The 101830-nt window shown below is 72.3% G+C and carries 96 protein-coding genes and 3 pseudogenes; 54 read left to right on the top strand and 45 right to left on the bottom strand.

What is annotated here, in order from left to right; translation table 11 throughout:
- The coding region (locus FHS87_RS16265) for an IS630 family transposase (RefSeq protein ID WP_184520436.1) at positions 1 to 744 on the top strand (744 nt) is incomplete at its 5' end.
- Between the two features lie 99 nt (positions 745 to 843).
- On the opposite strand, the gene FHS87_RS16260 is transcribed toward FHS87_RS16265, so the two are convergent.
- The 7 genes from FHS87_RS16260 to FHS87_RS16230 all read right to left on the bottom strand — a co-directional run bounded on the left by FHS87_RS16260 (position 844) and on the right by FHS87_RS16230 (position 8969).
- A complete protein-coding gene (locus FHS87_RS16260) occupies positions 844 to 2205 on the bottom strand; it encodes a hypothetical protein (RefSeq protein ID WP_184520435.1) in 1362 nt (453 codons plus the stop codon).
- Positions 2206 to 2365: 160 nt separating this feature from the next.
- Positions 2366 to 2791 carry a cupin domain-containing protein gene (locus FHS87_RS16255; RefSeq protein WP_184520434.1) on the bottom strand — a complete coding sequence of 142 codons (426 nt, stop codon included), beginning with the start codon at positions 2789 to 2791 and terminating at the stop codon, positions 2366 to 2368.
- A gap of 189 nt (positions 2792 to 2980) precedes the next feature.
- On the bottom strand, positions 2981 to 3427 hold the full coding sequence (locus tag FHS87_RS16250; RefSeq protein ID WP_184520433.1) for a MaoC family dehydratase: 447 nt from the start codon (positions 3425 to 3427) through the stop codon (positions 2981 to 2983).
- Positions 3424 to 4977 (bottom strand): acyl CoA:acetate/3-ketoacid CoA transferase, encoded by a 1554-nt coding sequence (locus tag FHS87_RS16245; protein WP_184520432.1) that lies wholly within the window; start codon positions 4975 to 4977, stop codon positions 3424 to 3426. Before FHS87_RS16245 ends, FHS87_RS16250 begins: the two co-directional genes overlap by 4 nt.
- Positions 4978 to 5023: 46 nt before the next feature.
- Complete coding sequence (locus FHS87_RS24285; RefSeq protein WP_184520431.1) at positions 5024 to 7078, bottom strand: ABC transporter ATP-binding protein; 2055 nt, start codon at positions 7076 to 7078, stop codon at positions 5024 to 5026.
- A complete protein-coding gene (locus FHS87_RS16235) occupies positions 7078 to 7962 on the bottom strand; it encodes an ABC transporter permease (RefSeq protein ID WP_312862023.1) in 885 nt (294 codons plus the stop codon). Before FHS87_RS16235 ends, FHS87_RS24285 begins: the two co-directional genes overlap by 1 nt.
- Positions 7959 to 8969: an ABC transporter permease gene (locus tag FHS87_RS16230; protein ID WP_184520430.1), complete on the bottom strand. Its 1011-nt coding sequence runs from the start codon at positions 8967 to 8969 to the stop codon at positions 7959 to 7961. Before FHS87_RS16230 ends, FHS87_RS16235 begins: the two co-directional genes overlap by 4 nt.
- A 71-nt stretch (positions 8970 to 9040) precedes the next feature.
- On the opposite strand from FHS87_RS16230, the gene FHS87_RS16225 reads away from it, so the two are divergent.
- Positions 9041 to 9808, top strand: a complete 768-nt coding sequence (locus tag FHS87_RS16225; RefSeq protein ID WP_184520429.1) for an enoyl-CoA hydratase/isomerase family protein — start codon at positions 9041 to 9043, stop codon at positions 9806 to 9808.
- Positions 9805 to 10791 (top strand): NAD(P)-dependent oxidoreductase, encoded by a 987-nt coding sequence (locus tag FHS87_RS16220; RefSeq protein ID WP_184520428.1) that lies wholly within the window; start codon positions 9805 to 9807, stop codon positions 10789 to 10791. The genes FHS87_RS16225 and FHS87_RS16220 overlap by 4 nt, the downstream gene beginning before the upstream one ends.
- Before the next feature lie 36 nt (positions 10792 to 10827).
- Here FHS87_RS16220 and FHS87_RS16215 read toward each other — a convergent pair whose 3' ends face one another.
- On the bottom strand, positions 10828 to 12441 hold the full coding sequence (locus FHS87_RS16215; protein ID WP_184520427.1) for an ABC transporter substrate-binding protein: 1614 nt from the start codon (positions 12439 to 12441) through the stop codon (positions 10828 to 10830).
- Positions 12442 to 12575: 134 nt separating this feature from the next.
- Between FHS87_RS16215 and FHS87_RS16210 the strand changes: the two genes are divergently transcribed.
- Positions 12576 to 13589 carry a Gfo/Idh/MocA family protein gene (locus tag FHS87_RS16210; RefSeq protein ID WP_184520426.1) on the top strand — a complete coding sequence of 338 codons (1014 nt, stop codon included), beginning with the start codon at positions 12576 to 12578 and terminating at the stop codon, positions 13587 to 13589.
- On the top strand, positions 13586 to 14389 hold the full coding sequence (locus FHS87_RS16205) for a shikimate dehydrogenase family protein (protein WP_184520425.1): 804 nt from the start codon (positions 13586 to 13588) through the stop codon (positions 14387 to 14389). The genes FHS87_RS16210 and FHS87_RS16205 overlap by 4 nt, the downstream gene beginning before the upstream one ends.
- A gap of 7 nt (positions 14390 to 14396) precedes the next feature.
- Here FHS87_RS16205 and FHS87_RS16200 read toward each other — a convergent pair whose 3' ends face one another.
- From FHS87_RS16200 to FHS87_RS16185, 4 genes are all read right to left on the bottom strand, one after another.
- Positions 14397 to 14846 carry a MaoC family dehydratase gene (locus FHS87_RS16200; protein ID WP_184520424.1) on the bottom strand — a complete coding sequence of 150 codons (450 nt, stop codon included), beginning with the start codon at positions 14844 to 14846 and terminating at the stop codon, positions 14397 to 14399.
- Complete coding sequence (locus tag FHS87_RS16195) at positions 14846 to 15616, bottom strand: 3-ketoacyl-ACP reductase (protein WP_184520423.1); 771 nt, start codon at positions 15614 to 15616, stop codon at positions 14846 to 14848. The genes FHS87_RS16200 and FHS87_RS16195 overlap by 1 nt, the downstream gene beginning before the upstream one ends.
- Entirely contained in the window at positions 15613 to 16752 is a 1140-nt protein-coding gene (locus tag FHS87_RS16190) for an acyl-CoA dehydrogenase family protein (protein WP_184520422.1), read from the bottom strand. Before FHS87_RS16190 ends, FHS87_RS16195 begins: the two co-directional genes overlap by 4 nt.
- Positions 16753 to 17122: 370 nt before the next feature.
- Positions 17123 to 18094, bottom strand: coding sequence for a Bug family tripartite tricarboxylate transporter substrate binding protein (locus FHS87_RS16185; RefSeq protein WP_184520421.1), 972 nt, complete (start codon positions 18092 to 18094; stop codon positions 17123 to 17125).
- A gap of 179 nt (positions 18095 to 18273) precedes the next feature.
- On the opposite strand from FHS87_RS16185, the gene guaD reads away from it, so the two are divergent.
- Complete coding sequence (guaD, locus tag FHS87_RS16180) at positions 18274 to 19602, top strand: guanine deaminase (protein ID WP_246418459.1); 1329 nt, start codon at positions 18274 to 18276, stop codon at positions 19600 to 19602.
- A 106-nt stretch (positions 19603 to 19708) separates the two neighbouring features.
- Here the strand turns inward: guaD and FHS87_RS16175 are convergent, their stop codons facing one another.
- Both FHS87_RS16175 and FHS87_RS16170 read right to left on the bottom strand, forming a co-directional pair.
- Complete coding sequence (locus FHS87_RS16175) at positions 19709 to 20017, bottom strand: hypothetical protein (protein ID WP_184520420.1); 309 nt, start codon at positions 20015 to 20017, stop codon at positions 19709 to 19711.
- Between the two features lie 304 nt (positions 20018 to 20321).
- The gene (locus tag FHS87_RS16170; protein WP_184520419.1) at positions 20322 to 20510 is read right to left on the bottom strand and encodes a soj family protein; all 189 of its coding nucleotides are present in this window, start codon (positions 20508 to 20510) and stop codon (positions 20322 to 20324) included.
- Between the two features lie 252 nt (positions 20511 to 20762).
- On the opposite strand from FHS87_RS16170, the gene phbB reads away from it, so the two are divergent.
- The 3 genes from phbB (at position 20763) to FHS87_RS16155 (ending at position 22515) form a co-directional block, all read left to right on the top strand.
- Positions 20763 to 21485 (top strand): acetoacetyl-CoA reductase, encoded by a 723-nt coding sequence (gene phbB / locus FHS87_RS16165; RefSeq protein ID WP_184520418.1) that lies wholly within the window; start codon positions 20763 to 20765, stop codon positions 21483 to 21485.
- Between the two features lie 79 nt (positions 21486 to 21564).
- Entirely contained in the window at positions 21565 to 21819 is a 255-nt protein-coding gene (locus FHS87_RS16160; protein ID WP_221299993.1) for a hypothetical protein, read from the top strand.
- 57 nt (positions 21820 to 21876) lie between these two features.
- The gene (locus FHS87_RS16155; protein WP_246418458.1) at positions 21877 to 22515 is read left to right on the top strand and encodes a YciI family protein; all 639 of its coding nucleotides are present in this window, start codon (positions 21877 to 21879) and stop codon (positions 22513 to 22515) included.
- A gap of 15 nt (positions 22516 to 22530) precedes the next feature.
- Here the strand turns inward: FHS87_RS16155 and FHS87_RS16150 are convergent, their stop codons facing one another.
- A complete protein-coding gene (locus tag FHS87_RS16150) occupies positions 22531 to 22881 on the bottom strand; it encodes a phage holin family protein (protein ID WP_184520417.1) in 351 nt (116 codons plus the stop codon).
- 93 nt (positions 22882 to 22974) lie between these two features.
- Between FHS87_RS16150 and yddG the strand changes: the two genes are divergently transcribed.
- Entirely contained in the window at positions 22975 to 23817 is an 843-nt protein-coding gene (yddG, locus tag FHS87_RS16145; RefSeq protein ID WP_184520416.1) for an aromatic amino acid exporter YddG, read from the top strand.
- A gap of 12 nt (positions 23818 to 23829) precedes the next feature.
- On the opposite strand, the gene FHS87_RS16140 is transcribed toward yddG, so the two are convergent.
- Together FHS87_RS16140 and FHS87_RS16135 are read right to left on the bottom strand one after the other, a co-directional pair.
- Positions 23830 to 24435: an SAM-dependent methyltransferase gene (locus FHS87_RS16140; protein WP_184520415.1), complete on the bottom strand. Its 606-nt coding sequence runs from the start codon at positions 24433 to 24435 to the stop codon at positions 23830 to 23832.
- A gap of 9 nt (positions 24436 to 24444) precedes the next feature.
- Positions 24445 to 25185, bottom strand: coding sequence for a YggS family pyridoxal phosphate-dependent enzyme (locus tag FHS87_RS16135; protein ID WP_184520414.1), 741 nt, complete (start codon positions 25183 to 25185; stop codon positions 24445 to 24447).
- On the opposite strand from FHS87_RS16135, the gene FHS87_RS16130 reads away from it, so the two are divergent.
- From FHS87_RS16130 to FHS87_RS16120, 3 genes are all read left to right on the top strand, one after another.
- Positions 25184 to 25786 carry a thiamine phosphate synthase gene (locus FHS87_RS16130; protein WP_184520413.1) on the top strand — a complete coding sequence of 201 codons (603 nt, stop codon included), beginning with the start codon at positions 25184 to 25186 and terminating at the stop codon, positions 25784 to 25786. The genes FHS87_RS16135 and FHS87_RS16130 overlap by 2 nt on opposite strands.
- 210 nt (positions 25787 to 25996) lie before the next feature.
- Positions 25997 to 27322 carry a porin gene (locus FHS87_RS16125; protein WP_184520412.1) on the top strand — a complete coding sequence of 442 codons (1326 nt, stop codon included), beginning with the start codon at positions 25997 to 25999 and terminating at the stop codon, positions 27320 to 27322.
- 134 nt (positions 27323 to 27456) lie between these two features.
- Positions 27457 to 27984 (top strand): DUF3576 domain-containing protein, encoded by a 528-nt coding sequence (locus tag FHS87_RS16120; protein WP_184520411.1) that lies wholly within the window; start codon positions 27457 to 27459, stop codon positions 27982 to 27984.
- 46 nt (positions 27985 to 28030) lie between these two features.
- Here FHS87_RS16120 and FHS87_RS16115 read toward each other — a convergent pair whose 3' ends face one another.
- Positions 28031 to 28408, bottom strand: coding sequence for a PRC-barrel domain-containing protein (locus FHS87_RS16115; protein ID WP_184520410.1), 378 nt, complete (start codon positions 28406 to 28408; stop codon positions 28031 to 28033).
- A gap of 139 nt (positions 28409 to 28547) precedes the next feature.
- On the opposite strand from FHS87_RS16115, the gene leuS reads away from it, so the two are divergent.
- The 11 genes from leuS to FHS87_RS16060 all read left to right on the top strand — a co-directional run bounded on the left by leuS (position 28548) and on the right by FHS87_RS16060 (position 41746).
- Positions 28548 to 31127, top strand: coding sequence for a leucine--tRNA ligase (gene leuS, locus FHS87_RS16110; protein ID WP_184520409.1), 2580 nt, complete (start codon positions 28548 to 28550; stop codon positions 31125 to 31127).
- 7 nt (positions 31128 to 31134) lie between these two features.
- Complete coding sequence (gene lptE / locus FHS87_RS16105; protein WP_184520408.1) at positions 31135 to 31653, top strand: LPS assembly lipoprotein LptE; 519 nt, start codon at positions 31135 to 31137, stop codon at positions 31651 to 31653.
- Between the two features lie 13 nt (positions 31654 to 31666).
- Complete coding sequence (gene holA / locus FHS87_RS16100) at positions 31667 to 32674, top strand: DNA polymerase III subunit delta (RefSeq protein WP_184520407.1); 1008 nt, start codon at positions 31667 to 31669, stop codon at positions 32672 to 32674.
- Positions 32675 to 32766: 92 nt separating this feature from the next.
- A complete protein-coding gene (locus FHS87_RS16095; protein WP_184520406.1) occupies positions 32767 to 35139 on the top strand; it encodes a mechanosensitive ion channel domain-containing protein in 2373 nt (790 codons plus the stop codon).
- Between the two features lie 261 nt (positions 35140 to 35400).
- A complete protein-coding gene (locus FHS87_RS16090) occupies positions 35401 to 35718 on the top strand; it encodes a hypothetical protein (RefSeq protein ID WP_246418456.1) in 318 nt (105 codons plus the stop codon).
- Positions 35719 to 35843: 125 nt separating this feature from the next.
- Positions 35844 to 36239, top strand: a complete 396-nt coding sequence (locus FHS87_RS16085; RefSeq protein WP_246418455.1) for a DUF983 domain-containing protein — start codon at positions 35844 to 35846, stop codon at positions 36237 to 36239.
- Between the two features lie 49 nt (positions 36240 to 36288).
- Positions 36289 to 37689, top strand: a complete 1401-nt coding sequence (locus tag FHS87_RS16080) for an aminotransferase-like domain-containing protein (protein ID WP_184520405.1) — start codon at positions 36289 to 36291, stop codon at positions 37687 to 37689.
- Between the two features lie 132 nt (positions 37690 to 37821).
- Complete coding sequence (locus FHS87_RS23840; RefSeq protein WP_184520404.1) at positions 37822 to 39444, top strand: cytochrome ubiquinol oxidase subunit I; 1623 nt, start codon at positions 37822 to 37824, stop codon at positions 39442 to 39444.
- 5 nt (positions 39445 to 39449) lie between these two features.
- A complete protein-coding gene (gene cydB, locus FHS87_RS16070) occupies positions 39450 to 40505 on the top strand; it encodes a cytochrome d ubiquinol oxidase subunit II (protein ID WP_246418454.1) in 1056 nt (351 codons plus the stop codon).
- Positions 40505 to 40609 carry a DUF2474 family protein gene (locus tag FHS87_RS16065; protein ID WP_184520403.1) on the top strand — a complete coding sequence of 35 codons (105 nt, stop codon included), beginning with the start codon at positions 40505 to 40507 and terminating at the stop codon, positions 40607 to 40609. The genes cydB and FHS87_RS16065 overlap by 1 nt, the downstream gene beginning before the upstream one ends.
- Before the next feature lie 138 nt (positions 40610 to 40747).
- Complete coding sequence (locus FHS87_RS16060) at positions 40748 to 41746, top strand: alpha/beta fold hydrolase (RefSeq protein WP_184520402.1); 999 nt, start codon at positions 40748 to 40750, stop codon at positions 41744 to 41746.
- Between the two features lie 4 nt (positions 41747 to 41750).
- Here the strand turns inward: FHS87_RS16060 and FHS87_RS16055 are convergent, their stop codons facing one another.
- Positions 41751 to 42350 carry a YajG family lipoprotein gene (locus FHS87_RS16055; RefSeq protein WP_184520401.1) on the bottom strand — a complete coding sequence of 200 codons (600 nt, stop codon included), beginning with the start codon at positions 42348 to 42350 and terminating at the stop codon, positions 41751 to 41753.
- Between the two features lie 51 nt (positions 42351 to 42401).
- Positions 42402 to 43211, bottom strand: a complete 810-nt coding sequence (locus FHS87_RS16050) for a creatininase family protein (RefSeq protein WP_246418453.1) — start codon at positions 43209 to 43211, stop codon at positions 42402 to 42404.
- Positions 43212 to 43302: 91 nt separating this feature from the next.
- Between FHS87_RS16050 and FHS87_RS16045 the strand changes: the two genes are divergently transcribed.
- Positions 43303 to 43545, top strand: coding sequence for a DUF3072 domain-containing protein (locus FHS87_RS16045; protein ID WP_184520400.1), 243 nt, complete (start codon positions 43303 to 43305; stop codon positions 43543 to 43545).
- Between the two features lie 153 nt (positions 43546 to 43698).
- Here FHS87_RS16045 and FHS87_RS16040 read toward each other — a convergent pair whose 3' ends face one another.
- Genes FHS87_RS16040 through FHS87_RS16030 form a run of 3 tightly spaced genes read right to left on the bottom strand, consistent with a single transcriptional unit; the run spans position 43699 to position 47134 of the window.
- Entirely contained in the window at positions 43699 to 45117 is a 1419-nt protein-coding gene (locus FHS87_RS16040) for a M48 family metalloprotease (RefSeq protein ID WP_184520399.1), read from the bottom strand.
- Complete coding sequence (locus FHS87_RS16035; RefSeq protein WP_184520398.1) at positions 45114 to 45476, bottom strand: hypothetical protein; 363 nt, start codon at positions 45474 to 45476, stop codon at positions 45114 to 45116. The genes FHS87_RS16040 and FHS87_RS16035 overlap by 4 nt, the downstream gene beginning before the upstream one ends.
- A complete protein-coding gene (locus tag FHS87_RS16030) occupies positions 45473 to 47134 on the bottom strand; it encodes a CHASE2 domain-containing protein (protein WP_184520397.1) in 1662 nt (553 codons plus the stop codon). Before FHS87_RS16030 ends, FHS87_RS16035 begins: the two co-directional genes overlap by 4 nt.
- 264 nt (positions 47135 to 47398) lie before the next feature.
- Here FHS87_RS16030 and FHS87_RS16025 point away from each other — a divergent pair, with 264 nt between their 5' ends.
- On the top strand, positions 47399 to 48658 hold the full coding sequence (locus tag FHS87_RS16025) for an AmpG family muropeptide MFS transporter (RefSeq protein ID WP_184520396.1): 1260 nt from the start codon (positions 47399 to 47401) through the stop codon (positions 48656 to 48658).
- A complete protein-coding gene (locus tag FHS87_RS16020) occupies positions 48655 to 49431 on the top strand; it encodes a phosphatase PAP2 family protein (protein WP_312862022.1) in 777 nt (258 codons plus the stop codon). Before FHS87_RS16025 ends, FHS87_RS16020 begins: the two co-directional genes overlap by 4 nt.
- Before the next feature lie 43 nt (positions 49432 to 49474).
- Here the strand turns inward: FHS87_RS16020 and FHS87_RS16015 are convergent, their stop codons facing one another.
- The 5 genes from FHS87_RS16015 to FHS87_RS15995 form a co-directional block, all read right to left on the bottom strand.
- Positions 49475 to 49771: a hypothetical protein gene (locus FHS87_RS16015; protein ID WP_184520395.1), complete on the bottom strand. Its 297-nt coding sequence runs from the start codon at positions 49769 to 49771 to the stop codon at positions 49475 to 49477.
- A gap of 343 nt (positions 49772 to 50114) precedes the next feature.
- Complete coding sequence (locus FHS87_RS16010; RefSeq protein ID WP_184520394.1) at positions 50115 to 50969, bottom strand: SHOCT domain-containing protein; 855 nt, start codon at positions 50967 to 50969, stop codon at positions 50115 to 50117.
- Between the two features lie 130 nt (positions 50970 to 51099).
- On the bottom strand, positions 51100 to 51657 hold the full coding sequence (locus FHS87_RS16005) for a hypothetical protein (protein WP_184520393.1): 558 nt from the start codon (positions 51655 to 51657) through the stop codon (positions 51100 to 51102).
- Between the two features lie 125 nt (positions 51658 to 51782).
- Complete coding sequence (locus FHS87_RS16000; protein ID WP_184520392.1) at positions 51783 to 52385, bottom strand: 2-hydroxychromene-2-carboxylate isomerase; 603 nt, start codon at positions 52383 to 52385, stop codon at positions 51783 to 51785.
- A 99-nt stretch (positions 52386 to 52484) separates the two neighbouring features.
- Entirely contained in the window at positions 52485 to 53465 is a 981-nt protein-coding gene (locus tag FHS87_RS15995) for a hypothetical protein (RefSeq protein WP_184520391.1), read from the bottom strand.
- Positions 53466 to 53818: 353 nt separating this feature from the next.
- Here FHS87_RS15995 and FHS87_RS15990 point away from each other — a divergent pair, with 353 nt between their 5' ends.
- Both FHS87_RS15990 and FHS87_RS24280 read left to right on the top strand, forming a co-directional pair.
- Positions 53819 to 55480: a serine/threonine protein kinase gene (locus FHS87_RS15990; protein WP_184520390.1), complete on the top strand. Its 1662-nt coding sequence runs from the start codon at positions 53819 to 53821 to the stop codon at positions 55478 to 55480.
- An 11-nt stretch (positions 55481 to 55491) separates the two neighbouring features.
- Positions 55492 to 56775, top strand: a complete 1284-nt coding sequence (locus FHS87_RS24280) for an MORN repeat-containing protein (RefSeq protein WP_184520389.1) — start codon at positions 55492 to 55494, stop codon at positions 56773 to 56775.
- A gap of 16 nt (positions 56776 to 56791) precedes the next feature.
- Here FHS87_RS24280 and FHS87_RS15980 read toward each other — a convergent pair whose 3' ends face one another.
- The gene (locus tag FHS87_RS15980) at positions 56792 to 57613 is read right to left on the bottom strand and encodes an alpha/beta fold hydrolase (RefSeq protein WP_184520388.1); all 822 of its coding nucleotides are present in this window, start codon (positions 57611 to 57613) and stop codon (positions 56792 to 56794) included.
- A gap of 233 nt (positions 57614 to 57846) precedes the next feature.
- On the opposite strand from FHS87_RS15980, the gene FHS87_RS15975 reads away from it, so the two are divergent.
- Positions 57847 to 58941 carry an alkene reductase gene (locus FHS87_RS15975; protein WP_281394486.1) on the top strand — a complete coding sequence of 365 codons (1095 nt, stop codon included), beginning with the start codon at positions 57847 to 57849 and terminating at the stop codon, positions 58939 to 58941.
- Positions 58942 to 59098: 157 nt separating this feature from the next.
- On the opposite strand, the gene FHS87_RS15970 is transcribed toward FHS87_RS15975, so the two are convergent.
- From FHS87_RS15970 to FHS87_RS15955, 4 genes are all read right to left on the bottom strand, one after another.
- The gene (locus FHS87_RS15970) at positions 59099 to 60175 is read right to left on the bottom strand and encodes a hypothetical protein (protein WP_184520387.1); all 1077 of its coding nucleotides are present in this window, start codon (positions 60173 to 60175) and stop codon (positions 59099 to 59101) included.
- 166 nt (positions 60176 to 60341) lie between these two features.
- Positions 60342 to 60929: a class I SAM-dependent methyltransferase gene (locus tag FHS87_RS15965; RefSeq protein WP_246418452.1), complete on the bottom strand. Its 588-nt coding sequence runs from the start codon at positions 60927 to 60929 to the stop codon at positions 60342 to 60344.
- A complete protein-coding gene (locus FHS87_RS15960) occupies positions 60917 to 61960 on the bottom strand; it encodes a glycosyltransferase family 4 protein (RefSeq protein ID WP_184520386.1) in 1044 nt (347 codons plus the stop codon). Before FHS87_RS15960 ends, FHS87_RS15965 begins: the two co-directional genes overlap by 13 nt.
- Complete coding sequence (locus FHS87_RS15955; RefSeq protein ID WP_246418451.1) at positions 61961 to 62899, bottom strand: UDP-2,3-diacylglucosamine diphosphatase; 939 nt, start codon at positions 62897 to 62899, stop codon at positions 61961 to 61963. It abuts the gene before it with no gap.
- A 186-nt stretch (positions 62900 to 63085) separates the two neighbouring features.
- Between FHS87_RS15955 and FHS87_RS15950 the strand changes: the two genes are divergently transcribed.
- From FHS87_RS15950 to trmB, 10 genes are all read left to right on the top strand, one after another.
- On the top strand, positions 63086 to 63490 hold the full coding sequence (locus tag FHS87_RS15950; RefSeq protein WP_184520385.1) for a PRC-barrel domain-containing protein: 405 nt from the start codon (positions 63086 to 63088) through the stop codon (positions 63488 to 63490).
- Between the two features lie 122 nt (positions 63491 to 63612).
- Complete coding sequence (locus FHS87_RS15945) at positions 63613 to 65157, top strand: PAS domain S-box protein (RefSeq protein ID WP_184520384.1); 1545 nt, start codon at positions 63613 to 63615, stop codon at positions 65155 to 65157.
- 89 nt (positions 65158 to 65246) lie between these two features.
- Positions 65247 to 65999 (top strand): 4-hydroxy-tetrahydrodipicolinate reductase, encoded by a 753-nt coding sequence (gene dapB / locus FHS87_RS15940; protein ID WP_184520383.1) that lies wholly within the window; start codon positions 65247 to 65249, stop codon positions 65997 to 65999.
- Between the two features lie 17 nt (positions 66000 to 66016).
- Positions 66017 to 66589 carry a DUF7002 family protein gene (locus FHS87_RS15935; protein ID WP_184520382.1) on the top strand — a complete coding sequence of 191 codons (573 nt, stop codon included), beginning with the start codon at positions 66017 to 66019 and terminating at the stop codon, positions 66587 to 66589.
- Positions 66590 to 66736: 147 nt separating this feature from the next.
- A complete protein-coding gene (locus FHS87_RS15930) occupies positions 66737 to 67312 on the top strand; it encodes a lipid-binding SYLF domain-containing protein (protein ID WP_184520381.1) in 576 nt (191 codons plus the stop codon).
- A gap of 62 nt (positions 67313 to 67374) precedes the next feature.
- Complete coding sequence (locus FHS87_RS15925) at positions 67375 to 68421, top strand: Ldh family oxidoreductase (protein ID WP_184520380.1); 1047 nt, start codon at positions 67375 to 67377, stop codon at positions 68419 to 68421.
- Between the two features lie 92 nt (positions 68422 to 68513).
- Entirely contained in the window at positions 68514 to 69944 is a 1431-nt protein-coding gene (locus tag FHS87_RS15920) for a caspase family protein (RefSeq protein ID WP_184520379.1), read from the top strand.
- 125 nt (positions 69945 to 70069) lie between these two features.
- The gene (locus FHS87_RS15915) at positions 70070 to 70642 is read left to right on the top strand and encodes a transposase (RefSeq protein WP_184520378.1); all 573 of its coding nucleotides are present in this window, start codon (positions 70070 to 70072) and stop codon (positions 70640 to 70642) included.
- Positions 70643 to 70743: 101 nt separating this feature from the next.
- Positions 70744 to 71931 (top strand): methionine adenosyltransferase, encoded by a 1188-nt coding sequence (gene metK, locus FHS87_RS15910; RefSeq protein WP_184520377.1) that lies wholly within the window; start codon positions 70744 to 70746, stop codon positions 71929 to 71931.
- 188 nt (positions 71932 to 72119) lie between these two features.
- Entirely contained in the window at positions 72120 to 72833 is a 714-nt protein-coding gene (gene trmB / locus FHS87_RS15905) for a tRNA (guanine(46)-N(7))-methyltransferase TrmB (protein ID WP_184520376.1), read from the top strand.
- A 37-nt stretch (positions 72834 to 72870) separates the two neighbouring features.
- Here the strand turns inward: trmB and FHS87_RS15900 are convergent, their stop codons facing one another.
- Positions 72871 to 73578, bottom strand: a complete 708-nt coding sequence (locus FHS87_RS15900; protein ID WP_184520375.1) for a calcium-binding protein — start codon at positions 73576 to 73578, stop codon at positions 72871 to 72873.
- A 212-nt stretch (positions 73579 to 73790) separates the two neighbouring features.
- Here FHS87_RS15900 and rimP point away from each other — a divergent pair, with 212 nt between their 5' ends.
- The 8 genes and pseudogenes from rimP to FHS87_RS15865 all read left to right on the top strand — a co-directional run bounded on the left by rimP (position 73791) and on the right by FHS87_RS15865 (position 82916).
- Positions 73791 to 74390, top strand: coding sequence for a ribosome maturation factor RimP (rimP, locus tag FHS87_RS15895; protein WP_221299989.1), 600 nt, complete (start codon positions 73791 to 73793; stop codon positions 74388 to 74390).
- Positions 74391 to 74395: 5 nt separating this feature from the next.
- Complete coding sequence (nusA, locus tag FHS87_RS15890; protein ID WP_184520373.1) at positions 74396 to 76126, top strand: transcription termination factor NusA; 1731 nt, start codon at positions 74396 to 74398, stop codon at positions 76124 to 76126.
- Positions 76127 to 76223: 97 nt separating this feature from the next.
- Positions 76224 to 76853, top strand: a pseudogene (locus FHS87_RS15885) (RNA-binding protein); the annotation flags it as partial.
- 470 nt (positions 76854 to 77323) lie between these two features.
- A pseudogene (locus FHS87_RS24775) lies at positions 77324 to 77470 on the top strand (translation initiation factor IF-2 associated domain-containing protein); the annotation flags it as partial.
- 961 nt (positions 77471 to 78431) lie between these two features.
- Positions 78432 to 80635 (top strand): annotated as a pseudogene (gene infB / locus FHS87_RS23830) (translation initiation factor IF-2); the annotation flags it as partial.
- Between the two features lie 82 nt (positions 80636 to 80717).
- Complete coding sequence (rbfA, locus tag FHS87_RS15875; protein WP_184520371.1) at positions 80718 to 81155, top strand: 30S ribosome-binding factor RbfA; 438 nt, start codon at positions 80718 to 80720, stop codon at positions 81153 to 81155.
- A 71-nt stretch (positions 81156 to 81226) separates the two neighbouring features.
- Positions 81227 to 81568, top strand: coding sequence for an acyl-CoA thioesterase (locus FHS87_RS15870; protein ID WP_184520440.1), 342 nt, complete (start codon positions 81227 to 81229; stop codon positions 81566 to 81568).
- A gap of 322 nt (positions 81569 to 81890) precedes the next feature.
- Entirely contained in the window at positions 81891 to 82916 is a 1026-nt protein-coding gene (locus FHS87_RS15865) for an apurinic/apyrimidinic endonuclease family protein (RefSeq protein WP_221299987.1), read from the top strand.
- Between the two features lie 10 nt (positions 82917 to 82926).
- On the opposite strand, the gene FHS87_RS15860 is transcribed toward FHS87_RS15865, so the two are convergent.
- Both FHS87_RS15860 and purD read right to left on the bottom strand, forming a co-directional pair.
- Positions 82927 to 83859 carry a DUF1835 domain-containing protein gene (locus FHS87_RS15860; RefSeq protein WP_184520369.1) on the bottom strand — a complete coding sequence of 311 codons (933 nt, stop codon included), beginning with the start codon at positions 83857 to 83859 and terminating at the stop codon, positions 82927 to 82929.
- 13 nt (positions 83860 to 83872) lie between these two features.
- Positions 83873 to 85141: a phosphoribosylamine--glycine ligase gene (gene purD / locus FHS87_RS15855; protein ID WP_184520368.1), complete on the bottom strand. Its 1269-nt coding sequence runs from the start codon at positions 85139 to 85141 to the stop codon at positions 83873 to 83875.
- Positions 85142 to 85243: 102 nt separating this feature from the next.
- On the opposite strand from purD, the gene xseA reads away from it, so the two are divergent.
- Together xseA and FHS87_RS15845 are read left to right on the top strand one after the other, a co-directional pair.
- Entirely contained in the window at positions 85244 to 86830 is a 1587-nt protein-coding gene (gene xseA, locus FHS87_RS15850) for an exodeoxyribonuclease VII large subunit (protein WP_184520439.1), read from the top strand.
- 33 nt (positions 86831 to 86863) lie between these two features.
- The gene (locus FHS87_RS15845; protein ID WP_184520367.1) at positions 86864 to 87733 is read left to right on the top strand and encodes a M23 family metallopeptidase; all 870 of its coding nucleotides are present in this window, start codon (positions 86864 to 86866) and stop codon (positions 87731 to 87733) included.
- 6 nt (positions 87734 to 87739) lie between these two features.
- Here FHS87_RS15845 and FHS87_RS15840 read toward each other — a convergent pair whose 3' ends face one another.
- The 7 genes from FHS87_RS15840 to FHS87_RS23825 all read right to left on the bottom strand — a co-directional run bounded on the left by FHS87_RS15840 (position 87740) and on the right by FHS87_RS23825 (position 92558).
- Entirely contained in the window at positions 87740 to 87931 is a 192-nt protein-coding gene (locus FHS87_RS15840; protein WP_184520366.1) for a hypothetical protein, read from the bottom strand.
- Positions 87932 to 88148: 217 nt separating this feature from the next.
- On the bottom strand, positions 88149 to 88886 hold the full coding sequence (locus tag FHS87_RS15835) for an ATP-binding cassette domain-containing protein (protein WP_184520365.1): 738 nt from the start codon (positions 88884 to 88886) through the stop codon (positions 88149 to 88151).
- The gene (gene devC, locus FHS87_RS15830) at positions 88886 to 90109 is read right to left on the bottom strand and encodes an ABC transporter permease DevC (protein ID WP_312862019.1); all 1224 of its coding nucleotides are present in this window, start codon (positions 90107 to 90109) and stop codon (positions 88886 to 88888) included. Before devC ends, FHS87_RS15835 begins: the two co-directional genes overlap by 1 nt.
- Positions 90106 to 91137 carry an efflux RND transporter periplasmic adaptor subunit gene (locus FHS87_RS15825; protein WP_184520364.1) on the bottom strand — a complete coding sequence of 344 codons (1032 nt, stop codon included), beginning with the start codon at positions 91135 to 91137 and terminating at the stop codon, positions 90106 to 90108. The genes devC and FHS87_RS15825 overlap by 4 nt, the downstream gene beginning before the upstream one ends.
- Positions 91134 to 91727 carry a TetR/AcrR family transcriptional regulator gene (locus FHS87_RS15820; protein ID WP_184520363.1) on the bottom strand — a complete coding sequence of 198 codons (594 nt, stop codon included), beginning with the start codon at positions 91725 to 91727 and terminating at the stop codon, positions 91134 to 91136. Before FHS87_RS15820 ends, FHS87_RS15825 begins: the two co-directional genes overlap by 4 nt.
- Before the next feature lie 46 nt (positions 91728 to 91773).
- On the bottom strand, positions 91774 to 92253 hold the full coding sequence (locus tag FHS87_RS15815; RefSeq protein WP_184520362.1) for a CinA family protein: 480 nt from the start codon (positions 92251 to 92253) through the stop codon (positions 91774 to 91776).
- Positions 92250 to 92558 (bottom strand): putative quinol monooxygenase, encoded by a 309-nt coding sequence (locus tag FHS87_RS23825; RefSeq protein WP_184520361.1) that lies wholly within the window; start codon positions 92556 to 92558, stop codon positions 92250 to 92252. The genes FHS87_RS15815 and FHS87_RS23825 overlap by 4 nt, the downstream gene beginning before the upstream one ends.
- Positions 92559 to 92704: 146 nt before the next feature.
- Between FHS87_RS23825 and thrC the strand changes: the two genes are divergently transcribed.
- A complete protein-coding gene (gene thrC / locus FHS87_RS15805) occupies positions 92705 to 94105 on the top strand; it encodes a threonine synthase (RefSeq protein ID WP_184520360.1) in 1401 nt (466 codons plus the stop codon).
- 72 nt (positions 94106 to 94177) lie between these two features.
- Here the strand turns inward: thrC and FHS87_RS15800 are convergent, their stop codons facing one another.
- Positions 94178 to 96634, bottom strand: a complete 2457-nt coding sequence (locus tag FHS87_RS15800) for a VCBS domain-containing protein (RefSeq protein WP_184520359.1) — start codon at positions 96632 to 96634, stop codon at positions 94178 to 94180.
- A 372-nt stretch (positions 96635 to 97006) separates the two neighbouring features.
- On the opposite strand from FHS87_RS15800, the gene FHS87_RS15795 reads away from it, so the two are divergent.
- From FHS87_RS15795 to FHS87_RS15785, 3 genes are all read left to right on the top strand, one after another.
- Positions 97007 to 97729: a restriction endonuclease gene (locus FHS87_RS15795; RefSeq protein ID WP_184520358.1), complete on the top strand. Its 723-nt coding sequence runs from the start codon at positions 97007 to 97009 to the stop codon at positions 97727 to 97729.
- A gap of 107 nt (positions 97730 to 97836) precedes the next feature.
- Positions 97837 to 99144, top strand: a complete 1308-nt coding sequence (locus FHS87_RS15790) for a M16 family metallopeptidase (RefSeq protein WP_184520357.1) — start codon at positions 97837 to 97839, stop codon at positions 99142 to 99144.
- Positions 99141 to 100496, top strand: a complete 1356-nt coding sequence (locus FHS87_RS15785; protein WP_312862018.1) for a TldD/PmbA family protein — start codon at positions 99141 to 99143, stop codon at positions 100494 to 100496. The genes FHS87_RS15790 and FHS87_RS15785 overlap by 4 nt, the downstream gene beginning before the upstream one ends.
- A 259-nt stretch (positions 100497 to 100755) precedes the next feature.
- Here the strand turns inward: FHS87_RS15785 and FHS87_RS15780 are convergent, their stop codons facing one another.
- Entirely contained in the window at positions 100756 to 101718 is a 963-nt protein-coding gene (locus FHS87_RS15780; protein WP_184520356.1) for a hypothetical protein, read from the bottom strand.
- Positions 101719 to 101830 lie beyond the last annotated feature (112 nt).

Below are 101830 nucleotides of genomic sequence, written 5' to 3'. Positions count from 1 at the left end.
GTCGGATACGCGCCCTCCACGATCCATCGGATCTGGCGAGCCTTTGGACTACAGCCGCACCGGAGCGAGACCTTCAAGCTTTCGACCGACCCGCTCTTCGTCGAGAAGGTGCGCGACATCGTCGGGCTGTACATGGCTCCGCCCGAACGCGCCCTGGTGCTGTGCGTAGACGAGAAGTCCCAGATCCAGGCGCTTGACCGCACCCAGCCTCTGCTGCCCATGCGCCCCGGCCAGGCTGAGCGCCGGACGCACGATTACACCCGCCATGGCACGACCTCGTTGTTTGCCGCGCTCGACATCGCAACAGGCGCGGTGATCGGCCGCTGCTACCCAAAGCACCGCTCCAGCGAGTTCCGGAGGTTCCTCGATCAGGTCGAAGCCGCCGTGCCCGCTGACCTCGACATCCACCTCGTGATGGACAATTACGCCACCCACAAGACCAAGCCGGTGCGTGACTGGCTTGCCAAGCGTCCGCGCTGGCACGTCCACTTTACGCCCACCGGTGCGTCCTGGATCAACCAGGTCGAGCGCTTCTTCGCCCTGCTCACCGAGCGCCAACTCCGGCGTGGTATCTACCGCTCCACAGCCCAGCTCGAGGCCAACATCCGGGCCTTCATCGACGCCCACAACGCCGACCCCAAACCCTTCCGCTGGACCAAGTCCGCCGACAATATCCTCGCCGCCATCCAGCGCTTCTGCCTCCAAACTCAGCAGATCGGAGGAACTACGGAATCAGGACAATAGAGCGTTTTCCGTTCGCCCTGGCTCACGGCAACCGCTCCAGCCTATTGCTTTGTCGCATTTTCCGAGCCGCCGGGTGATTCCACCCGGCTTGAAAATGCTCTAGCGTCCCGGCACGTCCCTGACCAGCCGCACGAAGCTCCCGATGAGCCTCGGCATCTCCACGGCCCTGGCCGGCATCCGGTCCGCCGGAAGGGCAAGGCTGTCGAGGAACCGGCCCCTCTCAGTGTAGAGTGACAGTTCCAGCCCCTCGCCGATGATCTCGACGCGGCAGACGACCTCCTCGTCCCCGGCCGCGCGCCTGGCCGCGGCAACGCGCTCGACGATCTCCTCGATGCCACGGCTCTGTGCCCCGGCCTCGTCCAGGAAGTCCGCGATCTCCGCTTCCACCTCGGAGGGCGAGACCAGCGCCAGCGGCACGCAGCCCCCGCTCACCTCGAAGGCCGCCCCGCGCCAGCTGTCGAACAGGGCAGCGGCGCGGGCCTCCTCCGGCGTGCCGCCGGGCTCGTCCTCGAGGAGCGGAAGGCCGCCCTGCGCGGCGATCCTCTCCCAGACCGGTATGTCCCAATCGATCTGCAGGCCGATCAGCACGCCGAAGCCGCCCCGCAGCAGCTCCTCCGCATCGCCGGGCGGCAGGTCACGTGGCTCCTCGCCGGCGAGCATGTCCAGGAGCACGCGGCGGAGGGCGCCGGGAGGGAGATTCGCGAGCGCCTGCGGGGAGCGCCAGCCCCGCAGGAAGCGGATCTCGGCCGTATTCTCCAGCGCACCGGAGGCCAACAGCCCGTCCCCGATGGCGGCCGCGTCCGGCAGCTGTGCCGAAGGGAGGGCCGTGGGAAGGGCGACCAGCTCCGCCCATCCCGAGGGCCCGGCCGCATCGGCCGCCGCCACGGAACGAAGAGCCTCGGCGAGCTCGTCCGCATTCTGGTCCCCGTGGCGCTCGGCCGCCTTGCGGATGGCAAGGTCGAGGACGTCGTCCCGTCCCGCCGAGAGAAGATCCTCGGCGAGGGCCTCGATCTCGCCTTCCTCCCCGTCCACGAAGGCGGCCAGCAGCCGGTCGGCGATGGGGCCGGGCTGCTTGTCGAAGCGGGGCTTCGACGCGGGCGAACGGGCGGGCTCGAGGCCCAGCAGCGCGAGGGCTGCATCGCCCCTGAGCAGGCGGCCACGGTCGATCCAGGACAGGCGGTTCTCCGGTGTGTCCTCCCGCTCCTGCATCCATCGCCGGAAGGCCGCCCTGTCCGCGCGCTGCACGAAAATCTCGACGCCAGCATCGATCATCTCGGCCGCGACGGCCCTGTTCACCGCGCGGGTCGTCCCGACATCGGTCTCGCCGGGCCGCAGCGTGTCGAGCGCCTCGAGGTCGGGATAGTGCGTGAGGAGCACGGCATCGAGGTCCCCGGCGACATCACGGGCCAGTTCCGCCGCTGCCCGGACGACCTCATCTCTGGCATCTGTCTCGCGCGGCATGGGGGTATCCTGATCCGGGCGGAACATGCCCCGGCCTGCCTACCCCCAATCGCGAGGGATGTCAGGGCACCCACGGCCGGTCATGCCTCGCGTCGCCCAGCTCTCACTCCCGCCACCGGCACCCGATCCGGAAGCCGGGCTTCCGGATCAGGGATGTCTCCTAGCCCTGCGGCACCGGGACGAGGCCGTATCGGAGCATGATCTCCCGCGCCCTGGCCGGGTCCGGGTTGCCGGAGCGCAGGAGGGCCGCGAGCTCCCGGAAATACTCGGGCCCGAGGACACCCGGCGTCAGGATGCAGAGGCAGCTCGCGACCGCACCGCTCCGGTTGCTGAAACCGTGGACCTTGCCGCGGGGGATGAACAGGCTCTCCCCCGGCCCGACATCGTGGGCCTCTCCCTTAACCGTGTAGCTCACCGTGCCGGCCAGGCCGTAGACCGTCTCCTCCCAGGCCTCGTGGTAGTGCGGCACGGGCATGCGCCCCTCGGGCTGGAGGACCAGCTCGAACATGTCCAGGCTTCCGGCGGTGCCGTGCCTGTCGCGCAGGAAGCGGAGCTGGAACGAGCCGAACTCGATGATCTCGGTCATGGGGGCGCCCCGTCAGGAGAGGGGAGCGTAGCGGCAAGGGCGCGACATGGACACTCATCCGCCCCGTGGCCCGTGGAGGCGGAGCATGGGCCTCCCGCACCGTCCGCCGAGCGGGGAGGATCGGGCCCGCCAGTCCCGCCAGATCGAGGGCTAAGCACGCCTGCCGGCCGGCCTTCCCCGTGCTGCCGCCTAGCCCGGCGCCCTCACCCAGGCCAGGATGTGCGTGCCGACGAGGCAGGTCTCTCCCTCGCCATTCACCACCTCCACCGCGGCGCGGGTCCGGCCGCGCGCATCGTCCACCTCCTGCACCACGTAGCGGGCCGAGAGCGTCTCGCCGGCGAAGACCGGGCGGGTGAAGCGGATGCGGTCATAGCCGGCGGAGACCGGCGTGCCAGGGCTGCCGCGCTCGACCGAGCGACGGGACATCATCGACGCGGCCGTGGAGAGCAGGCCCATTACCAGCGCGCCATGCGCGATGACGCGCCCGAAGGCGGTGCGCGCGGCGAACTCCGCATCGACATGCACGGGGTCGTGGTCGCCGCTCAGCTCGGCGAAGGCCGCGATGTCGGCGGCCGAGATCGTCCTGCTGAACTCCGCCGCCTCCCCTACCGAGAGGCATGTCGCGCAGCCCGTCACTCCGCGGCCTGCGCCATCGCGAAGCGGTCCAGCGCCGGGCGCGGCGGCCGGGCCGGAAGGCGGGAGGCCAATCCCATCGGCCCCTCGGCGAACAGCCCGGCCTCCATGCGCCGCAGCGCGGGCGACACGCGCGGGCGGAAGCCCATCTGGGCGATCACATCCGCCTCGATGTCGGTGTCCGGCGCGATCTCGATCAGCTCCGGCCCGCCCTCCGCGAGCCGGAACACCGCGCGCTCGGTGACGTAGAGGACGCGCTGCCCGCGGCGCCGGGCATAGGGGCCGGAGAAGGTCACCTGCTCCACCCTCTCCACGGCCTTGGGCGCGGCGCCGGCCGTGAGCGTGCCCCCGAAGACCACCGAGCCCGCACCCTGGCTGATGTTGATGAAGCCCCCCGGCCCGACGATGCGCCCGCCGAAGCGGGAGACGTTCACATTCCCCTCCGCGTCGAACTCCGCGAAGGAGAGGAAGGCGAGGTCGAGGCCGCCGCCATCGTAGAAGTCGAACTGGTAGGGCTGGTCCACCTGCGCGTCCGGGCTCATCGCGGCGCCCGCCTCGTTGCCGCTGGCGGGCGCGCCGCCGATGTTCCCCTGCTCGTTCGTCAGGCAGATCCGGCGCAGGATTCCCTCCTCCGCCGCGACATTGGCGATGCCGGTCGAGATGCCGGAGCCGAGATTGCAGATCGCGCCCTCGAACAGCTCCATCGCCCCGCGCCGGGCCACGATGCGGCGCGGGCCGGGCTCCAGCCGGGGGATGTCCTCCAGCGCCACGCGCAGATGGCCGGAATAGGCGGCACTGTCCTGCGTCGCATAGGTCTGCCACTGGTCGGGCTCGACCACCACCGCATCCACCAGGATGCCGGGAATCTTCACCATCTTCGGATGGATGGAGCCGGCGGGCACGACGCGCCTGACCTGCACGACCACGATCCCGCCCATGCGGCGGGTGGCCTGCGCCATGCTCAGCATCTCGAGCGTGACGGCCTCGTGCTCCATCGAGACGTTGCCGTCCTCGTCAGCCGCCGAGCCGCGCAGGAAGGCGACGTTCACGTGGTAGGGCTTGTAGAAGAGATACTCCTCGCCCCGGAACTGCACGAGCTCGACCAGGTCCTCGGCCGCGCGGGCGCTCTGCCGTCCCCCGCCGAGGCGCGGGTCCACGAAGGTGTGCAGCCCGATCCTCGTCAGCAGCCCCGCGCGCCCGGCCGCCATCTCCCGCATGAGTTGCGACATGGCCCCTTGCGGCAGGGTGTAGGCCTCGATCTCCTCGTCGAGGGCCAGGCGCGCGATGCCGGGCGAGTTGACGAAGGTTCCCGAGGCCACGCGCTTCAGCAGGCCCTTCTGGGCGAGGTGGCCGGCCCCGCGCGTCCTGCCGTCCCCCAGCCCGACCGGATGCACGGCCGTGATGGCGCGCGGCCTGCCCGTGTCGCGGAAGCGCTTCCCCACGGCGGCCATCAACGCATCCGGCACGGCATGCCCGCCGCCCGAACCGCCGATCAGCAGCGTGTCCTCGTCCTGCAGCAGGGCCGCGGCCTGGGAAGCGGTGATCTGTCTCATTCGGGGGCACCCTCACATCGGGAAAAGGCGGGGGTCCCGAGAGCGCTCAATTCCGCATCTCCCGCAGGGGCGCGAATTCTCCCGGGAAATGGCAGGCCACGCGGCGGCCGGCCTCGACCTCCGCCAGCGGCGGCCTCTCCTCGCAGACGGGCCGGGCGATCGGGCAGCGGCCACGGAAGACGCAGCCGGTGGGCAGCTTCAGGGTGGAGGGCGGCTCGCCGCCCAGGATCACCCGCTCCCGCCCCGGCTCCGGCACCGCGCTGGTCAGGGCGACGGTGTAGGGATGCAGCGGCCGCGCGAAGAGGGCGACGGCCGGCCCTTCCTCCATGATGCGGCCGAGATACATCACCGCCACCCGGTCGCAGAAGGCGCGCACCACGGCGAGGTCATGCGCGATGAACAGGTAGGAGAGGCCGAGCCGCTGGCGCAGGTCCAGCATGAGGTTCAGCACCTGCGCCTGCACGTTCACGTCCAGCGCCGAGACGGGCTCGTCCGCGACCACCAGGGCCGGATCGAGCGCCAGCGCCCGCGCGATGGAGATCCGCTGCCGCTGCCCGCCCGAGAACTCATGCGGGAAGCGGGCCGCCCATTCGGGCTTCAGCCCCACCGTGCCCATCAGCTCCAGCACGCGGCGATCCGCCTCCGCGCGGTTGGCGGCGCGCCCATGCGCCATCAGCGGTTCCGCCAGGATGTCGCGCACGCGCATCCGCGGGTTGAGCGACGCGTAGGGGTCCTGGAACACCATCTGCAGCCTTGGCCGCAACGGGCGCATCTCGGCCGGGGAGGCATGGGTGATGTCCCGCCCCTCGAAGCGCAGGCTGCCGGCCGTCGGCTCGTGCAGGCGCGTGACCAGCCGCGCGAGGGTGGACTTGCCGCAGCCGCTCTCGCCCACCACCCCGAGGCTCTCGCCCCTGATCAGGCGGAGGTCCACGCCGTTCACCGCGTGCACCACGGCGCGCGGGCCGAAGAAGGAACTGCGCGCGCCGGGGAAGTGCTTCACCAGCCCGGTCGCCTCCAGCAGCGGGGGCGCATCCGGCTCCGGCTCCCGCGCGGCGGCCTCGGCCGCCACGGGCGGGGGCGGAAGCGGGCGGCCATCCGCCGTCACCCAGCAGCGCGCGCGGCGGCCGGGGGCCACCTCCATCAGCGGCGGGTGCTCCTGCCCGCAGCGGGAGATGGCGAAGGGGCAGCGCGCGACGAAGCGGCAGGCGGGCGGCGGGTTCAGCGCGTCGGGCGGCGCGCCCTCGATGCTGGTGAGCCGCGCGCCCGCCGGGCTGTCCAGCCGCGGCACGGCATTCACCAGCGCCCAGGAATAGGGATGGCGCGGATCGGTGAGGACGGCCCCCGTCTCCGCCTCCTCCACCACCTCCCCCGCATACATCACGGCCACGCGGCGACAGACGGTGCCGATCACGCCGAGGTCGTGGCTGATCAGGATGATCGCGGTGCCGAACTCGGCATTCAGGTTCCGCAGAAGGTCCAGGATCTGCGCCTGCACGGTCACGTCCAGCGCCGTGGTCGGCTCGTCCGCGATCAGCAGGACGGGATCGTTGGCGACGCCGATCGCCAGCATCACGCGCTGCCGCATCCCGCCGGAGAACTGGTGCGGGAAGGAGGCCGCCGCGCGCTCGGGCGCCGCGACGCCCATGCGGCGCAGCAGCTCCACCGCCCGCACCCGCGCCTTCGCCGGCGTCTGCCGGCCGTGGGAGACCATGTGCTCCGTCACCTGGCGCAGGATGCGGACCACGGGGTTCAGCCCGGTCATGGGGTCCTGGAACACCATGGCGGCCCGGTCGCCGCGCCAGTCCCGAAGCTCGGCGCCGCTCATCGCCAGGACGTCGCGCCCCTGGAAGCGGACGGTGCCGCCGATGATGCGCGCGGGCTCCTCCAGCAGCCGCATGAGCGACAGGGCCGTCACGCTCTTGCCCGATCCGCTCTCGCCCACGATGCCCAGCGTCTCGCCGGGGCCCACTGAGAAGGAGACGCCGTCCACGGCGCGCACCGGGCCGGCATCGGTGAGGAAGACGGTGTGGAGGTCCTCCACCTCCAGGACCGGTTCGGCGATGCCGGCCGCGTCCTCCCGCTTGGGCAGGGTGCCATCCATCAGCGCGACCTCGCCCTCGGATCAAGCCAGTCCCGCAGCCCGTCGCCGCAGAAGTTGAAGCCCACCACGACCGTCAGGATGGCGAGGCCGGGGAAGGCGGCGATCCACCACTGCTCCACCAGCTCACGCCCCTCCGCGACCATGGAGCCCCATTCCGGCGTGGGCGGGACGACGCCGAGGCCGAGGAAGGAGAGGCCCGCGAAGGTGAGGATGGCGTTGCCGAGATCGAGCGTCACCAGCACGGCCAGCGGCCCCAGCGTGTTCGGCAGGACGTGGCGGCCGAGGATGCGGCTCGGCTTCAGCCCCAGCACCGTCGCCGCCTCCACGTATTCCTGCCCTCGCTGCACCAGGGCGAGGGCCCGGCCCAGCCGCGCGAATTTCGGCCACCACACCACCAACATCGCGAGGATGGTGTTCTGCGTACCGATGCCGAGCCCGGCCGCGATCGCCAGCGCGAGGATGATCGGCGGGAAGCAGAGCACGAGGTCGGTCAGGCGCATCAGCGCCTCGTCCCAGAAGCCGCGCGCCCAGGCCGCGACGATGCCGACAGTGGTTCCGATGGCGGCCCCGAGCAGCACCACGGTGAAGCCCGCCAGCAGCGAGAGCCGCGCACCGTGCAGCAGCCGCGAGAACACGTCCCGTCCCAGCACATCCGTGCCGAGCCAGTGGGTCGCGCCCGGCGGCTGCAGCCGGTTCACCACGTCCTGCGCATCCGGCGGAAAGGGGGAGATCCAGGGCGCCAGGATCGCGATGAGGATCCAGAGCAGGACGACGCCCCCGCCCAGCCAGGCCGGCCCGTAGCGGCGCAGCCGCCGGCGCCAGCGCGGCCGCTGCACCGGCATGGCGGGCGGGATGGCGAGAGGGGGGACGGTGCTCGCGCTCACCGCCGCACCCTCGGGTCCAGCGCCGCGTAGGAGAGGTCCACCAGCAGGTTCACCAGGAGGTAGGTCGCGGAGACGACGAGGGTGATCCCCATGATCGCCGGGAAATCCAGCGCCGCCGCGGAGCGGAAGGTGTAGCGGCCGAGGCCCGGCCAGGCGAAGACCGTCTCGGTCATCACCGCGCCGGCCAGCAGGTTGGCGAAGGCGAGGCCGCCCAGCGTCACCACGGGCACCAGCGCGTTGGGCAGGGCGTGGCGCAGCACGATCGCCCGCTCCCTCAGCCCCTTGGCGCGGGAGACCCGCACATAGTCCTGCCCCAGGCTGTCCAGCATCGCCGCGCGGGTCGTCCGGGTGATCAGCCCGATGGTCGCGGCCGCCAGGACGATGGAGGGCAGGACGAGATGGGCCGCGCTGTCCCAGAAGCCCTCCCAGTCCCGGGCGAGCAGCGTGTCCACCAGGAACAGGCCCGTGGGACCCTCGGGCGGGAAGGCGATCGGGTCCATCCGGCCCGGCCCGGGCGCCCATTCCAGCCCGCCGTAGAAGATGGCCAGCATGATGAAGGCGAGCCAGAAGGTCGGGGCCGAGACGCCGAGCAGCGAGATCGCGCGGGCGAGCGAATCGACCCAGCTGTCCCGCCACACCGCCGCCGCGATGCCCAGCGGGATGCCGACGAGCAGCGTGAGCAGGAAGGAAACCGTCGCCAGTTCCAGCGTGGCCGGGGCGTACTGGGCGATATCGTCCAGCACCGGCCGCCGCGTGGCGATGGAAATGCCGAGATCCCCGTGGGCCAGCCCGTTCAGGAAGATGCCGTAGCGCTCCCACAAGGGGAGATCGAGGCCCCATTTGGCCCGCCATTCCGCAACGGTCGCAGGATTGCTCGCCGCGATGTCGCCCAGCTGCGCCAGCACCGGATCGCCGGGAACCAGCGCGGAGATGAGGAACACGACCAGGCTTGCCAGCAGCGCCATGACGGCGGCCGCAAGCAGTCGCGTCGCGATGTAACGCGGCACGCGGACATTCCCTCTTGTTGCGCTCACTCTGCGCCTGCTGGACAGATGCGATCAAGACGGGAGGATCCGCCATGGATGGCGACGTGCGGCTGACGATCGAGGATGGGGTGGCCGAGCTGGTGCTGGACCGCCCCGCCAAGCACAACGCGGTGACCCCCGCGATGGCGGGGCGCCTGCTGGACCACGCCCGCGCCCTGGACGCGGAGGACGCCGTCCGCGCCGTCCTGCTCCGTGGCGAGGGGGAGCGGGCCTTCTGCGCCGGCAGCGACCTGAACGCGCTGGCCGCCTATCCCTCGGCCTGGCATTTCCGCAACCGCGTGGAATACGCCACGGTCATCCGCAACATCCGCAAGCCCGTGGTGGCCGCTCTGCAGGGCTGGACCCTCGGCGGCGGCGCCGAGGCCGCCCTCTCGGCCGATCTGCGCGTGGCCGCGGAGACGATGCGCCTCGGCTTCCCCGAGGTGCAGCGGGGCTGGGTGGGCGGGGGCGGCGCCTCGCAGCTCCTGCCCCGCCTCATCGGCCAGGGCCGGGCGGCGCGCCTCCTGATGCTGGGCGAGCCGATCGACGCCGCCGAGGCGCTGCGGCTGGGCATCGTGGAGGAGGTGGTGCCGCAAGCGGCGCTGCTGGACCGGGCACGGGAGATCGCCCGCCGGCTCGCCGCCCTGTCGCCCGTGGCGGTGCAGTCGGTGAAGGCGGCGATGCGGATGGCGCTGGAAGCCCCGCTCTCCGCCGGCCTCGCCTATGAGAACGAGATGAACGTGCTCTGCTTCTCGGCCGGGGACCACCTGGAGGGGATCCGGGCCTTCAACGAGAAGCGCCCCGCGGAGTTCGCCCGATGAAGGTCTTCCTCTCCCACTCCACCGAGACCTTCCCCGGCTATTTCGGGGAACGCGCCCTCGCCGCACTGCGCGAGCACGCCGAGGTGGTCCGCAATACCACGGACCGCGAGTTGCGGGACGCCGAGCTGGCGCAGGCCGCCGCCGGTTGCCAGGCCATCATCGCCTACCGCGGGAGCCCGGGCACGGCGGCCACCTTCGCCGCCTCGCCTGATCTCGTCGCCTTCCTGCGCTGCGCGGTGGACATCAGCACGATCGACGTGCCCGCGGCCTCGGCCCATGGCATCCTCGTCACCCGCGCGACGCCGGGCTTCACCGATTCCGTGGCGGAGCTGGGCATCGGGATGCTCGTGGATCTCGCGCGCGGCGTCACCCGCGTCGCCAGCGCCTATCACCGCGGCGAGATCCCGGCGCCAACCACCGGCGTGCAGCTCTCCGCCTCCACGCTGGGGCTGGTCGGCTACGGCCGCATCGCCCGCCGCATGGCGGTCACGGCGCGCGCCCTGGGCATGCGCGTCCTCGCCTACGACCCCTACGCCTCTCCGGAGGATGCTGGCGTGCAGGCCGCGGGCTTCGCGGAGGTGCTGTCCGCCGACTTCGTCGTCTGCCTCGCGATCGCCTCGCCGGAAACGGCTGACATCATGGATGCAAAGGCCTTCGCGGCCATGCGCCGCGGCGCCTTCTTCATCAACCTCTCCCGCGGGGAGCTGGTGGACGAGGCGGCGCTGGAGGCGGCGCTGGACTCCGGGCATCTCGCCGGCGCGGCCATGGATGTCGGCCGCGCCCCGGACCAGATGCCCTCCCCCCGCCTCGCCCGCCGCCCGGATGTGATCGCCACGCCCCATCTGGCGGGGCTGACGCCCGAGGCGGCCGAGCACCAGGCCATGGACACGGTGCGGCAGGTGGCAGCGCTTGCCGCGGGGAGGGTGCCTGAAGGCGCCGTGAACATCGAGGCCGCGCACCGCCTCGCGCGCCTGCAACGCTAGGGAGGCGCGGGGAGGCGCTCCCTCCCCGCCCCCGCTTCAGGCCAGCGTCACCTTCCCCGTATCAAGCTGCCAGCCCGCGGCGGTCAGTGGGAAGTCCTTCACCGTGTTCCGCACAGCGATCTGGTAGATCGGCTGGAACAGGACGAAGTGGTTCGCCTGGTCCACCACCCGGCGCTGCCACTCGACCCAGAGATCGGCGGCCTTCGCCAGGTCCTCCTCCTCGGCGGCGCGCCTGGTCAGCTCCGTCATCTCGGCCGGCACCTCCCAGCCGACGCGCCTTGCCACGCGCTCCACCACCGCGCTCGCCCAGAGGTCGTTGGACACGGCGGGCGGGTTCCAGAAGGTGAGCAACCCGCCGGCCATGCGGCCCTGGGTGTAGACCGTGCGCAGGTTGACCTGGTCCATCGGGTTCAGCCGCACACGGATGCCGACGCGCGCCAGGTCGGATTGCAGCTTCTGCCCGAGCACCTGGTAGGAGATGCCGGCGACGGCGGCCTGGCCGTAGGCGATCTCCATCTCGAAGCCATCCGCCAGCCCGGCGGCCTGGAGAAGCTGCCTCGCCTTGTCCAGGTCCTGGCGGAAGCCGACCTGGCGCGCCACCGCCTCCGTGCTGCCGTTCACGCCGATCGGGAGGAAGTGCGCCGCGCGCAGCGCCGCCCCGCCGAGCAGGTTGTTCAGGATGCCGTCGTAGTCGATGGCATGGCCGATGGCGTGCCGCACCTCCTTCTTCGCCAGCGCCGGATTCGCGGCCGGATTCTGCGTCAGCGCCATGTAGACGTGATCGAGGCTCGGCAGGCGCTCCACCCGGACATTCGCGTCGCCGCGCAGGGTCGCGATCTGCTCGGGGATCAGGTTGAAGGCGGCGTGCACGTCCCCCCGCCGCACCGCCAGGAGCTGCGCCGCGCTGTCGGAGAGATGCCGGATCACCACGCGCTCGAAGGCGGGTGCGCCGCGCCAGTGGTTCGGGTTGCGCTGCAGGAGGATCTGGCCGTTCCGTTCCCAGCGCACGAGGCGGTACGGGCCGGTGCCGGCGGAGTTGCCGTTCAGCCAGTCCGTCGCCTTGTCCCCGTCCTTCGCCTCAACGCCCTGCACGCCGCCGTGCTGCAGCAGCACCGCCTTCTCCAGGATCGCGCAGCCCGGGTTGCACAGGATGGAAAGGATGGGCGCGTTCGGCGAGTTCAGGATGAAGTCGACAGTGTTGGCGTCCACGACCTCCACCCGCTCCACCGCCTTGATGTACTGCTGCGTCTGCTCCTTCATGTTGATCAGCCGGTCGAAGGTGAACTTCACGTCCTCCGCCGTCATGGTCGCGCCGGAGACGAACTTCACGCCCTGCCGCAGCGTGAAGCGCCACCCATCCCCGCCCGGCCGCCGCTCCCACTTCGTGGCCAGCGACGGCTTCGGGTTCACGAGGTCGTCCGCGTCCAGCGTCATGAGGCTGTCGTAGCAGGCGGCCAGGGTCAGGGGCGGCGTGTACTGGGCCTGGCGGACGGGATCGAAGGTGATGGTGTCGCTGATGTCGATGCCAAGCACCAGCGTGTCGCGCCGCGACTGCGCCAGCGCCCGCCCGCCCGGCAGGAGCGGAAGCACCGCCGCCGAGGCACCGAGCAGCCGCGCGAGATCGCGGCGGGAGAGAGACATCACGGTCATGGACAATTCCTCAGGGTCGTCCGACAGTTCCGCCGGATCGTTTTGGGCGCGGGAATCTCCCGTGCACCGGCACGATAGGTCGCAGCCGTTGCGCCTGTGAAGCGGGAAGCTGCGCGGGGAGGGGGGCGGGGAAGATGCCCATCGGGGTGGGCCTCGTCGGCCTCGGCATGGCCATCGCGCCGCACATGCTGAGCCTTCGGGAGCTGGAGAGGGCCGGTCGGGTCCGGATCATCGGGGGCCACGCCCCCTCCCCGGCCCGGCGGGAGGCCTTCACGGCGCGCTGGGGGGCGCCGGCCTTCGCGGAGCTCGCGGCCCTGCTGGAAGCGCCCGGCCTGGACCTCGTCTTCGTGCTCAGCCCGCCCGGCACCCATCTCCCGCTCGCGCAGGAGGCCATCGCGCGCGGCAAGCACCTCCTCGTGGAGAAGCCGCTTGAACTTACGGCCGAGCGGGGCGAGGCCCTCGCGGCGGCGGCCGAGGCCGCGGGCCTGCGCTGCGGCGTCTGCCTCCAGCACCGCTTCCGCCCGGCGGCGCTGCGTCTCAAGGCCGCCCTCGATTCCGGCCGGCTCGGCACGCCCCTCTCCGCCTCCGCCTCCATCCGCTGGTGGCGCGACGACGCCTATTTCGCCCAGCCCGGGCGCGGTAGCATGGCGCGCGACGGCGGCGGCGTGCTGCTCACCCAGGCCATCCACACGATCGACCTGCTGCTTCACCTCATGGGGCCCGTGCGGGACGTGGCCGGCTTCGCCGCCACCTCGCCCTTGCGCAAGATCGACACGGAGGACATCGCCGCGGCCGCGCTCCGCTTCGAGAACGGCGCGATCGGCGTGCTGGACGCCACGACCGTCGCCCGCCCCGGCTTTCCCGAGCGGATCGAGATCGCGGGCAGCCGTGGCTCCGCCGTGCTGGTGGCGCACCGGCTGGAACTGCACGGCGCGGATGGTGCACCGCCGGAGGTCTTCGGCGAGGAAGGCTCGGGCGGCGGCGGCGCCGATCCTATGGCCTTCGACCACGGCCCGCACCGCGCCCTGATCACCGAAGTGCTGGACGCCATCGAGGAGGGCCGCGAGCCCGCCAACAGCGCCCGCTCCGCCCTGGCTGTCCAGCGGCTGATCGAGGCGGTGCTGGCCGATTCGAGCCGCCGCGCATGACGATCACCGGCCGCACGCGCCTGATGGCCATCCTCGGGGACCCGGTGGCGCCGCTCCGCTCCCCGGCCCTGTTCAACCAGGCCTTCGCGCGGCTCGGCATGGACGCGGCCTTCCTCGCCTTCGAGGTTCCGGCGGGCGAGCTCCCCGCCGCCTGGGCCGGGCTGACCCGCCTGCGCAACCTGGACGGGCTGGTGGTGACCATGCCGCACAAGGAGGCGGTCGTCCCCCTGCTGGACGCGCTCGGCCCCACGGCCCGGCTCACCGGCACCGTCAACACCGTCCGCCGGCGCCCGGAGGGCGGCTGGGAAGGCGAGATGTTCGACGGCGAGGGCTTCCGTGACGGCCTGGAGCGCGCCGGCCATCCCGTGCGCGGCTCCGCCATCCTGCAGGTGGGCTGCGGCGCCGCCGGCCGCGCCATCGCCCATGCCCTGGCCCGCGCCGGAGCGGCGCGGCTCCTGCTGCACGACGCCTCCCCCGGCCGCGCCGCGTCTCTCGCCGGGCTGCTCTCCGGGACCTATCCCGGCCTTTCCGTCGCCGAAGGGCGGCCGGAGACCATGGGGCAGGACATCGTCGTGAACGCCACCCCCCTCGGGCTGCGGGAGGGCGATCCCCTTCCGCTCGAGGTCTCCCGCCTGCGCCCGCCGCAGGTGGTGGCCGATGTGATCCCCAACCCCGAGGAGACGCCCCTGATCGCCGCTGCCCGCGCTGCCGGCTGCGCGGTCGTCACGGGCCGTTCCATGCATGAGGGCCAGGCCCGGCTCGCCGCCGCCTATCTCGGCATCGCTGGCTGGGAGGGCTGAGGCGCGCTCAACCCGCGCGGCGATGCACCATCATGTCGTTCTGGCCCCGCTGGACGGTCTCGCCGCGCTGGTTGCGCAGGTCGAAGTCCAGCGTGACGATCCCGCGCTCCGGCCGCTTCGTCTCCCGCCGCCCCGCGACGCGGATCGTGGCGCTGATCCGGTCCCCCGGAAGGATGGGCGCGGCGAAGCTCCATCGCCACCCGAGCGAGACGATCGCGGCCAGCCGCACGGAGGAGCGGTTCTTCAGCCCGTCCGCCAGGGAGAGACCGAGAAGCCCGTGCGCGACCTTCGTGGGATAGCCGAGCGCGCGGGCATAGTCGTCATCGACGTGCAGGTCGTAGAAGTCGCCCGTCAGCCCGGCGAAGGCGAGGATGTGCGCCTCCGTCACCGTGATGCCCGGCGTCTCCCAGCTCAGCCCGACAGCGATCTCCTCGTAATGCAGGCGGTCGTCCGGCATCACAGGCGCCCCAGATGCAGGCCGCCATCCACATGGAACGCATCGCCCGTGGTAAAGGGCAGGTCCCCCGCGGCCAGCAGGGCGATGGTGCGGCCCACATCCTCGGCCTCGCCCCAGCGCCGGATCGGGGAGAGGCCGGCCGCGATCCGCGCGTCATAGGCGGCCGCGACCGGCGCGGTCATATCGGTCCGGATGACGCCGGGCCGGATCTCATGGACCGCGATCCCCTCCTCCGCGAGCCGCAGCGCGAAGACGCGCGCCACCATGGAAACCGCCGCCTTGGAGGCCGCGTACTCGCCCCGCTCCGGCGAGGCGAGGGTCGCGTTGGCCGAGGAGACGAAGACGATGCTGCGCCGCGCCCGCTCCGGTGCGCCCGCCGCCAGCATCCGCCGCGCCACGCCCTGGGCGAGGAAGAACCCGGCCCGCACGTTCACATCGAAGGCACGGTCCCAGGATTCCCGCGTCACCTCCAGCAGGTCGCCCCGCCGCATGGCGCCCACCCCGGCATTGTTCACCAGGCATTCCAGCCCGCCAAACGCATCCCAGGCGGCGTCCAGCAGCGCCGCGTGATCCTCCAGCGCCGCGACGTCGGCCTGCCGGAAGGCGAAGCGCCCACCGGCCGCCTCCACCGCCTCGGCGGTTTCCGCCACGCCCTCCTCCGACAGATCGGCGCCGACCACGTCGAAGCCGCGCGCGGCCAGCGCCGCGCAGGTGGCCCGCCCGATGCCGCGACGGGCGCCCGTGACGAGGGCCGCGGGACGCGCGCTCATGCGAGCAGCGCCCGCGCCATGACCATGCGCTGCACCTGGTTCGTTCCCTCATAGATCTGCGTGATCTTGGCGTCGCGGAACAGCCGCTCCACCCGCACGCCGCGGATGTACCCGCTGCCGCCATGGATCTGCACCGCATCGGCCGTGCGCGCCACGGCGGCATCGGAGGCGAAGCACTTCGCCATGCTTGCCTCCAGCGTCGCGCGGCCACCGGAATCCAGCACGCGGGCGGCATGATGCACCATCAGCCGGGCGGCATGCGCATCCTTGGCCATGTCGGCGATCATCCACTGCACGGCCTGGAAGTCCGCGATGGCCTGGCCGAACTGCCGCCGCTCCTTCGCGTAGGCGATGCTGTCCTCCAGCGCCGCCGCCAGGATCCCGACGGCCAGGGCAGCGATGCCGATGCGCCCTTTGTCCAGCACCGACATCATCGTGTGGAAGCCGCGCCCTTCCGGCCCCAGCATCGCATCGCCCGCCAGCCGCACGCCGTCGAAGCGCAGCCCGCCGACGGGCGAGGCGCGCTGGCCCATCTTGTGTTCCTTGCGGTCCCGCGTAACGCCGGGGCGATCGAGGTCCACCAGGAAGATGGACATGCCGCGGTGCCCGGCGCCCGGATCCGTGCGCGCGAGCACGGCGGCGAAATCCGCCACCGGCGCGTTGTGGATCCAGAGCTTGGCGCCATCCAGCACCCACCCGTCCCCGTCCCGCCGCGCCGTGCTCTTCAGCCCTCCGAGGTCCGAACCGGCCTCGGCTTCCGTCAACGCATAGGCGCAGCGGCGCTCCGCCCGCAGCAGCGGCCGGAGATAGAGGTCCTGCTGCGCGGGCGTGCCGTGCTGCGTGAGCAGCGTGCCCAGCAGCTCCACCAGCCCGACCTGATCGGCGACGGAGGCGTAGCCGCGCGACATCTCCTCCATGACCAGCGCGTAGGACAGCGTATCCGCGCCGACACCGCCCAACTCCTCAGGCACCGTGATGCCGAAGAGCCCGAGCGAGGCGAGTTCGGCGTAGAGCTCCGAGGGGTAACGCTCCTCTTCATCGAGCGCGGAGGCCAGGGGGGCGATCCTGGACTCGGCGAAGCGGCGTGCCGCGTCGCGGAGTGCCAGATGCGTGTCCGACAGCTCGACGTCCGTCATCATGCCTCCCCAGATCGCCGGATCGCACCGGCGCTCGGGGCCCACATGGCGTGCGCCATCCTGGGCCGCGCTTCCTCCAGCGCGGCCCAGGTTGAGCGCCCGGTTCCGGCCGGTCAACTCAGCGGGGAACAGGCCCTCGAAGGGAGCGGCGCAGGGGAGAGCGCCTCACATCCGGGGATGTCTGGCAGGCCAGGAAACCTGTGCGCGCGGGTGGGAGCACCCGCATGGCCCGGCGGCCGGCCATCCTTCGCGCAACCCGCCGAAAGCCTTCCCGAATTCATCGCGAGCGCCGTCCCGACGAGGGGGACGCCTCGCGCAGCTGGCGGGCTTGCCCGGGAGGCCGTGCCTCCCGGAGAAAGCACGGCCCGGCCTACTCCGCCTTCAGGTCCAGCTCCCGCACCTTCCTGCCCCAGAACTCGTACTCCTCGCGGATGGCGCGGGCGAAGTCGGCGCGCGGCTGCTCGGCCGCGACCTCCAGCCCGTCCCGCTCGAGGCTGCGGGCGAAGCGGGGGTCGCGGATGGCCTTGTTGGCGGCCGCCTCCAGCCGGCTCATCTCGGCCTCCGGCGTGCCGGCGGGGGCGAAGATGCCATGCCAGCCGAGGATGACGATGCCGGGCAGCCCGGCCTCCGACAGCGTCGGCACCTCCGGCAGGGAGGGCAGGCGGTGGTCGCCCGTCACGGCCAGCGCGCGCAGCCGGCCGTCCCGCACCAGCGGCACGGCAGGGGGCGGGGAGGAGAAGTTCATCGTCACGCGCCCGGCCACCACGTCCTGCAGCGCGGGCGCCGTGCCGCGATAGGAGATGTGCTCCATCTCCACCCCCGCGGCCTCGGCGAAGAGGATGCCGGCGAGGTGGTTGTTCGAGCCGACGCCGCCGGAGGAGAAGGTGAAGCCAGCCCTCGGCTTCTTCCCCGCCGCGATCAGCTCCTGCAGGTCCTTCGCCGGCACCTTCGGGTCGATGGCGAGCACGTACTGGTAGGCGCTGGCCTTCGTCACCGGGCTGAGCGCGGTGGAGAGGTTCACCCGGTCGTTCCGCTGGAGGTGCGGGTTGACGACGATGTTGGTCGAGACCGCGAAGAGCAGCGTCGTGCCATCGGGCCGCGCGCGGGCGACGGAGGTGGCGCCCACATGCCCCGCCGCGCCGCCGCGGTTCTCGACGATGACGTTCTGCCCGAGCATCTCCATCAGGATCGGCGCCAGCTCGCGCGCCACGATGTCCGTCCCGCCCCCGGCGGCATAGGGCACGATGAGGGTGATCGGCCGGCCCTGGCTGCTCCCCTGGGCCCGGGCACGGGTGATGAGGGCGGGCGCCGCGAGGAGCGGCAGGAGGTGGCGGCGTTGCATGGCGTTCGGTCCCGTGGCCTGGGCGGGCAAGAGCACGGGCGGGCGCCCCGGCGCAAGCGGCAAGCCTTCACCCCCGCGTGGTGGGCCACCGCGCGGCCGTGGTGGCTTCACCGCGCCTTGCGGTGGCTTCACCGCAACGCCCGGGATGGCATGATGCGCGGCCCGGCACGGAGTGGCGCTTGACGAACGGACCCCTCGGCCTGCGCGGCCCGGCCTATGGCTTCCGCCACGACCCCTTCGCGGGCGAGGCGGACACGGCCCTCGCCTTCTGGCCGGACGCGCTGGTGGTGATGCGGGACGGCATCGTCACCGCCTTCGGCGACCACGCGGCCGAGCGCCCGCGCCAGCCGGACGACCTGCCCGTCCACCGCTACCCCGACGGCATCATCGGCCCCGGCTTCGTGGACGCCCATGTCCACTACCCCCAGATGGAGATGACGGGCGCCTTCGGGGAAACCCTGCTCGACTGGCTCCGGCGCTACACCTTCCCCGCCGAGGCGCGCTTCGCCGATCCCGCCCATGCCGCCCGCATCGCGCGGATCTTCCTGCGGGAGCTGCTGCGCGCGGGGACGACGACGGCCGCCGTCTACTGCACCGTGCACGAGCACTCGGCCGACGCCCTCTTCGCCGAGGCGGCGCGGCTCGGCATGCGCCTGGCCGCCGGCAAGGTGCTGATGGACCGCCACGCGCCGGAGGGGCTGCTGGACGGCGCGGATCACGGCATCCCCGCCACGCAGCGCCTGATCGACCGCTGGCACGGGCGCGGGCGGCTGCTCTACGCCATCACCCCGCGCTTCGCCCCCGCCTGCACGGACGAGGCCCTGCGCGCCGCCGGGCGGCTGTGGTGCGACAATCCCGGCACGCTGGTGCAGACCCATCTCTGCGAGACCGAGGCCGAGATCGCCTGGGTGCGGGAGCTGTTCCCCGGCGCCCCCTCCTATCTCGACGTCTATGCCCGGGCGGGGCTGGCGGGCCCCGGCGCGGTGATGGGCCATGCCGTGCACGTGACGGAGGCCGACATCGCCGCCCTGCGGCGGAGCGGCTGCGGCGTGGCGCACTGCCCCAGCTCCAACCTCTTCCTCGGCAGCGGGCTGTTCCGCCTGCACGACATGGCGGGCGAGGGCGTGCGCGTGGGCCTCGGGAGCGACGTGGGCGCGGGCACCGGCCTCTCCCCGCTCCGCACCCTCGGCGACGCCTACAAGGTGGCGCGGCTGGGCGGCGCGCGGCTGCACCCGGCCCAGGCCTTCTGGCTCGCCACGCGCGGCGGGGCGGAGGCGATGCGGCTGGAGGACCGGATCGGCACGCTCGTGCCGGGAATGGAGGCGGATCTGGTGGTGCTGGACCCCGCCGCCACGCCGGCTCTCGCGCTGCGGACCGGCGCGGCGGCGGATCCGGCGGACCGGCTCTTCGCACTCGCGGCGCTCGGGGACGAGAGGGCGGTCAGGGCGACCTATGTCGCCGGGCGCCTCGTTCATGACCGCGACGCGGCCGGGGAGACCGGCCGCTAGGCGGGGCGGCGGAAACGGGGCCGCCCGACAGCATCAACCCGGAGTGATTACCCAGGGGCTTCACCCAGGAACCGGCCCGCCGCGTGGGCGGGCCGGGTGCCGGGGCTCAGCGGGCGCGGCGCGCGGCCGGGGCGGAGGAGCGGGCCGGGGCCGAGGGACGCGCCGGGGTGGCGGGCGCGGGCTCGGCGGCCGGGGCGGTGACGCTGGCCGGGGTCACGCCGCGCGACTTGTCCAGCTCCTCGTACATGCACTTCATCATGCCGAAGTCGGTCGCGTTCGGCAGGCGCTCGCGGCAGACGGGGCGGAAGGCCTCTTCCGGCGGCGGGGCAACGGTGGGCTGCGGGGGCGCGGCGGTGCAGGCCGCCATGAGCGCCAGCGACGGGAGCAGCGCGGCCTTGAGGATCGTCTTGGTCACTGGTTCGTCCTTGGGAAAAGCACCCCGCTCCGCGGGGAGGGGGAAAAGCACCCCGCTCCGCGGGGGAAGCTGCCCCGCCGGGCGGGGCGGCCGACCTTCTAGGGCCGTGCGAGGCGCCCGTCACCGGGCTTTTCCGGAAGCGCGACGAGTTCCCGGCACAGTTCCCGCCACTGCGGCACGGAAGCCGCGCCGGGCACGGCCCCGGGCGGCGGGCCGGCCCGCCGCCCGGGGCCGCGAGGCGGCAACGCGGCGTCAAGCCGCGAGGCGGCAGTGCGGCTTCAAGCGGCGAGGTAGCAGTGCGGCTTCAGGCGGCGAGGCGCCGCTGGGCTCCGTCCTGGGCGAGGCTGGCCGCGGCCTCGGCGAGGTAGCCGGCCGCCTCCTCCGCCCCGATCTCCAGGCAGCAGCGCTCCAGATGCGCCATCAGCCGCATGAGCGCGGCCATGTCGCGCCCGGCATGGTCGGGCCAGAGCACGGCGGCGATGGGGGTGTCCATGGCGGCGCATTCCTTGAGCGGGGTCGGATCGGGGCGGGCGGCGTCCTACACCGGCCCGTGAGCGAAAGCCAGACTTCGTTGCACCAGCCCGCCATTTCGGGGCCGCCCCGCCGCGTTTCCGGGGCGTGGGGCGGAAAATTGCGCCCAACCGTCGTTGTGCGGTGCGATCTTGCGCGCCTTTCCCTTGATGGCACGGGGGCACCGCGTCAGCTTTGGGGGCGGGAGACCAACGTCAGGAAAGGGTCCAACCTCATGGCACGAATCGCACTCGTCACCGGAGGCCAGCGCGGCATCGGCGCCGCCATCAGCGAGCATCTGCAGAAGGCCGGGCGCACCGTCGTTGCCTCCTATGCCGGGAACGAGGAGGCCGCGCGCGCCTTCACCGAGCGCACGGGGATCAAGACCTACAAGTTCGACGTCTCGGATTACGAGCAGTGCGCGGAATCCATCAAGCGCATCGAGTCCGAGGTCGGGCCGATCGACATCCTGGTGAACAACGCCGGCATCACGCGCGACAACACGATGAAGCGCATGGACCGCAAGATGTGGGACGACGTGATCGACACGAATCTCGGCTCCTGCTTCAACCTCTGCAAGCTGGTGTGGGACGGGATGGTGTCCCGCAAGTTCGGGCGCATCGTGAATATCGGCTCGATCAACGGCCAGGCCGGGCAGTACGGGCAGGTGAACTACGCCGCCGCCAAGTCCGGCATCCACGGCTTCACCAAGGCCCTCGCCCAGGAGGGCGCGAAGACGGGCGTGACGGTGAACGCCGTCGCCCCGGGCTACGTGGACACGGAGATGGTGCGCGCCGTGCCGCCCGAGGTGCTGGAGAAGATCATCGCCCGCATCCCCCGCGGCCGTCTCGGCACGGCGGACGACATCGCGCGCGGCGTCGCCTTCCTCACGGCCGACGATGCGGACTTCATCACCGGCTCCACCCTCTCGATCAACGGCGGCCAGCACATGTACTGATCGCCGCCCCCTTATCGTCGTCGGGGAAGCCTTCGGGGCGGCCGGCCGTTACCTCTCCTTCGATACAAGGGAGGCAGGCATGACCGCTTCGAAGCACCCCAAGGGCGGCATGGGCGCCAAGGAGCGCGGCGAGGAAGGGCTGGGCGACGGCATCCCCCGCCCGCCCTCGGACGACGAGCGAAACCCCGGCATCGGCTCCTCCAAGGGCGTGTTCGGCCAGGGCACGGACCCCGAGGTTCTGCAGGCCGACAGCACGGACGAGGGCGACGTCGCGAACGAGACGAAGCGCGACGGCGGCGTGAACCCGAACCACATGGGTCGCACGAACAAGTAGCGCCACCTTGCGCCCCTCCCCTCCGCGGGCGAGCCTGCGGGCGGGGAGGGCGTGGCGATGACGGCTTGCAGACTTGTCCTGGCGCGGGCGGCACCGGATGCCGGCGCGCGGATCGGGGCGGTGCGGGAGGCGCATCTCGCGCTTCTCCGCCCCATGGCGGAGGCGGGGGAGCTGTTCCTCGGCGTGCCGCTGCTCGATGCGGCCGGCGCCTACCAGGGCTCCCTCATGATCGTGGCGGAAGGGGCGCTGGAGCGCTACCTCGACGCGGAGCCCTTCCTGCAGGAGGGGATCTGGGCGGGCCACGAGAGCCATCCCTTCCGCATCGCGCCCCTGCCCTACCGGCCACTGCCGAGCGGGCCGGTGCCCGCCGCCCCCACCCACAGCATCGCCGTCGCGCGGGACGGCACGGATCCCGGCGGCCCTGCCCGGCGCCTGGCCGTGCGGGAGGCGCATCTCGCCCGCGTGGCCCCGGCCGCGCGCGAAGGGTTGCTCACGGTCGGTGGCGCCATCCTCGATGCGGAGGGCGGGATGATCGGCTCCGTCGCCGTCACCGCCCATCCGACGGTCGCCGCCGCGCAGGAATGGTGGTCGACCGATCCCTATGTGATCGGCGGGGTGTGGCGCGACGTGGAATGGCACGCCACCCGCTTCGCGCCACTCCCCCTCCGCTCCCTGCCGGGGGCGGAAGGGGCCTAGCTCACGCCGCGACTATTACGCCGCCACGCGGTCGCCGATCACCTTGTTGGCGGCCCAGGACACGAGCCAGATGATGATCGCGGCCAGGAAGGCGGTGCCGATGCTCGTGATCCGCATCCCCGGCATCAGCAGCGCCGTCAGTCCCAGCATCACCGCGTTGATGACGAGGGTGAAAAGACCGAGCGTCAGCACCGTGATCGGAAGGGACAGGGTGGAGAGGATCGGCCGGATGACCGCGTTCACCACCCCGAAGATGATCGCCGCGATGATCAGGGTCGTCAGGCTGGAGAACCATAGGCCTGTGACGAGGTTCGCGGCGATGTAGAAAGCGACGGCCGTGATGGCCGTGCGAATAAGGAAGCCCACCTTGCTCAACTCCTATGCCCGTTCGGCGCCGGACAGAACCGGCGGGACGCGGGGGCAACGCATCCTTCTTTCGCGGGTTGCGCGGGCTGCCTCATGAGCCGCGCAACCCTCCTCGGCATCGGGGCGCTCCTGCTCTGGGCCTTCCTCGCCGTGCTCGCCCGCGGGGCGGCGGGACTGCCGCCGCTGCAGGTGACGGCCATGGCCTTCGCCACCGGCGGCGCCCTCGCCACCGCCGGGCTCGCCCTACGCGGGCAGCTCGCCGCCCTGCGCCAGCCGCCCATCGCCTGGGCGCACGGGGTGGGCGGTCTGTTCGGCTACCACGCCCTCTACTTCGCGGCCCTCGCCTGGGCGCCGCCGGTGGAGGCGAGCCTCCTCAACTATCTCTGGCCGCTGCTGATCGTGCTCCTCTCCGCCCCCATCCTCGGCATGCGGCTCGGGGCGCGGCGGCTGGCGGGGGTGGGGCTGGGCTTCCTCGGCTGCGCGCTGGTGGTGGGCCCCGGGGCGGCCTTCCCGCCGGGGGCGCTGCCGGGCTTTCTCTGCGCGGCGGCGGCGGCGCTGACCTGGGCGGTCTATTCCGTCACCGCCCGCCGCCTCTCCGCCGTGCCGACGGAGGCGGTGGCCGGCTTCTGCCTCGCCTCCGCCGCCCTGGCCGCCATCGCGCACCTCCTCTTCGAGGTCACGGTCATCCCCGATGCACGGCAGCTCCTCTCCGTGCTGCTGCTCGGCCTCGGCCCGGTGGGGGCGGCCTTCTTTCTCTGGGATGTCGGGATGAAGCGGGGCGACCCGCGGCTGCTCGGCACCCTCGCCTATGCCGTGCCGGTCGCCTCCACCCTTCTCCTGCTGCTGGCGGGGGAAGGGGTGCTCGGCCCGCGCCTCGCCCTGGCGGCGGCGCTGGTGGTGGGGGGTGGCTGGGTGGCGGCCTCGGCCAAGGGCTAAGGGCTAAGGGCCTCAGCCCCGGCGCAGCAGGGCCCGCACTACCTCGGCATGGCCCTGGTGCTTCGGGCCCTCGTCCAGCAGCACCGTGCCCTCCATCAGTTCGAGCACCTCCAGTCCCGGAAAGCTCTCCCGCACCAGCGCGGCGGACCAGAGCAGGGCGGGGTCGCGCGGGCCGCCGGCGCGGCGCCCCTCGGGGGCGGGGGTGAAGCCCTCCAGCACGAGCAGCCCGCCCGGCGCCAGCGACTCGGCGGCGCGGGCAGCGACGAGGGCGCGGTCCGCCGGGGGAAGGTGGACGAAGATCCAGGCCAGGAGGTCGAACCCCTCCACCGGCCACCGCCATTCCACGAGGTCGGCCACCACCGTCCTCAGGGCCACGCCGCGCGAGGCCGCGAGCGCCCCCGCCTTGGCCAGCCCCGCCGCGGACCAGTCCACGGCGGTCACCTTCAGCCCCTGCCCGGCGAGCCAGGCGCCGTTGCGCCCCTCCCCGTCCCCCAGGGCCAGCGCCCGCATCCCCGGCCGCAGCCGCGCGGCCTGGGATTCGAGGTAGCGGTTGGGCTCCTCGCCGAAGAGGGTGCCGGGCGGGGCGTAGCGCGCGTCCCAGGCCGCCGCGTCGCTCACGGGGCGCCGCTATCCCTGCCCAAGGGCCTGCCCAGAGGCCAGCCCAGCGGCCTGTGCCGGATAGGGCCGCGCGCCGAAGATCGCGCTTCCCACCCGCACCTGCGTCGTCCCGCAGGCGATGGCCGATTCGAAATCCCCGCTCATGCCCATGGAGAGGGTGCCCAGCCCCTCCTTCGCCGCGAATTCGGCCAGCCAGCGGAAATGCGGCACGGGGTCCTCCCCCTCGGGCGGGATGCACATGAGGCCGGAGACGGCCAGCCCGTGCTCCTCCCGGCAGGCGCGGAGGAAATCCCGGGCCTCGTCCCGCGCGATGCCGGATTTCTGCGGCTCGGCCCCGGTGTTCACCTGCACCAGCAGCTCGGGCGAGCGGCCCTCGCGGCGGATGGCCTCGGCGATGGCGGCGGCGAGCTTCGGGCGGTCGAGGCTCTCGATCACGTCGGCCACCCGCACGGCGTCCCGCGCCTTGTTCGTCTGCAGCCCGCCGATGATGTGCAGCCGCAGGCCGGGATGGTCCGGCCGCAGCGCGGGGAACTTGCCCGCCGCCTCCTGCACCCGGTTCTCCCCGAACACGGCCTGGCCCGCGGCCAGCGCCGCCCGCACCGCCTCCGCCGGATGGGTCTTGGAGACGGCGACGAGCGTCACCCCCGCCGGGTCCCGCCCCGCCCGGGCGCAGGCCTCGGCGATGCGCGCCTTGATCCGGGCGAGGTTCGCGGCGATGGCATCGGCGGCGGGGGGCAGGGGGTCGGTCATGCAGCGCGGAAGGCTAGGGCAGAACGGGGTGGGTGTGAACGCGCCGGCCCGGGCCGTACCGCCGCTCTGGCTGCTGAGCGACGCCCGGCGCCTGCCCGATCCGCGCGCCGCTGCCCGCCGGCTGCCCCCGGGCAGCGCGGTGCTGGCGCGCGATCCTGCCCCCGGCCTCCTTGCCCCGCTCGCCCGCCTCGCCCGGCAGCGTCGGCTGCTCCTTCTTCTCTCCGGGGACGGGCGGGGGGCGCTGGCGCTCCGGGCCGGGCTGCACCTGCCGGACCGCCGCCCGGCGCGGGGGCTGCTCCCCTTCCTCATCGCCCGGCGCGGGGGGAGAGGGCCGCTCCTCTCCGTGGCGGCGCATGGGCGGGCCGGATTCGCGCGGGCCCGGCGGCTGGGGGCCGACCTCGTCCTCCTCTCCCCCGTCTTCCCCACGGCGAGCCACCCCGGCGCCCCCGCCCTCGGCCCGCTGCGCTGGGCCGCCCTCGCGCGGCGGGCGGGCCGGCCGGTGGTGGCGCTGGGCGGGTTGGATGCCCTGAAATCGCGGCGCCTTCCGCCCATGGCCGCGGGCTGGGCGGCGATCGGCGGGCTGGCCGGGCAGCTCCGCTAGAGGATGTGTCCGGTCAGACACAGTGTCTCACGGATGTCGCGATCAGGCGCTTTGCCCGATGGACGCCTGCAAAGTGCCTGAACCATAGTCCCCGCGGGCTCGGCCAAGAGGGCGCATCCGTCGGATGCACGCCTTCCCGGCAAACCCGCCGAGGGGGGCGGGCGGGTCGCAGGAAGCGCCGGGACGTTCCGGCACGTAGGAGGATTTGGGATGCGGAAGCTTCTACTCGGCAGCACGGCGGTCGCCGCCGCTGCCCTCTTCGCGCCGGGCGCGATGGCCCAGTCGCTGAGCGGCGACGCCCTCTCCGCGAGCAGCGCGGCCGGGACCTCGCTGCGCGGCCTCGAGGTGCGCATCGGCGGTTTCTACAAGGCAATGTACAACTACACCCGCCAGGACAACCTGAATGTGGCCGACGCCCGCGTCGGCAATGCGGACTTCTCCAACGAGGTCGAGATCCACGTCCTCGCCTCCGGCAAGGCCGCGAACGGCCTGCGCTACGGCGTCGCGCTCGAGATCCAGAACGACTCGGTCCGCCAGGGCAGCAACTTCATCACCAACACCGGGAACACGGGTGGCCAGGGGACGGTGTTCACCGCGGCGACGCCGGTGAGCAAGAGCTCGCTCGACTTCGACGAGGCCTGGGCCTACCTCGCCGGCCCCTGGGGCCAGATCCGCTTCGGTGAAGAGGACGGCGCCATCGCCCAGCTGCAGTCCGGCCACATCACCGGCTTCGGCCTCGGCGGCACCGACTCCGGCGACAACAACCAGCAGGTCATCGGCGGCAACTATCGCCCCGCCTTCACGAACCCGAACGACCTCGGCGACAACACGAAGCTCATCTACCTGACGCCGCAGTTCTTCGGCTTCGACGCCGGCGCGAGCTTCGCCTTCAACACCCAGGAAGGCCCGCTCTCGGGCTGTGACGCCGTCAACATCACGACGGTCGCCGTCTGCGACAAGCTCTCCGGCCTCGCCGGCGTGAGCAACCGCCGCCGCAACGAGATCCAGGCCGCCCTGCGCTGGCGCGGGTCCTTCGGCCCCGTCGGCTTCGCCGCCACGGTCGGCTATATCGGCGCCGACGCGGTGAAGAACACCGGTGGCCCCTCGCCCCAGCGCGTGGACATGGTCTGGGCCGGCGCGGTGGGTACCGCCTACGGCTTCACGGTCGGCGGCTGGTACACCGGCGGCAACAGCAACACCAACTGGAACACCACCTCGCGCATCGCCGGCACGACGGTGGATGACCGCCGCGCGGACGCCTTCCTCGCCGGCGCCACCTACACGATCGACGCCATCACGGTCGGCGGTCACTACACCACCATCTGGAGCGCGGGCAGCCAGACCGTCCCGGCCGGCCGCCGCGACATCGGCTGGGCCGTCGGCGGCAACTACCGCGTCGCCCCGGGCCTCGACTTCTTCGCTGAGTACGTGAACTACGAGCGCAAGGAGCAGGGCTTCAACTTCAACAACCGCGCGGGCAGCCCCAACACCACGACCGTCGACATCGTGCTGGCGGGCTTCCGGGTCGCGTTCTGATCCGGCCAGGGCCGAATGAGAGGGGGCGGCGGGGAAACCCGCCGCCCCTTTTCTTTTGGCACCTCCCCCGCGCGGAACGGATCGGTGATTTCCCCCTTGCGCGCCGCCTCCGGCGAGCCTTAGTTGCGCCGGCCATGCGCCATATCCGCCTCGCAGCCCTCGCGCTGCCCGTTCTCCTCATCGCCTGCGGGCAGACCCGCGAGGTCGGGAATGACGAATACTACGACGACAGCCAGCGCGCCCGGGTCAGGGGGCGGCTGTCGGGCAACCAGGACGGCCTGCTGATCCTCGGCACCGACCGCAGCCGCAACCGTGAGGGCGCGGGGGACGCAGCCGGGACGCTGGGGGTGAACGCCTATCTCTGGCGCGCCAGCCTCGACACCCTGTCCTTCATGCCGCTCTCCTCGGCCGATCCCTTCGGCGGCGTGATCATCACCGACTGGTACTCGCCCCCCGCCGCCCCGGGCGAGCGCTTCCGGGCCACGGCCTATATCCTCGGCCGCCAGCTCCGCTCCGACGGCGTGCGCGTCTCGGTCTTCCGCCAGGAACTGCGCAACGGTGCCTGGGTGGACGTGCCCGTCGCGGCGGCGACCGGCACGGAGCTGGAGGACAAGGTCCTCGCCCGCGCCCGGGAGCTGCGGAGCCAGTCCGCCTCCCTCTAGCGGAAGGGACCGGGGGAGGGCGGCCGGGCCACCTCCCCCTGCCGCCTCAGTAATTCACGCCCGGCAGCGAGCGGATCTCGTTCGAGGCCATGTTGATCGTCACCCGGCGCTCGCCCGGCGCGACGCGCAGCCGGTCCATCGGCACGGAGACGTGCTTCTGCGTCAGGCCGAGCCGGTTCTCCACCTCGATGATCACCATCGCGATCCGGCCCGCGGCGGGATCGATGATCAGGTCCTCCACCTCGCCGATCTCAACCCCATCGGTGCTGTAGACGTCGCGGTCCATCAGCTCGTCCGCGCGGACATGGCCGGCGGGAATGCTCGTGGAGGCCTGGGCCGGCTGGGAGGGCGCAGGCTGGGCGGAGGCGGGCGCGGGCAGGGCGGCGAGGGCGGCCAGCACCGCCGCGATCGGGATGAAACGCATGTCATGCTCCTGTAATCCTGGCGACAGGAAAGAACCGCCGCGCCCGGCGATGGTTGCCCCGGCGCCGCAGCCCCTTCCCACCCCGCGCCGGCGGGGATAACAGGACACACCCTTCACATAAGGCCCATACTGGCCCCCGATGACCGACGGCCCGCCCGACAGCCCGACCTCCACCCTCGGCCGCTACGATTTCGCCGCCGCCGAGCCCCGCTGGCAGGGGGCGTGGAGCGACGCCGCGCTCTTCGCCGCCCCCGACGTGCCGGACGGCACGCGACCGAAATACTACGTGCTGGAGATGTTCCCCTACCCCTCGGGCAAGATCCACATGGGGCATGTGCGGAACTACACGCTGGGCGACGTGGTGGCGCGCTACAAGCGCGCCCGCGGGCACCAGGTGATGCACCCCATGGGCTGGGACGCCTTCGGCCTGCCCGCCGAGAACGCGGCGCGCGAGCGCGGCACCCATCCGGCGGCCTGGACCTACGCCAACATCGCGAACATGCGGTCCGAGCTGAAGAGCATGGGCCTCAGCCTCGACTGGGCGCGCGAATTCGCCACCTGCGACCCCGAATATTACGGCCAGCAGCAGTCGCTCTTCCTCGACTTCCTCGCGGCCGGGCTGGTGGAGCGCCGCAAGTCCTGGGTGAACTGGGACCCCGTGGACGGCACCGTGCTGGCCAATGAGCAGGTCATCGACGGCCGCGGCTGGCGCTCCGGCGCCCCGGTGGAGAAGCGCGAGCTCTCCCAGTGGTTCCTCGCCATCACGAAGTTCGCCCCCCAGCTGCTGGAGGCGCTCGACACGCTCGACCGCTGGCCCGAGCGGGTGCGGACGATGCAGGCGAACTGGATCGGCCGCAGCGAGGGCGCGCGCGTGCGCTTCCCCCTCGCCGAGCCGGTCGAGGGCACGACCGAGATCGAGGTCTTCACCACCCGCCCGGACACGCTCTACGGCATGTCCTTCCTGGCGGTGGCCGCCGAGCACCCGCTGGCCGCCGCGGCCGCGGCGCGCAACCCCGCCGCCGCCGCCTTCATCGCCGAGGTGCGCAGTCAGGGCACGAGCGAGGCCGCCATCGAGCAGGCGGAGAAGCGCGGCTTCGACACCGGCTTCCGGGTGCGTCACCCCTTCATCGAGGGCGCGACCTTTCCCGTCTGGATCGCGAACTTCGTGCTGATGGAGTACGGCACGGGCGCCCTCTTCGGCTGCCCCGCCCATGACCAGCGCGACCTCGACTTCGCGCGCAAGTACGACCTGCCCGTGCCGCCCGTGGTGCTGCCCCCCGGGGAGGACCCCGCGACCTTCACCGTGGGCAAGAACGCCTGGACGGGCGACGGCACGCTCTTCAACTCGGACTTCCTGGACGGGCTGGGCAGCGAGGCCGGCAAGCGCGCCGCGATCGACGCGCTGGAGGCCCGCGGCCTCGGCCAGGGCGTGGTGAACTGGCGGCTCCGCGACTGGGGCGTCTCCCGCCAGCGCTACTGGGGCTGCCCCATCCCCGTCATCCACTGCGACGACTGCGGCATCGTGCCCGTGCCGAAGGACGCGCTGCCGGTGCGGCTGCCGGAGGACGTGGACTTCTCCCGCCCGGGCAACCCGCTGGACCACCACCCGACCTGGAAGCACGTCCCCTGCCCCAGCTGCGGCAAGCCGGGCCGGCGGGAGACGGACACCTTCGACACCTTCGTCGACAGCTCCTGGTACTTCGCCCGCTTCACCGCCCCGCGCGCCGACACGCCGCTGGTGGCCGAGGCCGCGAATGGCTGGCTGCCGGTGGACCAGTATATCGGCGGGATCGAGCACGCGATCCTGCACCTCCTCTACTCCCGCTTCTTCACCCGCGCCCTCTCCACCATGGGCAGGATCGACACGCCCGAGCCCTTCGCCGGGCTCTTCACCCAGGGCATGGTCCAGCACGCCTCCTACAAGGCCCCGGACGGCCGCTGGCTGGCCCCGGACGAGGTGGACGTCGCCGCCGACGGCAGCGCGACGGAGAAGGGCACGGGCACGCCGCTGATCGTCTCGCGCAACGACAAGATGTCGAAGTCCAAGCGCAACACGATCGACCCCGGCGCCATCATCTCCCGCTACGGCGCCGACACCGCGCGCTGGTTCATCCTGGCCGACAACCCGCCCGACCGGGACATGGAGTGGAGCGAGGCCGGCGTCTCCGGCGCGCACCGCTTCGTCCAGCGCCTCTGGCGCCTCGCGGCCACGCTCGACGGGCGCGGCGGCGACGGCGAGTCCCGGCCCCTGATGCAGGCGGCCCATCGGGGCATCGCGGCCGTGACCGCGGCGCTGGAGGGCTTCGCCTTCAACGTGGCCGTCGCGCGGCTGCACGAATTCGCCAACGCCATCGAGTCCTCCCCCGCCCCGGCCGAGGCGCGGCGCGAGGCGCTGGGCATCATGGCCCGGCTCGTGGCGCCGATGATGCCGCACCTGGCCGAGGAGCTGTGGTCCATCCTCCACCCCGGCAGCGGGGAGCTGGTGGCCGCCATGCCCTGGCCCGAGGCCGACCCCGCCCTGCTGGTGGCGGAGAGCGTGACCATCGCCGTTCAGGTGCTGGGCAAGCTGCGCGCCACCCTCTCCGTGCCGGTCGGCATCAAGGAGGCGGAGTTGCTCGCCCTGGCGGAAGCGGAGGAGAATGTGCAGCGTGCCATCGGCGGCAAGCCCATCCGGAAGCGCATCCATGTCCCAGGCCGCGTCGTCAACTTCGTCGTCTGAGCGCCCCGTGGTCGCGCGGCGCCTGCTGCTGGCCGGGCTGGCGGGATCCCTGGCCGGCTGCGGCTTCCGGCCGCTCAACGGCCCGCCGGCCGCGGGCGAGGCGGATATCGCGCCCGAGCTGGCCGCGGTGCGGATCGGCCGCACCTTCGGCCGCACCGGCCAGCTCCTGCACCAGGCGCTGGACCGGCGGCTGACGGCGCGGAACCGGACCGCCCCGGCCGCGCGCTACGAGCTGACCGTCAGCCCCCTCCCGGCCTACGAGGCACTGGGCTACCGGCGGGACGGCGCGCCCACCCGCGTCCGCATGGTGATAACGGCGCCCTGGACGCTCCAGACCCTTTCCGTCCCTGCCCGCCCCGTGGCGGCCGGCTCCGCCCGGGCGGTGGACGCCTACAACGTCGTGGACAACGAGTACTTCGCCTCCGTCGTCAGCAGCGAGGCGGCGGAGCGGCGGCTGGTGGAGCAGATCGCCGAGGAGATCGTGCTCCGCCTCGCCCTCTCCCTCCGCGAGGGAGGGGCGGCCTGACCACCCCCCGCGCATGAAGCTCGACGCGCGCCGCATCCCGGCCTTCCTGAAGGACCCCGGCGCCGCCCGCGCCGCCCTCCTCTACGGCGAGGATGCCGGCCTCGCCCGGGAGAGGGCCGACGCGCTGCAGGAGGCCGTGGCCCCCGGCAACGACCCCTTCCGCGTGGCCGACCTCCCGCGCGAGGCCGCCTCCCGCCCCGGCGCCCTGGCCGGGGAGGCCGCCGCCCTGGCGCTCACCGGCGGGCGGCGCGTGATCCGCGTGCGGGACGCGACCGACGCCCTCGCCCCCGCCCTGCGCGAGGTGCTGGAGGCGCCCGGGGACACGCTGGTCATCGTCGAGGCCGGGGAGCTGGCCGCCCGCTCCAAGCTGCGCGGGCTGGCCGAGTCCCATCCCCGCGCCGCCGCCATCGCCTGCTACCGCGAGCGCGGGGCCGAGCTGTCGGCCACTATCGCCGCCCTGCTGAAGGAGGAGGGCGTCACCGCCGAGCCCGCCGCCATCGCCTGGCTCGCCGGCCGCCTGGGCGACGACCGGGGGACGCTGCGGCGGGAGCTGGAGAAGCTCGCCCTCTATGCCGGCCGGGGCGGGCGGCTGGCGGAGGAGGACGTGCTCGCCTGCATGGGCGACGGCTCCGCCCTGGAGCTGGACGAGGCGCTGGTGGCCGCGACGGCCGGGGACCTGCCCACCGCCGACCGCGCCCTCGAATCCGCCATGGCCGAGGGGGCCAACCCCGTGCAGGTGCTCCGCGCGCTGATGCGCCACGTGCAGCGCCTCCACCTGGCCTCGGTGGCCGGGATTGGCGCCCTCCAGCCCCCGGTCTTCTTCCGCAGCCGCCCGGGCTTCGAGAAGGCGCTGCGGATCTGGCGGACGGAGGCGCTGGAGACGGTGCTGGCCGGGCTGCTGGAGGCCGAGCGCGGGAGCAAGTCGGGAGGCACCGGGCGGCCCGTGCCGGACGCGGCCATCGCCCGCTCGGCGCTGCTCACCCTCGCCCGGCAGTCGGCGATCCTCGCCCGGCGGGGATAGGCCCCCTCACACGGGTTACGCCCCAGGGTTACACACGGGGTTACGCACGGAAGCTTGACCTGCGCGGACCGCGTGGGCTCCAACCCCCTCCCATGCGCGCCCTCCTGCTCCTCCTCGCCCTGCTGGCATCCCTGCCCGCGGCGCCCGCCCTCGCCCAGGCGCCCGCCCAAGCGCCCGCCCAGGCGGCGCAGCCCTCCCTCCCCGCGACGGGCGAGGCGGACCGGCTGCTCGGCCTTCTGCGGGACGATGCCCGGCGGGCCGAGCTGATCCGCAACCTCGAAGCCCTCTCCGCGGCCTCGCGCGCCACGGCTCCCGGTGCGGCTCCCGGTGCGACCCCAGGGGCCCCGGCCAGCCCGGGAGCGACGGCTGGCACCGCTCCCGCAGCCACCCCGGGAGCCATCGCTCCCGCCGCGCCGGCCACGGGCGCGGCACCCGCGGCCCCTGCGGCCGAGGAGGGGCTCCTCGCCCCCAACACCCTCGGCGCCCAGCTCCTCACCGGCGCCTCCCAACGCCTCGCCGCCCTGTCGGACCAGATCGTGACGGGGCTGAACGCCGTCACGGACCTGCCCAACATCCTCTCCTGGGCCTCGGGCGTCGCGCGGGACCCCGTGACCCAGGTGCGGGTGCTCGACGCCTCCTGGAAGCTCGCCCTCCTCTTCGGCTTCGGGCTGCTGGCCGAATGGGCCGTCTGGCGCCTGCTCGCCCGCTGGCGGGACAAGCTGGACGCCCATGCGCCGGAGCGCGCCAATCTCTGGACCTGGTTCCGCCGCATCCCCTTCGTCCTCGCGCGGCTGGGGCTGGACCTGCTGCCGGTCGGGGCCTTCGCCGTCATCTCCTACGGCCTCATCCGCGCCGTGCAGCCCCTGCCGACGACGGAGCTGGTGCTGCTGCTGGCCAACAACGCCTACATCGCCATCCGCGCGGTGATGGTGACCAGCCGCATGCTCTTCTCCCCCAACTCCGCCCATCTCCGCCTCGTGCCCATCCAGGACGAGACGGCGGCCTACATCACGGTCTGGCTGCGCCGGATTGTGGCCGTGCTGGTGGTGGGCTGGGCGGTGGCGGAGGCGGGGCTGCTCTTCGGCGTGCCCTGGGCGGTCTATGACGCCATCTCGCGCCTCTCTCTGCTGATCGTCTCGCTCTTCCTCATCATCGTGGTGATGCAGAACCGCCACGCCGTGGCGGAGGTGCTGCGCGCGCCGGAGCTGAAGCCGGGGGACCACCCGGACCGCACGCGCCGCACCTTCCGCGCGCTGCGGGACCGGCTGGCCGAGATCTGGCACGTGCTGGCCATCCTCTACCTCCTCGCCCTCTGGGGGGTCTGGGCGCTGCAGGTGCGGGACGGGTTCGAGCGGCTGCTGCGCGCCAGCGCCCTCACCCTCGCCGTGCTCGGCGTGGCGAAGCTGGTGGACTACGCCCTGCGCCGCCTGCTCGAGCGCGGCTTCCGCATCACCCCCGACCTCGCCCGCCGCTATCCCGGGCTGGAGGGGCGGGCGAACCGCTACCTTCCCGTGCTGAAGGGGATCATCTCCGGCATCGTCACGGTCGTCGCCTTCCTGTTCCTGCTGGAGACCTGGGGCATCAAGGCCTTCGCCTGGTTCAGCCGCGGCCAGCTCGGCGCGCGGCTGGTGGGCAGCACCGTCTCCGTCGGGCTCACGGTGCTCGCGGCGGTGACGGTGTGGGAGGTGGCGAACGCCGCCATCCAGCGCCGCCTGACGAAGCTCTCGCGCGATACCCAGGCCGCGCGCTCGGCCCGCATCCGCACGCTGCTGCCGATGCTGCGGACCGCGCTGCTGATCGTCATCCTCATCTTCGTGGCGCTGAACGTGCTGAGCGAGATCGGGGTGAACGTCGCGCCGCTGATCGCGGGTGCCGGTGTCGTCGGCGTGGCGATCGGCTTCGGCTCCCAGACGCTGGTCAAGGACGTGATCACCGGCATGTTCCTCCTGCTGGAGGACGCGGTGGCGGTGGGGGACACGGTGACCATCGCGAGCATGACGGGGGTGGTGGAGCAGCTCTCCATCCGCTCCATCCGGCTGCGCGCGCTGGACGGCTCCGTCCACATCATCCCCTTCAGCACCGTCACCTCCGTGACGAACATGACGCGCGACTTCGCCTTCGCCGTGGTGGACATCTCCCTCCCCTATGGCGAGGACACGGACCGCGTGGCGCGCGTGCTGAAGGAGATCTCCTCCGAGATGCGGGCCGAGCCCCGCTGGGCCTCCGCCACCCGCGACGAGATCGACGTGATGGGCGTGGACAAGCTGCTGGAGACGGGCGTGGTCGTGCGGGCGCGGATGAAGACCGACCCCTCCCAGCGCCACCCCGTCGCGCGGGAGCTGAACCGCCGCATCCAGGCGCGCTTCGAGGCCGAGGGGATCAGGATCAACTCCCCCTGGCGCAAGACCTCGGAAGAGGAAGAAGCCGAAGCGGCCGCGCGCGCCGCCGAGGCCGAGGCGGCCTGATCCCGCCGCCCTCCTCTGCGCCGCCCTCCCCTGCACTGGGCGCATGGCTGCCGCCGCAAGAGGGGCTTGCGCGCGGTGGCGGCGGCCCTAGTCTGATCGTCATGACTCTCTTCCAAGCCACGCGCGGGCGCCGAATGCGCCGAATTACTCGCCCGGTCGCCTGACCGGCGCGCGGGTCCCCGGGACGCTTCCGGGACCTGCGTCGCGCGGGCGGGCGGCCGGGCACGCCGCCCCGCCCACCCTTGGAAGAGAAATCACCCGATGTTCGATGCCGTTCCCGGCGCCCCCCTGGCCGCGCCTGCTCCTGTCCTCGCGCTGGAGGAAGACGAGCGCCTCCTCTGCGTGCGCTACCTCCTGCGCGCCGAGCCCTCGCCCGGGCTGCTGCCGCGCCTTCTCCAGCCGCTCGCCAAGCGTGACCTCGTGCCCGACCGCTTCCGCGCGGGGCTCGAGGGGGAGGCGATGCGGGTAGAGATCGCGGTGACGCTGCCCGAGGGCATGGTGCATCTCGTCGCCGGCAATCTCCGCTCCGTCGTCGGCGTCGGGCGGCTTGAGGTGGAGCACGGGCGGGTGGCGGGCTGAGGCCCCTCAGCGGTTATCCATACAATTCCGGCGGATTGACCGCATACAATCCGCTTGAGAACCGAGGTGTCGGGCCGCCATATCCGGGGCCGGGGCGAGATGCCCCAGAGGACCGGATGGCGTTGATGAACCAGGACATGCCGCGGCTCGCCGAGGGCCGCTCCTCCTTCTCGCTCGGTATGCGCGGGCTCTGCCCCCATTGCGGGCAAGGCCACCTCTTCGCCGGCTTCCTCCAGCTGCGGACGCGCTGCGAGGCCTGCGGGCTGGACTTCGGCTACGCCGATCCGGCGGACGGGCCGGCCTTCTTCGTGATGTCCACGGTGGCGGTGCCGGTGACGATCTTCGCGGGCTGGCTGGAGCTTCGTTACGAGCCGGCCTTCTGGGTGCACCTGCTGACCACCCTACCGCTGCTCATCCTGGGCTCGCTGGCACTGCTGCGGCCTTTCAAGGGCTGGCTCGTCTGCTCGCAGTTCATCCACAAGGCGGAGGAGGGGCGGCCCGTGCTGCGGGCCCGGCCTTGACCCGGACAATTCCCGGCTAATGTATGGACGGCTGCCGGAGCACCCGTCCATGCCGCCCGATGCCGTTGCCCTGACGATCCGCCGCCACATGGAGGGACATCGTGGCCCGCTCTATCTCGGCATCCTCGCCGCGATCCGGGCGGCGATCGAGAGCGGCGATCTCCAGGACGGGGATCGCCTTCCCCCGCAGCGTCACCTGGCGGCGGTGCTGAAGCTCGATCTCACCACCGTCACCCGCGCCTTCAACGAGGCGCGGCACCAGGGGCTGATCGAGGCCGTGGTCGGGCGCGGCAGCTTCGTGCGGGGCGGGGCCTCGGCCCGGCTCTGGCGCGAGGGCGGCCGGGCCCTGATCGACATGACGATGAACCTGCCGCCGCTGTTGGAGAACCCGTCCCTGAAGGGGCTGATGCAGGAGGGGATGGCCTCCCTGCTGCGGCGGCAGGAGGTCCATGGGCTGATGTCCTACCGCAGCACTGCCGGCACGCCGGAGGAGCGGGCGGCGGGGCTGGCATGGCTCCGGCCGCTGCTGGGACGGCGAGGGCCAGGGGAGGTGCTGGTGGCGCCGGGGGCGCAGGCGGCGCTGCTCGCCGTGCTGTCCAGCCTGGCACGGCCGGGAGATGTGATCCTGGCGGAGCGCTGCACCTATCCCGGACTGCGGGCGCTGGCCACGCAGCTCGGGCTCGTGCTGGCGGGCGTGGACATGGATGGTGAGGGGATGCTGCCGGAGGCGCTGGACCGTGCCTGCCGCGAGCACGCGCCGCGGCTGATCTGCTGCACGCCCACGATCCAGAACCCGACCACGGCCACGATGCCCCTCGCGCGGCGGGAGGCCTTGCTGGCGATGGCTCGCCGGCACGAGGTGATGGTGGTGGAGGATGATCCTTACGGGCTGCTGCCCGATCAGCCGCTGCCCGCTCTGGCCCGGCTGGATCCGCGGCGGGTGTTCCACATCGCGACGGTCTCGAAGGTGCTCTCGCCGGGGCTGCGCACGGCCTTCCTGATCGCGCCGGACGAGGCGCAGGCGGAGGGGATGACCGCCGCGCTGCGGGCGACGGCGATGATGGCGCCGGGGCTGCTGACAGGGCTGGTGCATCACTGGATCGCGGGCGGGCAGGCGCAGGACCTGCTGCGCGGCGTCCGGCGGGAGATGACGGGGCGGCAGGCGATCGCGCGCACCGTGCTGGGCGAGATGGCGGAGGCGCACCCGCAAGGGCTTCATCTCTGGCTCCGCCTGCCCGCACACTGGCCGAGCACCGCTTTCGTCGCGCACATGCGGGAACAAGGGCTGGCGATCGTGCCGAGCGAGGCCTTTACCGTAGAGGGGGAGGCGCCCTTGCGCGCCCGGCTCGCGCTCGGGCCCGCGACGGATCGCGGGATGCTCAGGAGTTCGCTGGAGATGGTGGCGGGCGCTCTTCGGCAGGATGCGAGAGCTTATGCGACGGTCGTCTGACACCCTCCGCAGCGGGAGAGAGCCAGCCCCCAAAAATGCTCGGCAGCGCCTACGATGTCGCGCCGCAGCATTGGAGAAGGCGGTTCGACAACACATCTGTCCCTGCGGGACGCCTGGGGAGGTCCCTGATTGATGATCGAAGCCCTGTTGCCCAGCGCGCTCGACCTCGCGCGCTTCCAGTTCGCCTTCGTGGTGGTCTGGCACTTCCTGTTTCCCGCCTTCACCATCGGCCTGGCCAGCTACCTCGCGGTGCTGGAGGGGCTGTGGCTGTGGACGGGGAAGGCCGTCTACATCGACACCTTCCGCTACTGGCTGAAGGTCTTCGCTGTCGCCTTCGCCATGGGCGTCGTCTCCGGCCTCGTCATGTCCTACCAGTTCGGCACGAACTGGTCCGTGCTGTCGGACAAGGCCGGGCCGGTGATCGGGCCACTGATGGGCTACGAGGTGCTGACCGCCTTCTTCCTGGAGGCGGGCTTCCTCGGCGTCATGCTCTTCGGGCTGGACCGGGTGGGCAAGGGGCTGCACATGCTGGCCACCTCGCTCGTCGCGGCCGGCACCTTCTTCTCGGCCTTCTGGATCCTCTCGGTCAATTCGTGGATGCACACGCCGCAGGGCCACGTCGTGACGCCCGACGGGCGCTTCCTGCCGGATGACTGGTGGGCGATCATCTTCAACCCCTCCTTCCCCTACCGCCTCGCCCACACCGTGACGGGAGCCTATCTCACCACCGCGCTGATCGTCGGCGCCGTCGGTGCCTGGCACCTCCTACGCGAGCGCCGCGGCGCGCCCGCGGTGCGCGACGCGGGGATGGACACGGGAACCGGCGGGGCCGCCGCCGCCCAGCCCTTCGCGCCGGGCTCGCTGGTGGATGGCGGCGCGACGCCGGACCATCCGGCCCCCGGCAGCGCGGGCGCCGATCGCGGCGAGGAGGCGAGCGAGCGCGGCCCCAATCCGCGCGCGAAGCTCATGTTCTCCATGGCGATGTGGATGCTGCTCTTCGTCGCGCCGCTCCAGGCGGTGCTGGGCGACCTGCACGGCACCAACACCTACGAGCACCAGCCCGCCAAGGTCGCGGCCATGGAGGGGCATTTCGAGACGGAGCGCGGCGCGCCCTCCATCATCTTCGGCATCCCCGATCCTGAGCAGGAGCGCACGCGGATGGCGCTGGAGATTCCCAACCTCGCCAGCCTCTATCTGACCCACGACTGGAACGGTGAGGTGCGCGGGCTGAAGGACATCCCGCGGGAGTACTGGCCGACCAACATCCCCCTCGTCTTCTTCGCCTTCCGCGTGATGGTGGGGCTGGGACTGCTGATGATCGGCCTCGGCCTGGCGGGCGGCATCATGCGCCTGCGCGGGCGGCTCTACAGCGCGCCCTGGCTGCTGCGCGCGGCCGTGGCCATGGGGCCGGCCGGGCTGGTCGCGGTGACGGCGGGCTGGATCGTGACGGAGGCCGGGCGCCAGCCCTTCACCGTCTACGGGGTGCTGCGCACGGCGGACAGCGTCTCGCCCATCGCGCTGCCCGCGGTGGCGACCTCGCTGGCGGCCTTCGTGGTGGTCTACTTCCTCGTCTTCGGGGCGGGCATCTGGTTCCTGTTCAAGCTCTTCTCCCAGACGCCGCGCCCGCATGAGGGCGCGCCGCCGCAGGGCCAGCCGATCCGCAGCGCGGGCATCACACCGGCGCCCTCCATCTCGGCGGGTGCCGCGAGGCCCGGGCCGGGCACCTCCGGCGCCGCGCCGCAGCCGGCGGAGTAGGGGCGATGGAGACCGCGATGGACCTCACGGGCTGGGCCTTCTGGCTGCCGCTGATCTGGGCCGTGCTGATCGCGCTGGCCGTGTTCTTCTACGTCTGCATGGACGGGTTCGACCTCGGCATCGGCATCCTCTTCCCCTTCATGCGCGAGAAGGCGGAGCGGGACGTGGCGGTGAACTCCGTCGCCCCCGTCTGGGACGGCAACGAGACCTGGCTGGTGCTCGGCGGCGGCGGGCTGCTGGCGGTGTTCCCGCTGGCCTATGCCGTCGTGCTGCCCGCCCTCTATATGCCGCTCATCATCATGCTGCTCGGCCTCATCTTCCGCGGCGTTGCCTTCGAGATGCGCTTCCGGGCGGAGAACGAGACGCAGCAGCTCTGGTGGGACCGCGCCTTCTCCTGGGGCTCGATGGTCGCGGCCTTCACCCAGGGCATCGCGCTCGGCGCCTTTGTGCAGGGCATCGAGGTCCGGGGCCGCGCCTATGCTGGGGGGTGGTGGGACTGGCTGACGCCCTTCTCCGTGCTGACGGGCGTGGCGCTGGTGGTCGGCTACGGGATGCTCGGCGCCTGCTGGCTGCTGTGGAAGACCGAAGGGCCGCTGCACCGCCGCGCCGTGCGCCTCGCCTGGCCCTTCGCGCTCGGCACGGTGGCGGCGATCGCGCTCGTCTCGGCCATCATGCCCTTCCTCCAGCCGTCCTTCGCCGAGCGCTGGCTCACCTTCCCCCACCTGCTCTACGCCCTGCCCGTGCCGGTGCTGGTGGCCTTCCTCGTCTGGCGCTTCTTCCACGCGCTGTCGCGCGACACCGGGCAGGGCGGGATGGCGGATGCCTGGCCCTTCATCATCGCGCTCGGCCTCTTCGCGCTCTCCTATGCCGGGCTCGGCGTCTCCATGTGGCCGATGATCGTGCCGAGCGCCTTCACCATCTGGCAGGCCGCCGCGCCGCCCTCCTCCCAGGCCTTCCTGCTGGTGGGCGCGGCCGTCCTCATCCCGATCATCCTCGCCTATACCGGCTACGTGTACTGGCTGTTCCGCGGCAAGGTGACGAGCGAGAGCGGTTACCACTGATGTGGGGCCGCCGCCTGCTCTGGTTCGTCGGGCTCTGGGCGGCGAGCATCCTCGTGCTCGGCACCATCGCCATGATCCTGCGCTCGGTGCTGAAGGCGGTCTAGCCCGGACCGCCTCGGCGTCGTGACCGTTCCGGGGGAGGCGCGGCACGCCCGGTTCTACGGCCCGGCTGGCCCCGTGCTGCGGTCTCCGCCCCCCTCCCCATGGACGCCCGCCCGCCGCGGGCCACATCATCCCCCGCGATGCCCCCCTCCCGCCGCGCCCTGCTGGCCCTGCCCCTCGCGGCCTGCACCCCCCAGGTCATCCCCGCCGGACCGCGCCTGGGCGAGCCCGCCCTGGCCGATGACGCGCTGACCATGGAGGACGGCGCGAGGCTTCCCCTCAGGCGCTGGCTGCCGCCCGGGGCGCCGAGGGCGGTTCTCCTCTGCCTCCACGGCTTCAACGACAGCCGCAACTTCATGGTCGAGCCCGCCGAGGCGCTGAACGCCGCGGGGGTGGCCGTCTACGCCTATGACCAGCGCGGCTTCGGCGGTGCCCCGAACCGGGGCGTCTGGCCCGGCGCGGCGACGCTCGCCGCCGATGCCGGGGCCGCCGCCCGGCTGGTCGGGGCGCGGCATCCCGGCGTGCCGCTCTTCGCCCTCGGCGAGAGCATGGGGAGCGCCGTGCTCCTCCTCGCGGCCACGGGGCCGGAGCCGCCGCCCGTGGCCGGGCTCGTCCTCCTCGCCCCCGCGGTCTGGGGGCGGGTGACGATGCCGCGCCTCGTCTCCGGCCTGCTGGACACGCTCGCCCAGATCGTCCCGCGCGTGGCCGTGGCCTCGGGCGTGCCGGGCATCACCCCGACCGACAACCTCCGCGCCCTCACCCGCATGGCGCGCGACCCCCTGACCATCCGCGAGACGCGGGTGGACACGACCAAGGGCTTGGTGGACCTGATGGACGAGGCGCTGCTCGCCGCGCCGCGCCTGGGGCCGGGCGACCCGCCCGTGCTGCTCGTCTACGGCGCGCGGGACCAGCTCGTCCCGCCCGTGGCCACCCGCGCGCTGCTCGACCGCATCCCGCCCGAGGCGCCGGCGCGCGTGGCCTATTACAGCGGCATCCACCACATGCCGCTGCGCGACCTCCAGGCCCCGACGGTGATCGCGGACCTGCTCGCCTGGATGGAGCGGCCAGAGGCGCCCCTGCCTTCCGGGGCCGACGCGACGGGCCTCGCCTGGAGGGCGGCGCCGCTACCGGTGTGGTGAGGCCTCAGCGGATGGCGGCTGCGAAGTCCGGCCGGTCGAGCATCCCGTCGATCGCCTCGGACATGGCGCGCAGCGCCGTCCGCCGCAGCTCTTCCACATCGCCGAAGATGCCCGTGGCCAGGGTCAGCCCGCCCTCGACAACGTGCGAGCGCCCCTGGCTGGTCCAGACCACCCGGCCGGAGGGCTGTTGCACGAGGCTGGCCCGGAACTCCGCCGTGGCCTCCCGGCGCATGTACTGGGTCGCGTCGAACTCCGCGATGGTGACGCGAAGCTCATAGCCGCCCCCCGAGGCCGCGAGCAGGCCCCGGGCGCCGAGCGCGTCCCGGAAAGCCTGCGCCACCACGTCGCGCACCGGCGTGGGAGCCTCCAGTCGCTTGATCGGGTTGCCGTAGCCGCCGCGGATGGTCCCGATCCAGTTCGCGTCCTCGCGCCCGCCGCGCCGGTCGTCCACCACCGCGCCGACCGCCACCACCGGCCGGGCATTGGCGACGGGACGAGGCGGGTTGGCCGGGCTGTAGGGCATGGCGAGCTGCGAGCTGCCGCAGGCCGCGAGCAGCATCGGAAGCAGAAAGGCGGCGGCGAGCCGCAGGCCGCGGAAGCGCATGTTCGGAATCCCCCTCATCACCGCGCATTGAGGAATGGATCGGAAACCGGATCAAGTCTTCCCGGCCGGCCTTTCCGCGAGGTGCCGCACGAAGCCCGCCCCGATCGAGACCAGCCGCTCCACCAGCTCCCGCCCCGTCTCTGCGCTGCACAGGCGGGGATCGCCGGACTGCAATCCCTCGGGCGAGGGGCCGTCATACTCGGCGGGGACGTTGATCTCCGCCCCGTCGAAGGAGACGGCGCCCCAGCCGATGAAGGGCAGGCCGAGGCAGGTGCCCGGCGGCGCGCGCTCCGCGGGAACGAGGTCCATCCGCATCCGCTCGGGCGTGAGGTGCAGGGCGATGCTGCCCAGCGGGTCCGCCCCGTGCCCGGCCGAGCGACGCGCCCGCTCCGCCCCCACCACGTCCGGCAGCAGCGCCCCCGCCACCTTCCAGAGATAGAAGCAGGGGATCACCCCGCGCCCGGCCCGCATGAACCCCTGCGTCACGTCGTGAATGACGGGGGCGTTCCCGCCATGGCCGTTCAGCACCACGATCCGGTCGAGCCCGTGGCGCAGCAGGGCCTCAATCATCTCCTCCAGCACGAGGGCGAAGGTGCGGGCGGAAAGCGCGATGCCGCCCGGCATCGGCCCGAAAAAATCCGCCTTGCCGAAGGGGAGCACCGGCGCCACCACCGTCTCCACCCCCGCCTCCGTCGCCGCGCGGGCGATGCGCTCGGCCACCAGCTCCGCCAGGAGGTAGTCGCCCATCGGGGCGTGCGGCCCCTGGTCCTCGTGGCTGCCCAGCGGCAGCAGCACCACGGGCCGGCGGGCATAGAGCGCCCGCGCCTCGCCGCCCGTGATCTCGCCCATCCGAAGCTTCATCGCGCCCCTCCCTGCCGACCTCTCTCTCGCCCCCGGGGCAACCCCGCTCAACCCCGAACGTTTAGGGAACACACTCACAGGGGACGTCATCATGGCCAAGCAGCCCGAGCACCACGACCACCACAACCCGAAGTCCGACCCGGACCCGGATTCCAACGCCGTCAAGGACCCCGATGACTGGACCACGGGCGGCGAGCCCATGACCGGTGCCCAGGCCTCCTACCTCAAGACCCTCTCCGAGCAGGCGCATGAAGAGTTCGACGAGACGCTGAACAAGGCCGACGCCTCCAAGCGCATCGACGAGCTGCAGGAGAAGACCGGCCGCGGGAAGTAGCCCTTTCCGAGGAACGCTCGGGGTCAGTCCTAAAGCACTGCGCCCCGATTCCTGCCCTTGCCTGGATCGGTAGGCACGCCGGACCAGGTCATCGTCGTCCAAACGGAGGAGGACGCGGCCGCTGGCCAAGCCACGGCCTTTATCCGTCGAAGGTCAGGTGCGGGACGCGGCAATGCAGGCTTCCTGCAGGCCCGTAATGCCACTTGCGGCGCATCTCACCGCCAACAACTGCGCCTCCAGCTTGCGGCCCATGTGGTTCAGCACGCGGATGCGCTGGACCATCAACTCAGGCTCATCGAAGCGTTCCTGCGCCACTTCGAGGAGCCGCAGCGCCTCGGCCGGCCGGTTATCCTGCCCCGTCCGGATGATCGCCACCTTGTACATCGGCAGGGTAGCTCGCGGATGCTCGAGTGGCGCGGGGGCGTTCTGCAGCATCATGCGCGCCAGCATCGTGATGGCGCTGCCGTTCACCGGGCCGCGCGGGTCAACCTGCGTGAGGCTGCGCAAGGCGTCGCGCGGCCGATCCCCGGACAGCTCGGCCAGCGCTCGGTTGGCGGCTGCAGAGTCGGACATAACTCCGCGGACCGCTCGATCACCCGCAATCCGACGAAAGCCTTCTCTGTTGAAGCCGACAGCCTCGTCTCCCCATTCGCGCTCGATATACGCATTGGCCTGGGCCTTGCGGTCAGCAGCGCCCGGATGGGTTTCGCGAAGCTGGTTCAGACCCCGCACCAGCAGTTCGCCAGGCTGAATCCGCACACTGTTCGCTGTTGTTACAACGAGTTTCGGCTCGGGGCCGGCACGGCGTGCCTGCTCCGCCTCCAGCGCCTCCATCACGGAGATGACCTGCGGGACCGCCTGGAGCGAGTAGCCGGCACGCGCCATCAGGTCGCAGCCCAGCGCATCGGCCTGCAACTCCTGCGCCCGGTTCCAGCCGGGAAAGAGCGTAGCGTCCAGCGTCTCCAGGCCGAGCTGGTTGCCGATGAGCACCTTCTGCGCGATCTTGGCTACATCCGCTCCGCCGCCAGTCGCGCGCCCGGCAACATTCGCCGCGACGAAGAGCAGGCCGGAGAGCTGGTGCATTGCCTGCTGGGTGCTGGCCCTCTCCCGGGCGTGGCCGAGTAGCAGATGCGCGACCTCGTGCGCGATGACGAAGGCCAGCGCGTCCTCGGTTTGCAGATCCGGCTGCTGCATGAGGTAATCGAAGGTGCCCGTGGTGATCATGATCGCGCCATCGCGCGAGGCCTCCGCCGTGAAGGTGGCCTTCGGCACGATCCAGACCGAAACCTCCGGCCGCGCGCTGGGCCAGGCTGCGAGAAGCCGGTCGAGGATGCGCCGGCAATGCGCGGCCAGCGCGTTGTCCTCCAGCACGCCGTGCTCGAACCGCAGGAAGTCGCGTATCGACAGGTCAGCCGGCGCGGGCGCGGGGGCCGCGGAACCTGACGCAGCCACGTCGACCATCCGACCTTTCGATGGCACCCCCATTCCCACCAGCCCGCTGGAGCAGCCCCCGAGCAGAAGGCCCAGCCCAAGCCCCGCGACGCCGCGCCGGCCGATCATCGGCCCGGTCACCGGCAGTTGCCGAAGCCGTTGGTGGTGCCGCGGCCGTCCCGCCCCTGCGTGCCCATCGCGAGGCATCCACCCGGCGGCGGCGGCAGCGCGCCCTGGATAGCAACGGCAGAGCGGCGCAGATAGGTCACGCCGGAAGCCGTCTCCACGCCGATATGGCCGTACTCGTTGTCGGGCGAGACCACGCGATGGCCAATGACATCGGCGGCCGGGCGGCTTCCTGCGGGCTTGCCGTTCCCGTCGAAGACGCGAATCTCGGCCGCGTTGTTCGTCGTGCCTGTGACGGTCTGCGCCGCCGAACCGGCGGGCAGGCCGGCGAGCAGGACAGCGAAGGCGAATGTCGCCGCAAGTAGATCCCTCATATGCGCGACTCCTGAGTCGGGGTGGAGGAAGGGGCTGCGTGGCCCGGACTGCCTGCTTCCTCATGCGAGGCGTGGGAAGCGTGATTCACCTCCGCCATCAATGAGAAGTACAGGATCACGAAGGCCGCCCAGTCCGTGCCAGCGAGATGGAGGGCCAACTCGTTCAGCACGAGCAGCAACCCGCCGAGGGCAGGGATGGCGGTGACCTGGCGTAGCCATCCCTCGCCCCGCGGCAGCGCGAAAGCCTGATCCGGCCCTTCCGGCGCTTGCCAAGTCCAGAGGAACAGCCTCAGAAAAATTGCGAGCAGCGCATAGCCTGTGAGAAGGACGGGCCATCCCGTCGTCTGTCCCCGCTGGAAGAAGTCGATGGCCATCAGCGCGCCCACGCCGCCCAGCACGAGCATGGTCAGGCGGGAGGAGGTGGCGCAGCCCGGCAGCCTCAGTTCCTGCACCGACCGGCCGCGTCGCCAGAGGAACCACCAGGCGGCAAGGACGGTCGCGGTCCAGACGAGCCCTTCGGTCATCTCGGCCGCGTGCACACCGATCCCTGGCGCGAGGTGCCGCTCGGGCGCGAGGCTCGTGTACGAGCGGCCGGCGGCCAGCAGGTTCTCGAACACCTGCGCGTGCATCTGCACACCCGGCACACTGCCGAGCAACGCCGCGTCGACACGGTCATTGCTGTCCAGCGTGCCGAAGCCGAAGAACACCACGCGGTCGCGCAGCAACGACCACTGCGGCAAGCCCGTCCCGTCCTCTCGCGCCCTATTCCACTGATTCACATCAAGGGTCAGGTTGGGACGGCAACGGGACTCGATATCATTGCGCGTGAGGCTCACCATGGAGCGCAACAGCGACTTGGCGGCAAGCGTCATACGCTCGAACCATTCGGGGTTGTCGCGCGTGCGGCAGCCGCTATTCAGCGCGCTCTGCCACGGGTCGGGATAGGCGTTCCAACGGATTTCGAGTGGGTTGGCGAAATCGGCATCGCGCGGTGCGCTCGCGCAATGCTCGGGCAGTCGCCCCTCGGCACAGAGACGGGCATAGAGGTCATAAGCTCCGACACGCTGCCGCGCCGTCCCATCATGATGCGGCCCGGCGTGGTGAGGCGCCGTGGCTTCCGCCGGGTGCAGGATTGCATCGCCACCCGCATCATGCGCAGCGTCATGCCCGGCGCCGTGCTCTTCCAGGATTAGCGGGTAGGCGCGCTCTCGCTGGCGGGGCCAGGCAGTGAGGGTGCCGAACGGACGCAGTTCCTCGGGCAGCGGAGCCCAGCCCGGGCCTCCGGCGGAGAAAAGAATCGGAATGCCACGGATTCGCGCCTCATCCAGCACCTCGCGCAGCGCCGGAACGCCCTCGCCAGCATGGCGCTGCTGGTAGCGCACGTCCACGAAAAGGGCGCGCGGCCCTTCCTCCAGGATCTTCATCAGCCACTGCGCGTGCGTCTCGAGCGGAATCGGCCAGACCGCGGCACGGCCCTCGGTGCTCGCCCCTCCGTCACCGATCTCGACCACCGCGATGCGGTCCCCGGCCCGCGGACTGGACATGCCGTGCACGGGCCCGGCAAGAGCGTTGAACAGGGCGGCCGAGGCGCGTCTTGCCGCAACGCCGAGGCCGAGGGGATCGAGGAATTCGAGCGCGACCCAGAGGACGATCAGCATGATTGCCCTCCCTCCCGGCCGATGAAGGAAGGAGGGCCGCGCCCGGGCCACGAGATTGTTTTGAAATGCGGACATTCTGCTCCGGCGCTAGAGCTTCGGCATCGAGCGGTCAATGTGACGCGAAGCGCTGAAAGAGCCCTTAAGATGTTTCGTTGCGTTATCTTACCTAACTCTCGGCCGCTCCCGTCCGCCTTGCCCAGGATGCGCGGGCCGGCGCGGGGCCGGGCGGTCCCACGGCGCGGCAATCTGCTCTAGGCTCCAGCCATGCCTCTCCTCCAGCGCCGCTTCCTCGTCCTCCTCGCCCTCGGCTTCTCCGCCGGGGTGCCGCTGCCGCTGGTGGCGGGCCAGGTGCTACGGCAGTGGTTCACGGAATCCGGGCTGTCGCTGACCGATATCGGCCTCACCGCCCTCATCGGCCTCGCCTACTCGCTGAAGTTCCTCTGGTCCCCGGCGCTGGACACGGTGGCGCCGCCCTTCCTCTCCCGCCTCGGGCAGCGGCGCGGCTGGCTGCTGCTGATCCAGCCCTTCCTCGCCCTGGCCATCCTCGCCACCGGCTTCAGCGACCCCTCCACCGGGCCGCTCGGCACGGCGGCGCTGGCGGCCCTCGTCGCCTTCCTGTCGGCCAGCCAGGACATCGTGGTGGACGCCCACCGCATCGAGATCCTGCACGAGCGGGAGCAGGGCTACGGCCTCGCCTGCTATGTCTGGGGCTACCGGCTGGCGCTGCTGGCCAGCGGGGCCGGGACGCTCCTGCTGGTGGGGCCGCTCGGCTGGGGCGGGGCCTATGCCTGCGCGGCGGCGCTGATGCTGGTGGGCGTCGCGGCCACGATCGCCTCGCGCGAGGCGCCCCGCCCGGCCGTGCCGCCCGCGCCCTGGGGCGCCCGGCTGCACGCCTCGGTCGTGCAGCCCTTCGCCGATTTCATGCGGCGCCCGCTCTGGCTGGCGATCCTCGTCTTCGTCGCCCTCTTCAAGCTGGGCGAGGCGCTGGCGGGGGTGATGACCACGCCCTTCTACCGCTCCCTCGGCTTCACGCGGGAGGATGTGGCGGCGGTGGGCACGGTATTCGGCCTCTTCGCTACCCTCGGCGGCGCGCTGGCGGGGGGCTATGTGGTGGCCCGGCTCGGCACGGCGCGGGCGCTGATCGTCACGGGGCTCGGGCAGATGCTGTCGAACCTGATGTACGTCGCCCTCGCCCATGCGGGGCAGGACTACCCGATGCTCTGGCTCCAGGTGGGGATCGAGAACTTCACCGACGGATTGGCCGACGCCGCCTTCGTCACCTACCTCTCCGGCCTCACCAGCCGCGCCTTCACGGCCACGCAGTACGCGCTGCTCTCCTCGCTCGCCGCCGTGCCGCTGCGCACCCTCGGCGCCTCCTCCGGCGCGATGGCGGAGGCGCTGGGCTGGCCGGGCTTCTTCCTGATGACCACGGCGGCGGCGCTGCCGGCCATGGCGGTGATGCTCTTCCTCCTCTGGCGCCTGCCGCCCGCAGAACCGGCCGCCGCGGCGGAGCCCGCCGCGTGAGGGGGGAGCACCGCGCCCCGGCGCCGCTGCGCGCCCTCGCCCGCCTCGCCGCCCGGCGGCCGCACTGGCTCGGCCCGCGCGACCTCGCCCGGATCGCGGCCTTCCTCCTGCCCGTCGCGGCCGTGCTCGCCTTCGCCGGGCTGGCGGGGGAGGTGCTGGAGGGGGAGACGCTCGGCTTCGACCGCGCGATCCTCCTCGCCCTGCGGAACCCCGCGGACCCTGCCGACCCCATCGGTCCCCGCTGGCTGGAGGAGGTGGCGCGGGACATCACGGGGCTCGGCAGCCACGTCATCCTCGGCGGGCTCACCCTGGGGGTGGCGGGGTACCTCGCCCTCGTCCGCAAGCGGGCGGCGGCGCTGCTGGTGCTCGGCTCCATCGGCGGGGGGATGGCGATCAGCGCCCTGGTGAAGACGGTGATCGGGCGCCCGCGCCCCGACCTCGTCCCCCACGCGGTCGAGGTCTACACGGCGAGCTTCCCGAGCGGCCACGCGATGCTCTCGGCCGTGACCTACCTCACCCTCGGCGCCATCATCGCCCAGGTGGAGGCGGGGTGGCGGACGCGGAGCTACGTCCTTTTCCTGGCGGTGGCGATCACCCTGCTGGTCGGGGCCAGCCGCGTCTATCTCGGCGTCCACTGGCCGACGGACGTGCTGGCGGGCTGGTGCCTCGGCGCGGCCTGGGCGCTGCTCTGCTGGCTGCTGGCCCTCACCCTCCAGCACCGCGGGAAAGTCGAAACGCCCGACACCTCCGGGGACGAGACGGAGCGGGGCTGAGGCCCGGCCGCCGGAAGGGGGCGGCCGGGCGCCTGCCGCGGGCTCAACCGCTCTGGCTCGAAAGAAGGAAGTTCCCCCGGGCGACCGGGTCGGCCCCGGCCGTTGCCAGCGACGTTCCCCTCCAGGCCGGGAAGGCGGTGGCGGTGCTCACATACTGGTCGTCGCCGCCGAGGAGGCGGTGATGGGGCCGGGCGCCCTCCGCGCGGGCGGGGCGGGGCGGGAAGGGCTCCACCCAGGCCGGCCAGGCGGTGGCGGTGGCGATGTAGTCTCCCTCGGCCAGCGCCGGCGCGGCGGTGCCGAGAAGGGCCGCGAGGGCGGCCGCGGGGATGAGCTTGCGCATGGGACCTCCTCTCCGCGATCCCCGCCTGGGGCGGGGACCACGTTGTTGTTTCGCAACGATAAGGGCTGTGCCGGGCCGGGCGATGGGGCCCGGCCTGCCGGTCGCACCCCCTCCGGCGCCCCTCTCCCGGCCGGCACGCGGCACGCGGATCGGGGCGCCGGAGGCGGGCGGGAGAGGGCTCCCGCCCGGTGGCGCCGGCGAGGGCATCGCCGGGCCACGACCGATTCCTAGGCTCTGGCGGAAGGAGCGGCTGTGCGCTGGGTCACCACGCGCAACGGCGGGCGAAAGATCGTGGCGGCGGGACCAGGCCACGCCCCACGCGGGAGCGCGGCGGCGAGCGGGGTCAGAGGCGGGCCAGCAATTCCGCCTTCTTCGCGGTGAATTCCTCCTCCGTCAGGATGCCGCGGGCCCGCAGATCGGCCAGCCGCTCGATCGTGCCGAGGGGATCCCCGCCCGCCCCGGCGAGGGGCGCGGGCGTGACGGATACCGGGGGGGGTGCGGGGACGGCGGGCCCCTGCCCGGCCACGGGATGCGGGGGCACGGAGGCCCGAGGCGCGACCGACTGCCCGGCCGCCGGCGGCCCGGCGGGAGGGGCCTGCGGCTCGGCGCCACCCGGCGCGTCCACCGCCCGCAGGTCATCCAGGGTGATGCTGCCGGATTCCGTGGAGAAGCTCAGCCCCGCCACGGCCCCCTGCTGCTGGGAGACGCCGCCGATGCTGTGGCCCCCGGTATCGTAGAGCCGGACCCGCCCTTCCCGCTCCACCGCCAGCCGGCGGGAGGCGGGGAACCAGGCGTAGCGCAGCCCATTCTGCGCGCCGCTCGCGGCCGGGCTGCCCAGCTCCGACGGCCACCAGGAACCGGCGGCATGGCCCCAGGCTCCGCCCGGCGTCCCCTGGTACTGCGATTGGAAAGCGCCGCCGGCCGGGGCGGGCGCCAGCTCCCCCACCAGCCCGGACAGCTCGGTGCAGAGGGCGTCCACCCGCGCCTTGAGCCCCTGGTTGAACATGTCCCCCACCATCACCATCCCGCCGCGCGACCACTGGCCCATGCCGCCCAGCTCGGGATGGCTGAACTGCGCCATGCCCCCGCCCCCGGCGGCGAGGGCACGCAGCAGCGTCATGGCGGCCTCGGCGCTCACGCCGTGGCGGCGCGCGATCCTCTCCAGCTTCTCGCGCGTCTCAGGGCTCGGCTCCCGCATGGCGGCTCCTCCGCAACGGCGCCGACCGGCCGGCGCCCAGGGAGAGGAACACGTCGCTCCCCGTCCGGTTCCGGCGGGGCGGCCATGCGCGGCGGGAACGTGCCAAAGACCTGACCGCTGAAACCGACCGTCAGAAAGACGAGGTCGGCGCACTGTTTCGCTGCAGCCAATACTCAAGCAGGGACTGACACAACTCCTCAGTCTGCATCTCCGTCATCTGCGCCGTGCCACCACTGTCCGGGCTCGTGGCCGGGAAGAATTCCAATTTCTTATATTGGCGACCGAACCGACCAAGATAGGTTGCGGCAGGAGGGCGTGTCACGCCGCAAGGAAACAGTGGGTAGGGCCGGATAACGCCGGAGTCCAAATCTGCCTCGTAAGAGTTCAGCCGCAGGACGAAGAGCAGGTTGCGCGGCTTGATCTGGTAAACCTCAATGCTGCGATTGTCGGCACTCGTATCGGCAATCCACGAACTTCCGATTCGCCGGTTGTTGCGCTGTAGGACAATGCGGCGCTCATATGTGCCGAGTCCGAAGAGACCGCTGGGCAGAGTCTCGACTGTAACCGACACACCATCGAACAGGACGGGGGAGGATGCAGTCTCCTCCCTGATCATGTCTGTGGCCATGATGCTGCAGCCCGAGTGCAGGCCGACCAGAACCAGCAGCGAGTAGAACGACTTGCGCACTCGCCCCTCCCGGCGCTCACTACCTCCGCGGCGCTCTGGAGAGGAAGGGACCGTGCAGGTCGCCTCCCACCCTCCCCTGCGGTGCGCCTCCGGCGTCACCACCGCAGGTCAGGTCCGTCCTACGCTCACCCCCGCGCCAGCCGGCGGTCGAGGAAGTCGAGCCGGTCCTGGCCCCAGAAGATCTCCTCCCCCACCACGTAGCTCGGCGCGCCGAAGACGCCCCGCTTCAGCGCGGCCCGCGTGTCCTCCTCCCGCCTCTCCGCCCAGCGGGGCTCGGCGCCCAGCGCGGGCAGGTCGGCGGGGAGGCCCAGCTCCGCCACCAGCGCGGCCAGGGTGGCGGGGTCGCCCGTGTCGCGCTCCTCCTCCCACAGCGCCTTCAGCACGCGATGCGCGAGGGCGAGGGCCGGCGCCTCGCCCAGCGTCTCGCGCGCGGCGATCACGGTGTGGGCGGCAGGCTTCTCATTGGCCGGAAAGAAGCGGGGGCGGAGATGGATGGGTATGCCCAGATGCTCCCGCCACCGCTCCAGCTCCTGCATGCGGTAGGCCTGCCGCTGCGGCGAGCGCTTGGGCAGGGGCAGCCCGCCCGAGGCGGCGAAGACCGTGCCGAAATCGACGGGATGGACGCGCAGCGTCGCCCCGTGCCGCGCCGCCATCGCCTCCAGCCGCGCGGCGCCGAGATGCGTCCAGGGCGAGTTCAGCGAGACGTAGTAGTCGATACCAAGGCCCATGATATTCCTCCCCGCGCGTGATTCTCTCCGGGAGCCGCGCCGGGCGCGCTCCCGTCCGGCGCCGATCGCCGGCGCCCCCGGCACCCCGGCGGGTGCGGGCTAGTCCTCCTCCGGTCCGTCAGGCCCGTCCGGCCCGCGCTCCAGCCGGCTGCGCACCGCGGTCAGCTCCTCCAGCCAGCGGTCGAGCATCGCGCGCAGCCCCTCGGGGGTCACCCCCTCCACGCTGTCCAGCCGGGAGACGACCACCCGCTTCTCCTCGGGCAGCTCCACCCGCGCCCAGCGCGTCAGCCCGTGCAGGGCCAGGGCGAGCGCCAGCGCGTCCCCCTCCTCCACGTTGATGGCGAGGGAGAAGACGAGGGTGCCGTAGTGCCAGGCCAGCGCCGGCGGCTCCTCCTCCTCCACGGGGTCCATCAGCTCCACCTGGAAGGGGAGCGGGGCGCCGTGCTGGACGAGGAAGGCGGGGGCCTCGTCGTCCTCCTCCGGCTCGCCCTCGACGATCTCCAGCCCGGCCTCGCGCAGCAGCCCCTCCACATGGATGGGGCGCAGCCCCTCCAGGAAGGCCTCTGCCTCGCCCAGCGCCGTCTCGTGCACCACCGAGGCCTGGAGGGGGATGGAGGGGTCCCAGCCGAAGGCGCCCGTCAGCGCCTCCATCACCGTCCGCGCGAGGGAGGCGCAGCCCGCCTCGTCCAGCGGCGGCAGGTCGCGCGACCAGTCCTCCCGCCCGTGCGGGGCGAGGGTCAGCCCCAGCATCTTCAGCACCGAGGCCCGCTTGCGCGCGTTGACCGGGAGCTTGGCGAAGGCGCCGCGCGGCGCGAAGCGGCCGGAGGCGACCTCCACCGCGCTGCTCGCATTGGGGGCGGAGAAGACCTGGGCATAGGCGGCCTCCCCGACATCCGGCAGCATCGCCGAGACGGTGAGGAAGCGCATGTCCCCCAGCGCCCAGGTGGTGCCGTCCTCCTGCGGGTCCCACAGGCAGGTGGACATGATCGCCCGGGTCAGCTTGCGCAGCACCTCGGCCTGCGAGCCCCGGCCGCCCCCGCGATGCAGGGTCCAGCCCCGGCTGCGTCGTTCCATCGTCATGGGCCCATTCTTCGCCGCGGCGCGGGGATCGCCAAGGCCCCCGGGGCGCGGGACGCGGAAATGCCCGGGAAAGAGGCCGCGGAATGCCGGCGGGAACGCCCCGGGGAGGGCCCGCCGGGGCCGCGGCTTGCATCTTTCCCCCGGGGCCGATACGCAACCCCCGCCGGGGATGCTGGCGGGCGGCGACAGCGCCGCAGGCCATGAGGGCCCCCACGAGGGCCGGCGCCTGTCCCCCGGACTCCCGGCCATCCCGGGGCGGGCGGTCCCGTCCGGGATGTCCCGAGGGCCCGGGGCCAGCGGCCGGGGCCGGAACCCTGCGGCTTACAAGTGAGGCGGATGTCGGAGCGAGGCGCGTGCCGGAGAACGTAGAGCGATACGTGCTGCGCGCCCCCCTCGGGCGGCGCGGCGGCGCGGTCTTCGCGGCGGAGGACCGCCAGCTCGACCGGATGGTGGCCGTGAAGCTCCTCGCCCTGCCCCTGCTGGGCGAGGAGGGCGGCGCGGAGCGGCTGGCCCGCATCCGCCGCGGCGCGCGCGAGGCGGCCGGGCTGTCCCACCCCTACATCGTCCCCGTGCTCGACTATGCCGAGGCCGGGGACCGCGCCTGGATTGTGATGGAGCTGGCGGGCGGCCTGCCGCTGCGCGACGTGCTCGACCGCGGCGAGCGCTTCACCCCCTCCGTCATCCTGCGGCTGATGGAGCAGATCCTCTCGGCCCTGGAGCACGCGCACGGGCGCGGCGTCGCGCATGGCAAGCTGACGCCCGACAACATCATGATCGTGCCCGACCCCAGCCCGCGGCAGCCCACCGCCCGGCTGACGGATTTCGGCATCCCCGCCTTCCGGGACCGGCCCCCGCCCGCCACCAAGCCCCCCGCCGAGCCCTCGGCCGAGGCGGACCTGCTGGCCGCCGCCGCCATCCTGCACGAGCTGGTCACGGGGGAGAGGCTGGCCGCTAACCCCTCCGGCCGCCTCTCCGGCCGCCGCGTGCCCGTCCCCCCGCCCTTCGACGCCGTGCTGGCGCGGGCGACGGCCGACGACCCCGCCCTGCGCTACGCGAGCGCGGCGGATTTCGCCGCCGCCCTGCGCGCGCTCCGCCCCTCCGCCGGCCCCCTCCCCGCCGCGGCCGCCGGGGAGGCCGGCCCGGGCCCCGCCCCCTCCGCCCCGCCCCGGGCGCCCGTGGCCGAGCCCCGCCGCGCCCGCCCGGTCGTGGAGGATTACGAGCGGCGGCGGCGCCTTCCCGCGCGCTGGCCCCTGGCGCTCGGCGGCGCCCTCGGCCTCGCCGCCCTGGCCGGGCTCGGCCTGTTCCTCCGCGAGGGCGGCGACGACGCCCCGGCGGAGCCCGCCCCCATCGCAGCAGCAGCCCCGGCGCCGGTCGCCGGCTCCTTCCGCGGCGCCGCGGAGGCCGCGCTGCGCACGGGGTGCAGCCTGCTGGAGGCGGAGGCGGACGAGCGGCACCTCGTGCTGCGCGGGCTCGTCCGGCGCGACGGGGCGGAGGCGCTGCGCCGCCGCATCGAGGGCTTCCGCCTGCCGCCGGGAAGCGTGCGGCTCGAGCTGCGGGAGTTCGAGGCCGATTTCTGCGGGCTGATCGACACCGTGCGCCCGGCGGCGGTGCGGGGCGAGGCGGCGCCGCAGCTCGTGCTGGAGAGCCCGGACCCGATCCCCGCCGGGCAGGCGCTCCGCTTCCGCGTGCGCATGCCGGCCCGCGAGGCCTATCTGCACGTCTACTTCTTCAGCTCGGACGGAAAGGTGGGCAACATGGCGCAGTCGGTCGAGCCGCTCCCCCCCGGCGTCACCCGCGCCTTCGGCGAGCCCTACTGGACCTCGGCCGAGCCCTACGGCACCGGGCTGCTCGTCGCCGTCGCCTCCGACACGCCGCTCTATCCCGGCCGGCGCGGCATCATCGAGCAGAGCTTCGACGCCGTCTCCGCCCTCGGCTACGCCATCGAGATGGCGAAGCAGCGGGGCGAGCGCGTCGAGATGCGGGTCGTCCCCGTCACCTCCGTCCCCCCGCGCTAGGAGTTCCCAGGATGCGCGTCCCCGCCGGAGCCCTCCTCCTCCTCGCCCTGCTCTCCGCGGGGCCGGGCCTCGCCCAGATCAATCTCAGCCCCGCGGAGCCGGAGGCCGCCCCCGCCGCCCCGCCCCCGGTGCGCGCCCCGCGCCCGGCGCCCGCATCCGGCTCCCGGCCCGACCCCGAGGCCCGGGAGCGGCAGGAGGAGGCACGCCGCCGCCAGGCGGAGGAGCGCGAGCGCCGGCGGGCCGAGGCGCGCGAGCGCCAGGAGGAGGCGCGCCGCCGCCGCGCGGAGGATCGCGAGCGCGTCGCCCAGGAGGCCCGGCAGCGCCGCGAGGACGCCCGCGAGCGCCGCGAGGAGGCCGAGCGGGATGCCGCCGCGCGCCGCGCCGCCGCGGCCCGGGGCCCGCAGAACCTCGCCCTTCCGCAGACGACGGCCCCTCAGGCAGCCCCCCAGGCAGCCTCGCAGGCGGCCCCGCAAACGCTTCCCCAGCCCACACCGCAGCAGCAACCGCCGCTGGCGCCCCCGCTGCCCCAGGGAACGGCGCGGGCGCTGCCGCCCGGCCTGCTGGCCGACCCCGCCAACGGCTGCGCCGTGCTGGTTCCGGGCGCGCCGCGCGGCGCCGTGCTGCGCTGGTCCGGCCCCTGCCGGGACGGGCTGGCCGAGGGGGCGGGCGAGTACCTCCTCCTCCTCAACGGGCAGACGCTGGCGAGCACCTGGGGCGGCTTCAGCGCGGGCCGGCTGAACGGGCCGGGGATGCGCGTGCTCGGCAACGGCGACCTCTACGAGGGCGAGTTCCGCGACGGCCGCGCGGCCGGCACCGGCCGGCTCCAGTACCGCGGGGGCGACGGCAGCACCTATGAGGGCGAGTTCCGGGACGACCTGCCGAACGGGCGCGGCACCCGCGTCTGGCGCAACGGCGCGCGCTACGAGGGAAGCTGGGTGGCCGGGCAGCGCCAGGGCATCGGGCGGATGGATTACGGCAACAACGCCGTCTACGAGGGCGGCTGGTTCGCCGACCGGCGCAACGGCACCGGCACCTATCGCTGGGTCGGGCCGAACGGCGTCCCCGGCCTCTACAGCGGCGAGTGGCGGAACGACATGCGCAACGGCCTGGGCACCGAGGTCTTCGAGACGCAGAACGCCCGCATCGACGGCAACTTCGTGAACGACCGGCCGCAGGGGCCGGTCGCCTACACCACCAACGGCACGCGGCTGGAGGGCGAGATCCTCGACGGCTGCCTGCGCACCGGCGGCCGCGCGGTGCGGATCATCATCGGCAGCACGGGGGAGTGCCGCTAGGCACCCCCCATCCTCCCTAGCCGTTGACGAAGGAGAGGAGGTCGGCGTTCAGCCGGTCCTTCTCGGTGAAGAACAGCCCGTGCGGCGCGCCGCCATACTCGATCAGCCTCGCGCCCCCGATCATCCGCGCCGCGGCGCGCCCGCTGACATCGATCGGCACGGTGGTGTCAGAGTCCCCGTGGATCACCAGCGTCGGCACGGTGAAGGCGCGCATGTCGTCCCGGAAGTCGGTCTCGGAGAAGGCGCGCAGGCAGTCCAGCGTCGCCTTGGGCGAGGCCTGGAGGGCGAGGTTCTGCGCCCATTGCAGGATCTCGTTCGTCACCGTGAAATTCAGCAGCCCCGCGCCGAAGAACTTCTTGCCGAAGGTGGCGAGGAAGTTCGGCCGGTCGGCCAGAAGCCCCTGCACCATCTCGTCGAAGGTCTCGCGCGGCACGCCGTCCTCGTGGTCCGGCGTCTTGACCATGAAGGGGGTCACCGCGCTCACCAGCACCGCCTTCGCCACGCGCGAGGCGCCGTGCCGCGCGAGGTAGCGCGCGACCTCGCCGCCTCCCATGGAGAAGCCCACCAGCGTCGCGCCCTGGAGGTCCAGCCCCTCCATCAGCGCGGCGAGGTCGTCGGCCAGGGTGTCGTAGTCGTAGCCGGTATAGGGCTTGCCGCTCTCGCCGAAGCCGCGGCGGTCATAGGCGATGACCCGCAGGCCCTTCGAGGCGAGGAAGAGCGACTGGTACTCCCACATCGCGCCGCTCAGCGGCCAGCCGTGGATGAGCACCACGGGCTTGCCCGTGCCCCAGTCGTTGTAGTGGATGGCCACGTCGTCGCGCGTCTTGATGAAGGGCATCGTCGGTTCCCGCTCCGGAGTCCGGCACAGAACGGTCGTTCCGCGCCCCTGGTTGCCGCGAGCGTTGCGCCCATCGAAAGCCTCGCACCGGCCGAGGGGCCGTGCCGGCGCCGGGATTCACGCCGGGCATGGCAGCCATGCGCCACGGCCCCGCGCATCCCCGGCGCGGCGCGCCAAGTTACCTCGCGACCGCCGGGCCCCGCGCCCGGCCCCAGCGCCAGAGGACCAACGCCTTGCCCAGCCCTGCCGAGAGCCCGCTCTTCCAGCCCACGAAGATCGGTGCCATCGATCTCGCCAACCGCGTCGCCATGGCCCCGCTCACCCGCAGCCGCGCCCTCAAGGGCGACGTGCCCCGCCCTTCGGCCGCCACCTACTACGCCCAGCGCGCCTCCGCCGGCCTCCTCATCACCGAGGCCACGCAGGTTTCCGACACCGCCAAGGGCTACGCCTTCACCCCCGGCGTCTACACCGACGCCCAGGCCGAGGCGTGGCGGGGGGTGACGGACGCGGTGCACGAGAAGGGCGGCAGGATCGTCGTCCAGCTCTGGCATGTCGGCCGCATCTCCCACCCCTCGCTGCAGCCGGGCAACGGCCAGCCCGTGGCTCCCTCGGCCATCACGCCCAAGGGCCAGGCCTTCACCGAGACGGGCTTCCAGCCCCATCCCCAGCCCCGCGCGCTGGAGAGCGAGGAGATCGCGGGCGTCGTCGCCGACTTCGCCCATGCCGCCGCCACCGCGCGCCGCGCGGGCTTCGACGGCGTCGAGATCCACGGCGCGAACGGCTACCTCATCGACCAGTTCCTGCGGAACGGCAGCAACCAGCGCACGGACGAGTACGGCGGCTCCATCGAGAACCGCACCCGCTTCCTCTTCGAGGTGGTGGAGGCCGTCACGCAGGCGATCGGCGCGGACCGCACGGGGCTGCGCCTCTCCCCCGTGACGCCCGCCAACGACGCGAGCGACAGCGACCCCGCCCCGCTCTTCCGCCACGCGGTGGAGGGGCTGAACCGCTACGGCCTCGCCTATCTCCACATGATCGAGGGCGCGACGGGCGGCCCGCGCGACATCGTGCCCGACTTCGACTTCACCGAGCTGCGCCGCCTCTTCCGCGGCCCCTACATGGCGAATAACGGCTACGACTTCGCCATGGCCGACGCCGCCATCCGCGAGGGCCGCGCCGACCTCGTCGCCTTCGGCCGCCCCTACATCGCCAATCCCGACCTGGTGGAGCGCATGAAGGCCGGCGCCCCGCTCAACGAGCCCGACCGCACCACCTTCTACGGCGGCGACGAGCACGGCTACACGGATTACCCCGCGCTCGCCGCATGAGCGGCGATGCGCCGCTTGCGGCGTAAGCCGCAAGTCGCTCCCGCGCTCGCCGCATGAGCGGCGATGCGCCGCTCGCCGCGCGAGTTCCGGCGCGGCGCGCGGGCAGCAGGCGTGGCCAGGGAAGTTCCCTGAGCCACGCCCCTACTGCGCGAGGCCCCTACTGCGCGGGGATGGTGACGACCGGCGTCGGCTGCCCCTGGCCGCTCTCGGCCAGGATCTGCAGCACATAGGCGAAGGCGAAGGCCGACTTCGAGGCGTAGTCGCCCGCGTCGATCCAGTACCAGCGATTGCGGTAGTTCACGGCGGCGAAGGCGTCCCGCGGCTCGTCGGCGCCCTGGTGCACGGCGATCAGCCCTCCCGGCGCGGCGGGCACGGTGTCCCCGCGCCGGATGCTCGCGCGCGGCACATCGATCCCCGCGCCCAGCTCGTAGAAGATCTGCAGCACCGAGCGCGTCAGCACCGCGATCTGCCCGGGGCGGCCGGACTGGCGCCCGTACACCACCTCGAACTCGCGCGCCGAGGCATCCGCGCGCAGGATGCGCCTGATATCGCGCAGCGCCGCCCGCGCGCGCGGCTCCTCCCCGTCGAGCATGAGATAGACGCGGTTGCCCGACGGCATGCGCTCGAAGCGCAGGCTGACGGTGCCGGCGGCCTGCACCTCGCGCAGCGCGGCCATCAGCGCCTCGAAGCCGCCCGAGGCGGCCCGCATCTCGCCGCCGCTGGCCGCGCCGTTCACCAGCCCGTTCACCGACTGCACGCCGAGCCGGAACAGCAGGTCGATCGGCGCGCCGCTCTGCGCGAGGGAGAGCAGCTCCGCCGCGGCGAGCGGGCGCAGGTAGGACTGCGCGAAGCGCTCCCCCGTGACCGGCGTGAAGGTGAAGGTGGGGCGGCTGGTGTATTCCACCGTGCCCGAGAGGGTCGCGTAGTTGCCGGGATTGGCGTTCGGATAGGCGTTGAGCCCGACCTGCCCCGTGCTCTGCAGCGTGTAGCCCGAGATGATCTGGCTGGTGGTGAGGAAGGTCGGCACGTCGGCGTAGCGGAGCCGCACCATGTTGAGCAGCATCTGCTGCTTCTGCCCGTCGCCGAGGGCTGCGGCGTAGCCCATCTGGTCCGTGTTCAGCCGCTGCGGCCCGACCCCGGCGCAGCCGGCGAGCAGCAGCAGGAGGGCGGCGGCGCGCGCGGCGTGGCCGGTGCCGCGGCGCGGTCGGCAAATCGGGTGTCGCGTCTTTTCCATGCCGCCCCGTCCTGTGGGAAGGAGCCGCCGGGGGCAACGCCGTCGGAGGGGCCCGCCGATGACAATGCGGTGCGAAGCCCGGGGGTGCGGCACTCCGCGCGGCGCGCGAGCCCTGCCGGAGGGTAGAGAAATCCAGAGGAAAGGCGCTGCCCGTCCCGCGGCCGCCTCACCCCGGCCGGTACCGCCACACGCTCGCGGGCGGCAGGTTCCAGGGCGTGAAGGCCTCCCGCCGCGCACCCAGCCCGAGCTTGCGGTAGGGCAGCGGCGAGGTGGCGCAGTAGGTGTAGAGAAGGAAGCCCAGCCCCGGCGCCACCGCCTCCACCGCCTCCACGAAGGCGCGCTGCCGCTCCAGCGGCAGGAGCACGAGCGGGATGCCGCAGATCACCGTGCCCAGGCGGAGGCCCGCCGGCAGGATGGAGGGCAGGGCGAAGGCGTCGCCCGTCACCACCCGCGCGCCGGGCAGGGCCTCACGCAGATGCGCGGCCATCTCCGGCACGATCTCCACCACCACCAGCCGCTCGGGCGGCAGGCCGGCGGCGAGCAGCGCGCGGGAGACCGCGCCCGTTCCCGCCCCCAGCTCCAGCACCGAAGCGCCCCCATCCCACCTGGAGTGCCGCGCGATCGCCCGCCCCAGCGCCGGGGAGGAGGGGAGCACGCTGCCCATCTGCAGCGGGTTCCGCGCCCAGCGGCGCAGGAACAGCCCAACCCCAGCCCCGCGCCGCGCCGTCGGCGCCGCCCGCATCATGCCGTCCATCGCGCTTCCCCATCGTCGCTCTCCTCAAAACCCTGAAGCGGCACCAGCGCCTCCCGGAACCGCGCCGCGCAGGCGGCCCAGGAGAAGCCCTCGGCATGGGCGCGGCAGGCCGCCCCGCCGGCCTCCAGCGCGCGCAGGCAGGCGGCGCGGAGATCCGTGTCCAGCGCCCCCACGGGCGCCTCCCCCACCACGTCCAGCGGCCCGCTGACGGGAAAGGCGGCCACCGGCGTGCCGCAGGCCATGGCCTCCAGCAGCACGAGGCCGAAGGTGTCGGTGCGGGAGGGGAAGACGAAGACGTCCGCCGAGGCGTAGGAGGCCGCCAGCAGCCCGTTCTCGCGGTATCCCGTGAAGACCGCATCGGGGAAGCGCCGTTCGAGGGCCGCGCGCTGCGGCCCCTCCCCCACCACCACCTTCGTCCCGGGCAGGTCGAGGGAGAGGAAGGCGTCGATCCCCTTCTCCACCGCCACCCGGCCGGCGCAGAGGAAGACGGGGCGCGGCAGCCCCTCGAAGACGTCGGGCAGGCCGGGCCGGAAGCGATCGAGATCGACGCCGCGGGACCAGCGGCGCACGCGCCGGAAGCCGCGCCCCTCCAGCTCCCGCTGCAGCGATCCCGTCGCGGCCAGCACGGCGGCGGAGGGGGCGTGGAAGCGCCGCATCACCGCCCAGCTCCAGGATTCCGGCACGCCGGTCCGCGCGTGGAGGTAGTCGGGGAAGCGCGTGTGGAAGGAGGTGGTGAAGGGCCATCCCCAGCGGAGGCAGAGGCCCCGCATCGCCCAGCCCAGCGGCCCCTCGGTGGCGATGTGCACGGCCTCCGGCGCGAAGCCCTCCACGAGCGCCCGCAGCCGCCGCCCGGGGGCGATGGCGAGGCGGATCTCGGGATAGCCGGGCATAGGGGCGGAGCGGAAGTCGGCGGGCCCGATCACGCGGACCTCGTCCCCGCCCGCGCGCAGATGGCTCGTCACCTGCTCCATCGTGCGGACGACGCCGTTCACCTGCGGGTGCCAGGCGTCGGAGACGACGAGGATGCGCACCTAGCCCGCGGCCGCGCCGGCCGCCGCGGCTGGTGCCGTGGCGCTGTCCGACGCGGCGCCGGCCGGTGCAGCGTCAGGCGCCGGGGCGGGTGCGGCGGCCGCGCGGCGCGGCGTGGCGGCGCCACGCGGCGTGGCGGCGCCACGCGGGCGGAAGAAGGAGAGGCGGCGCTCCGCCGCCCAGTCCACCAGCTCGAAGCGCCCGTCCTCGTGCTCCACCAGCGCGGTGCAGCTCTCCACCCAGTCGCCGTCGTTCATGTAGAGCACGCCGCCGATGTCGCGCATCTCGGCGTGGTGGATGTGGCCGCAGACGATGCCGTCGAAGCCGCGGCGCCGCGCCTCCAGCGCGAGCGCGCCCTCAAAGCGGTCGATCGCCTTCACCGCGCCCTTCACCTGGCGCTTCAGCCATTGCGAGAGCGACCAGTAGGGCAGGCCGAGCCGGCGGCGGGCGAGGTTGAACAGCCGGTTCAGCTCCAGCGCCATGTCATAGGCCCAGTCGCCGAGGAGGGCGATGGTGCGGGCGTAGCGCACGACGCTGTCGAAGGCGTCGCCATGGATCACCAGCAGGCGCCGGCCGTCGGCGGCGATGTGCTCCGCCTCCTCCACCAGCCGCACCCCGGCCACTTCCAGCCCGAGCCAGTCGCGAAAGATCTCGTCGTGGTTGCCGGGGATGTAGACCACCTCCGTCCCGTGGCGGGCGAGGCGGAGGACGAGGCGGATCACCTCGTCGTGGTGGCTATCCCAGTACCAGGTTTTGCGGAGGCGCCAGCCGTCCACGATGTCGCCGACGAGGTAGAGGCGCTCGCACTCCATCCCGCGCAGGAAGTCCGCCAGGAAGTCGGCCCGGCATCCCCTCGTTCCCAGATGCACGTCGGAGAGGAACACGCTGCGATACCGTCGCGCCGTCTCGCCCTGGTGCATGGGAAGCCTGTCCAGCTGCATGGGCGCTGGTTAGCGCCGCCCCGGGACAGGGTCGTGACGCCGGGATGACCATCCCGCGACGGCGGGGTCATAACCCTCCCGCGACGGCGGGGTCATAACGCTTGCGCGACGGTGCAACCGCTGCCGGTTCGCCAACCCGTTCCCTCGCCGGGCGTTCCCCTGTCACAACCCTGCGGGAGAGCAGCCATGTCCGACATCGCCCCCACCGGCACCAGCAGCGCCGTCCACCAGGGCAGCCACCACCGCCTCATCGCCGCCGACAAGGTGGAGGGAACGGCGGTCTACAACACGGGCGGCGACCGGCTCGGCACGATCGAGGACCTGATGATCGACAAGATCTCGGGCCGCGTCGCCTTCGCCGTCATGTCCTTCGGCGGCTTCCTCGGCATCGGGGAGCAGCACCATCCCCTGCCCTGGTCCATCCTCACCTACGACACGACGAAGGGCGGCTACGTCGTGGACCTCACGCGCGAGCAGCTGGAGGGCGCGCCGAGCTACGCCGCCTCGGAGAACGTGGATCTCTCCGACACCCATGGCGTGCGAGTCTACGACTACTACAAGGCCCAGCCCTTCTGGCTCGACGTCGCCTGAGCCGGAACTGGGGCGGGGCGTTCGTTAACGATATCGTAACAGATCATTGAACGGTCGCGCGGTTGCCCCATCTGGGAGCGCGGTCCAGGTAGCTGGACCGCCTCCATCCACGGAAGATCCGCTTGAACGACCTTTTCCGGCAGCCGCAGGCCGCATTGGAGGCGGACCCCTGCGCGCCCGCCTGGGATGAAGGGGAGCGGCTCGCCGCCCTCCACCGCTACGGCATCCTCGACACCGCGCGCGAAGCCGCCTTCGACAACATCGTCGACCTGGCGGCCGACCTGCTGGAGGCGCCCATCGCCGTCGTGAACCTCATCGAGGACAGGCGGCAGTGGTTCAAGGCGGAGACGGGCATCGGCGTCCGCGAGATGCCGCTCGACCTCTCCATCTGCCGCCACGCCATCCTGCAGTCGGACATGCTCGTCGTCCCCGACCTGGCGCAGGATGCGCGCTTCGCCGCCAACCCCCTCGTCAGCGCCGAGAACGGGCTGCGCTTCTACGCCGGCGCCCTGCTGGTGACGCCGGAGGGGCTGCCGCTCGGCACGGTCTGCGTTCTCGACACCCGCCCGCGCCCGGAGGGCATCACCCCCCGCCAGCGCCGCGCCCTCGCCTCCCTCGCCGCCCAGGCCATGGCGCAGATCGAGCTGCGCCACTCCGAGGCCGTCGCGCGGCAGGAGCGGGCCCGAGCCGAGGAGAGCGCCAGCCGCCTCGCCGCCATCTTCGGCCAGGCGCCCGCCGGCCTCTGCGAGGTCGGGCTCGACGGCCGCTTCCTCCAGGTGAACGACGCGCTCTGCATCATCCTCGGCCGGGGGCGGGAGGAGCTGCTCGGCCTCACCGTGGCGGAGGTGACCGCGCCCGAGAGCATCGCCTCCTGCTGCGCCCTGATGGCCGGCGTGGCCGCGACGGGCGAGGCGGCGACGGTCGAGAAGCGCTATCTCCGCCCCGACGGGGGCTCGGTCTGGGCGAGCAGCAGCGTCAGCCGCGTCCCCGGGCCGGACGGCAAGCCCCTCTCCTTCCTCGCCGTCGTCCTCGACATCACCGGGCGCCGCCGCGCGGAGGAGCGCCAGACCCTTCTCTCGCGGGAGGTGGACCACCGGGCGAAGAACGCCCTCACCGTCGTCCTCGCCGCGCTGCGCCTCACCCGCGCGCCCGACCTGCCCTCCTATATCCGCGCCATCGAGGGCCGCGTCGCCGCCCTCGCCCGCGCCCAGACCCTGCTGGCCGAGGACAGCTGGCACGGCGCCGACCTGGAGACGCTGCTCCGCGGCGAGCTGACGGCCTTCCTCGCCGATGGCGGCGCGAACAGCCCCCAGGCGAGCCTCAGCGGCCCCGCCCTCACCCTGCCTCCCGGGGCCGCGCAGCCGCTCGCCATCGCGATGCACGAGCTGGCCACCAATGCGGTGAAGTACGGCGCCCTCTCCACCGCCGCCGGCCGCCTCCTCATCGAGTGGCGGGTCGAGGGCGGGGAGGACGGCACGCTCCACCTCCGCTGGGCGGAGACGGGCGGCCCGGCCGTCACCCGCCTGCCCACGCGGCGCGGCTTCGGCTCCCGCGTGCTGGAGGGCACGGTGCGGGAGCAGCTGGGCGGGCAGGTCCTCCTCTCCTGGCCCGGGACCGGCCTCGTCTGCGACATCACCGTCCCCCTCCGCCCGTCCCCGGCCGCCTGAGCCCTTTTCCGCGCCCTCTTTTCCCCGCCCCTTTTCCCCGCACGGGTTCCGGCCCAGAACGGGCGCGACAGGCGTGGGGAGAGCAGCGCATGACCCGGATCGGCATCCTCGGAATCTCCGGCCGCATGGGCCGCCTCCTGGCCGAGGAGGTGACGGCCGCCGGCGCCGCCCTCGCCGGCGGCACGGCGCATCGCGGGGGGCAGTGGCCGAGCGACCCGCAGGCGCTGGCCCGCGTCTCCGACGCGCTGATCGACTTCACCACCGCCGCCGCCGTCGAGCCCCACATCCGGGCCGCGCTGGAGGCCCGCAAGCCCCTCATCCTCGGCACCACCGGCCTCACCCCCGCGCAGGAGACGGCGCTCGCCGAGGCCGGGCGGGAGATCCCGGTGGTCTACGCCGCCAACTTCTCCCCCGGGGTGAACCTCATCCTCGCCGTCGCCGAGCGCCTCGCCGCCTCCCTCCCCGCTGAGAGCTACGACGCCGAGATCGTCGAGACCCATCACCGCCAGAAGATCGACGCCCCCTCCGGCACCGCCGTCGCCCTCGGCCGCGCGGTGGCCGCCGGCCGCGGCACCACGCTGGAAGAGGCCGGCATCGAGTCCGGGCGCGACGGCCATACCGGCCCCCGCAAGACCGGCGCCATCGGCTTCGCCGCCCTCCGCGCCGGGCAGGTGGTAGGGGAGCACACCCTCCTCTTCGCCTCAGGGTCCGAGCACATCGCCCTCACCCACCGCTCCTTCGACCGCCGGGTCTACGCGACCGGGGCGGTGCGCGCAGCGCTGTGGGCGGTGAACCAGCCGCCGGGCCTCTACGGGATGAAGCACGTCCTCGGCATGGCCTGAGCGGGGAGAGGCCGGGGATGACCGAGTTCGCCCGCCGCATCCCCCACCTCTTCCACGTCACCCAGCGCGGCGCGGTGGAGGCGATCCGCGCCGAAGGGCTCCGCCCCGCGGCCGAACTCGCGGCCGACCACCCCGAGGCCATCACCGAGAACCGAAGGGCCTGGACCCCCATCCCGCGCCCCGGCGGCCGCACCGCCTGGCTGCGCTGGCAGAACATGCCCGAGGGCCCCATCGCCACCCGCCTGGCCCCGGGCATCACCCCGGCCGCGTGGCGCGGCTTCATCAACACCCTCGTCTTCTTCTCCTCGTCGGAGGAGGACGCCCGCCGCCTCCAGTCCTCCCCCAAGGATGCCGGCCAGGACCAGACCGTCCTCCGCTTCGAGACCGACGCCCTGCTCGGGGCCGGCGTCCGGCTCCTCACCTGCCGCTGGAACAACGGCTATCTCGACCGCAGCGCACCCGAGCACCGCCGCCTCCGCACCTATCACGACTACCGCCCGGCCGAGCTCTGGCAGCGCGGCGAGAACCTCGGCGAGATCGCGGCCAGTGGCGGCACCCCGCCCGGCCTCCCCTTCGCCGACCTCGGCTGAACCGCCCCCGGCGCGGTGTGCGCCGGTCCCCTCGATACAGGGCGCGCGCCGGTTTCTGCGGGGAGGGGCGCAGCCCGCCCCACCCTCCCCGCGTTCCGCAGCCGAACCCGCGACCGCGCGCCCGTCGTCGGGGAAAGGAACGCCCCCATGCCCGCACCCACCCGCCGCGCCCTCGCCACCGGCCTGCTGCCGGCCGCCGCCGCCCTCCTCGCCGCGCCCGCCCTGCTGCGCCCCCGCCCCGCCCAGGCCGCCACCGCGGCCGAGATCAATGCCGAGGTGAACGCCGCCCTCGTCTCCCTCCGCCAGCGGGAGGAGACGCGGAACCTCTTCCGCCAGGCCCGCGCCACGCTGATCTTCCCCCGCATCGTCCAGGGCGGCTTCATCGTCGGCGGCCAGTACGGCGAGGGTGCGGCGCTGCGCGGCGACAGCATCCAGGGCTACTACAACATCGCCGGGGCCTCCTTCGGCCTCCTCATCGGCGCCCAGGCCGCGGGGCTGGCCATGTTCTTCATGACCGACGAGGCCCTGGCCGCCCTCATGCGCGCCGATGGCTGGGAGATCGGCACCGGCCCCTCCGTGGTGGTGCTGGACCGCGGGGACCAGGTGAACTTCACCGCCACCACCCTGCGCGAGGCCGTCTACGCCATCACCTTCAACCAGCAGGGGCTGATGGCCTCCATCTCCCTCAACGGCACGAAGATCACCCGCATCAACCCGGGCTGAGCCGCGCCGAAAGCCGGGGCAGGGGGGTGGACGGCCCCCCGCCCCGGGCCCTCAATACGGGGATGCAGAACGCCATCACCGTCCCCGCCGATCTCCTGCACCGCCAGCTCACCACGGTCTTCACTGCCTGGGGCATGGCCGAGGAGCACGCGGACACCGCCGCCACCATCATGGTCGAGACCGACCTCTCCGGCGTGGACTCCCACGGCATCGGCATGCTGCCGCACTACCAGAAGCTGCTGCGCGAGGGCCGGCTGGACCCCCGCGCCACCCCCATCATCCTGCGCGACAACGGGGTGGCCGTGCTGGTGGACGGGCAGAAGGCCATCGGCCACGTCCCCGCCCATTTCGCGACGGAACTGGCGATCGAGAAGGCGCGGGAGCACGGCATCGGCGTCGCGGCCGTGACCAACTCCAACCACTACGGCGCCGCCGGCTGGTACGCCCGCATGGCGGCGGAGGAGGGGATGATCTGCATCTCCCTCACCAACTCCTCCCACCTCCTCGTGCCCGTGAACGGCACGGAGCCGGCGCTGGGCACCAACCCCATCGCCTTCTCCGCCCCCACGCGGGACCCGGAGCGGCCCGTGCTGCTGGACATGGCCACCACCACCGTCGCCTACGGCAAGGTCTCCATCGCCCGCCGCGCCGGAAAGCCCCTGCCGCCGGGCTGGGCGATCAACGAGGAGGGCGGCCCCGAACTCGATTCCGCCCGCGCCTCCGACGCCCGGCGCCTCGCCCCCCTCGGCGGCACGCGGGAGCAGGGCGCCCACAAGGGCTACGGCCTGGCCCTGATGGTCGAGATCCTCTGCGCCACCCTCACCGGCGCGGGATCGGGCCAGCTTCGGACGGGGCATTTCTTCCTTGTGCTGAACCCGGCGGCGTTCCGGGACCGGGAGGGGTTCCAGGCGGATTTGGAGGACCTGCTTGCGCGGCTGCGGGGCAATGCCCCGGCCGATCCGGCCAGTCCTGTCATCATCCCCGGTGACCCCGAGCACGACACCACTGTCGAGCGGCAACGGGACGGAATTCCAATGGTGCAGACGCTAGTGGAGGAGGTGAGGGCGGTGTGCGAGGAGAGTGGGGCGGCGTTTATACTGCGTTCTTAGCAACCATGGAAACACTCATAGTTTTGCCCGAGCAGATACAATCTAAGCGTATATGCGCCAGAAATAAACCGGAGCGGGAGGTCTGTTAGCCTATGAGCAAGTTAGCAATTCTCATTGGAAGTGCAGAGTATCTTTATGAAGCACAACTCCCTTGCTGCACTAATGATCTCGCCGCCCTGACCGCCCTAATCCAAGCTACCAGCAAGTATGATGCTGTCAGAGCCATAAGCAATGCCACTGCAGATCAGATGAAAGCTGAAATAAGATCAGTTTTGGATGAAGTCAAAACAGTAGAGGAAATTTTTTTCTACTTTTCTGGTCATGGCTTTCAGATGGCTGGTGAGTTCTTCTTCTGTCCCAAAGATTTCGATGCAAAGCGCCCATATGAGACCAGCCTTTCGAATGAGGAGCTTCATACTTTATTCCGAGGCGTCAGTCCGCAATTGGTAGTTAAAGTCATCGACGCGTGTAACTCCGGCACCCCGCTCATAAAGTCTGCCGACGGCTTTCTGCCAAGTCCAAAAGGTGGATTGAACCACGTCATACAAATAGCCTCGTGTTTAGACTCCCAAGAGTCCCTAACTGGCGACCCTCTAAGCGAGTTTACGCAGAATTTCTGTTTGGCTGCACTTAGGAAATCAGAGGGACCTATCTATTATACTGACATATCGAATACCATCCGGGATAACTACATTTCCAACACGAACCAAATACCGCATTTCACGTCTCAGGGTACTGGACGTGAAACTTTCACCGAAGACGCTCGAAGTCTCCAAGCTTTTAGAAGCGAGTACGAGAAAACCTGGGCTCAAGGATCATCTAACGCCGCTTCACCTGAGGGTTCCGACGAGACGACAGAAGTTGCTACGTACGAGCCGACCCTGCTAGATTTGTTGAAGGCGATGGAAGATAAAGTCGCCAAACCAGAGCGGGTTGAACAGTTCATCAATCTTCTATTTGACGGCGTAATAGAAAAGCTGTCGGACAATGATTTCGCGGACTTTTTTGAAGCGCAAGTTGATGAGCACCCCGATTTTCGCGAGATTACAGCGCGCTCTTTCATTATCAGGATTCTGTCGAATGAGAGTCGTCCAGACAATTTTGTGAGTGCCACCATAAAAACCAAGACAAAGAAGAGAAACTGGTTCGAGACACCTTCGATTCTAGCTCTACAGACCGATGAAGCAGTTACAGAGACTTGGGATTTGGAACTAAATTGCTCGATGAAGCGAGCGCAGATGAAAGTAAGTCTGACACCCAAGTACACCAGACTGAAAAAACTCGTTCTGGTTTTGACATGCGCTCCCAGCCTTGATGAGTGTTACATTTTTGAAATCGTAACCCAGCATGCTCGCACTGACTGGGATAGCTTTGATTGGGAGGGTCAGGAGGTAGTGCGCCGTTGGTATAAGATGCAGTGGAACGACAATCCTTCTAGCTTGGTCAACAAAATATCAGATAAATTGAAGGAAGCTATAAATCTTCATCTTCAACAGATCAAAGAAAAATTAGCAAAAGAATAGTTAGTAAAGTACGGGATTCACATCCAGTCACCCCATTGCATGAGATTATGCCAATACCGGAAAATTATCCTTGACGATGAAGATTCTTTCCTATATGCCGCTGGGCACACTGGAGGAGGTCTTCAATGTCCCACTCGCGCCCCTCCCGCCCCTGGTCCCCCCTCACCGACGCCGAGTGGGCCGCCCTCGCCCCCCACCTCCCCCTCACCGGCCCCGGCCGCCCCCTCGAAAACCCCCGCGCCCGGCTGGACGGCATCTTCCAGCTCGTCACCACAACCCTCCCCTGGCACCACTTCCGCAGCCCGGCCGCCCGCACCGATACGCTGCACCGCCAGTTCCGCCGCTGGGCCCGCATGGGCGTCTGGTCCCGCCTCCTCGCGCTCGCCGCCCGCCGGCGCGCGCCCAAGCCCCTGAAGGCGGTGCTCGATTGGCTCTGCGCCGCCCATCGCCGCACCTATCGCCTGCTGGGCATGCCCGTCCTCGCCCTCGCCCGCCGCCTCGGGCTGCGGCGCGCCCTGCCCGGCCCCTCCTGGCTGCTCCCCGATCCGGATTTGTCCGAACTCGTCCATCGCGCGGTGAAGTCGGTGCTCAACGGCCCGCTCACCCGGCGGGAGATCCCCGTTCTCCGCAACCTGCGCGCCCTTCTCCGCACCGCGGGCGGGCGGCGGCGCATCCCGGCCTGCCTCGTTCCGTCATGACGCCGCGCCTTGACCCCCCCTCCCCTCCCTGCGAAACCGCCCCGCCGCCCGGATTCCCCGGCCCCGGCTTCCACACACGCGACAAGAGGCCGAATCACGCCATGCGCGACCAGGGCGAGTACCTTTTCACCTCGGAGTCCGTCTCCGAAGGCCACCCGGACAAGGTGGCCGACCGCATTTCCGACACGGTGCTCGACACCTTCCTGGAAGCCGATCCCTACGCGCGCGTCGCGTGCGAGACGCTGGTCACCACCAACCGCATCGTCATCGCCGGCGAGACGCGCGGCCCCGCCGACATCACGGCCGACCTGCTGATGCACGCCGCCCGCCTGGCCGTGCGCGACATCGGCTACGACCAGGAGGGCTTCTCCTGGCGCAACGCGCATGTGGAATGCCACCTGCACGCCCAGTCCGCCCACATCGCCCAGGGCGTGGACGCCGCCGGCAACAAGGATGAGGGCGCGGGCGACCAGGGCATCATGTTCGGCTATGCCTGCCGCGAGACGCCGGACCTCATGCCGGCCCCCCTCTACTACTCCCACCTGATCCTCCGCCGGATCAGCGAGGCTCGCCGCAACAGCGACATCACGGCCAAGGGCCTGCTGCCGGACGCCAAGTCCCAGGTCACGCTGCGCTACGTCGATGGCAAGCCGGTGGGCGCCACCTCCGTCGTCGTTTCCACCCAGCACGAGGAGGGGATGACCCAGGAGGACGTGCGCGCCCTCGTCCTTCCCTTCATCGAGACCTCGCTTCCCCCGGGCTGGATGCCGAAGGCCGAGGAGATCTACGTCAACCCGACCGGCACCTTCGTCATCGGCGGCCCCGATGGTGACTGCGGCCTGACCGGGCGCAAGATCATCGTGGACACCTATGGCGGCGCGGCCCCTCACGGCGGTGGCGCCTTCTCCGGCAAGGACCCGACGAAGGTGGACCGCTCGGCCGCCTATGCCGCGCGCTACGTCGCCAAGAACGTCGTCGCCGCCGGGCTGGCGGACCGCTGCACGATGCAGGTCTCCTACGCCATCGGCGTGGCCAAGCCGCTCTCGGTCTACTTCGACCTGCACGGCACCGGCCACGACGTGGACGAGGCGAAGCTGGTGAAGGTGATCGGGGACATGGTGAACCTCTCCCCCCGCGGCATCCGCGAGCACCTGCACCTCAACCGCCCGATCTACGTTCCCACCTCCGCCTACGGTCATTTCGGCCGCACGCCGGACGCGGAGAAGGGCACCTTCACCTGGGAGCGGACGGACCTCGCCGCCGAGCTGAAGCGCGCCTTCGGCCGCTGATGCTCCGGGGGGAACAGAGGAATCTGTTGACGTTTTGTTCTCATTAACCTAGGGTTCTTCCTGTCGGGCACCCCCACCCGGCCGGCCCTCCCCCAAGGGCCGAGCCTGCCCCCCTAGGCGCAAATGAAAGGGCCGTACCGCAACCCCCTTGCGGTGCGGCCCTTCCCCCATCCAGGCGCCCCGGATTCATGGCCTACGACATCTCCCGCCCCTCGCCCCCCGCTGAGGGCATCCCCGATCGCCTCTACGGCCGCCGGCGCGGCCACCCGCTGCGCCCGCGGCAGGGGCGCCTGCTCGACCTCACCCTGCCGCGCATCACCCTGGCCGACCCCGCCGATCCCCGCGCGGGTTTCGCCAACGCGCCCGGGGCCCTCTGGCTGGAGGTCGGCTTCGGCGGGGGCGAGCACGCGCTGGAGATCGCGCGGGCCAATCCTGAGGTCGCGCTCATCGCCTCCGAGGTGTTCGAGAACGGCCTCTGCTCCCTCCTCACCCAGCTCGTGCCCGAGGGGGAGGAGGAGACCGGCTCCTTGCCCGCCAACCTGCGCCTGTGGCCGCGGGACGCGCGCCATCTCCTCGCCGCCCTGCCGGACGGCGCGCTGGACCGGCTGTTCCTGATGTTCCCGGACCCCTGGCCGAAGGCCCGGCACAGCAAGCGCCGCTTCGTGCACCCGGCCCTGCTGCCCCTGCTGGCCGCGAAGCTGCGGCCCGGCGCCGAGTGGCGCATCGCGAGCGACGACCCGACCTACCAGGCCTGGGTGGACGAGGTGATGGGGGCGCAGGACCTCTTCGACCTCGCCGAGCACCACGACGCCCATCCCGAGGGCTGGCCCCGCACGCGCTACGAAGCCAAGGCGCTCCGTGAGGGCCGCGCCCCGCGCTGGTGGGTCTGGCGCCGGAAGTAGAAGGGGCCGGGAGGGTCGCTCCCCGGCCCCGGCGGGATCAGGCGAAGAGGATGTCGGTGCTGCCGAGCGCGTGGACGCCGCGCAGCTCGACCCCCGTCATCTCGCCGATCGCCTCGAAGCTCAGCACCAGGCCATCGGGAGTGTCGGTCGTCGTCACGGCCGCGGCCTTGATGCCGTAGGGCCGGAAGTCGATCTGGTCGATGCCGGAGTGGAAGTCGAGGATTACGTCCCGCCCGCCGCTGAGGTCGCCGCCGTAGTAGCTGTCGTACTCGAAGCGGAACACGTCCCGCCCCGCGCCGCCCGACAGGGTGTCGATGCCCGAGCCGCCGCGCAGCACGTCGTTGCCAGCCCCGCCGAAGAGGACGTCGTCTCCGCTGTCGCCGCGCAGCGTGTCATGGCCCGTGCCGCCGAGGAGCAGGTCGTTCCCGCCGCCGCCGCGGATATAGTCGTTGCCGCCGCCGCCCTCGAGCGTGTCGCCCAGGTCCCGCGCGGCATAGGCCGCCTCCGCACCGGGGGACGGGCCGTCCGCGCCGTAGCCGAAGATGCGGTCGTCGCCGTTGCCGCCCATGACCATGTCGGCGCCGTAGCCGGCATAGATCGTGTCGGCGCCGTGGCCGGCCATGATGAGGTTGTTGCCCGGCGGCAGGGACCAGTCCTGGGCCCCGTTGCCATAGATGGTCAACGGCTCCCGAGACGACCACTGGAGGATGTGGTCGCTGCCGCTGCCGCCACGAATCGTACGCATCTGCTTCCTTCCTGGAACCGGCGGTGGTGCGATCCGTCGGTTTCGCAAGATTAACGGTTGTGCACGATTCCAGGATCTAACGTTTCCGTGTGCGGCACGGACACGCCGGAAAACGCAATCCTTGCTCCCCTCTGCGCGCAACGCTATATGCGACGGACAAGACAATCCGCCGTTTCAGGGGGGTGGCCTTAGCGGGCCGCCTTTTTTCGTTTTTGAGCGACGACGCCAACAACCAGGAACTGCCCCAGCACGAGGGGCTCGAGGCCCGCATCGCAGCGGCCATCGCACCGGCCCTCGGCGGCATGGGCTATGAGCTCGTGCGCGTGCTGATCCAGGGCAAGGAACGCCCGACCGTGCAGGTCATGGCCGACCGCGCCGATGGCAGCCTCATCAACGTGAAGGACTGCGAGGCGATCTCCCACGCCGTCGGCGCCGTGCTCGACGTGGATGATCCCTTCCCCGGCGTGTGGAACCTCGAGGTCTCCTCCGCCGGCATCGACCGGCCGCTGACCCGGACGAAGGACTGGGTCCGCTTCACCAGCCAGGTCGCGACCGTGGAGCTGAACGTCCCGCAGGAGGGCCGCCGCCGCTTCCGCGGCCGCATCCTCTCGGCCGACGAGAACGAGGTGCGCCTGAAGCTCGACGAGGGCGCCGAGGTCACGCTTCCCCGCGGCAATATTCGCCGCGCCAAGCTGGTGCTGACGGACGAGCTGATCGCCGCCACCGCCCAGCCTGAACCCGAAGACGCCGATGGTGAGGTGGCCCCGAAGAAGGCCCCCAAGCGCTGGCGTCCCCCTTCCGAGAGGAACTGATAGAGATGGCCGTCGATGTCGCGATCGCCCGCCCCGAGCTTCTCCAGGTCGCCGATGCCGTCGCCCGGGAGAAGATGATCGAGCGCGAGGAAGTGCTCGAGGCGATGGAGCAGGCCATGTCCAAGGCCGGCCGCGCGAAGTACGGCCAGGAGAAGGACATCCGCGCCACCATCGACCGCCGGAACGGCGAGGTCCGCCTCTCCCGCTGGACCGAGGTGGTGGAGGCCGAGCCCGTCGAGAACGAGGCGACGCAGATCCCGCACCGCATCGCCGAGCGCATCAAGCCCGGCATCAAGGTGGGCGAGTTCATCGTCGATCCCCTGCCGCCCATCGACTTCGGCCGCATCGCCGCCCAGACCGCCAAGCAGGTGATCGTGCAGCGCGTGCGCGAGGTCGAGCGCAAGAAGCAGTTCGACGAGTACAAGGACCGCGTCGGCGAGATCATCAACGGCGTGGTCAAGCGCACGGAGTACGGCAACCTCATGGTCGATCTCGGCCGCGCCGAGGCCCTGCTCCGCCGCGACGAGACTATCCCGCGCGAGGCCTTCCGCAACGGCGACCGCGTGCGCGCCTACATCTACGACGTGCGCGAGGAGCAGCGCGGGCCGCAGATCTTCCTCTCCCGCACCCATCCCGGCTTCCTGGCGAAGCTCTTCGCCCAAGAGGTGCCCGAGATCTACGACGGCATCATCGAGATCAAGGCGGTGGCGCGCGACCCCGGCAGCCGCGCGAAGATGGCCGTGATCTCCCGCGACAGCTCGATCGACCCCGTCGGCGCCTGCGTCGGCATGCGTGGCTCGCGCGTGCAGGCCGTGGTGGCGGAGCTCCAGGGCGAGAAGATCGACATCATTCCCTGGTCGGGCGACATGCCGACCTTCATCGTGAACTCCCTCGCCCCCGCCGAGGTGACGAAGGTGGTGCTCGACGACGAGAGCCGCCGCGTCGAGGTGGTGGTGCCGGACGACCAGCTCTCGCTTGCCATCGGCCGCCGCGGCCAGAACGTGCGCCTGGCCTCCCAGCTCACCCGCTACGACGTGGATATCCTCACCGAGGCCGAGGAGAGCGAGCGCCGGCAGGAGGACTTCCGCAAGCGCTCCGGCCTCTTCGTCGAGGGGCTGGACGTGGACGACGTGATCGCCGGCCTGCTGGTCACGGAGGGCTTCACCTCGCTCGAGGAGATCATCGAGACCGAGGACGAGGAGCTCGCCTCTATCGAGGGCTTCGACGAGAACGTGGCCGCCGAGCTGAAGCGCCGCGCCCAGGCGAGCCTTGAGCGCCACGACCAGGAGATGGACGAGAAGCGCCGCGCCATGGGCGTGGACGACAAGGTCGGCGAGACCGGCGGCTTCACCCCCGCCATGATGGTCGCGCTGGGCGAGAAGGGCGTGAAGACGCTCGACGACCTCGGCGACCTCGCCGCCGACGAGCTGATCGAGATCCTCGGCACGGACAGCGTGGACGAGGAGACGGCGAACGCCATCATCATGGCCGCCCGCCAGCGTGCCGGCTGGTTCGGCGAGGAGGAAAAGGCCGCGGCCGAGGCCGCCGCCCAGGCCGGCTATGACGAGGCCGGGGAGGACGGTGCCGAAGGCATCGAGGATGAGGGCGAGCCCGGCGAGGACGCCGGGGCGGGAGATGCCGGGGCCGGGGATGCCGAGGACGGCTCCGAGGCCGCCGATGCCGAGGGCGAGCCCGTCGTCGGCGACGAGGGGGAGAACGGCGACGCCCGGGCCTGACCCCCAGACGCCTCCCGGGGAGGAAGCCGTCGGCCTTCCCCCCGAGGAGGAAGCCTCCGGAATCCCTCCCGGGAAGGAAGCCTCCGGCTTGCCTCCCGTGCAGGAAGCCCCCCCGGGGCTTCCCGATCCCGAGGAGAAGGGCCCTCTCCGCCGCTGCGTGGTGACGCGGGAGAGCCTGCCCAAGGAGGCGATGATCCGCTTCGTGCTCGGCCCGGACCGCGTCCTGGTGCCGGACCTCGCCGGGCGCATGCCCGGGCGGGGAATGTGGTTGAGCGCGCGCGGCGATGTGCTAGAACGCGCGCTGACCCGCGGCGCCTTCATGAAGGCGGCCCGCGGCCCGGTTCACCCCGTCCCCGACCTTCGCGAAGCGATCCTCGGCGGCCTCCGGCGGCGCATCCGGGACCAGGTAGGCCTCGCGCGCCGCGCGGGGCAGGCCGTGGTGGGCTTCCAGCAGGCGCGCGAATGGCTGCAAACCGGTCGCGCCGCCCTGCTGGTCGAGGCGTCGGATGGAAGCGCCCCGGAGCGCGCGAGGCTGGTCGGGAGCCATGGGGTTCCCGTCGTCTCCGTCCTCGGGGCGGCGGAGCTTGGTGCGGTGTTCGGTCGCGATCACGCGGTGCATGTGGCGGTGGCGTCGGGCCGGCTGGCCCAGGGAATCCTGGCCGAGGCCGGGCGCCTGGCCGGCATGCTGAGCACCGCGCCGGCCGATGGGAATGCGCGTGGTGGCGAGAGGGGCAAGGCGCGGGTCCGCAAGGGCCCTGGCACCGAGGCCTCCGCATCGCCACATAACGCGGACAGAGGTGGCCCCGACCGGGGCCGCCGGAAGATTGCACCCTCGCAGGGTGCGCAAGACCCCGCGCCCGGACAGGCGGCGGGGAGCCCGGCGTCCGGCAAGGGCGGCAGGCAGGAGACGCGCCCTCGGCGCGGAGGGGAGCCGGCCGTGCCAGTGACGCAAAAGCGATGAGCCGCTAGTCGGCCAGACGGCAACGGGGCGGGAGGGGCAACCCTCGCCGCCCTTTGGGCTCGCGCCTTGTCGCGGCCCAGGGATGCGCGCCCCCGGCGGCGCGAAATGGATGATGGGCCGCCCGATGGCGGCCGGCACCCCGGGGACCATCCCGGAAGGGTGCGTTGGAGATCAGTGTGGCGGATAGCAAGCTGGATACGGAAGGCTCGGGCAGCGCCCCGGGCGCGGGCGGACGGATGAGCGACGAGAACGGACAGGATCAGGGCAAGGGGCGGCTCTCGCTGCGCCCCGGCGGACGGATGGAGCTCGGCAAGACCGAGCAGGCTGGCAGCGTGCGCCAGTCCTTCAGCCATGGCCGCAGCAAGACGGTGCAGGTCGAGGTGGTGAAGAAGCGGGCCGGCGGCCCCGGCGGCGCGCCCGCGCCGACCGGCGCCGCGGCGCCCGCGCGCCCGGCCAGTCCGCAGGCTTCCGGCCCCCGCGCCGGCGGCCCGCCGCGCGCCGGTGGCCCCCGCGCCTCCGGCCCCGCCCCGGCCCCCGGCCGCCCCCTCACCCAGGGCGAGCAGGCCAACCGCCTGCGCGTGCTGGAGGAGATGCGCCGCCAGGAAGCCGAGCGGCAACGCGTGGAGCGCGAGCAGCAGGCCCTGATGGTGCGCTCCGCCGCCGAGGAGGCCGCGCGCCGCGCCGAGGACGAGCGTCGCGCCTCCGAGGAGGCCGCCGAGCGCGCCGCCCAGGCCCGCCGCGAGCAGGAGGAGGCCGCTCGCCGCGCCTCCGAGGAGGCGGCCCGTGCCGCCGCGCGCCCTGCCGAGCAGGCCCCAGAGACCGTGCAGCGCGAGGCGCCTGCCCCGGCGCCGCGCCCCCCCGCGCCGCCCGTCGCCGCGCGCCCGGCCCCGGCCGAGGAGGCGCCCCGCGCCGCCCCGCCGGCCCGTGCCCCTTATGGTGACCGCGGCGGTGATCGCGGCGGCTATGCCGGCCGTGACGACCGCGGCGGCCGCGATGGCGGCTACACGCCCCGTCCGGCCGCGCCGAGCGGCGACCGTGGCTATGTCATGCGCACGGGTGGCCCCGGTGGGGCGCCCGGCGGTGATCGCGGCGGCGACCGTGGTGGCTACGCTCCCCGTCCCGCGGGTGGTCCCGGCGGCGATCGCGGCTACGCGCCGCGTCCCGCGGGTCCTGGTGGCTTCGGCCCGCGTCCCTCCGGTCCCGGTGGCGATCGTGGCGGCGACCGCGGCTATGTGATGCGCACGGGTGGCCCCGGTGGGGCGCCCGGCGGTGATCGCGGCGGCGACCGCGGCGGCTACGCTCCCCGCCCCGCGGGTGGTCCCGGCGGCGATCGCGGCTACGCGCCGCGTCCGTCCGGCCCCGGCGGCTACGGCCCGCGTCCTGGCGGCGGTGGCTACGGTGGCGGCGGCGGTGCCGGCGCCCCGCTGGCGGCCCGCCGCCCCGGCCCCGTGCCGAGCAACGTCCCCGCCGGGGGCGGCGCCGGGAAGCTCTCCCTGCGCCCCCGCGCGCCCGGCGACGCGCCGGTTCCCGGGATGGAGGAGGAGGGGCGCCGCGCCCCGCCGCGCCGCCTGGGCACCGCCCCGGCCGCGGCGGCCCGCAAGCCCGTCCCTGCCCCCGCCAAGAAGGGCATGGGCGCCGGCGACCGGAAGCGCGAGGGCCGCATCGACGTCGCTGCGGCGATCGAGGGTGACGACGATCGCGGGCGTTCGCTCGCCTCCGTCCGCCGCGCCCGCGAGCGCGAGCGGCGCCAGGCCGAGCTCGCCCGCCTCCGCTCCGGCCAGGAGCGCGTGGTGCGCGACGTGGTCATCCCCGACATCATCACCGTGCAGGAGCTGGCGAACCGCATGGCCGCCCGTGCCGGCGAGGTGGTGAAGGCGCTGTTCCGCATGGGCGTGATGGCCACCATCACCCAGTCCATCGACGCCGACACGGCGGAGCTGGTGGCGACCGAGTTCGGCCACCGCATCCGCCGTGTTTCCGAGGCGGATGTGGAGCAGGGCCTGGAGGGCGAGGCCGACACCGAGGAGGCGCTGGAGCCGCGCCCGCCGGTCGTCACCATCATGGGCCATGTCGACCACGGCAAGACGAGCCTTCTGGACGCCCTCCGCAAGACGGATGTGGCGGGGCGCGAGGCGGGTGGCATCACCCAGCATATCGGCGCCTACATGATCCAGATCCCGACCGGCGATCGCGTGACCTTCATCGACACCCCGGGCCACGAGGCCTTCACGGCCATGCGCGCCCGCGGTGCCTCGGTGACGGACATGGTCGTGCTGGTTGTCGCGGCGGATGACGGCGTGATGCCGCAGACCGTCGAGGCCATCAAGCACGCCCAGGCGGCCCAGGTGCCGATGATCGTGGCCGTCAACAAGATCGACAAGCCGGGGGTGAACCTCGACCGCGTGCGGCAGGAGCTGCTGCAGCACGAGGTGGTGGTGGAGTCCCTGGGCGGCGACGTGCAGGAGATCCAGGTCTCCGCGCTGAAGGGCACGAACCTCGACAAGCTGCTGGAGGCCATCATCCTCCAGGCCGAGATCCTGGACCTGAAGGCCAACCCGAACCGGGCGGCCGAGGGCACGGTGATCGAGAGCAAGCTCGACAAGGGGCGCGGTCCGGTCGCAACCGTCCTCGTCCAGAAGGGCACGCTCAACCAGGGCGACATCGTGGTGGCCGGCGCCGAATGGGGCCGGGTGCGCGCGATCATCGACGACATGGGCATCCCGCTCACGGGTGCCGAGCCGTCGGAGCCGGTCGAGATCCTGGGCCTCACGGGCGTTCCCTCCGCGGGCGAGACCTTCGTCGCGGTGGAGGACGAGACCCGGGCGCGCGAGATCACCGAGTTCCGTCAGCGCAAGGCGCGCGAGAAGGTGGCGGCAGCCGCCGGCGCCGCGCGCGGCACGCTGAACGACATGCTGGCCCGCATCCAGGCGGGCGAGCAGAAGGAGGTGGCCGTCGTCGTCAAGGCGGACGTGCAGGGCTCCTCGGAGGCGCTCGGCGTCACCCTGGGCAAGCTCTCGCGCGAGGAGGTCAAGGTGCGGGTGCTGCACTCGGCGGTCGGCCAGATCACCGAGAGCGACATCCAGCTCGCCAAGGCTTCCAACGCCGTGGTCATCGCCTTCAACGTGCGCGCCACCACCCAGGCGCGCGAGATGGCGAACCGCGACGGCGTCGAGATCCGCTACTACTCGATCATCTACGAGGTGGCCGACGACATCGAGAAGCTGGTCCGCGGCAAGCTCGCCCCGATCCAGCGCGAGAAGTTCCTGGGCTACGCGCAGATCCTGCAGGTGTTCGAGGTCAAGCGCCTCGGCAACATCGCCGGTACCCGCGTGACCGAGGGTGTCGTGAAGCGCGGCGCCGGCGTGCGCCTGCTGCGCGACGGCGTCGTGATCCACCAGGGCACGCTCTCCACCCTGCGTCGCTTCAAGGATGACGTGAAGGAGGTCGCCAACGGCTACGAGTGCGGCATGTCCTTCCACAACTACAACGACATCCGCGTCGGCGACCAGATCGAGTGCTACGAGACGGAGACGGTGGCGGCGGTCTGATCCGCCACCCCTCCCACCGCGTTACAATCCGCCGCGTCCGGTTCACCACCGGGCGCGGCGGACGCTTTTCCGAGGCCTCCCCATGCCCAAGCACACCACGGCGACCAACGCCCCCTCCCAGCGGATGCTCCGCGTGGCCGAGGAGGTGCGGCACGCCCTCTCGGCCGTCCTCGCCCGCGGCGACGTGCGCGACCCCGACCTCGCGGACAGCCGGGTGACCGTCACCGAGGTCCGCGCCTCGCCGGACCTGAAGCACATGACGGTCTTCGTCTCCCGCCTGGGACAGACGGCGGACAAGGCGCTGCTCGACCTCCTCCGCCGCAACCAGCCGGACCTCCGACGGCAGGTGGCACGCGCCGTGCGTCTGAAGTTCGCCCCGGAGCTGCACTTCCAGGCCGACACCGCGCTCGACCATGCCATGCATATCGACGCGCTGATGCGCCGGCCGGAGGTGGCGCGCGACCTCGGGCCCCGCGAAGACGGGACGCGCGACGACGAGACGGACGACGACGAGACGTGACGAACCCCTCCCAGCCGCCCGGGGCGGCGCCCCAGCCGCCCGAGGCGGCCCCGGTGATCCGCACCATCGCCATGCCGGGCGACACCAACCCGGCGGGCGACATCTTCGGCGGCTGGCTGATGGCGCAGATGGACCTGGCGGCCGGCAACGCCGCCGCCCGCCGCGCCCGCGGCCGCTGCGCGACGGTGGCCGTGGAGGGGATGACCTTCCACCGCCCCGTGCAGGTGGGGGATGAGGTGAGCCTCTACGCCCGCATCCTCTCGGTCGGCCGCACCTCGCTCCGCATCCAGGTCGAGGCCTGGCGGCGGGAGCGGCACTCCGAGGCGCGGGAGCGGGTGACGGAGGCGGCCTTCACCTTCGTCGCCCTCGACGAGGCCGGGCGCCCCCGCCCCGTTCCGGCCGAGGGGAGCTGAGCCCTGGGGCTCGCGCTCTACGCGCTCATCCGGAGCGCGGTCTTCTGGCTGCCGAGTTTTCTGGCCCTCTACTGGCTCCTTCGCGGCGGTAGGCGGGCGCGGCGGCTGGCGCTGCTCCTCTGGCCCGCCGCGCTGCTGGCGATCTTCTTCGGGCCGCTGGCCGAGGGGCGGGATCCCGGGGACACGGCCGTCACCGTCCTGCTCGGTGCCGCCTTCGGCGCCGCGGCGGGGTTCTGGCAGCGCCGCCTGCAGGCGCGCTGAGGCGAAGCCCTGGGGCAAACCCTTGGGGCGAACCAAGCGAGGGATGGGCCGTTCTCCCGGCATGAACACGCCGCGCATCGCCTGGGTCTGCCAATGGCTCGACCCCTCCCTTCCCCAGAAGGAGCAGGCCGCCCTCAACCTGCGCGACACCACCGTCACCGCCCTCGGGAAGATGGAGGCGCGGGCGGCGATCGAGAAGCTGATCGGCCTCGTCCAGACGAATGGGGAGACGCTGCTGGCGCAGATCTCGCGCACCGCGCGCCTGCCCCCGGGGCAGCGGGCCATGCGGATGGCGAGCAACGTGCTGCCCTGCTACAGTCACCCTGCCGTCCGCCCCCTCTACGACGACCCCGCCCTGCGGCGGGTAACGGAGACGAGCCTCCGCCCGGCCGGCGAGATCGCGCGCCAGGGCGGGGTGCGGCTCTCCATGCATCCCGGCCAGTACACCGTGCTGGCGACGGAGCGGGACAGCACGCGGGCGGCGGCGGTGGCCGACATCGAGTACCACACGGAGGTGATGCGGCTGCTCGGCCTGACCGGCGGGTGGCATCCGCAGGGCGCCCACATCAACGTCCATGCCGGCGGGCGGGCCGCGGGGATTGAGGCCTTCCGCGCCGCCCTCCCCCTGCTGTCGGAGGACGCGCGCAACCTGTTGACGGTGGAGAACGAGGAGACGGCCTACGGGCTGGAGGACCTGCTCCCCCTGGCCGACGCCCTGCCGATCGTGCTCGACCTCCACCATCACTGGGTCGTCACGGGCGAGTACCTGGAGCCCGACGATCCCCGGATCGTCCCGGTGCGGGAATCCTGGCGCGGCACCCGGCCGGTCATTCATATCAGCGCCCCCAGGCCGGAGCTGGTGGCGGGGCAGGACCCGGATGTCCTGCCGGACCGCGCGGCGCTGATCGCCGGCGGCGCCACGGCGCGGGACCTGCGCGCCCATGCGGCGCGGCTGTGGAACCGCCCGCACGCGGCATGGGCGGCGCGGCACCTCTCCTGGGCGGATATCGAGGTGGAGGCGAAGGAGAAGAACCTCGCCAGCGCGGATTTCGCGCAGGTCTGCTTTCCCGTGGCCGTGGAGGCCTGAGGGCGCTCCCTCAGCCCAGCAGCCCCATCGCCCCCCGCCCCGGGGGCCGGTCCGTCACCCCCGCCGCGCGCGGGTTCCACCACCAGCCGCCGCCGGGCCCGACGACCACCCCCGCCTGGAAGCGCGGGGAGGGGGTGTAGCGCGCCTCCCCCGCCAGGATCGCCGCCCCGCGCGGCGTGGGGGTGTGGGGCGGGTCGCGCGTGACCAGCCGCCGCGTGCCGGTGGAGAGGCGTGCCAGCACGTCCCGCAGGATGAGGTCGGTGAGGGGGAAGACGGGGTCGGCGTCCCGCAAGTGCCGGAACAGCGCCTCCTCCGTGCCGTGGCCCTCCGAGACGGCCCGCAGCACCGCCCGCTCCGTCAGCCCCAGCCCGTCCGTCACCCAGGGCAGGTCCTGGAGGTGGCGGCGCATGGCGCGGGCGAGATGGGGCAAGGGAAGGGCGAGGCGGGTGAGGCGGTCCAGCCCGGTCGGGTCGGGGTCGGCGAAGGCGCGCCAGGTCTCGGCCCCGACCTCCACGGCGGTCCAGGACAGGGGCTCTGGCTCCAGGGCCTCCAGCTCCTCCTGCGGCATCAGGGCGAGGGGGCGGCGCCCGTCCCCGGCCACGAGGTACAGCCGCCCGGCGAGCGCCGGCCAGTCTGCGAGAAGGGAGAGGAGGCGGATCAGCGCCGCTTGGTCCCAGAGGTCGTGCTCGAACCAGAGGAGCACGCGGTCATGCGCCGTCAGCTCCCGCAGCGCCGCGTATTCCGCCGCCAGCCGCGCCCGCACCGCGCCGACATCGTGGGCGTAGTGGGCCGCGACGAAGGCCGCGCGGCGGGAGACGTACTCGGCCGGGAAGGCGCCGTGGACCGGGCCCTGGCAGACGGGATCGGCGATGGGGAAGTAGCGGCCGGGCACCCGCCCGCGCAGGTCGTCCCCGCAGCGGACGGAGGCGGTTCCCCCCGTCACAGCGCCCGATCTCTCATAGGCCCCGGTGCGCGATGTCGCGCCGGCAGAAGCCGCCGGGCCAGTCGAGCGCGTCCACGGCAGCATAGGCGGCGTCGCGCGCCGCGCGGAGGTCCGGCGCGCTGGCGCCGATGCCGAGCACCCGCCCGCCCGAGGCGACGATCCCGCCATCCGCCCCGCGCGCGGTGCCGGCGTGGAACACCCGTGCGCCGGGCACGACGGCGGCGCGGTCCAGCCCGCGGATCGGCTCGCCCTTCGTCACCGCGCCGGGATAGCCGCGCGCCGCCATCACCACGACGAGGGCGGGATCGGGCGACCAGCCGAGCGACACGCCGGAGAGGTCCCCGCGCGCGGCGGCGAGGAGGGCGGGGAGGATGTCGCCCCGCAGCCGCATCATCAGCACCTGGCATTCCGGGTCGCCGAAGCGGACGTTGAACTCGATCACCCGCGGCCCGGTGGCGGTGAGCATGAGGCCGACGAAGAGCACGCCGCGGAAGGGCGCGCCGCGCCGGCCCATCTCGGCCAGCACGGGGTTCACCACGCGCTCCATCACCTCGTCCCGCACGGCATCGGTGAAGGCGGGGGAGGGGGAGTAGGCGCCCATGCCGCCCGTATTGGGGCCGGTGTCGCCGTCGCCCACGCGCTTGTGGTCCTGGGCGGCGGCGAGCGGGATGGCGCGAGTGCCGTCGCAGAGGGCGAAGAAGGAGGCCTCCTCCCCCATCATGCATTCCTCGATCACCACCGTCGCGCCGGCGGCGCCGTGGACGCGGCTCTCCATGATGTCGGCAACGGCGGCCTCGGCCTCCTCCACCGTGGCGGCGACGACCACGCCCTTGCCGGCGGCGAGCCCGTCGGCCTTCACCACGATGGGGGCGCCCGCCGCGCGGATATGGGCGCGGGCGGCGGCGGGGTCGTCGAAGCGGGTCCAGGCGGCGGTGGGGGCGCGGGCGGCGTCCAGCACCTCCTTGGTGAAGGACTTCGATCCCTCCAGCCGCGCGGCGGCCGCGCCTGGGCCGAAGCAGGGGATGCCGATCGCCTCCAGGGCGTCGGCGAGCCCCAGGGTCAGCGGGGCCTCGGGGCCGGCCACGACGAGGTCCACGGCGTTGTCGCGCGCGAAGCTGACGAGGGCGGGGATGCTCTCCGCCCCGATGGGAACGAGTTCCGCGTGCTCGGCGATGCCCGGATTGCCCGGGGCGCACCAGAGCTTCGTCAGCAGCGGGCTCTCCGCGATGCGCCAGGCCAGGGCGTGCTCGCGGCCGCCGCCGCCGACGAGAAGGACCTTCATGCGCGCGGAAATCCCCTGAATCTGCCGGGGCGCGTTATGCCCCAATGCGCGGCGCTCGTCTGCGCCCTCGCCCGCGGCGGCTTCCGGCCCCATAATCCCGGGATGGACGGCAGCACCGAAGGCTCCCGGGGCAACATCCCGGAATACAGCGTCTCGGAGATCTCGGGCGCGGTGAAGCGCACGCTGGAGAGCGCCTTCGGCCGCATCCGCGTGCGCGGCGAGATCACCGAGTTCAAGACCTACCCCTCCGGCCACTCCTATCTCTCGATGAAGGACGAGACGGGGACGATCCGCGCCATCATCTGGCGCGGCTCCATGTCCCGCCTCACCGTCCGGCCGGAGAACGGGGTGGAGGTGATCGCGACCGGCAAGATCACCGCCTCCGACAAGCGCTCGGACTACGCGCTGCAGATCGAGAAGCTCGAATATGCCGGGGAGGGCGCGCTGCTCGCGCGCATCGAGAAGCTGCGCCTGCGCCTCGGCGCCGAGGGGCTGTTCGATGAGGCCCGCAAGCGCCCCCTGCCCTTCCTGCCGGAGGTGATCGGCGTCATCACCTCCGAGAAGGGCGCGGTGCTGCACGACATCCGCACCACCCTCGCCCGGCGCTTCCCCCGCCGCGTGCTGCTCATCCCCGTGGCGGTGCAGGGGCAGGGGGCGGCCGAGCAGGTGGCAGCGGCCATCGCGACCATGGGCGCCCTCTCCCCCCTCGGCCGCGTGCCGCGCCCGGACGTGATCATCGTCGCGCGCGGGGGCGGGAGCCTGGAGGATCTGATGGCCTTCAACGAGGAGGTCGTCGTCCGCGCCGCCGCGAACTGCCCGATCCCCCTCATCTCCGCCGTCGGGCACGAGACGGACACGACGCTGATCGACTTCGCCTCCGACCGCCGCGCCCCCACCCCCACCGCCGCCGCCGAACTCGCCGTGCCCGCGCGGGAGGAGCTGATGGCGGCGCTGCAGCAGCGCGGCACGCGCCTCGCCCGGGCCGGGCACTCGGTGCTGGACCGCGGGCGGCTCCGCCTCTCCCGCGCGGGCGCGGGGCTGCCGGACCTGCCCGCCCTCATCGCCGCCGGGCGGAACCGGCTGGAGGACCGGGGCCATCGCCTCGGCCTCGCTCCCCGCGCGCTGATCGCGGCCAAGCGCCGGGGGCTGGAGGGCACTGCCGCCCGCCTGCCCCGCCCGCAGGAGGCGATCGCGCGCCGCCGCGCGGGGCTGGAGCTGCTGGGCGTGCGGATCGGGGGCGCGACGCGGGCGGTGCTCGGCCGCCAGTCCCGCGCCCTCGCCCGGCTGCCCGACCCCGCGCCCTTCCTCCGCGCCCGGCTGCGCGAGGGCCGTGCCGGCTTCACGCGCATGGGGGAGCGGCTGGAGGCCGGCGCCGCGCGCCGCCTGGCGGAGCGGGGCGCCGCGCTGGACCGCATCCCCGACCCCACCCCCTTCGTCACCGCCCGGCTGCGCGAGGCGCGGGCGGCGCTGGGCGGCCTCTCGGCGCGGCTGGAGGGCGCCTCCTACGAGGCCCTGCTGGAGCGCGGCTTCGCCCTCGTGCGCGATGCCGAGGGCCAGCCCGTCACCGCCGCCGCCGCGGTGGAGCCGGGGGAGAGGCTATTGCTGCAATTCGCCGATGGCAGCCTCTCCGTCACCGACGACCGCGGGCGGAAGCGCGGCAAGGCCGAAACCCAGGGCTCGCTGCTCTAGAGCCCTTCCCACTTGTCAGTTCGCAGAGATCCCATGACCACTCCCCGCGGCAGCCTCGAAGAAAAAGATGAGGGGGTCCGGGGGAGAATTCCTTCTCCCCCGGCCTTCCCCCGCCGCGCCGCCCTGGCCCTCCCCGCCCTCCTCCTCGCCCGCCCCGCCGCCGCCGCGCTCACCCTCCCCGCGCGCATCACCCAGGGGGCGCTCGTCACCGGGCGCACCGATCCGGGCAGCCGGGTGAGCTTCGAGGGCAAGGCGGTCCGCGTGTCGCCGCAGGGGGTCTTTGCTTTCGGCCTCGGGCGGGATGCCGGGCCGCAGGGGGTGCTGACCGTCACCGCCCCCGGCGGCGCGCGGGGGGAGCACGCCTTCGCCGTGGAGCCGCGCGAGTGGGACATCCAGCGGCTGGAGGGTCTGCCCGGCCGGATGGTGACGCCGGATGCCGAGGCGCTGGCCCGCATCCGCGCGGAGCAGGAGCGGCTGAACGCCGCCCGCCGCACGGATTCACCCGTGCCGCACTTCGCCGATGGCTTCGACTGGCCCGCGCGCGGCCGGATCAGCGGCGTCTATGGCAGCCAGCGCATCCTGAACGGCCAGCCGCGCGCGCCGCATCTCGGGCTGGACGTCGCCGTGCCCGTGGGCACGCCGCTGATCACCGCCGCCCCGGGGCGGGTGACCCTGGCCGAGGATCTCTACTTCACGGGGAATACGATGCTCATCGAGCACGGGCACGGCGTGACGACGCTCTACGCCCATATGTCGCGGCTGGACCTGCGGGAGGGGGACACGGTCCTCCGCGGGCAGGTGATCGGCGCCTCGGGCGCCACGGGCCGCGTGACCGGCCCGCATCTTCATCTCGGCCTGTTCTGGCTCTCGACCTCGCTGGACCCGCGCCCCGTCCTGCCCTGAGGCGGCTCAGGCCGCGCTCGGGCGCATCTCCATCATCGGGCTCGGCGGGGCGGCGGGGAGGGTCGCCGGGGCGGGGAGCAGGGTGAGCGGATTGTGCACGCTCTCAGCGGGGCTGCGGTCCTCGCGCTCGGCACGGGGCATGCTGCGCAGCAGCACCCGAGGCGGAAAGTAGTCGCGACCGGGAAGCGGAACGCGCATGCAGGTGGACTCCGATCTGGACCGGCAAGAGCAGGCCGGCGCGCCCGAAAATGTTGGCCGCCCCGGCCCCCCGCAAGGCGGGGCACCGTGACAAGACAGTGAAGGACGAATGCCTGTCACCGGGCCTCCGAACGCCTCTACCTGTCTCGCGTTGCAAACTCTTTTCGCGTTTCTGATCTTTTCAGTACGCCAATGAGACGGCGAATCACGTTCTCGTTTACAACCCGTGCTGATCGGCCGCCGCCGCGCGCCCGCCGGTGGTTGCCGCGCTCTCCCCGGCATTCGCCACCACCCGCCCGTCTTCCATGGCGACGATCCGGTCCGCCACGTCCAGGATACGGGGGTCGTGGGTGACGAGCAGGATGGCCGCCCCACGGGAGCGCGCGAGGTCGCGCAGGAGATGCACCACCTCCTGGCCGCTGGCCCGGTCCAGCGCCGCCGTCGGCTCGTCCGCGAGGATCAGCCCCGGCCTACCCACCAGCGCCCGCGCCACTGCCACGCGCTGGCGCTGCCCGCCCGAGAGATGGGCCGGCAGCTTGTCCGCGTGCTCCTCCAGCCCCACGGCGGCGAGGATGCGGCCCGCGCGCTCCAGCCGCCCGGCCTCGGTCGTGTCCCCGTCCAGCTCCAGCGCCATGGCCACGTTCTGGCGGGCGGTGAGGAAGCCGAGGAGGTTGTGGTTCTGAAAGATGAAGCCGATGCGCCGGCGCAGCGCCACGCGCTCCCCCTCCCGCGCGCCGGCCAGCTCCCGCCCGAGCACGCGGCAGGAGCCGGACTGCACGGCCCGCAGCGCGCCGGCGAGGGTGAGCAGCGTCGTCTTCCCGCTGCCCGAGGGTCCCGTGAGGATCACGATCTCCCCCGGCGCCACGCGCAGCTCGACATCCCGCAGCACCTCGCGCCGCAGCGCGCCCTCGCCATAGGCGTAGGTGAGGCCTGCAATCTGGACGGGGTGCTCCATCAGAACATGTCCGCGGGATCGGCGTCCCGCAGCTTGCGGAGTGCCAGCAGCCCCGCCGCCGCGCACATGGCGAAGATCATGAGGAAGACCCAGCCCGCGCGCTCCACCCCCATGGCCAGGGGCAGGAAAGTCGCGTCCGCCACCACGCCGTAGAGGATGGAGGAGACGAGGGTGCCCGGCAGGAAGCCGAGCAGGGCGAGGATGGCCGCCGACCCCAGCACGGTGTGGGCGAGATGAGTGTTCGAGTAGCCCATCGCCTTCAGCGTCGCGTATTCCCGGAGATGCCCGGCGATGTCGCTGAACAGGATCTGGTAGACGATCACCATCCCCACGATCAGCCCCATCAGGCTGCCGAAGGAGAAGATGAAGCCGATTGGCGTCGCCTCCTCCCAGTAGCGGCGCTCATGGGCGCGCAGCTCCTCCCCCGTCAGCACGGCCACGTCGGGCGGCATCACGGCCCGCAGCGCGGCCTGGGCCTGAAGGGGATCGGCGCCGGGCCTCAGGCGGATGGCGGCGAGGTCCACCAGGGCGGCGGGGCGCTCGCGCACGGCACGGCGGAAGTTCACCTCCGAGAGCACGGCGTTGCCATCGGCCCCGAAGGAGCTGCCGAGCTCCACCAGCCCGACCACCCGCATCTCGCGGTTGCCGATCTGGGCGGGGAAGGGGCCGCGCTCGGCGAAGAGGCGCGGCACCGGGCCGAATTCGGGGCGGGAGCGGGAATCGAAGGCGAAGCTGTCGGGCTGCTTGAGCGCGTCGCGGATCGGGGCGAGGCCGGGCAGGTCCAGCACCCCCGCCTCCATGTCGAAGCCGATGAGCTGGATGGTGCGCCGCCGCCCGCTCTCGGGATTCCGGAAGGTCGCCTGGGCGAGATAGACGGGCACCGCCGCCGCCACCGCCTCCACCGCCAGCGCCTGGGAGACGCGGGCGCGCGGGATCGTCTCCGGCCGGAAGGAGGCGAGGGTCATCGGGCTCATCAGGAACAGGTCCGCCCGCATAGCGGAGATAAGCGTCGTCGCGCTCTCGAACAGCGCGGCGCGGAAGCCGAGCTGCATGAAGACGAGCACGCAGGCGAACATCACCCCCGCGATGGCCGAGGCCAGCCGCGCCTTCTCCGAGCGGAGCTGCCGCCAGGCCAGCCGCACCGCCAGCCAGAGCCCGGCGAGGAAGCCGGGCGGGCGCAGGGCGCCGCGCAGCGCGGGGCGGAGGTCGCCGATCGCGTTCACGGCCGGATCGCCACCTGCACCTGCATGCCGGAGCGGCGCAGCAGCACCTCCCGCGCCGCCTCGTCGAGGGTGAGGCGCACCTCCACCGTGCGCGCGTCCACCGCCGCCACGGGGTCGGTGCCGGCCTGGGTGGTGCGGCGGACGAGCCATCCGATCTCGCGCAGGGTCGCGCCCAGACGCCCGGGCTCGCCGGGCACCACCACCTCGGCCCGGGCGCCCTCGCGCAGCCGGGGGAGGTCGGTTTCGTAGACATCGGCCACCACGTCGAGGCGGGAGAGGTCGCCCATCTCCAGCACCCCCTCGCTCCCCACCGCCTCGCCCTCCCGCGCGGCGATGCGCAGGATCGTGCCGTCAATCGGGGCACGGAGGCGGGAGAGGGCGGCGTCCGCCCGGGCGCGGGCGAGGGCGGCCACGGCGGCGGCGAGATCGGCCTCGGCGCGCGCCACATCCTCCCGCCGGGGGTTGCGGAGCGTGTCCAGCTCGGCCACCGCCGTCGCGCGCTCGGCGGCGCGCTGGGCGGCGAGGAAGCGGTTGCGCTCGGCCTGGGCCGCCGCCCCCGCGCCGGAGGCGACGAGGGATTCCGAGCGGCCCGCATCGCGCCGCGCCGTCTCCTCCGCGGCGCGGAGGGCGGCCACGCGGGCCTCGGCGGCGGCCAGCTCGCTCTCGCTGCCGCCGCGGCGGGTGCGCTCCAGCGTCGCGGCGGCGAGGGCGAGGCGGGCCTCGGCCTCGGCCACGGCGGCGTCGCGCTGGGGGGCGTCGGCGAATTCGGCGAGGACCTGGCCCGCCCTCACCACCTCCCCCTCCCGCACGAGCAGCCGGTCCAGCCGCGCGCCCAGGCTGAGGCCGGGGGAGGCGAGGCGGCGGATGCGCCCGGCCGGCTCCACCCGCCCGAGCGCCCCCACCCCCGCGGGCGCCGAGGCGGCGGCGGGCGGGGCCACCGGCGCCGGGGCGAAGGGGCCGAGCCCGGCGAGCCAGGCGCCAGCACCGCCCGCGGCGAGGGCGGCGAGGAGAAAGGGCCAGCGCCTCACCGCACGCCCTCCAGCAGCCCGTGCAGCGTGGCGCGCAGCGCGGCCAACTCCTCCGGCCCCGGCTCGTAGAGGCGGAAGAGCCGCGCCATGAACAGCCCGTCCCCGGCCAGCATGATGGCGGCGGCAGGGCCGGGCGGCGCCCCTTCCGCTGCCACCCGGGCGCGGATGCGGGCGAAGAAGTCCCGGATGGGGTCGATCAGGGAGGGGTCGTGGTGGAAGGCGGCCAGCAGCACGGCGGCGGCGCGGGAATGGGCCTCCAGGATATCCGGCTGGTCGAAGGTGAAGGCGAGGCAGGCGCGGAGGGCGCGCGCTGGCCCTTCGGGCTGCGCCTCGGCGATGGCGTGAAAATCCGCCTCGATCCCCTCGGCCAGCCGCCGCATCAGCGCGACCAGCAGCGCCTCCTTCGAGGCGAAGTGGTGGAGCAGCCCGCCCTTGGAGACCCCGGCCTCCCGCGCCGCGCCGTCGAGGGTGAGGGCGGGCACGCCGCGCGCGCGGATGATCGCCTCCGCGGCGTCGAGGACGCGGGTGCGGGCATCGGGGCGGCCATCGGGGCGGCCATCGGGGCGATCGGGCGGGGCGGCGCGTGGCATGGCCCCTACTATACCGTCCGGACGGTCGGTTTCCAGCCCCCGGTGTTCAGCCTGAGAGGGCTTCCTCCAGCAGGAGAAGGGCGGCGGTGGCGAAGGCGTCCATGTTCGCCGCGCGGTCGGCGGAGCCGGTGGCGATCGTCCTCGCCCGCGCCACGGGGCCGCTGACCGCGAGGCAGGCATGGCCGGCGGGGTCGCCGTAGCGGTTGCCCGCAGGCCCGGCCGCCCCTGTCTCCGCCAGGCCCCAATCCGCCCCGAGCCGCTCCCGCGCGCGGGCGGCCAGCAGCCCGGCATAGGCCTCGGTGGAGGGGCGCATCCCCTCCATCTCGGCGGGCAGGATGCCGAGCAGCCCCTCCCGCGCCGCTGCCGTGTAGACCACGGCCCCACCGCGGAAGAAGGCCGAGGCCCCGGGCTGGGCGAGCAGCCGCGCCGCCACCAGCCCGCCGGCGGAGGACTCCGCCACCGCCACGCGCTGCCCCCGCGCGGCCAGCAGCGCCGCGACCCGCGCGGCGGCCTCGCCGCTGTTCATGCCGCCGTCAGCACATGGACGGCGCGGGCGGCGACCAGCTCGCGCGAGGCCTCGGCATAGGCGCGCATGTGCGGCGCGGCGCCGTGGGCCCGCAGCGTCTCGGGGCTCGACCACTTCTCGATCACCATGAAGCTGTCCGGCCCGATCGGCGTCTGCACCGGCCCGAAATCCGGCAGGTCGATCACCGGCCCGTACTCGATGCACCCCTCCTCGGCGAGCACGGCGGGGATGTTGGCGCGGAAGAGGGCGAGCAGCGCCTCCCGCTGTCCCGGCCTGGCGGTGATGACGGCGACGACATGGATCACGGGCGGTTCCTCTCCGTTATTCGCGGAGGGCAGGCTAGGCCGGCGGCGGCGTGGGCGGGAAGGGCGCCCCGTGCCGCCCGGGGGACGATTCGCCCATGCAAGACGCGCCATTCCGGCCGTGCCCCCTTTCCGCTAAGCCCCCGCCCATGCGCTACGTCTCCACCCGCGGCGAGGCCGCCCCCCGCGACTTCGAATCCGTCCTCCTGGCCGGGCTGGCCGAGGATGGCGGCCTGTTCCTGCCGGAGAGCTGGCCGACCCTGGCGGGCGAGGAGTGGGAGGCGCTGCGTGGCCTGCCCTATTCCGATCTCGCGGCCGAGATCATCTCCCGCTTCACCGGCGACACCTTCGCGGACGGGGTGCTGCGGGACATGTGCCGGGACGCCTATGCCGGCTTCGCCACCCCCGCCGTGGCGCCGCTCGTGCAGCTCGACGAGCGCCGCTTCGCGCTGGAGCTGTTCCACGGCCCCACCCTCGCCTTCAAGGACTTCGCCCTCCAGCTCCTCGGCCGCATGTTCGACCATGTGCTGGCCCGGCGGGGGGAGCGCATCACCATCGTCGGCGCCACCTCCGGCGACACGGGCTCGGCGGCGATCGAGGCCTGCCGGGACCGCGCCAACCTCGACATCGTCATCCTCCACCCGGAGGGCCGCACCAGCGCCGTGCAGCGCCGGCAGATGACGACCGTGCTCTCGCCCAACGTGCGCAACATCGCGATCAAGGGCGACTTCGACACCTGCCAGGACATGGTGAAGGCCATGTTCAACGACGCGCCCTTCCGCGCGGAGATGAACCTCTCGGCCGTCAACTCCATCAACTGGGCGCGGATCGCGGCGCAGATCCCCTACTACGTCTACGCCGCCCTCTCCCTCGGCGCGCCGGAGCGGGAGGTGGCCTTCGCCGTGCCCACCGGCAACTTCGGCAACGTCTTCGCCGCCTGGGCCGCGCGGCGCATGGGGCTGCCCGTCACCGCGCTGATCATCGGCGCCAACCGCAACGACATCCTCGCGCGCTGGATCACGGCGAACGACATGTCCGCCCGCCCGGTGACGCCGAGCCTGTCGCCGAGCATGGACATCCAGGTCTCCTCCAACTTCGAGCGGCTGCTCTTCGAGCTGCTGGACCGGGACGGCGCGCGGACGGCGGCGACGATGCGCGCCTTCCGCGAGACCGGCACCATGCCCGTGCCGGACGACGCCTGGCAGGGGGCGACCTCCCTCTTCCACGGCCTCGCCGTCTCCGACGAGGACACGATCTCCGAGATGCGCCGCCTGCACGCCCAGGGCTACCTCGCCGACCCGCACACGGCCGCCGGCACGGCCGCCAGCCACGCCTGCGCGCCGGAGAAGGTGGGCGTTCCCATCGTCATCGCCGCCACCGCCCATCCCGCGAAGTTCCCGGACGCGGTGGAGCAGGCCACCGGCACCCGCCCCGAGCTGCCGCCGCACCTGGCGGATCTCTACGCGCGCGAGGAGCGCTTCGACGTGCTGCCGAACGACCTTGCTGCGGTGCAGTCGGCGGTGCGGAGCCACGCGCGCCGGAACGGCTGAGAGGACCGCGCCGGGCGACATGGAAAAGGGCCGCGGGGTCTCCCCTGCGGCCCTTCGTCCATGCAGCCTCGCCTAGATGATCCAGCCGGACGCGGTCGGAGCCACCGTGTAGTCGAACCCCTTCAGGATGATCTCGTCACCCGCCGCCCAGCCCTGCGCGGTGATGCGGGTGGAGACCACGCCCTCGAAGCTCGTCTTCGTCAGGGTTACCAAGGCAGTGTCGAGGTCCAGCTTGTCAGTGCCGGCGACGCGGAAGTCCTCGATCACGTCGCGGCCGTCGCCCTTCGAGAAGACGAAGACGTCGTCGCCCTTGCCGCCGTTCAGCCGGTCGTCGCCCACCCCGCCGGCCAGCCTGTCCTCGTTGTTCCCGCCGCTGAGGAAGTCGGCGCCGGATCCGCCCCAGAGCGTGTCGTTGTTTTCGCCGCCGACCAGCGTGTCGTTGTCGGCCTCGCCGTACAGGGTGTCGTCGTTGTTGCCGCCATCGAGCGAGTCAGCACCGGTTCCGCCCCAGAGCGTGTCGTTGCCGGTGCCGCCGAGCAGCGTGTCGTTGTCCGCCTCGCCGTACAGGGTGTCATCGTGGGTGCCGCCATCGAGCGAGTCGTCGCCGGCCCCGCCCCGGAGCTTGTCGTTGTGGGTACCGCCGACGAGCCAGTCGCGCTGCGGGCTCCCGGTGCTGTCCACGACCGTGACCATATCATCGGCGTTCCCGGCATCGATCCAGGACGCGGCGTAGGAGCCGGACAGCTTGACGTCATCGGCCTCCACCGTGGTCGAGAGAACCTTGAGGTTAACCGTGCCCAGGGTCGTGCCGCCCTTCCCGTCGGACAGCTCGTAGCTGAAGGACTCCATGCCTGCCGCCTTGGCGGTCACATCGAAGGTGATCTTGCCATTGTCGATCTTCAGCCCGCCCAAGCCCGAGCTTGCGCCGAAAACGTTATTGATCGTCAGCGATTTCTCCTCGGCATCGCTGTCATTTGCCAGGAAAACCGAGAAGGGCAGCGCGACATTTTTCGTCTCCGTGGAGACGAGGATCGTGTCCGCTCCCGCCGACGGCGCATCGTTCGCGCCGTTGATGGTGACGGCGACGTCCTGGCGGGCGGTGCCGCCATGGCCGTCGTCGATGAGGATGGTGTAGCGCTCCGTCACCCTCGCCTCGGCACCGAGATACTGCGCCTTGGCGTTGTCGAGCTGGTAGCTCCAGCCCAGCGACCTGGCGGCCCCGTCCTGGCTCACGGCACCCAGCGAGAGGGTGCCGAGCGCGGTCTGGCCGCTGGCCGGCACGACCTTCACGGTGTGGCGGTCGGTCAGGTCGGCATCGGTGAAGAAAATGGTGCCGGTCGCGGGGAGCTTCGTATCCTCGGTGATCGTGCTCGCCGCGCCCGCGCCGGTGATGACCAGCGCGTCGTTCGCGCCTTCGATGGTGATGGCGACCGCCTTGCCGATGGTGCCGCCACGGCCGTCATCGAGCGTGACGGTCCAGTTCTCCGTCACCTTCTGCCCCAAGGCGAGGGACTGCGCCTTGGCGTTGTCGAGCGTGTAGCTCCACTTCACCTCGCCCGTACCGCCGCCCGTGCTGTCGGTGGCGAGGATGGCCTTCAGCGTGCCGTAGCCGTTCGCCGGGCCGGAGACGATCTGGCTGTGCACGTCCTTCCCGTCAGGGTCGGAGAAGGTGAAGGCGCCGCTCGCACCCGCCACGCGGTCCTCGGCGACCGTGCCGGCCTGCGTCGCCGCGGCGGCCACCGGGCCGTCATTCGTGCCGGTCACCGTCCAGGTCGCGCGGGCGGAGGTGGTCACGCTGCCGTCCGAGATGCCGTAGCTGACCGTGACCGTCGTCGTCTCGCCGCCGGCCAGCGACTGGAAGGCGGCATGGCGCGGATCGAGCTTGAGGCTGCCCGTGAGCGCGTCATAGGTCACGCCGGCGGGCAGGGTCGCGGAAAGCCCGGTCACCGTCAGCGGCTTGCCGCCGGGGGCATCGGCCAGCACCTTGAGGACGGAGACCGCCCCGTCCTCGGCGGCCGTGCCGGTGACGTCGCGATTAACCGCCGGGGGCGTCACCACTGGAGGTGTCACGACCGGGGGCGCCGCTACCGGCGCGGCGCTGGCGACCTCGAAGCGCAGGGCCTCGAACTGTGTGATCTTGACGCCGATCGAGGCGAACTCGAAGGGCGTCGCCTGGTTGTTCTGGCCCGTCGTCAGCGTCCCCGCCATCAGCTGCTTCAGCATGTCCGGCTTGATCTGGAGCGGGTTGTCGGCGGTGGGCCTGATGTTCTGGTCGTAGAAGTTCAGTTCCTTCGGCAGCGCCGCCGCATAGGCGTAGAGCTCGCCCCGGAGCTTCTCGAGCTGCTCCTGGGTCAGGCGGATGGTCAGCGTGTCCGTGCCGCCGCCGCCGTTGATCGTCTGCGTGATCGTGGAGCCCGGCGTGTAGGCGGTGGCGTCGTAAACAATCTTGTCCTGGCCGGTCCCCGCATCGAGGCTGTCCTGGCCGAAGGAGGTCGCGAAGCTATCGTCGTTCTGTGTGCCGAACCGCACGTTGCGTCTCCAGATCAGATCGGCGCGTTATAGATCCGGTAACTTTTTCGCGAACAGTCACGTTTATGGAAAAATCGTTAATGCAGCTCTGGGGTCGGCCAGCCCGCGGGCAGGCCGGTCCCAGCGCCTGACGGGGAGTTGGCGTGCGCGGCCTTCGGGCGGGGAGGGACGGCGCAGGTCATCGCGAGCTGGTGCCGCGAAGCAAAGAACTGATCCGGCAGAGCTTTTTCAGGACCCAGCTTAGACTCCGTCCTTGAAGTTCCCTCTCAAGAACGGCACCTAATAGCTCTGTTCGGCAGCAATCGCCCGAGTCGCAACCCCGGACAGGCCGTCCGGCGGCCCGCCGGTGACATCCAGCCGGCCGGAGAGGGCATGGGAACGGGGCTGCTCCTCGCCGCGCTCGCGCTCCTCGCCCTGGCGGCGCTGCTGGTCCTCGTCCACGGCCTGCCGCCCGAGCCCGCATCCGAAGCCGCTCGGGTGCGGCCGGAGGTCGCCAAGCCCACCCTCACCCCGCGCGAGTTCGAGCAGCACTGCGCCGACGTCCTGGCCGCGCGCGGCTGGTCCGTCACCGTCGGGCGCGGATCGGGCGACCAGGGGGTGGACGTGCTGGCCCGCAAGGCCGGGCGCAAGGTCGTGCTGCAGTGCAAGCTCTACGCGCGCCCAGTGGGCAACAAGGCGGTGCAGGAGGCGCTGGCGGGACGCGGCTATGCCGGGGCGGACGGGGCGGCGGTGGTCTCCAACGCGCCCTACACCGCCTCCGCCCACGCGCTGGCCGCGCGGGTCGGGGTGCTGCTGCTGCACGTCTCCGACCTGCCCCGGGCGGACACGCTGTTCCAGTTCCCCGAGGCCCCGGCACCCGCCACGGAGGAGGAACCCACCCGCGCCCGCCGCCGTCGCGCCCGCCGGCCCGCCCGCGCCAGGGGGCGCTGGCCTCGCCCGGCGCTCCGGCCGCTGGCCGCGGCCGCCTTCGCCGGCTTCATCCTGCTCTTCCCGCGGCTGCCGCCCGGAGGCGAGGAGCCGCCCCCGCGCGCGGCCCGGGCGGTGCTACCCCTCCCCCCGCCCGCGCCGCCCCTGCCCCTGCGCGCGGCGCGCTGAGGCACGCCCGCGCAACGAGGCCCGGGGAGGGTGGCTCGCAGGGCGGGGCCGGACACCCTACATTAGGGCGAGTTCTGCCCCCGTTTCCCGGAAGCCGCCCCCACAGCATGACCGAGCACACCCTGGCCACCGCCACCGATCCCGCCCTGAACGGTGGCGCCGTGCGCCTGACCCGGCTCCCCAACGGCCTCACCGTCGTCTCCGACACCATGGCCCGGGTGGAGACTGCCTCCATCGGCGCCTATGTCCACACGGGCACGCGGGACGAGGCGGCGGAGGAGAACGGCGTCTCCCACTTCCTCGAGCACATGGCCTTCAAGGGTACGGAGCGGCGGGACGCCCAGGCCATCGCGCGCGAGATCGAGGCCGTGGGCGGGCACCTGAACGCCTACACCGCGCGCGAGACCACCGCCTACTACGCGAAGGTGCTGAAGGAGGACCTGCCGCTCGCGGCCGACATCCTCGGCGACATCCTGACGCACTCCACCTTCATCCCGGAGGAGGTGGAGCGCGAGCGCGGCGTGATCCTGCAGGAGATCGGCCAGGCGAACGACACGCCCGACGACATCATCTTCGACCACTTCCAGGACACGGCCTATGCCGGCCAGCCCATGGGCCGCCCGACGCTCGGCCCGGCCAGCATCATCGAGACGCTGCCGCGCGAGGCGCTGACGGGCTACATGCGCCGCCATTACGGCCCCTCGCGCATGGTGGTGGCCGCCGCGGGCGCGGTGGACCACGACGCGCTGGTGGAGCTGACGAAGCGGCACTTCGCCGACCTGCCCACCATCGAGCAGCACCGCGCCGAGCCCGCCCGCTACACCGGCGGCGAGTTCCGCGAGGAGCGCGACCTCGACCAGGTCCACCTGCTGCTGGGCTTCCCCGGCCCCGCCTATGGCGACCCGATGCACTACCCGACGATGCTGCTCTCCACGATCCTCGGCGGCGGCATGTCCTCCCGCCTGTTCCAGGAGATCCGGGAGCGCCGCGGCCTCGTCTACTCCGTCTACTCCTTCCACTCGCCGTACCGGGACCACGGCCTGTTCACCATCTATGCCGGCACGGGCGAGGAGCAGGCGGCCGAACTCATGCCTGCGACGCTGGAGGAACTGCGCCGCGTGCAGCACGACGTGACAGAGGAGGAGCTGGCCCGCGCCAAGGCGCAGCTCCGGGCCTCCGTGCTCATGTCGCTGGAGTCCACGGGCTCGCGTTGCGAGCAGCTCGCCCGCCAGCTCCAGGTCCATGGCCGCATCATCCCGGTCGAGGAGACGAAGGCGAAGATCGCCGCCGTGACGGTGGAGCAGATCCAGGCCGCCGCCACCCGCGCCTTCCGCGCCGCGCCGACCCTCGCCGCCCTCGGCCCCGCGGGCCGCGTCCCGCACCTGCCGGAAGTGGCCGAGAGGCTGGCGGCGTGAGCGCGACGGCCGAGCGGCCCAAGGCCGATCCGCGCGAGGTCCTGTCCGACCTCGTCGCCGCCGCGCGCGCGGCGGGGGCCGATGCGGCGGACGCGATGATGGCCTCCGGCGCCTCGCTCTCCGTGGGGATGCGGCTGGGCGAGGTGGAGGCGGTCGAGCGGTCCGAGGGCTTCGACATCGGGCTGCGCGTCTTCCTCGGCCGTCGGCAGGCGGTGGTCTCCACCACCGATGCCGATCCCGGGGGCTTCGCGGCCCTCGCCGAGCGCGCCGTCGCCATGGCCCGCGCCGTGCCGGAGGATCCCTTCGGCTCCCTGCCGGAGAGCGTGCCGCCGCTGGGTGCCGCCGCGCTCGACATGGATGACGGCGTCGAGCCCGATGTCGCGGCGCTGACCGCCCGCGCCCGCCGCGCGGAGGAGGCCGCCCGCGCGGTTTCCGGCGTGACGAATTCCGAGGGGGCGGATGCCGGCTGGCACTGCACCGTCATCGCGCTCGCCGCCTCCAACGGCTTCGCCGGCACCTACAGCCGCAGCGGCCACAGCCTCTCCGTCACGGCGCTGGCCGGGGAGGGGACGGCGATGGAGCGGGACTACGACCTCTCCTCCGCCACCCATCTCTCGGACCTCGACGATCCCGAGACGCTCGGGCGCAATGCCGGGGAGCGCGCGGTGCGGCGGCTGAACCCGATCCGCCCCGCGACGGCCCGGCTGCCCGTGCTCCTCGATCCCCGCGTGGCCGGCTCGATCCTCGGCCATCTCGTCAGCGCGGCGAACGGCGCCGCCGTCGCGCGCGGGACGAGCTTCCTGCGGGAGAGGATGGGGCAGAAGGTCATGGCCTCGGGCCTGACACTGCGCGACGACCCCACCCGCCCGCGCGGCCCCCGCTCCCGCCCCTTCGACGCGGAGGGAATGCCCACCGCCCCCCTCTCCATCGTGGAGGACGGGGTGCTCCGCCACTGGCTGCTCGACTGGCGCTCCGCCCGGCAGCTCGGGATGCAGTCCAACGGCCGGGCCTCCCGCTCCGTGGGAGGCCCGCCCTCCCCCTCCACCACCAATCTCTGGCTGGAGCCGGGCGCGATGACGCCGGAAGCCCTGATGGCCGACATCAAGGAAGGGCTGCTGGTGACCGAGATGATCGGCAGCAGCATCAACGCCCTGACCGGCGACTACAGCCGCGGCGCCTCGGGCTTCATGATCCGGGACGGGAAGGTGGCCGAGCCCTTCTCCGGCGTGACCCTCGCCGGGAACCTGCTGGATATGTTCCTGAACATCACCCCGGCCAACGACCTCCGGTTCCGGCACGGGACGGACAGCCCGACGCTGCGGATCGAGGGGCTGACGATGGCGGGGGGCTGAGGGGGATAGTAAGGCTTAGTCCTCTTGGCATTGACTATATCGATCAGCCATAAGGTATTTTTTCACCGGTCATCTTTGAATATGCCTGTTGATGTTCGTTCTCAGAAATCGGTATGCTTCTCAGCTTGTTATATTTGAGCGCTTCTGGACGAAATAATATATTGATTTTATAAAGCAAGATGATAAACGCCGCGGAGGGCGAACGAAACTGCGGCATTGCCCGACACCACGATCGATATCGCTCTCTCCCCGGTGGGGTCTACCGCCAAGCACCTAAAATATTTCTATGCTCGATGTAGAAGGCTCTGAGTCGTTCGCACGCGTATAGGCCTGCCCTAATGCTGTCCTCCTGCCCGCTCGGCGGCGTGGTGAAGCTGATCTGTGGAACAGTGATCCGGATACTAGATGATTTTGATGCCGAAACTATCCTCATGTCATTGTGAGTGAGTTCGCGCGCACGTCTGGCGAGTTCCGCTGCCGAGGTTGCAGAGAACTGTAAATCCGCTTGGCCACGGTCCGCTTTCAAGACAATACAGATGCGGCCCCGGTCATTTTTATCAAATCCATAAGGCTCTCGGAAGTAGAACCAAGTAGATTTGCCGGGCTTCTCGCCAGGAGGAGGAAAATTGAGTTTCGGCGTGATATTGCAGGACTGCTGCCAGGACGCGTTCCATATGGCCGATGAGAGCTCATCTGGGACCATCACATAACCACGACGATAAGCCTCAATGCCCGCTTCTAGCACATCGGCCAGGAAGGCCGATCGGCCGTCGCTACACGAGCGAAGGACTGAACACAACTCTTCGTATGCAATACGAAGATCGAAGAGCTCGCAACCAGCATGCGACAGATAAGCTTGCGGAGCGATTATGACAGATTGAACCCGCTCGACGTTCGCCATCTTCCGCCACCGTTCCCGCCGCGCGGCGTAGCGGGTAACCTGATTCGGTTGGAACGCGGCATCAATTTTGTTCTCGATCAGACCGAGGGTGCAGTGACCGCCTGCGTCGAAGATGACCACCAGATCAGTTTCGCCGTCAACTTCGGCGTGAGATACAAGCGCTTTGGCAAATGACCCCGGGGTTGCACCAAGTTGCATCCCAAGCCAATCCGAAAGCGAGCCCCTCGCGTAGAGCTCTGAGCAGACAAGGAGATCGATGTCCCGCTCCCGCAACCAAGTAACTGGCCGTTTCGCCTCTAGGTTCGAGACTAAGAGCTGCATCGACGCTGGTTTCTCCTTAGTGTCCTGATTCCGTAGTTCCTCCGATCTGCTGAGTTTGGAGGCAGAAGCGCTGGATGGCGGCGAGGATATCGTCGGCGGACTTGGTCCAGCG

The organism is Muricoccus pecuniae (assembly GCF_014199205.1).
Classification (GTDB): domain Bacteria; phylum Pseudomonadota; class Alphaproteobacteria; order Acetobacterales; family Acetobacteraceae; genus Roseomonas; species Roseomonas pecuniae.
This window is presented reverse-complemented; position numbering and strand designations above follow the sequence as displayed.

Coding starts and splice junctions, on each gene's coding strand:
- FHS87_RS16260 (WP_184520435.1), bottom strand. CDS start 2,205: ATGCCGCGCGAGACAGATGCCAGAGATGAGGTCGTCCGGGCAGCGGCG.
- FHS87_RS16255 (WP_184520434.1), bottom strand. CDS start 2,791: ATGACCGAGATCATCGAGTTCGGCTCGTTCCAGCTCCGCTTCCTGCGC.
- FHS87_RS16245 (WP_184520432.1), bottom strand. CDS start 4,977: ATGAGACAGATCACCGCTTCCCAGGCCGCGGCCCTGCTGCAGGACGAG.
- FHS87_RS24285 (WP_184520431.1), bottom strand. CDS start 7,078: ATGGATGGCACCCTGCCCAAGCGGGAGGACGCGGCCGGCATCGCCGAA.
- FHS87_RS16225 (WP_184520429.1), top strand. CDS start 9,041: ATGGATGGCGACGTGCGGCTGACGATCGAGGATGGGGTGGCCGAGCTG.
- FHS87_RS16220 (WP_184520428.1), top strand. CDS start 9,805: ATGAAGGTCTTCCTCTCCCACTCCACCGAGACCTTCCCCGGCTATTTC.
- FHS87_RS16215 (WP_184520427.1), bottom strand. CDS start 12,441: ATGACCGTGATGTCTCTCTCCCGCCGCGATCTCGCGCGGCTGCTCGGT.
- FHS87_RS16210 (WP_184520426.1), top strand. CDS start 12,576: ATGCCCATCGGGGTGGGCCTCGTCGGCCTCGGCATGGCCATCGCGCCG.
- FHS87_RS16205 (WP_184520425.1), top strand. CDS start 13,586: ATGACGATCACCGGCCGCACGCGCCTGATGGCCATCCTCGGGGACCCG.
- FHS87_RS16200 (WP_184520424.1), bottom strand. CDS start 14,846: ATGCCGGACGACCGCCTGCATTACGAGGAGATCGCTGTCGGGCTGAGC.
- FHS87_RS16195 (WP_184520423.1), bottom strand. CDS start 15,616: ATGAGCGCGCGTCCCGCGGCCCTCGTCACGGGCGCCCGTCGCGGCATC.
- FHS87_RS16190 (WP_184520422.1), bottom strand. CDS start 16,752: ATGACGGACGTCGAGCTGTCGGACACGCATCTGGCACTCCGCGACGCG.
- FHS87_RS16185 (WP_184520421.1), bottom strand. CDS start 18,094: ATGCAACGCCGCCACCTCCTGCCGCTCCTCGCGGCGCCCGCCCTCATC.
- FHS87_RS16170 (WP_184520419.1), bottom strand. CDS start 20,510: ATGGACACCCCCATCGCCGCCGTGCTCTGGCCCGACCATGCCGGGCGC.
- phbB (WP_184520418.1), top strand. CDS start 20,763: ATGGCACGAATCGCACTCGTCACCGGAGGCCAGCGCGGCATCGGCGCC.
- FHS87_RS16160 (WP_221299993.1), top strand. CDS start 21,565: ATGACCGCTTCGAAGCACCCCAAGGGCGGCATGGGCGCCAAGGAGCGC.
- FHS87_RS16155 (WP_246418458.1), top strand. CDS start 21,877: ATGACGGCTTGCAGACTTGTCCTGGCGCGGGCGGCACCGGATGCCGGC.
- yddG (WP_184520416.1), top strand. CDS start 22,975: ATGAGCCGCGCAACCCTCCTCGGCATCGGGGCGCTCCTGCTCTGGGCC.
- FHS87_RS16130 (WP_184520413.1), top strand. CDS start 25,184: ATGCAGCGCGGAAGGCTAGGGCAGAACGGGGTGGGTGTGAACGCGCCG.
- FHS87_RS16135 (WP_184520414.1), bottom strand. CDS start 25,185: ATGACCGACCCCCTGCCCCCCGCCGCCGATGCCATCGCCGCGAACCTC.
- FHS87_RS16125 (WP_184520412.1), top strand. CDS start 25,997: ATGCGGAAGCTTCTACTCGGCAGCACGGCGGTCGCCGCCGCTGCCCTC.
- FHS87_RS16120 (WP_184520411.1), top strand. CDS start 27,457: ATGCGCCATATCCGCCTCGCAGCCCTCGCGCTGCCCGTTCTCCTCATC.
- FHS87_RS16115 (WP_184520410.1), bottom strand. CDS start 28,408: ATGCGTTTCATCCCGATCGCGGCGGTGCTGGCCGCCCTCGCCGCCCTG.
- leuS (WP_184520409.1), top strand. CDS start 28,548: ATGACCGACGGCCCGCCCGACAGCCCGACCTCCACCCTCGGCCGCTAC.
- holA (WP_184520407.1), top strand. CDS start 31,667: ATGAAGCTCGACGCGCGCCGCATCCCGGCCTTCCTGAAGGACCCCGGC.
- FHS87_RS16095 (WP_184520406.1), top strand. CDS start 32,767: ATGCGCGCCCTCCTGCTCCTCCTCGCCCTGCTGGCATCCCTGCCCGCG.
- FHS87_RS16090 (WP_246418456.1), top strand. CDS start 35,401: ATGTTCGATGCCGTTCCCGGCGCCCCCCTGGCCGCGCCTGCTCCTGTC.
- FHS87_RS16085 (WP_246418455.1), top strand. CDS start 35,844: ATGAACCAGGACATGCCGCGGCTCGCCGAGGGCCGCTCCTCCTTCTCG.
- FHS87_RS16080 (WP_184520405.1), top strand. CDS start 36,289: ATGCCGCCCGATGCCGTTGCCCTGACGATCCGCCGCCACATGGAGGGA.
- FHS87_RS23840 (WP_184520404.1), top strand. CDS start 37,822: ATGATCGAAGCCCTGTTGCCCAGCGCGCTCGACCTCGCGCGCTTCCAG.
- cydB (WP_246418454.1), top strand. CDS start 39,450: ATGGAGACCGCGATGGACCTCACGGGCTGGGCCTTCTGGCTGCCGCTG.
- FHS87_RS16065 (WP_184520403.1), top strand. CDS start 40,505: ATGTGGGGCCGCCGCCTGCTCTGGTTCGTCGGGCTCTGGGCGGCGAGC.
- FHS87_RS16060 (WP_184520402.1), top strand. CDS start 40,748: ATGCCCCCCTCCCGCCGCGCCCTGCTGGCCCTGCCCCTCGCGGCCTGC.
- FHS87_RS16055 (WP_184520401.1), bottom strand. CDS start 42,350: ATGCGCTTCCGCGGCCTGCGGCTCGCCGCCGCCTTTCTGCTTCCGATG.
- FHS87_RS16050 (WP_246418453.1), bottom strand. CDS start 43,211: ATGAAGCTTCGGATGGGCGAGATCACGGGCGGCGAGGCGCGGGCGCTC.
- FHS87_RS16045 (WP_184520400.1), top strand. CDS start 43,303: ATGGCCAAGCAGCCCGAGCACCACGACCACCACAACCCGAAGTCCGAC.
- FHS87_RS16035 (WP_184520398.1), bottom strand. CDS start 45,476: ATGAGGGATCTACTTGCGGCGACATTCGCCTTCGCTGTCCTGCTCGCC.
- FHS87_RS16030 (WP_184520397.1), bottom strand. CDS start 47,134: ATGCTGATCGTCCTCTGGGTCGCGCTCGAATTCCTCGATCCCCTCGGC.
- FHS87_RS16025 (WP_184520396.1), top strand. CDS start 47,399: ATGCCTCTCCTCCAGCGCCGCTTCCTCGTCCTCCTCGCCCTCGGCTTC.
- FHS87_RS16015 (WP_184520395.1), bottom strand. CDS start 49,771: ATGCGCAAGCTCATCCCCGCGGCCGCCCTCGCGGCCCTTCTCGGCACC.
- FHS87_RS16010 (WP_184520394.1), bottom strand. CDS start 50,969: ATGCGGGAGCCGAGCCCTGAGACGCGCGAGAAGCTGGAGAGGATCGCG.
- FHS87_RS16000 (WP_184520392.1), bottom strand. CDS start 52,385: ATGGGCCTTGGTATCGACTACTACGTCTCGCTGAACTCGCCCTGGACG.
- FHS87_RS15995 (WP_184520391.1), bottom strand. CDS start 53,465: ATGACGATGGAACGACGCAGCCGGGGCTGGACCCTGCATCGCGGGGGC.
- FHS87_RS24280 (WP_184520389.1), top strand. CDS start 55,492: ATGCGCGTCCCCGCCGGAGCCCTCCTCCTCCTCGCCCTGCTCTCCGCG.
- FHS87_RS15980 (WP_184520388.1), bottom strand. CDS start 57,613: ATGCCCTTCATCAAGACGCGCGACGACGTGGCCATCCACTACAACGAC.
- FHS87_RS15970 (WP_184520387.1), bottom strand. CDS start 60,175: ATGGAAAAGACGCGACACCCGATTTGCCGACCGCGCCGCGGCACCGGC.
- FHS87_RS15965 (WP_246418452.1), bottom strand. CDS start 60,929: ATGGACGGCATGATGCGGGCGGCGCCGACGGCGCGGCGCGGGGCTGGG.
- FHS87_RS15955 (WP_246418451.1), bottom strand. CDS start 62,899: ATGCAGCTGGACAGGCTTCCCATGCACCAGGGCGAGACGGCGCGACGG.
- FHS87_RS15950 (WP_184520385.1), top strand. CDS start 63,086: ATGTCCGACATCGCCCCCACCGGCACCAGCAGCGCCGTCCACCAGGGC.
- dapB (WP_184520383.1), top strand. CDS start 65,247: ATGACCCGGATCGGCATCCTCGGAATCTCCGGCCGCATGGGCCGCCTC.
- FHS87_RS15935 (WP_184520382.1), top strand. CDS start 66,017: ATGACCGAGTTCGCCCGCCGCATCCCCCACCTCTTCCACGTCACCCAG.
- FHS87_RS15930 (WP_184520381.1), top strand. CDS start 66,737: ATGCCCGCACCCACCCGCCGCGCCCTCGCCACCGGCCTGCTGCCGGCC.
- FHS87_RS15925 (WP_184520380.1), top strand. CDS start 67,375: ATGCAGAACGCCATCACCGTCCCCGCCGATCTCCTGCACCGCCAGCTC.
- FHS87_RS15920 (WP_184520379.1), top strand. CDS start 68,514: ATGAGCAAGTTAGCAATTCTCATTGGAAGTGCAGAGTATCTTTATGAA.
- FHS87_RS15915 (WP_184520378.1), top strand. CDS start 70,070: ATGTCCCACTCGCGCCCCTCCCGCCCCTGGTCCCCCCTCACCGACGCC.
- metK (WP_184520377.1), top strand. CDS start 70,744: ATGCGCGACCAGGGCGAGTACCTTTTCACCTCGGAGTCCGTCTCCGAA.
- trmB (WP_184520376.1), top strand. CDS start 72,120: ATGGCCTACGACATCTCCCGCCCCTCGCCCCCCGCTGAGGGCATCCCC.
- FHS87_RS15900 (WP_184520375.1), bottom strand. CDS start 73,578: ATGCGTACGATTCGTGGCGGCAGCGGCAGCGACCACATCCTCCAGTGG.
- nusA (WP_184520373.1), top strand. CDS start 74,396: ATGGCCGTCGATGTCGCGATCGCCCGCCCCGAGCTTCTCCAGGTCGCC.
- rbfA (WP_184520371.1), top strand. CDS start 80,718: ATGCCCAAGCACACCACGGCGACCAACGCCCCCTCCCAGCGGATGCTC.
- FHS87_RS15870 (WP_184520440.1), top strand. CDS start 81,227: ATGCCGGGCGACACCAACCCGGCGGGCGACATCTTCGGCGGCTGGCTG.
- FHS87_RS15865 (WP_221299987.1), top strand. CDS start 81,891: ATGAACACGCCGCGCATCGCCTGGGTCTGCCAATGGCTCGACCCCTCC.
- purD (WP_184520368.1), bottom strand. CDS start 85,141: ATGAAGGTCCTTCTCGTCGGCGGCGGCGGCCGCGAGCACGCCCTGGCC.
- xseA (WP_184520439.1), top strand. CDS start 85,244: ATGGACGGCAGCACCGAAGGCTCCCGGGGCAACATCCCGGAATACAGC.
- FHS87_RS15845 (WP_184520367.1), top strand. CDS start 86,864: ATGACCACTCCCCGCGGCAGCCTCGAAGAAAAAGATGAGGGGGTCCGG.
- FHS87_RS15840 (WP_184520366.1), bottom strand. CDS start 87,931: ATGCGCGTTCCGCTTCCCGGTCGCGACTACTTTCCGCCTCGGGTGCTG.
- FHS87_RS15835 (WP_184520365.1), bottom strand. CDS start 88,886: ATGGAGCACCCCGTCCAGATTGCAGGCCTCACCTACGCCTATGGCGAG.
- FHS87_RS15820 (WP_184520363.1), bottom strand. CDS start 91,727: ATGCCACGCGCCGCCCCGCCCGATCGCCCCGATGGCCGCCCCGATGGC.
- FHS87_RS15815 (WP_184520362.1), bottom strand. CDS start 92,253: ATGAACAGCGGCGAGGCCGCCGCGCGGGTCGCGGCGCTGCTGGCCGCG.
- thrC (WP_184520360.1), top strand. CDS start 92,705: ATGCGCTACGTCTCCACCCGCGGCGAGGCCGCCCCCCGCGACTTCGAA.
- FHS87_RS15795 (WP_184520358.1), top strand. CDS start 97,007: ATGGGAACGGGGCTGCTCCTCGCCGCGCTCGCGCTCCTCGCCCTGGCG.
- FHS87_RS15790 (WP_184520357.1), top strand. CDS start 97,837: ATGACCGAGCACACCCTGGCCACCGCCACCGATCCCGCCCTGAACGGT.
- FHS87_RS15780 (WP_184520356.1), bottom strand. CDS start 101,718: ATGCAGCTCTTAGTCTCGAACCTAGAGGCGAAACGGCCAGTTACTTGG.